Source organism: Nonomuraea sp. NPDC003727 (assembly GCF_053586935.1).
On sequence record NZ_JBSFNE010000005.1, the window covers coordinates 112,379 to 226,212 of the forward strand.

Below are 113,834 nucleotides of genomic sequence, written 5' to 3' on the forward strand. Positions count from 1 at the left end.
TCCCGCGCGGGTCACCGCTCCCGCGGGCGTCTCTGCCTCCGCGCGCGTCGGTCCGGGCGGGCGGCCGGTCCTGGACCGGCGCGTGGACCGTCACCATGCGGGTGAACTCGGAGGGCAGGTCCACCCCGTCCCACACCCGGTGGAAGGTCAGCGCCGAGCCGAAGGGCACCATGCGGTCGACGCCCCGCCCGGCCAGCGCCTTGGCCAGCGTCTCGAGCTCGTCCTTCGCGAAGCCGAAGTGCGTCATCGTCTGGTCCTTGCGCTCGACGAGCGGCACCAGCTCGGCCAGGTCGGCGAGCCTGGTGTGCGCGAAGGTGCCCATGCCGAGCCAGCGCCTCGGCATCGCCGTGGGGGTCGCCAGCCGTACCTCGGCCAGCGTGTTGCCGTGGAAGGTGATCGACTTGCCGTCGCCGTCGGCCGCCATCCCGTAGGTGGCCACGCGCTTCTCGACCGCCATGGCCGCGTCGACGTTCCAGCCGCGGGCGGCGATCGCCCCGGCCAGCCGCAGCGTGAAGTCGGCGTGCGCCTTGTCGGTGTCGGCGGCCGAGCCGACCCAGAACACCGTCCTGGGAGACGAGCACGCCGCCTGGTCGAACCAGTAGGAGTCGTTGGCGAAGCCCTCGGCGGCGGCCGCCCGTACGGCCGGCGAGCTGCCCAGCCACGCCACCGACCGGATGACGGCGAACGACGAGCGGTCGGGGAAGGTCAGGTCGCGGGCGCGGGGCGCGAGCGGGTGGCGCCGGATGGCCGTGACGGCGGCGTCGCCGCCCCAGATGACCCGCAGGTCGCAGGCGGCCGAGAAGGCGGCGGTGGCCTCCTCGGAACGGTCGTAGGAGACGATCCGCTGCGTCTGCGCGACGGCCGGATCGGCGTCGCGCAGAGCCCTGGCGAGGGTGTCGACGATGGTGCGGGCGACCGCTCCCGAGCGCGGCGACAGCCGTACGACGTTGTGGTTGCCCATGAGAGCCGACAGCGCCCACGAGTAGACGAAGACGGTGTCGACGTTGGCCGGGGGCACGTGGAAGACCAGCCCGCGCGGCACCCTCAGGTGCTCGCCGTCGAGCAGGTCGATGGCCCTGGCCAGCTCGACGCGGCGCAGGAAGAACCCGAGCGAGCCCAGCTCGGGGTGGCGGCGGGAGATCGCGGGGCTGAGCAGCCTGGCGCCGAAGGTGGTGAGGAAGGCGCGCATCCGGTCGTCGCCGACCACCAGGGGCCCGCCGGCGGGCGGGGCGGCCAGCTCGGCGACCAGCGTCTCGGGCGTCGACCTGCCGGGGACGGGGAACAGGATGTCGATCATCAGGCCGCCGCTCCGAACGTGTCGCCGCATCCGCGCGCCTCCGCCCTGGGCAGCCGGCCCAGGACGGAGAACCTCTTGCCGGGCCACACCCCGTCGTCGACGCCGTGGACCACCCCGAGGTCCTCGGTCAGGAGCACGTGCCCCGGATAGGAGGTGGGCAGCGTGCTGACCACCTCGATCACGCCGGGCACGCCCACCGGCGCCTCCTGCCAGGTGGCGGGGTCGCGGACCACCACGTCGGCGAAGTCGGGGCAGTACAGCCCGCCGCCGTCGGGGCCCTCCAGGTAGACGGTGCCGATCTGCTCGACCATGCCGTAGAAGTTGTGCACGGCGGTCAGCCCCGTGCGTTCGGCGAAGTGGCGGCGGAAGGCGGCGTTGTCGACCGCCTGGTCGGCCAGCTTCTTCCAGCCGCCGGAGTGGACCAGGATCCCGTTGGACAGGTCGGCCTCCAGCTCGCGCAGGTAGAGCCAGACCATGAAGGTGAACCCGAAGATCAGGAAAGGCTCGCGCCCGTGCTCGGCGAGGAAGTCCGCGACCGCCCGCGGATCGGGCCTGCCCTCCTCGTCGAGGGCGAAGGCGTGGTCCCTGCCGAAGGTCATCATGCCGAGCACGCCCGCGCCGCGCGCGCTCAGCGTCGGATCGCGCACGACCGCCCGGCTGTCGGCGACGAGCATGGGCAGCCGCCGTTCGCCGAGCACGACCCGCATGGTGGCCGCCAGCATGCGGGTCTGCGTGGCCGCCGCCTCCCTGTCGAGGTGGACGCGGCTGGGCCGCTGCCCGCTCGTCCCGCTGGAGGTCAGCACCCTGAACACCCGCTCCGGCGGGACGCTGCGCAGCTCGTGCGTCTTGAACAGCCGCACCGGCAGCCACGGCAGGTCGGCGACCGACGCGTACGGCGGCGCCGCCCCGATCGCCGCCATGATCCGCCGGTACGGCTCGCAGTCGCGCCTGTGTCGCTCGGTCATGGCGGCCAGCTGGGGCAGCAGCGCCGCCTCCTTGGCCGCCTGGGTCAGGGTGAAGACGCTCATGCGCGGGCCTCCAGCGCTCGATAGTCGATCTTTCCGGTGGCGAGGAGCGGCAGCCGGTCCACCTCTCGCACGTCGAAGCCGCTCCAGTGCAGGCGCAGCTCGCCGGCCAGCCGCCGGGCCAGCGACTCGCGCGCGCCCCGGTCCAGGCCCTCGGTCCACACCGTCACCCTGTCGTCGCCGCCGGTGGCCGCGACGGGACCGCAGTCGCGCAGGAGCCGCTCCACGTCGTCGAGGTTGACGCGTACCCCGTAGACCTTGGCGATGCGCTTCACCCGGCCGGTGACGAACAGGAACCCCTCCTCGTCGACATACCCCAGGTCGCCGGTCCTCAGCACGCCGCCGAGGTCGTCGCCTCTGGCCAGGTCGGCCGCGCTCGTGGCGTAGCCCATCATCACGTTGGGGCCGCGGTAGACGATCTCGCCGTTCTCGACGCCGAGCGCGCCGCCGGGCAGCGCGACACCCGCCGAGCCGAGCTTGTCCGGCAGGCGCTCGGGGGGCAGCACGGCGATGCGGGCGGTGGCCTCGGTCTGGCCGTACATCACGAAGAACCGGTCGACCTTGGCGGCGAACTCGGCGACCAGCTCGGGGCGCAGCCTGCCGCCGGCCTGGGTCAGCGTGGTCAGCGCGGGATGGGCGGCGGGGTCGAAGCGCAGCCGGCGCAGCATCTCGTACTGGTACGGCACGCCCGCCAGCGAGGTGCAGCGATGCTCGGCCAGCTGGCGCCAGAAGGGCCGTTCGAGCAGGCTCGCGCCGGTGAGCACGATGGTGGCGCCGGCCGCCAGATGGCTGTTGAGCACCGACAGGCCGTAGCTGTAGTGGAGCGGCAGGCTGGTGGGTGCCACGTCGGCGGGGGTCAGGCGCAGGGCCTGGGCGATGGCGCGGGCGTTGGCCATGATGGCCCGGTGCGAGAGCCGGACGAGCTTGGGGTTGCCGGTGGAGCCCGACGTGGTCAGCAGGACGGCCAGGTCGGGATGCGGGTCGGGGGCGGCGCGCGGCCGCGGCCGGTGCGCGACGGCGAACCCCGCGACGGCGGCGGGCTCGCACCCCGCGGCGGCTGGCTGGAACCCCGCGACGGCGGGCTCGAACCCCGCGGTGGTGGCCTGGAACCCCGCGACGGCGGCGGGCGCGAAGCGGTCGGTCAGGTCGGCGAGCACGGCCGCCGGAAGGGCGGGGTCGAGCAGGGCGACGGGCCTGCCCGAGCGCAGCGCGGCCAGATAGGCGAGCACGGACGGCAGGTCGTTGCGCATGCCGAGGAACAGCGGCCCCGGCGGCGCCGCGGCCAGCTTGCGCGCCGCGTCGGCGATGCGCGCGGTCAGCTCGTCGGCGCCGAGCACGTCCTGCGTTTCCGCCACGACGAGACTCGCGTGCGGGTGGGGGAACGGGTCCATTCGCTGTGCCTTCCTGCCCTGCCGGGCACCGATCGTCGCGGCGCTCCTGCTGCGGGGCGCCGGACGGGGTCAGAGCACCAGGCCGCCGTCGACGCCGAGGACCTGACCCGTGACGAAAGCCGCCTCGGCCGACAGCAGGAAGGCCACGCTCGCGGCGACGTCGTCCGGCCTGCCGAGCCTGCCGAGCGGCGTGGCGGCGATCGTGGCGGCGCGGCCGGGCTCGTCCAGCGACTCCAGCATGCCGGTCTCGACGAAGCCGGGCGCGACGGCGTTGACCCTGATCCCGGACGGCCCGAGCTCCTTGGCCGCGGCCAGCGTGAGACCGAGCACGGCGGCCTTGGTGGCGGAGTAGACGGCCTGTCCCGCGCCGCCCCTGGCGCCCATGACGGACGAGACGAGGACCACGGCCGGAGCCGTGCCCCTGCGCAGCAGCTTCACCGCGGCCTGCAGGGTGTGCGTCGCGCCCATGGCGTTGACCTCGAACAGGCGGCTCACCGACGCGCCGCGCATCATGCCCAGCAGGGCCGCCTCGTGGACACCCGCGTTGATCACCAACGCGTCGAGCCGCCGGTGCCTGCGGTGGACCTCGCGCATCATGGCGGCGACGGCGTCGGGATCGGCCACGTCGCCGTGGACGGCGCCGACCGCCCCGCCGGTCCGCTCGGCCAGCTCCGCCGCCGCCTTCTCCGCCGCCTCGGCCGCGCGGCCGTGGACGACCACCTCGTGGCCGGTGGCCGCGAGCCTGGCCGCGACCGCCCTGCCGATGCCCTTGGTGGAGCCGGTGACGAGGGCGACCCGCGGCTCAGGCCGCGACACCCTGCTTCTCCAGCAGCAGCACGGCCTTGCCGAACGAGCTCATGTCGAGCATGTCGTCGGTGTCGATCACGATGTCGAACTCGTCCTCCATCGCGGCCACGAGCGCCATGTGGCCCAGGGAGTCCCACTGCGGGACGCCGCGATACTCCAGCGCGTCGACGTCGGTGCCGTCCGGCAGGTTGAGCGCGCTGCGGAAGACGACGCGCAGACGATCGAGATGTCTCATGTTTCCTCACTATGTGCGACAGAATCGAAACGCAGTGTAGCGTCGCGGCGGTGGGCAGGGGGGCGGCGCGTGAAGGCAACTTCCACCGCGAGTAATGGATGGGTATAGAGCCGCGCGGCTCACGGGGGCGAATGGAAACGTCAGCCGAACGCAGGCTCACGAGGAGGTTCGGTGTGGACGAATCCAATCACTGGTACGGGCACTCACAGATCTTCGGACGCTACTGCGGGATGGCTCAGGGAACGCCCCAACGTATCCAGGGATTCGTGCAACACGGCTGGAACTACCTTCACGGCTTCCCGCCGAACGACAAGTGGTGCAGCCCCGGCTACCCCCGGTTCGTCTGGTCCGACGTGCTGCGCCGCAGAGGCTGGTCGATGGGCCGCAGGCAGCACTACCTCATCGGCGCGCCCTGGGTCTACCTGCTCCACCTGGAGCCCGACCTGGGACGGGTGCCGGAGGACGAGCGCGAGGGCACGATCTGGTACCCCTTCCACGGCTGGGAGAAGAGCTCGGTCAACGGCGACCACGCCAGGCTCGCGGCGGAGATCCGCGAGGTGGAGACCGGGCCGGTGACCGTCTGCCTCTACTGGCTCGAGTACGGCGACGCGGGCATCAGGCGGGCCTACGAATCGGCCGGATTCCGCGTCATCAGCCACGGTCACCGGGGCTCGCGCTGGGACGGCAAGGGCCGCGACTTCCTGCGCGGGCAGCTGGCCGAGCTGCGCCGCCACCGCAGGGTCGCCTCCAACCGGCTGGGCAGCGCCCTGTTCTACGGCGCGTCCGTCGGCTGTGACATCGCCGTGTACGGGGACCCGATGCAGTACGAGGACGAACGTCCCGAGTACGGCGGCACGGAGCGCCGGATGCGCCTGTGGCCCGACCTGCACGGCGTGCGCGTCGATCGCGAGCTCGCCCGCGAGGTGGCCCGGCGCGAGCTCGGTTTCGACTACCAGGCGAGCCCGGAAGAGCTGCGACGCCTGTTCGGATGGAGAAAGGCGCGATGCGCGTGAACACGACGCCGGACAATGTCCAGTTGATCGGTGGCGAGATGCTGTTGTGGTCGGATCTGACGCAGGCCAGGGACTGGGGGGCCGTCGCCACGCAACTGGTGTCCCTCCTGGTGCCCGAACGGGGCCGGGTGCTGGTCGTCGGACCGCATCCCCAGGGTCTGTTCGACCTGGTCGCCGCGCGGGCCGGGTCGCTGTCGGCGCTGTTGCGCTCCTACCCGGACGCCTGCGCGCTGGCCACCAGGCATCCGGCGGCGAGCGTCTACTGCGGCAGGCTGGACACGCTCGCGCAGGCCGCGCCGTACGACCTGGTGCTCGCCTTCGACGGGATCGCCGCCCTGCACTCGGCCGAGGAGCCGCCGCAGACCTGGCGGGAGACGCTCGCCGCGCTGTCGGAGCTGGTCGCCGAGGGCGGGCGGCTGGTCCTGGGCGTGGAGAACGACCTGGGCGTGGACCGGTTCGTGTCGGCCAGGCCCGCCGGTCGCGAGGGCGACGACTCACAGTGGACGCCCCACGGCTTCGACGTCACCTACCCCAACGGCCCCGAGACGGTCGAGCTGGAGCTCCACGCGCTGCGCTTCGCCACGGAGACGTGCTACGCGGCCTACCCCACGCGTGAGGCGCCGCGCGCGCTGCTGGCCACCCACGTGCTGGCCCAGCGCCCGCCGGACGCGCTCGCCGTCCCCCTCAGCGCCAGGGGCTACGACGCGAGGATGATCGTCGCCGACCCGCTCCACCTGACCCGCACCGCCTTCCGGCACGACCTGGCCGACCGGCTGGCCCCGCTGTGGGTGACCGTCGCGGCCAAGGGCCCGGTCGCCGCCCACCACGCCATCCTGCCGATGGGCCTGCTCCAGAGCGGCCCCGTGGTGCACGAGGTGGTCTACGGCGGCCACGGCTGGAGCCGTACGGTGATGTCGGCGCCGCCCGCCGTCGGACGGGTGCGCCTGGCGGATCCGGCCGCACGCACGCCCATCCCGCACGGCAGGGTGCTGGAGGAGATCCTGCTGGAGGGGTGCGCCCGTGACGACCTGCGGGCGCTCAGGCGCACCTTCGCCGTGCTCGGCGCGTGGGTGAAGGGCGAGGATCCCGCGGTCGCGGTCTTCGGGACCACCGACAACCTCGTCTGGGACGGCGAGCGGCTGCGGCTGGCCGAGGAGGGGTGGACGCTGGACGACGCGCCCGCCGTCGAGGTGGTGCTCTGCCGGATCCTGTGGCGCTTCGCCGTACGGCTGCTCGCCGCCGGCCACCACCACCCGTGGCCGTGGCCGGTCGAGGCCGACCAGCTCGCGCTCACGCTGGCCGGCATGTGCGGGATCCCGTGCGACAAGGAGCACCTGGTGGCGGCCACCGAATTGGAGGAGGAGATCGGCGCGGTCATCGAGCCAGGCCAGACGCCGCCCGACTACCGCGAGCTGCTCGACGCCCGCGACCACCTCCACCGGCGGCTGACCGACTCCCAGGCCAGGGTGTCCAGGCTGGAGACCAAGCTGACCTACCGCGAGCGCGACCTCAGGAAGACCAAGGCGAAGCTGAAGAAGGCGCAGCGCAAGGCGCAGGCCGTCCGCAGGTCGCTGCGTCACCGGCTGTCGCGCAGGCTGGCGCGCCCCAGACGGCTGGCCCGCAGGGTCCTCCGTACGTTCTCCGGTTGAAGGGAGTCGCTGTGCTTTCGGTGATCATTCCCTTCCACAACGTGGAGAAGTACGTCGGCGAGTGCCTGGAGTCGGTGGCGGCGCAGAGCCTGCGCGACCTCGAGGTGATCTGCGTCGACGACGGATCGACGGACGGCGGCGCGGCGGCGGCGGCGGCGCTGTGCGCGGCCGACGACAGGTTCCGCCTGATCAGGCAGCGCAACACCGGTCCCGGCATGGCCCGCAACGTCGGGGTGCGCCACGCGACGCGCCGCTACCTCGCCTTCGTCGACGGCGACGACGTGGTGCCCCGTGACGCGCTGCGCAGGCTGGTCGGCTCGCTCGAGTCGACCGGCTCCGACCTGGCCTGCGGCAACGCCAAGCGGCTCATCGGCGGGCAGCTGGTGCCGTCGTGGGCGCACCGGCAGGCCTTCAGGACCTCGATGAAGCGCACCCACATCACCCGCCATCCGCTGCTGATCCGCGACCGCATGGTGTGGAACAAGGTCTTCCGGCGCGCGTTCTGGGACGAGCTGCGCCTGGCCTTCCCCGACCGGATGTACGAGGACCAGCCGGTCACCATGGCCGCGCACGTCCGCGCCGCCTCCGTCGACGTGCTGCGGGAGGTCGTCTACCACTGGCGGCAGCGCGACGAGGCCGACTCGTCCATCACGCAGCGCAAGCTCGAGCCGGACAACCTGCGCGACCGGCTGCTGTCGGTGTGCGACGCCTCCAGGATCCTGCGCGGAGGCGCGCCGAAGCTGGCCGCCGCCTTCGACACCGACACCCTCGACATCGACATGCAGGTGGTGGTGGAGGCCGTCGCCCACCACGGCGACGCGCTGCCCCCCGACATCGTCGACCTGGCCGTCTCCTACCTCGACCAGGTCCCGCTCTCGGGCTGGCTCGACCTGCCGTGGGCGCGCCGGCTGCTGGTCCACCTCCTGCGCCGGCGCGAGCTCGGCCCGCTGCTGGACGTCGTCGACGAGGTGGAGAGCGGCGCCCTGCAGCCTCTGATGCGCAGGTCCGGCCTGCGGGGACGGCGCTGGGTCGCCGAGCACCCCCAGCTGCCGGGCCATCTGACGCCGCTCTCCCGTGACCTGTCCCTGTCCTCCCGGCTGGTCCGGCTGGACTGGCAGGACGGGAAGCTGCACGGCGAGGGGAGGGCCGCGATCGGCAGGTTCGACGCCGGCGCCCTCGGCCGGGCCAGGCTCAGCGTGTCGCTGCGGGAGCGCAAGAGCGGCGCGAGGATACCGCTGGGCCAGGCGACGGCCTTCCCCTCCTGGGACAGGATCGCCTGGGGCGCCGGCGCGGCCCTGGAGAGCGGCTACGACTTCGCGTTCACGATCGACCCCGCCGCGCTGCCCGCCCGCGGGGTCGGCCACTGGGACCTGCGCGTGGAGCTGCGCCGTCCAGGACTGTGCCTGGAGGGCAAGGTCGGTGGCGTGCGCTGGGATCCGCCCTCGACACCGGTGCCCGTCCGCATGGGCGGCCGGTGGCTGGTGCCGGTGCGGTCCTTCCGTGGCGCGTGGGGGATCCGGCTGCTGCGGCGCGACGCCGTCGTGCGCGAGTGCCACGTCCAGGACGACCGGCTCGTGGTGTCGGGAGAGCTGCGCGCGCTGGGCGACGGCGAGCCCGTCCTGCGCCTGATCCGCCGGCACGACGGCGAGGAGATCTACTTCCCCGTCGACCTGGACGGCAACGCCTTCACCAGCCGCCTGTCCTTCGCCGCGATCGACGACTCCCAGCAGGAGGAGGCCTGGTGGGACGTCGTCATCGACCAGGGCAGGATCGTCAGGCTCGTGGTGGAGACCGCGGCCAAGCCCGAGGCCGAGGTCGGCGACCGGCGCTACCTCGTCGACAGGGGCGAGGACGGCTGCCTCATGATCAGGGAGCGGAGCGCCGGCTGAGGATGCCCGCCAGGCACTCGACGACGCGGTCCTGCTCGCCGTCGGTCAGATCGGGGAAGAGCGGCAGCGACAGCTGCTCGCTGTAGTACGCCTCTGCCTCGGGGCACAGGCCGCGGCGGTAGCCGAGGTCCTCGAAGACCGGATGCCAGTAGGCGGGGACGTAGTTGACCTGGACCCCGATGCCGGCGGCGCGCATCCTGTCGTAGGCCTCGCGCCGCCGCCCGTCATGGATCCGTACGGGGTAGAGATGCCACGAGGGCGTGACGTGGTCGCGCTGGACGGGCAGCGTGAGGCCCGGCACCCCGCCCAGCAGCTTCGTGTAGCGCGCCACCAGCTCGGCCCTGCGCGCCATGAACGCGGGCAGGCGGCGCAGCTGGCTGACGCCGAGCGCGCACAGCACGTCGGGCAGCCGGTAGTTGAGCCCGAAGGCGTGGACCTCCTGGTGCCAGCCGCCCACCTCGGGGTCGCGCTGCAGGGCCGGGTCACGGACCAGGCCGTGGTTCCTGAACATCGCCGCGCGCCGGAACAGCTCGGCGTCACGCACGGCGACCGCGCCGCCCTCGGCCGTCGTGACCGTCTTGGTGGGGAAGAACGAGAACGTCGTCAGGTCGCAGACCGAGCCGACCGCCCGCCCGCGATAGGCGGCCCCGATCGAGTGCGCGGCATCGCCGACCAGCAGCGCGCCGCACCCGTCGGCGACCCGCCGCAGCTCGTCGTAGTCGGCGGGGTGACCCGCGTAGTCGACGGCGGTGATCGCGCGGGTCCGCGCCGTCACCGCGGCGGCGGCCGCGGCCGGGTCGAGGGTGCCGGTGCCCGGCTCCACGTCGGCGAAGACCACCCTGGCCCCGAGCAGCACCGCCGTGGCCGCGGTGGCGACGAACGTCAGCGGTGAGGTGACCACCTCGTCACCCGCCCCGATCCCCGCCGCCGCGTAGGCGACGTGCAGCGCCGCCGTGCCCGAGGTGACGCTGACGCACGGCACCCCGCCCGTCCACGCGGCCAGCTCGCGCTCGAACCGCGCGACGGCGGGACCCGTCGTCAGCCAGTCGCCGCGCAGCACCTCGCAGACGGCCGCGATGTCGGCCTCGTCGATCGACTGGCGTCCGTAGGGCAGCATCAGGCGCTCACCATCACCATGGCGCGCAGGTCCTCGACCGACAGCCACCGGTCGTTGGTGTCGGAGCGGTAGGCGAATCCCTCGGGGAGCACCTCACCGCCCTGCGGCGGGACGTAGCCCCAGGTCGCGATCGTCGGCTGGACCACATAACGGTCGGCGAGGCGCAACGTGCGCCTGCCGTCGTCAGGGCCGATCATCTCCTCGTGCAGCTTCTCGCCCGGCCGGATGCCGATCTCCTCCATCGGGCTTCCCGGGGCCAGCGCCTCGGCCAGGTCGGTGATGCGCATGCTCGGGATGCGCGGCACGTACAGCTCGCCGCCCTGCATCATGTCGAAGGAGTCGACGACGAACCCGACCGCCTGCTCGAGCGTGATCCAGAAGCGGGTCATCCGCTTGTCGGTGATCGGCAGGCTCGCGCCTTCCCTGGCCAGGCGCAGGAAGAACGGCACGACCGAGCCCCGGCTGCCCACCACGTTGCCGTAGCGGACCACGGCGAACCTGGTGACGTGGCCGGCGGCGTAGTGGTTGGCGGAGACGAAGAGCTTGTCGGCGACGAGCTTGGTCGCGCCGTACAGGTTGACGGGGCCGGAGGCCTTGTCCGTCGACAGCGCCACGACCTTGCGCACGCCGCAGTCGATCGCCGCCTCGACCACGTTCTGCGAGCCGGCGATGTTGGTCCTGACGTATTCGAAGGGGTTGTACTCGGCCGTGTCGACCTGCTTGAGCGCGGCGGCGTGGACGACGTAGTCGATGCCGTGCATGGCGCGGGTCAGCCGGTCGCGGTCGCGCACGTCGCCGATGAACCAGCGCAGCCGCTCGTCCTCGCCGAACAACTGCCGGGCCTCGTACTGCTTGAGCTCGTCGCGGGAGAAGACGACCAGGCGGCGCACGCCGAGATGGTCGAGGGCGTGGCGCACGAAGGCCTTGCCGAAGGAGCCCGTGCCCCCCGTGATCAACATTGACGATCCGCTCACCACGCTCACGCCGCCCCCTCATTTCGGTGGTACGACCTGCGTCTGCGCAGGTTGGCCGGTAGCCTAGCGCGACGAAGCAGACACGCACGGTCACACGGGGGAATGGGGCATCAGTGCGTATTGTCGGAGTCATTCAAGCGCGCATGGGATCAACCCGGCTGCCCGGCAAGGTGCTGCGCGACCTGGGGGGTCGCTCGGTGCTCGGTTGGGTGGTCAGGGCCGTCGAGCGGTCGGGGGCCGTCGACGACCTCGTCGTGGCGACCACCGGGCAGGCCGCGGACGACGCGGTCGTCGCCGAGTGCCGGCGGATCGGCGTCGCCTGGCACCGCGGTCCCGTCGACGACGTGCTGACCCGGTTCCTCGGCGCGCTGGAGAGCCGCCCGTGCGAGGCCGTCATGCGGTTCACCGCCGACTGCCCGCTGCTCGACCCCGAGGTCATCGGTCAGGCGGCGCTGGCCTACCAGGCCCTGCCGGGGCTCGACTACCTGACCACGAGCCTGGTCCGTACGCTGCCGCGCGGCATGGACGTCGAGATCGTCGGCAGAGACGTACTGGAGGCGGTCGGCAAGGTCGCCACCGGCTACCACCGCACGCACGTCACCTCCCACATCTACACTCATCCTGACGACTTCCACCTGCTCGGCCTCAGTTACCGCCCGGCCGCTCCCGACCTGCGCGTCACGCTCGACACCGAGGACGACTGGCGGCTGATCGCCCTGATGGTGGCCGCCTTGGGCGACCGCTGCGCCCGCGTGCGCGAGCTGGTCGCTTGGCTGCGTGCGCGACCGGAGGCGTGCATGATCAACGCACACGTCGAGCAGAAGGCGCTGCGGGAGGCGTAGCGTGCGCGTCGGCATCCGGTGCGACGCGGGCACCACGATCGGTGTGGGGCACCTGATCCGCTGCGTGGCGCTGGCCGAGGAGCTGCGCGCGCGGGGCACCCGCGTGTCCTTCCTCGGCGACATGGGCTCGCTGCCGTGGGCGTGGCGGCAGCTCGACCTGCGCGCCCTGCCCGTGCGCCCGGCGCCGGCCGAGCCCGAACGGCTCGCGGCGTTCGGGCTCGACTTCGTCGTGCTCGACTCCTACACGCTGCCGCCCGGGACGGGAGCCGCGCTCATGGCGGCCGGCACCCGCGTGCTGGCCATCATCGACGGCGATCCGCTCGGGCAGGAGGCGCACCTCTACCTCGACCAGAACCTCGGCGCCGAGGAGGTGCCCTGCCGGCTGCCGTACCCGGGGGTGCGGCTGGCGGGGGCGCGCTACGTCCTGCTGCGCGACAGCGTGCGGCGCGCGATCCGCCCGCCCCGCTGGCCGGGGGTCGCCGTGCCCCACGTGCTGTGCTTCTTCGGCGGCACCGACGCCGCCGGGGTCACGCCGCGGTGGGTCGAGGCGCTGCGGGCGACCGGCGTGCCGTTCACCGCCACCGTGATCAGCCCGGCCCCGCTGGAGGCGGGGGAGGGCATCACCGTCATGCCGCCCACCGACCTGCTGCCGAACCTGATGGCCGCCGCCGATCTCGTGGTGACCGCCGCCGGCTCGGCCGTCTGGGAGCTGCTGTATCTCGGGGTGCCCGCCGCGCTCACCTGGGTGGCCGACAACCAGCTCATCGGATACGAGGCGCTGGTCGGCCGCGGCCTGGCGGCGGGGCTCGGCGGCAGCGCCGAGCTCGCGGTGCCCGCGCTGCGCCGTCTGCTCACCGACCCCGGCCTGCGAGCCGAGTACGGCACGCGCGGCCGGGAGCTCGTCGATGGCAGGGGCAGGGAACGCGTCGTCGACGCCCTGCTCAGATGAGGTCCCAGGTCAACGGCGTGCCCAGGGTGACGTCCCTGGTGAAGGTGCGGCCCATCACCGTGCTCACCGCCGCCGGCGGCAGCCCGCCCGCCGGCCTGATCGACCTGACGTTGTCGGGGGTCACGGGCTCGCCCGCCCGCACGTCGCGCACGACGTAGAGCGAGCGCCGGAACCGCAGGCCCTCGCGCTCGCTCGGCCGCGGCCCGAGCACCGGGGCGCCGAGCGAGCGCCAGGCCCGCTCGCTCTCCACCACCAGCGCCGCCAGCTCGGCCGGCTCCAGGGAGAAGGCGGAGTCGACCCCGCCGTCGTCACGCGAGAGCGTGACGTGCTTCTCGATCAGGCAGGCGCCCAGCGCGACCGCCGCGAGCGGCACCCCGATCCCGGGCGTGTGGTCCGACACGCCGACCACCGTGCCGGTGACGCCCGCCAGGAGCGGCAGCGCCCGCAGGTTGCTCTCGGCGGGGTCGGCGGGGTAGGAGACGGTGCAGGCCAGCACCGCCAGCTGGGTGCACCCCGCCTCGCGGGCGGCCTCGACGGCGGCGTGGATCTCGGCGATCGTCGCCATGCCGGTGGAGATGACCAGCGGCTTGCCGGTGGCCGCCGCCAGCCTGATCAGCGGCAGGTCCACGATCTCCGACGACGCGATCTTGTACGCGGGCGCGTCGAGCTTCTCCAGCAGGTCGATCGCCGTCGGGTCGAACGGGGAGGAGAAGGGCACCATCCCCCGCTCGCGCGCCCGCTCGAAGATGGGCCGGTGCCACTCCCACGGTGTGTGCGCCCGCTCGAAGAGCCGGTAGAGGTTCTCGCCGCCCCACAGCGCGTGGCCCTCGCCGATGCGGAAGGCCGGGCCGTCGGCGTCGACGGTGATGGTGTCGGGCCGGTAGGTCTGCAGCTTCAGCGCGTGGGCCCCCGCGGCGGCGGCCGCGTCGACGATGGCCAGCGCCCGGCCGAGGTCGCCGTTGTGGTTGCCGGACATCTCGGCGATGACGAACGGCGGGTGCCCCGCCCCGATCTCGCGCCCCGCGATGGAGATCACGCGTTGTCCTCTCTGCTGAGCTGGATGGTGATGACGTTCCTGTCGGCGCCGTCGACGGCCCGGGTGTCGGAGCCGATCTCGGCGAAACCGAAGCGCCGGTGCAGGCGCCTGACCGACTCGTTGTCCTCGAGCACCTCGCCGCGCAACCTCACCAGGCCGAGCGGGCCGAAGGCGTGCTCGATCGCGGCCCGCTCCAGGCCGATCCACGCCCGCAGCAGCTCGCCCGACGACTCCAGGCCGTCGATGTCGAGGTAGAAGCCCCAGGTCGCGGTCGTGACGCCGGGGCCGAGACCGGCGAAGGTCACCACGCCGGACGGGACGCCGGCGTGCTCGTAGACCAGCACCTGCCGGCTCGGGTCGCCGCTCAGGGCCGCCCACCAGCGGGCGTGCTCGCCGGGGCCGATCTCGTGGGTGGTCAGGCTGGCCGCCCTGACCTTCGGATGGTTGCGCCAGCCCCGGATGATCTCGAGGTCGTGCTCACGGACGTGTCTCAGCACCTCGTCCCCCTACGAAGCGTGCTCGTGTCGATGCCCAACGTAGCGGATTCGCATGTGGGTAAAGAGCTGATCAGGGACAGGCATGGCGGCTGCCGGGCGGTCATGGGCCAGGCATGCTGCGAGCATGCCCCTGCTCAGCGTGATAGTGCCGTTCTGTAATGTCGAGCCGTACATCACCGAATGCCTGGAGTCGCTCGCCACCCAGACCCTGCGGGATCTCGAAGTGATCCTCGTGGACGACGGGTCCACCGACGGGAGCCGGGCGATGGCCGCGGCCTTCGTCGAGGCGGACCCCAGATTCACCCTGGTCACCCAGGAGCGGCGCGGCCCCGGCCCCGCCCGCAACACCGGTGTACGGCACGCGAGCGGCACCTACCTGGCCTTCGCCGACAGTGATGACCTGGTGCCGTCCGGCGCCTACGACGCGCTCGTCGGCTCCCTCGAAACGACCGGCTCCGACCTGGCCTGCGGCGGCGTCGAACGGCTGCGCTCGGGCGAGCTGTCGCCGTCGGCGCTGCACATGAAGCCGTTCAGGCGCAGCGTGGAGCGCACCCACATCTCCCGCATGCGCGTCCTGGTCAGAGACCGGACGGTGTGGAACAAGGTGTACCGGCGTTCCTTCTGGGACGCGGCCGAGCTGGAGTTCGCCGAAGGCATCTACGAGGACCTGTCCGTCGCGATCAAGGCGCATGTCGCCGCCGAACAGGTCGACGTCCTGTCCGACGTCGTCTACCGGTGGAGGGAGCGGGACATCGGGGAGCCCTCGATCACGCAGCGGCGTGAGGAGCTGCCCAACCTGATGGCGCGCCACCAGGCGATCAGGCAGGTGCGCGGGTTCATGGCCGAGGCCGCGCCGCGGCTGGTGGTGCCCTTCGACCGCGTGGTGCTGGAGAAGGACACCGCCTTCCTCCTCCAGGCGGTCGCCGACTCCAGCGCCGACGACCGCGGCGAGCTGCTCGAACTGGGCAGGAACTGGCTGTCCGGGCTGCGCCGCTCGGTGGTGAAGGAGGCTCCCGCGCTGCGCCGCCTCGAACTGCACCTGCTCCGCAAGGGACTGGTCAAGGAACTCGCCGAGGTTCGCAAGTACCGCGTCAAGGCGGCGGGGGAGCCCCGCGCGGTCCAGCTGCGCGGCAAGACCAAAGGCTGGTACGGCGACTTCCCCTACCTCGGCGACAAGCGGCTGGACATTCCCTACAAGGTCTACGAGATCAGCGAGGAGCTCAGGCTCGTCGCCAGGATCAGCCAGGCCGCCCGGGACGGCCGCCGCCTGAAGCTGGAGGGCGAGGTCTTCATCAGGCGGCTGGAGGGCCGCAGGGTCAAGGTCGCGCTCTGGCTGGAACGCGGCCAGACCGCGCTGCCGTTGAAGGCCCGCTGGAAGAAGCGCAGAACCTTCACCGCCGCCATCGACACGGCCGCGCTCGAGAGCGGCACGTGGCGGATCGGCGTGCGCGCCACCTACCGCGACCTGGTCAAGGACGGCTACCTTCGGCTGGCGCCCATGGCAGAGCAATTCGACGGCGCTGACGACGACGACCTGGACGCTGGGGGATCTACCCAGGAGCCCCAGGGGTGCCGGGATGGTCAAGAAGCAGCATGGACATTCTCCAGTAGTTCCAGAGAGTAATCGAAGAACAACGGGCTGTCGTCATGCTGGGATCCATGAGGACCTACTCGCTCGATGATGTCCACGCGACATGCAAGCGGAGAGACTCGTGGTGGACCGTGTACTTCGTGGACCCGGTCGCCTGCCGGGTCGCGCTGTTCGTCGCCAACCGAACGAACATCACGCCGAACGGGCTCACGGTCTTCTCGCTGGTTCTCGGCATGGCGTCGGCCGCGTGTCTGGCGGCCGGTCAGCTCGCCGCGGGGGCGGTGCTGTTCTACCTGAGCTTCATGATCGACTGTGTCGACGGCAAGATCGCCCGACTCAAGGGCACGGGGACGCCGTTCGGCCTGTGGCTCGACTTCATGGGCGACAGGATCAGGGAGCTGTGCTGCGCCACCGGTCTCGCCTACGGCCAGTACGCGGCCACGGGCAACGTCGCCTTCATCGTGCTGGGCGCCGTCGTGGCCGTGCTCGACATGTTCAGGTACGTCAACGCGCCGCAGATGAAGCGGGTCAGGGAGACGATCAGAGAGGAGATCGCCTCCAGGACGCCGCCTCAGCTGCCGGCGCCGAGAGCGCACCAGCCACTGGTACGCCAGCCGAGTTCGCTGCAGGGGACGCGGCCGGCACCGGCGCACCAGACGGAGGCACCGCCCTCGAGGCCGCAGCGACCCGGGCCACGGCGCCGGATGCTGCGAAGGCTCACCAGAGCCATGGCCAGGCGGAGGGTCAGATCCCACGTGATCAGCGGCATCGAATTCCACGCGACGGTCTTCGTGATCGCGCCGCTGCTGGGACAGTCGTCACTCATCCCCGTCATCGCGGGCATCAGCGTCCTGTTCCTGACCAACGAGATCTTCCTTGTCTATCGGATGTGGCTCTTCACCCGCCGCAACAGCGCGGTCCCCAAGCCCGAGGAGAGCCGAGAGTACGTGCCAATGGGGGGTTCACTAAATGTCTGACAGGCCGATATTCGTCGTTGGCTGTCCGCGCTCGGGTACCACGCTGCTGCAGCTCATGCTGCACCAGCACCCAAGGATCGCGGTGCCGCCGGAGACCAGGTTCGTGGGCGCCGTCTACAACAAGCGTCGCTCGTTCGGTGACATGCGGCTGGGCGCCAACCGTCTCGCGCTGGCCGAGTGGATGTCGGGGGAGCGTACGAAGTTCCGCGAGCTGGGCATCGACAGGGACGAGTTCATCAGGCAGGCGGTCGACGGGCCCGGTTCGCTCGGCTCGGTGATCGGCATCGCGTTCAGGATGTACGCCGAACGCTTCGGCAAGCCCCGGTGGGGCGACAAGCGCCCGAGCTACGTCAAGCAGGTCGACATGCTGGTCAGGCTGTTCCCTGACGCGCAGTTCGTGCACCTGATCAGGGACGGTCGCGACTGCGTCTCCTCGCTGAAGGAGATGCCGTGGTTCAAGCACGACTCCTTCCACGCGATCTCCATCTGGGCGGAGGCGATCGACGCCGGCAGGCGGCTGCGCAAGACCATGCCGGAGGACAGCTACTACGAGCTGCGCTACGAGGACCTGACCGACGACCCCGCGACCGAGCTGAAGAAGCTCTGCTACTTCCTCGACGAGGACTTCGACCCGGCGATGTGCTCGCCGCACGAGGTGGCCAGCGTCGCGGTGCCCGTCCACAAGGTCTGGCACAGCAACACGCACGGCGAGGTCATGAAGTCGCGGGTGGGCAGCTGGTCGGCGCGCCTCGACGAGTGGGAGATCAGGCTGTGCGAGCAGGCGCTCGGCAAGCGGCTGGAGGCCAACGGCTACGAGCTGACCGGCGTGCCGCAGGCGGCGATGGAACACGTCGCCCGCCTGCAGAAGGTCATGCAGAAGCGGCGCGGGGCACGGCTGCGCAAGAGCATGCGCGACCGGTTCCTCCGCTTCCGTGAGCCCGGTCCCGTGGCGGCGCTGCTGACCTCGACCCAGCGCTCGCTCGCCGGGGTCCCCCAGCAGCGCACCGAGGCGGAGATCCCTCAGCGCGTCATGTGAGCGAACAGCTCCTCCCAGCGGTCGAGCACGGATTCCAGACGGAACGTCTCGGCCCTGGCGCGAGCGGCGGCGCCCAGGCGCCGCCGCTCGTCCGCCGACCCCATGAGGGCGGCGAGCCGTCCGGCGAGGGCGGGCACGTCGCCCGGGGGCGCGAGCAGCCCGCCGATCGAGCGCACCCCTCCTGAGACGTCGAAGGCGACCGAGGGCAGGCCGTGCGCGGCCGCCTCCATCAGTACCAGCGGCAGGCCCTCGTGCTCGCTGGACAGGGCGACGATCGAGGCCGACAGGTACTCCCGCGTCATCGCCGCCGCGGGCACGCGCCCGCGGAACACCACCCGGTCGGCGACGCCCTCCTTCCGCGCCCAGGCGCGCAGCCTCGGCTCCTCGGGCCCGTCGCCGAGCAGGTGCAGCTCCCATGGCGGGGCCGCCGCCTCGGCGAACGCGCTGATCAGCCGGTCGAACCGTTTCACGCCCGCCAGCCTGCCCACGCCGAGCACCCTCGGCGCCGACAGCTCGGCCCGCGCGCCGGGCCAGCCCTGCAGGGGGTTGGGCAGCGACCAGGTGTTGGGTAGCAGCGCGTGCTCGGCGAACAGCCGCGCGTCGTCCTCGCTGAGGAAGACGGCCTGGTCGAGACCGCCGTAGTGCTTCCTGATCGAACCCAGGTGCGAGCAGATGCGGGCGTGCTGGTAGGAGCCGTGGTACTGGCCGATGGTGCGCGTCCGGGCGGGCAGCAGCCCCGACAGCCGCGTCACCACTCCCGGCGAGGTCAGGACGGCGAAGCCGGGCCCGATCCCGGTCAACAGCCTGCGCACCCGCGCTCCTTCGAACCGCGACGCCCGGGAGGACCGGTTGACCACGTGCCGCCGGTAGAGCGGCCGCGCGACGTACCGGAACGGATCCCGCGCCCGGTGCAGGCCCACGACGTGCACCTCGTGGCCGCGCTCCGCCAGACCCTGCGCGAGCGTGTGGGTGACCTGCTGGATGCCGCCGAGGGTGTCGGCGTCCACGCAGGCGAACACCAGCGGCCCGCTCACGTCGCCCCCCGCAGCGGGGACCGCTCGGCCACAGGTACGGCGAGCGGCGCCCGGAAGAAGTCGGCCACGACCCTGGCGGCGGCGTCACCCCGTTCCTCCTCGCACCACAGCCTGCGCGCCGCGGCGTACCTGGCGGCGAAGGAGGCGTGCACCGCGGGCAGGTGGCGCAGGCACCCGACGAGCTCGGCGGTCGTGGTGACGCACGGGCCCGGCGCGATGGCGGGCAGGTCGGTGTTGACGCCGCGCTCGGTCAGCCGGTACTCGTCCCAGTCGTCGACGAAGAACAGCATCGGCTTGCCCGTCACCGCGTAGTCGCACATCACGGACGAGTAGTCGGTCAGCAGCGCGTCGGAGACCAGGATCAGGTCGTTGATCTCCGGATAGGAGCCGGCCGGCGTGACGAAGTGGCGCAGGTGCGGGGGCACCTGGTAGCGCTCGACGGGGTGGGTGCGCAGGATCAGCGCCCATTCGCCCGACAGCGCCTCGGCCAGTTCCTCCAGGTCCACGCGCACCGAGGCGCCCGAGCCCTTGGCGCCGTCGCGGTACGTGGGCGCGTAGAGGAGGATCTTGCGTCCCGGCGGGATCTCCAGCCGCTCGCGCACGCCTTCCGGCGGCCGGCCGCGCACCAGCGCGTCGCAGCGCGGCGTGCCGTACCGCAGGACACGGCCCTCGTAGCCGAGGGCGGGCACGAAGTAGCGGGAGAACTCGGCGCTCGGCGAGATCAGCGCGTCCCATCGGGCGACGGCCGCGCGCCACTGCTCGCGCGGGCCGGGCAGGTCGGCGCGCAGGTCGGGGGCGTCGAAACCGATCGACTTGATGCCTTGGCCGTGCCAGGTCTGCAGGTAGCGGGTGCCGCGCGGCTTGGGGTGGTCGAGGGGGAAGCCGTGGCTGTCGACCCAGACGCCCGCGCGGGCCATCGTCCAGACGTAGCGCCAGCTGCCGCGCCGGACGAGGGCGGCGTCGGAGGGGAAGTCGGCCCGGCCGCGGGCGACCGACCAGACGACGCTGACGGGCAGGCCGCGGCGTCGTACCTCCTCGTAGACGGCGCGGGGGCTGCCGGTGTAGCCCTTGCCGCAGTCGGCCTCGAACAGGGCCAGGTCAGGGCGGGGCGGGACCAGCCTGATCAGCGCCTTGTAGGCGGCCAGCTTCATCCGGGGCATGCCCAGTCTCCTGAGCACGCCCCGTTTCAGCCGGGAGAGCGCCACGCGCGGCGTGCGCCGCGGGCGCACGCACAGCTGGCCCGCGCTGCCCTCGGCGCTGATCCGCAGGTGGCGGAGGGTGAACGGCGCCATGCAGGGGTCGGCGAGCAGCACGTCCGTCGTGGTGCGGCCGTCGGGTCCGGTGAAGCCGATGCGCGGGTCACCCCGTCCCCGCAGCCTGGCCAGATCGACGGTGACCTCGCTGAGGTAGCCGCCGTCGGGGTCGGGCACGGGGGACAGCGGCGCCCTGACGGTGCCGCACCGCAGGGACGCGGTCCACCCGGGCGCCGCCGTGAGGACCCCGAAGGGGTCGTAGGTGCGCACCCGCAGCCGCATCCGCGTGCCCGCCGACGCGAGCGCGACCACCTCGTGGCGCAGCCTGGAGGCGGTGTAGGGCAGCTCGGCCAGGTGCAGCGCGGTGATGTCCATGCCGGGCGCCGGGGTGCGGCCCCAGTACGTGCGCCCGCCGCGCGTGACGACCTCGCGCGGCGGCGCCTGCGGGCCGTTCAGCGACCTGGCGGCCACGCGCAGGTCCTCGGCCCTGCCGGCGAGGATCAGGTGGCAGCACACCCGCGCCGTGGCGGGCAGCCGCTCCAGCACCTCGCCCGGGATCCGGGCGAGGTACGGCCTGACCACCCCGGCGAACTCCGCGGCCCACGCCACGTCGCGCGAGGGCAGCGGGTTGAGGTAGACGCGCAGGTCCTGGCGGACGAAGCGGTACTGCCGATCGGGCACCAGGTCGCCGAACCCGTGCGCGCGCAGCACCGCGTCGCTGCGCCTGGCCGCCTCGAGGCGGTGACGGACGTTGTCCATCTCCTTGGTGCTCATCGAGATGGAGGTGCCGTCCTGCGGCCTGTGCCAGTGGTAGACGGTCCACGGCACGACCGCGAACCTGCGCGCCGTGCAGTACATCTCGGCGCCGAAGACGTGGTCCTCGTAGAGGATGTCCTCGGGGAAGCGCAGCGCGTGACGGCGCAGGAAGGACACGTCGAACAGCTTGTTGGTGGTGAAGCAGTCGAGGAACAGCTCAGGCTCCTCGCGGATGCCCTCGACCACCCGCCGCTTCGCGAACAGGTGCGGGTAGTAGCGGTGGGTCCGGCCACTCGACTCGTACAGCCGCGCGATCTGTCCCGAGACGAAGTCGGCGCCGGTCCGCTCGATCTCGGTGAGCAGGCTCTTGCACGCGTGCCGCGGCAGCGTGTCGTCGCTGTCGAGGAACATGACGTACGGCGAGAGCGTCGCGTCGAGCCCGTCGTTGCGCGGCGCTCCGCATCCGCCCGAGTTGACCTGCCTGCGCACGTAGCGCACCCGGGGGTCGGCGCGCGTGAGAGCCCCGGCCACGCGCGGGGTGTCGTCGGTGCTCGCGTCGTCGCAGATGATCACTTCGAGGTCGCGGAGCGTCTGGTCGAGCACGGAGCGGACCGCCCGGGGGAGGCGGGCGGCGTCGTTGTAGGTGATCACGACAACGGTGCAGTCCGGCATGCGTGTTCTCCCCCGAGTCCTGAGGCTCGAAAAAGACATTCCCCTGCAATTGCCCAAGTGTCGTGACTTGATGGCCTTTTTACCGGACAATTCGCCGGATTAGCCACACAACTAGGGCTATTCCGACAATTGCCCCGACAATGGGCGCGATTCTCTTGAGCAGCGGCGCTCCGGCGATCTCCAGCAGGTCGAGCGCCTCCTCGTCGGGTGTGCGCGAGGTGCGCAGCGTGCCGCTCGGCCGGATGTCCTGCTCTTCCTCCTCGATCTCCGGGACCGCCGCCAGATGGCGCTCCTCGGCGGCGGGCTCGCCCAGCAGCTCGGCCAGGTTCGCCGCGAACGTGTCGATGATCTTGGCGCCCACCTCCGCCATGACGCCCCTGCCGAACTGCGCGGGCCGTCCCGTGACGTTGAACGAGGTCTCGACCTTCACCGTGGTGGCGCCGTCCGACGGGGTCAGCCGGGCGGTGACCGTGGCGCTGGCGGTGCCCGAACCGCGCGCCTCCTTGCCGGAGGCGCCGAGCGTGAGGGCGTAGGCGTCCTTGTCGACGTCCTCGAACCTGGCGCCGCCCCGGTAGGTGACGGTGATCGGGCCCACCTTCACCTTCATCCGGCCGGTGAACTCCTCCCCCTCGACGGTGTCGAGCGTCGCCCCCGGCAGGCACGGCGCCACGCGCTCGACGTCGAGCAGCGCCGCCCAGGCCTGCTCGATCGGGACAGGAACCGTGAACTCGTGCTCGAACCGCATCGCCATCGATCCGCTCCTTCCACCTGTCTGCTCACGCTCTCTCAGCCTCGTCCCCCGCGCCCTTCGACGGCTACCCTCCGGACCCGTACGAGGGAATCGGCAGGACCGCCTGCTCCGCAGGACCGCACGCGCCGGTTCCTCGCAGGACGCATCTGCCCTCGGCGGCGGCGATCAGGCACTCCGGCGGCCCGCGCCCGGCCGTCCCCCGGAACGGCCCGCCCCGAGGACACCCCGGCGTATCGAGGTGCCCTCAGGAACCGGTGGCTCGCGGCGCCCTCGAAACCGGTGGCACGGGGTGCCCTCAGGAACCGGTGGGTCAGGGGGCGCCGGTCGCCGCCAGCACCGCCCGCCGCGTCAGCACCTGGGCCAGGTGCCGCCGGTAGTCGGGCTGGGCGTGCAGGTCGGCCGTGGGGGAGGTGCCCTCCGCCGCCGCCGCGCACGCCTGCGCGACCGCGTCGCCGAGCTCGGCCCCCCGCAGCGCCGCCTCCGTCGCGCCGGCGCGCAGCGGAGTCGGCCCCATGTTGGTGAGCCCGATCCGCGCCTCCTGGATCGAGCCGTTGGACCTGCGGACCGCCGCCGCCACGCCGACGATCGCCCAGGCCTGCGCCGTACGGTGGAACTTCTCGTAGTGGAAGCCCCACCCCGGCCCCAGCTTGGGCACCCTGACACCCACCAGGATCTCCCCTGGCTCGAGCGCCGTCTCCAGGTAGTCGAGGAAGAAGTCCGCGGCGGGGATCTCCCTCGACGAGGTGACCAGCACGCACTCCAGCGCGAGCGCCACCGCGGGCAGGTCGCCCGCCGGGTCGGCGTGGGCCAGGGAACCGCCGAAGGTGCCGCGGTGCCGTACCGCGGGATCGGCGACGGTGGCGACGGCCATGGCCACCAGCGGGCAGCCGGAGGTGACCACGGCCGAGCGCATCACCTCGTCGTGCGTGGCCGTCGCGCCGATGAAGACGTGCTCGCCCTCGTCGCGGATGCCGGCCAGCTCCTCGATCCTGCTGACGTCCACCAGCAGCGACGGGTACGACAGCCGCAGGCGCAGCAGCGGCAGCAGCGACTGCCCCCCGGCGAGGACCTTCGCGTCCTCGTCGGCGGCCAGCGCCTCGCTCGCCTCCCGGAGGGAGGTGGGGCGCAGATAGTCGAACTGGGCCGGAATCATCGGATGGCCCTCCAGATCCGTTCGGGCGTGCATGGCATCTGGATGTCGTGGACGCCTCGCGGCCGCAGGGCGTCGACGACGGCGTTGACGACGGCCGGAGTCGAGGCGATCGTGCCCGCCTCGCCGACCCCCTTGACGCCGAGCGGGTTGGACGTCGCGGGCGTCTCGGTCCTGTCGGTGACGAAGTCGGGCAGGTCGGCGGCCGACGGCACCAGGTAGTCGGCCATGGTCGCGGTCAACAGGTTGCCGTCGGCGTCGTGGACGGCCTCCTCGAACAGCGCCTGCGCGATGCCCTGGGCGAGGCCGCCGTGGACCTGACCCTCGACGATCAGCGGGTTGACCACGTGTCCGACGTCGTCGACCGCCACGTACTTACGGATCTTCGTCAGGCCGGTCTCGGTGTCGACCTCGACCGCGCACAGGTGCGTGCCGTGCGGGAAGGAGAAGTTCTCCGGGTCGAACGTGGCGTCGGCGTCGAGCCGGGGCTCCACGCCGTCGGGCAGGTCGTGAGCGGCGAAGGCGGCCAGCGCCAGCTCCTGGATCGTCTTGCTCGACGTGGTGCCCTTCACCGTGAAGGCGCCGCGGGTGAACTCGAGGTCGTCGGGGGAGCACTCCAGCGCGTGCGCGGCCAGCCGGCGGGCCTTCTCCTTGACCTTCTCGCAGGCCTTCAGGACGGCCATGCCGCCCACCACGAGCGAGCGCGAGCCGTAGGTGTCCATGCCCTTGTGCGAGATCGCGGTGTCGCCGTGCATGACCGCGACGTCCTCGAACGGCACGCCCAGCGAGTCGGCCACGATCTGGCTCCACGCGGTCTCGTGGCCCTGGCCGTGCGGCGAGGTGCCGGTGACGACCTCGACCTTGCCGGTGGGCAGCATGCGCACCGAACCGTGCTCCCAGCCGCCCGCGCCGTAGCTGAGCGAGCCGAGCACCCTGCTGGGCGCCAGGCCGCACATCTCGGTGTAGGTGCTGACGCCGATGCCGAGCTGGACGGGGTCGCCCCTGTCGCGCCTGTCGGCCTGCTCGGCGCGCAGCTTGTCGTAGCCGAACAGGGCCAGCGCCTTCTCGGTGGCCGCCTCGTAGTTGCCCGAGTCGTAGGTGAGCCCCGCGATCGTGGTGTACGGGAACTCCTCGTGCCTGATCCAGTTGCGCCTGCGCACCTCGATGGGGTCGAGGCCGAGCTCGGCGGCCAGCTCGTCCATGACCCGCTCGATGGCGTAGGTGGCCTCGGGACGGCCCGCGCCGCGGTAGGCGTCGGTCGGCATCTTGGTGGTGAAGACACCCGTGCAGTCGAAGCTGTAGGCGTCCATCTTGTAGATGCCGTTGTACATGAAGGCCCCGAGCAGCGGCACGCCGGGCGTGACCAGCATGAGGTAGGCCCCCATGTCGGCGAGCAGCTCGACCTTCACCCCCCTGATCCTGCCGTCTGACTCGGCGGCCAGCGTGACGTGCTGGATCTGGTCGCGGCCGTGGTGCACGGTCAGGTTGCCCTCGGAGCGCGACTCGGTCCACTTGACCGGCTTGCCGAGCTTCCTGGTGAGCAGCAGGCAGAGCACCTCCTCCGCGGTGACCTGCAGCTTGGAGCCGAACCCGCCGCCCACGTCGGGCGCGATGACGCGCAGCTTGTGCTCGGGCACGCCCGTCGTGAGCGCCAGCATCACCCGCAGCACGTGCGGGACCTGCGTCGCGGTCCACAGCGTGAAGCCGTCGCCGTCGGTGGTCGCCACCACCGCGCGCGGCTCCATCGCCGACGGGATGAGGCGCTGCTGGACGTAGGTGCGCTCGACGAGCACGGGCGCGTCCCTGAGCGCCGCCTCCATGTCGCCCTGGGCGAACGTCCAGGTGAAGGCCTTGTTCCCGGCCTCGTGGACCTTCGGGCCCGCGTCGGTGAGCGCCTGCCTCATGTCCATGACGGCCGGCAGCGGCTCGTAGTCGACATCGATGGCGTCCAGCGCGTCGGCCGCCAGGTAACGGTCGGTGGCCACCACGCAGGCGACGGCCTCGCCCGGGTAGCGCACCGTCTCCACCGCCATCGGCGGGTGGTCGGGGATGACGACGTCCTCGCTCACCGGCCACGCGCACGGCAGGCTGCCCTGCTCGCCGGCGAAGTCCTGACCGCTGAAGACGGCCACCACGCCCGGCATGTCCTTCGCGGCCGAGACGTCCACGCCGGTGATCCTGGCATGCGCCATGGGGCTGCGCTTGAAGGCGACGTACAGCATGCCGGGCAGCTGGATGTTGTCGGTCCACTGGGTGCGTCCGGTCAGCAGGCGGGCGTCCTCCTTGCGCCTGCGCGCCCTGCCGACCTCCCGGCCGTCGGCCGGTTCGGACAGCTGGCCGCTCTCGGCCACCTGCTCGGCCACCAGGCCGGCGTCGAGTTCTTCGGTCATGGCGTCCTCACCGCCGCCCCTCGCCGTACCGCTCTGACGATGTTGCAGTAGCCGGTGCACCGGCAGAGGTTGCCCTCGAGACCCTCCCTGATGGCCTCCTCCGACGGGTCCGGGTTGTGGTTGACCAGGTCGATCGCGGCCATGACCATGCCGGGCGTGCAGTAGCCGCACTGCAGCGCGTGCTCCTCGTGGAAGGCCTGCTGCATCGGGTGCATGGTGCCGTCGGACGCCAGGCCCTCGATGGTGACGACCTCCGCGCCGTCCGCCTGTACGGCGAGCACGGAGCAGCTCTTCGCGCTCTTGCCGTCGAGCATGACGGTGCAGGCGCCGCAGTTGCTGGTGTCGCAGCCGACGGGAGTCCCGGTCTTTCCCAGACGATCTCGGAGCAGGTGCACGAGGAGGAGCCGCGGCTCCACGTCCTCCTCGTAGCGGATCCCGTCGACGGTGACGGAGATGCGAGGCATACGTCCTCCCTCGATTCCTGAGGTCGGCGAGAAAGGCGCGTGCCGGGCCGCCGCGGTGATGCGCCCGCTCGGAGCGAGGCGGCGGTCCGGGGGGCGTTTCTCATCGATAAATGGAACGTACGCCTAACTAACGCCAGGTCAAGTGCGGCGCACCGACCGCGCGACGACGGCGACGACACCGGCCAGCCCCAGGCAGCCGAACAGCAGCGCCAGCAGCAGGACGAAGTCTCTGATGACGCCCGTCACCAGCAGGATGCCGAGGACCACGAACAGGATGCCGCTGAGCAGAGCCATCCAGTCGGTGCGGTGCAGCAGCGGCTGCCGGGAGGGCTGCGGAAGGTACGGGTCACGCCGCAACGCGCACCTCCATGTCACCCAGGCCGCCCTTGAGGTTCAGCACGATGGTGGGCGGCTCGCCCTTCGGCGGGGTCTCGGGCTCGAGCACCCTGTCGACCTCCACGTCCGTGCCGCCCTCGAACGACGGGCCGACCTTGACGTCGCCCACCCTCGAGGTGGCGTGCACCTCGACCCGCGCCGTCGGCGGGACGATCACGACGAGCTCGCCGACGGCCAGCTTGGCGTTGAACGTCACCTTCGCGCCAGGTGAGAGCTTCAGCTCCGACAGGTCCAGCGTGCCGTCGCCGATGCCCACCTCGTAGGTGCGCCGGACCTCGGCCATCGTCGTCGGCGTCCAGGTGGACGTGCCGATCTTCCCGGGCAGGTTGCCGAGCATCAGGCTCACGCTGATGATGAGCGTCAGCACGGTGCCGAGCGCGATGAGCCCGGCCCCGCGGCCGAGCCAGGTGGCCACCAGCAGGCCCGCGCCGATGGTGATGAGCATGGCGCCGCCCACGGCGGTGAGGCTGGGGGCGGTGGATCCTGAGGTGGCTTGGGCCGCCACGACGATCCCTCCAACGATCAATGCCAGCAGGACGGTGATCACGCCGGTGAACGACCTGCGTCGCCTGGGGCGCGGGGTGTCGACCTGCGGGCCGTACCGGCTCAGGTCGTAGGGCGAGTAGCCGGCGCGCCTGCGGGGGTCCAGCGGCTGGAAGGGACCGTGCGGCGCGAACGGCTCGCCGTAGGAGTAGGCGGGCTGCCGCGGCGGGGGCGCCTGGCGGCGCGGCGGCATGGGCGGCCCGTACGGCTCCGCCCCGGGGATCTCGTTGACCCGGGTCGGCGCCGGCCGCTCCGCCTCGCGGCTCGCCTGCCACGCCGGCGGCTGGTGGATCTCGACGGTCGGCTGCGGCTCAGGGGCGGCGGGTCGATCGGCGCCGGGCCGGTGCCCCTCTTCGGGCGCCGGACCCCGCAGGTCCGCCCCCTCCCCGCTGTCCCGGTCCTCCCGGGTCTCCTGGACATCCGGGGTCTCCCGGACGTCCTGGGTCTCCTGGATGTCCTGGGCCTCCTGGATGTCCTGGGCCTCCTGGATGTCCTGGGCGCCCTGGATCTGCTGAGTGTGCTGGTCCTCGTCGGCGGGCCGGACCGGTTCGGCGTGCCGGACCTCCTGAGGCTGTGGCGCGTCGCCGGCCGGCGGGGTGACCGGGGCCTGCGTGCCGGGCGCCGGGGGCGTGCGGAAGGCCGCCGTCGCGAACGACGTCGTCGGCGGGGCCTCGCGCCTGACCGGCGCCGGCTCCCTGCGCAGGCCGGTCGGCGCAGGGCCGTGGCCGATGTCCTCCGGGGCGAGCGGCTCGGTCCTGCGGTTGAGCCGCTCCGGCAGCGACCGCGCCAGAGCCGGCAGGTCCATTCCCCTGGCGTGCGCGGTCAGCAGCGTGATCGCCATCAGCGTGGCGACCACCAGCGTGCCGGTGCCCAGCCACACCGTGGCCAGGTTGACGATGAGGCCGAACCCCGCGATCCCGGTCAGCAGCGCGAACACGGTCTCGGCGTCGAAGTCGCGCCTGGTCCACTGCTCGACGTAGCCGGGACGGCCGTTGCTCTCCTTCATGAGCAGGAAGGCGGCGACGTACAGGAACAGGCCGATGCCGGAACCCAGCACCAGCATGGGGAAACCGACGCGGAAGACCACCGGGTCGATCCGCGTGTAACGGCCGAGGCCCGCGCAGACGCCGGTGAGCATCCTGCCCTCGTCGCTCCTCTTGAGCACGCGAGGCGGGGCTGCCTGGTCGATGGGCGGCGCTTCGGTCATGACACCATGGTGGCGTGCCGGGTGCCGGCCCGCATCCGGGACTCCCCTGAGGCGACCCCGAGAAGACGAACCAGGGCTCTTCCCTGATGCCCGCGAGGCCGCGACGTGTGACTATTGCGGTGTTATGGCTGACCAACAGACTCTGCGCGAGACGGACGACGCGCCCTTTCCCCGCCTGATCCGTCCGTTGGAGGGCCGGCTCGTGGGCGGCGTGGCCCAGGCGCTGGCCACCCAGCTCAAGCTGGACCCCATCGTGATCAGGCTGAGCTTCGTGCTGCTCAGCGTCGTGGACGGGGTGGGCGTCGTCGCCTACGCCGTCCTGTGGATGATCACGCCGCGCAGGCAGCACGAGGGCGCGGTGCCCCCGCGCGACTGGAGCCAGCTGGCCGCCTTCACCGCGATCGGCGTGGCGCTGTTCGCGTTCGGGTGGCTCACCGGCGCGTCCAAGGGCGGGCTCGGCATGGTGCCGTTCGCGGTGGGCGGCATCGGGGCGCTCATCCTGTGGCAGCAGGCCGATCCCGAGCGGCGCCAGAGCTGGGTCAGCGGGGCCACCAAGGGCATGCGCCAGAACCGGGTGCGCACGCTGCTCGGCGTGATCCTGGTGGTCGCCGGCGCGATCGGCTTCCTCTTCCTCGAGGGGGAACTGGACGCCGCCAGGCCCGGACTGCTCTACACGGCCGTCGTCGTCGGCGGTCTCGCGGTCATCGCCGCGCCGTGGCTGGCCGGCCTGTGGAAGGAACTGCAGCTCGAACGGCGCGAGCGGATCAGGCAGGAGGAGCGCGCCGAGGTCGCCGCGATGGTGCACGACTCGGTGCTGCACACCCTCACCCTGATCCAGCGCGTGTCGCACGATCCGCGCGAGGTCACCAGGCTGGCGCGGGCGCAGGAGCGCGACCTGCGCAACTGGCTGTACCAGCCGGCCCAGGACGCCGACGCCACGCTCGCCGCCGCCGTACGGCGGATCGCGGCGGAGGAGGAGGACGCCCACGGCGTGCCGATCGAGGTCGTCTGCGTCGGCGACGTCGATCTCGACTCGGGCGGCAGGCTGGCCGCGATGCTCAAGGCGTCGAGGCAGGCCATGGTCAACGCGGCGAAATATTCTGAAAGCCCGGTCATCTCCGTTTATGCGGAGGTAGAGGGTGAAGAAGTCACAATTTTCGTGAAAGATCGGGGTAAGGGCTTCGACCTGGACGAGGTGCCGCTGGATCGCATGGGGATCAGGGAGTCCATCATCGGGAGAATGGAGCGCCACGGCGGCAGCGCCAGGGTGCGCACCGAGCCCGGCGAGGGCACGGAAGTGATGTTGACCATGAAGGTGGAGAAATGATTCGCGTGCTGATCGTCGACGACCATCGGCTGTTCCGCTCCGGCGTCCGGGCCGAGTTGGGCGACTCGATCCAGGTCGTGGGCGAGGCCGAGGACGTCGAGTCGGCGGTGAAGGCGGTCGCCGCGCTGGAGCCCGACGTGGTGCTGCTCGACGTGCACATGCCGGGCGGCGGCGGCCAGGAGGTGCTGCGCAGGGTGCTCGGCGCGGGCTCGCAGGTGCGCTTCCTCGCCCTGTCGGTCTCCGACGCCGCCGAGGACGTGATCGGCGTGATCAGGGGCGGGGCGCGCGGCTACGTCACCAAGAACATCAGCGGCCGCGAGCTGACCGACGCCATCCGCCGGGTCGCGGACGGCGACGCGGTGTTCTCCCCCCGGCTGGCGGGGTTCGTGCTCGACGCGTTCGCCTCGACGGAGGCGCCCTCCATCGATCCCGAGCTCGACTCGCTCACCCAGCGCGAGCGCGAGGTCCTGCGGCTGATCGCGCGCGGCTACGCCTACAAGGAGATCGCCAAGGAGCTGTTCATCTCCGTCAAGACCGTGGAGACCCACGTGTCGTCGGTGCTCCGCAAGCTCCAGCTGTCCAACCGGCACGAGCTGTCGCGCTGGGCCACCGCCAGGCGCCTCGTGTAAGGGCGGTTGACGACTTCGCCGAGGTCGCGAGGGGTCCGAGCCTTGAAGGAGCCCGGGTCTCATGCGACATTGCGGATATGGGCAGAGACGTGCCAGTCGTCGTGTTCAGTCGAGATGATCGACGGAATTACCGTGACAAAGTGCGGAGAAATCTGGACACGTTTGCCCAGATGCTGCGGGAGTCGCGCTTCGAGTTCGACCGGCCCCAGGCCGGGCTGGAGATCGAACTCAACCTGGTCGACGAGCGCGGCGAGCCCGCGATGCGCAACGCGCAGGTCCTGGCGGCCATCGCCCAGCCCAACTGGGCCACCGAGCTCGGCCAGTTCAACGTCGAGATCAACATCGCGCCGCAGAGCCTCCAGGGCGACGGCGCGCTCCGCCTCGAGGAGACGGTGCGCGCCAAGCTCAACCACGCCGAGGAACACGCCCGGACCCAGGGCGGCCACCTGGTCCTGATCGGCATCCTGCCGACCCTCCACCAGGAGGACACCCACGAGGGCACCCTGTCGGCCAACCCGCGCTACAAGCTGCTCAACGAGCAGATCTTCGCCGCCAGGGGGGAGGACCTGCACCTGTTCATCGAGGGCGTCGAACGGCTCGACACCTACGCCGACAGCATCACCCCCGAGGCCGCCTGCACCAGCGTCCAGCTGCACCTGCAGGTCAGCCCCGAGGCGTTCGCCGCCCACTGGAACGCCGCCCAGGCCATCGCGGGCCCGCAGGTGGCCGTCGCGGCCAACTCGCCCTACCTGTTCGGCAAGGAGCTGCACAGGGAGACCAGGATCGCGCTGTTCGAGCAGGCCACCGACACCCGTCCCACCGAGCTCAAGAGCCAGGGGGTACGGCCCCGCGTGTGGTTCGGCGAGCGATGGATCACCAGCGTCTTCGACCTGTTCGAGGAGAACGTCCGCTACTTCCCCGCGCTGCTGCCGATCTGCTCCGACGAGGACCCGCACGAGGAGCTGGCGGCGGGACGCATCCCATCCCTCGACGAGCTGACCCTGCACAACGGCACCATCTACCGGTGGAACCGGCCCGTCTACGCCGTCGTCGACGGCACCCCGCACCTGCGCGTGGAGAACCGCGTCCTGCCGGCGGGCCCCTCGGTCCTGGACATCGCGGCCAACGCGGCCTTCTACTACGGGCTCATGCGGGTGCTGCCCAACGCCGAGCGGCCCGTGTGGAGCCAGATGTCGTTCGCCACGGCGGAGGAGAACCTGGCCGGCGCGGCCAGGCACGGCATCGACGCCCGGCTGTACTGGCCGGGGCTCGGCGACGTCCCGGCGGCCGAGCTGATCCTGCGCAGGCTGCTGCCCATGGCGGCCGAGGGGCTCGCGCAGTGGGGCGTCGACACCCCGGTCGCCGAGCGGTTGCTCGGGGTGATCGAGGGACGCTGCCTGCTGGGCAGGACGGGAGCGACCTGGCAGGTGGAGGCGGTCCAGGCGTTCGGCGGGGAGCGGCGGGAGGCGCTGCGCAGGATGACGCTGGAGTACATCGACCGCATGCACGCCAACGAGCCCGCCCACGCGTGGACTCTCTGACATCGCGGAACCCTGGGACCCCTGGAACCCCGGCGCCTGTCCCGCCGTTGCCCGCGCCCGCCCCCAACGGCGCGTGTCCCGAGCCTGCCAGGCAGGATGGAGGTATGACCGCGCGTCTCCTGACAGCCGCCCTCCTGATGCTGCTGCTCGCCTCGTGCGGCGGCAGCGCCGGCGGGAGTTCGACCGCCGGCGCGAGCTCGAGCGCCGGCGTCCAGGGCGACACCTTCGAGGAGGACGTTCAGCTCGCCCAGACCTATACCGAGCAGTTCTGGGCCGCGCAGTTTCGATCGATCGGCCGCGTCTACCGGCCGATCACCGAGTTCATCCCCTACCGGGGCGACAAGGGCCCAGCGTGCGGCGGCGAGCCGGCCGCGTCGGGCAACGCCTTCTACTGCCCCGAGGGCCACTTCATCGCCTACGACAAGGACTGGATGGAGCAGCTGTGGAAGCAGCTCGGCGACGGCTCCACCTATCTGATCATCCCGCACGAGATCGGCCATGCCGTACAGGCGCAGCTGGGCACGGAGTTCGAGCTCAACGTGCAGTACGAGCTGCAGGCGGACTGCTACGCGGGCGCGGCGCTGGCCGGGCTGGTGAAGGCCGACGTGCTGAGCGCCGAGCCGGGCGACGACAAGGAGCTGATGCTCAACCTGCAGGAGGCGGGCGACCCCGACGACGACTGGTTCAGCCCCGACGCCCACGGCACCGCGCAGCAGCGGCAGCAGGCCTTCACGACGGGCTACACCAAGGGCGTGGGTTCCTGCTGACGTAGGCGGAAGTACGCCTCAAGGGTGATGCGGCCGCCGGTCGGGCGGTCTAGCGTGAACGCATGCCACTGGGGAACGTCAAGGAGATCGGCTGGTTGCGGCGGGGTGCCTGCAGGACCAGCGACCCCGATCTCTTCTTCCCTCCCGCGCCGTCGCCGGCGCAGGAGGCGCAGGCCAAGGCGGTCTGCTCGGGTTGTCAGGTGCTCGCCGAGTGCAGGGCCTACGCGGTGCGCGCGGGCGAGTCCGAGGGCATCTGGGGCGGGCTCACCCCCGACGAACGCAGACGGCTGCGCTTCCCCGCCGGATGGCGGCAGCGGACCGCATAGCCTGCAGGGGTGCTGCTTCGTTCCCTCGCCGTCCTCGTCGCGGCCAACGTCATGAACAACCGCGTCGCCCCCAGGCTCGCCCCCCTCACCTCCGCGCTGGCCACCGGCGCCCTGGTGGCCATGGCCAGGAAGTCGGGCCTGTCGTGGGAGGAGATCGGCTTCACCCGCGGCATGCCCGGCGCCAGGGCGGGCGCCGCGCTGGCGGCCACCGTCGCCGCCGGCTACACCGCGGGCATCGCCGTCCCGCGGACGCGGGCGCTGTTCCACGACGAGCGGGCGCTGTCGCTGTCGACGGCCGAGGTCGTCGAGGCGGTCCTGCTCCAGGTGCCCGTCGGCACGGTCCTGCTGGAGGAGGTCGGCTTCAGGGGCGCCCTGTACGGCATGCTGCGCCGCGACCACGGCACGGTGACGGCCACGGCGGTCTCGTCCACGCTGTTCGGGCTGTGGCACATCCTGCCCTCGATGGAGATGGCCCGCGCCAACCCGGCGCTCGGCGAGCTGACCTCCGGCGACGGCGACATGGCCAGGGTCGTGGTGGGCAGCGTCGTCTCCACAGCGGCGGCGGGCGTGCTGTTCTGCGAGCTGCGCCGCCACCGGGGGCTCCTGGCGCCCGCGCTGCTGCATCTGGCCACTAACTCGCTGGGCTATCTGTTCGCCCGAATCGCCCCCGCGCCACCAGCTCGACCGTGACCAGCACGGCGACCGCCTCGGCGGCCAGCAGGGCGACCAGCACCACGAGCTGAACCACGCCCGCCTCCAGCGGCCGCGCGCCGCCGAGCAGCATCCCCACGAACGCGCCGGGCAGCGTGACCAGGCCGACCGTCCTGGTCTGGTCGAGCGCGGGGATCAGCGCCTGGGCGGCGGCCGGGCGGCAGATCTCCAGGTTGGCGTCCCGGTCGAGGAAACCGAGCGACAGCGCGGCCTCGACCTCGCCCTTGCGCTGGCGCAGCTCGTCGAGGGCGCGCCTGCCGGCCAGCGCGGTGGCGGTCAGGCAGCCGCCGAGCAGGATCCCCGCGATCGGGATGACGGTGACGCCGCGCATGGGCGCCACTCCGGTGCCGAACAGCGCGACCAGGACCGGCAGGGTGCCGGCCGCGATGGGGAGGGCGGCGGGCCACGGCCGTTCCTTGCTGATCCTGCGGCCCGCGGTGACGGCGGCCACGCCGTACATGACGAGCAAGAAGCCGGCGACGGCGGGTGGGGCGCCGATCACCCAGGTGATCACCAGGGAGACGGCGCCCAGCTGGAGGGCGGCGCGCAGGCTCGCGGTGAGGACGGCGCGGGCGTGGCCGAGCCCGCCCAGCCGGGCCACGGCGGCACCGCCCCCGGCCAGCAGGACGACCGTGACGGCGAGGGCGGGCGTGAGCGTGAGTCCCATGGACAGGTTTCTACCTGGGAGCGGCGCGGGCCGCTCCTGGGCAGCCTGGGGTCACGCGGTGGGGACCACCTGGAAGGCCTCGGCGTAGCGGCCCTCACCCAGGCCGCCCTTCACCGCGATGCCCGCCCAGCGCTCGCGGACGAACTCCTCGAACCCCTCGCGGTGCCCGACCTGGCTGGCGTGCGCGGCCAGCGCGGCGAGCTTGCGGTCGATGGTCTCGGTGATGTCCACCCAGTGGTCGGGGGTCATGCTGCCGATCAGCCACACCTCGCCGACCGTCCAGGGCTCGAGGCCGGCCAGCTCCTCGTAGGCGTAGGGGTTGCGGGCGTCGGGGTAGACGGCGTCGAGCGTGGCGGCGCCGACCGCGCGGTGGTCGGGGTGGCTGGGGCCGATGAACTGGTAGTTGCGCTCGGGCGTGCTCGTGATCACCAGGTCGGGCCGCACCTGACGGATCACCCCGGCGATATCGCGGCGCAGCTCGATGGTGGGCTCGACCCTGCCGTCCCGGTAACCGGACAGGAAACGTACGTCGGTGACGCCGACCGCCTTGGCCGCCGCGGCCTGCTCGGCCCTGCGCAGCTCGGCCATGCCCTCGCCGTCGGTCTCGCGCTCGTGACCACCCGCGTCGCCTGCCGTGACGAGGAGGTAGGTCACTTCGACGCCCTTGTCGACGAACTGCGCGATCGTGCCCGCCGCGCCGAAGTCGACGTCGTCGGGATGCGCGGTCACCACCAGGACCCGGGCGAACTCCATATTGACTCCTTCAATGGGGGACGAATCAGGCAACCCAGCGGAACGGCGGCGCATTCCTGGGCGCGTTTGTCGGTGGGGCGCTTTACCCTAGGTCCGTGCCCACCCAAGTCTCTGTTGACCACCCCTTGCTCGACGGCCTCAACCCGCAGCAGCGCGAGGCCGTGATCCATCACGGCAGCCCCCTGCTCATCGTCGCGGGGGCGGGGTCAGGCAAGACGCGGGTGCTCACCCATCGCATCGCCTACCTCCTGGCCGAGCGCGAGGTCCACCCCGGCCAGATCCTGGCGATCACCTTCACCAACAAGGCCGCCAGGGAGATGAAGGAGCGCATCGACAAGCTGATCGGCCCGCGCTCCAAGGCCATGTGGGTGATGACCTTCCACAGCGCCTGCATGCGCATCCTGCGCAGGGAGGCCAAGCGGCTCGGCTACCCGTCCAGCTTCTCCATCTACGACCAGGCCGACTCCCAGCGGCTCATGGCCATGGTCTGCCGCGAGATGGACCTCGACCCCAAGCGCTACCCGCCGCGCTCGTTCTCCGCGCAGGTCAGCAACTTCAAGAACGAGCTGATCGACTACGAGAGCGCCATCGACAGGGCGGGCTCGCACCTGGAGAAGGTGCTGGCCGAGGCCTACAAGGCCTACCAGCTCAAGCTGACCGAGTCCGGCGCGATGGACTTCGACGACATCATCATGAACACCGTGGTGCTCTTCCAGCTCTTCCCCGAGGTGGCCGAGCACTACCGGATGCGCTTCCGGCACGTGCTCGTCGACGAGTACCAGGACACCAACCACGCCCAGTACATCCTCATCAGGGAGCTGGTCGGGCGGCCGCAGCTGACCACCGTCGACGGCGAGCCCGTGCGCTCGGGCGCCGACCAGTCCGAACTGTGCGTCGTCGGCGACGCCGACCAGTCGATCTACGCCTTCCGCGGCGCGACGATCCGCAACATCCTGGAGTTCGAGCGCGACTACCCCGACGCGCGCACGATCCTGCTGGAGCAGAACTACCGCTCCAGCCAGAACATCCTGGCCGCCGCCAACGCGGTCATCGCGCGCAACGAGTCGCGCAAGCCGAAGAACCTGTGGTCCGACCAGGGCGACGGGCCCAAGATCGTCGGATATGTGGCCGACAACGAGCACGACGAGGCCATGTTCGTGGCCCAGGAGGTCGACCGGCTCTCCGACGAGGAGGACGTGCGGCCCGGTGACGTGGCGGTCTTCTACCGCACCAACGCCGCCTCCCGCGTGTTCGAGGAGATCTTCATCCGCACCGGCCTGCCGTACAAGGTGGTCGGGGGCGTGCGCTTCTACGAGCGCAAGGAGGTCAAGGACCTGCTGGCCTACCTGCGGGTCGTCGCCAACCCCAACGACGTGGTCTCCCTACGGCGCATCCTCAACGTGCCCAAGCGCGGCATCGGCGACCGCGCGGAGGCGATGGTCGAGGCGCTGTCCTCGCGCGAGCGCATCTCCTTCTGGGAGGCGCTGCGCAGGGCCGACGAGGCGTACGGCATGGCGACCAGGTCGCTCAACGCGATCCGCGACTTCGTCGCGCTGGTCGAGGACCTCATCGGCAAGGCCGAGGGCATGCCGCCCTCGGCGCTGGCCGAGGAGATCCTGGCGGCCACCGGCTACCGCGCCGAGCTGGAGGCCTCCGAAGACCCGCAGGACGAGTCGCGCCTGGAGAACCTCAACGAGCTGATCTCCGTCGCCACCGAGTTCGAGGAGGCCAACCCCGAGGGCACCCTGGTGGAGTTCCTCGAGCAGGTCTCGCTGGTGGCCGACGCCGACCAGATCCCGGAGAGCGACGGCGGGCAGGGCGTGGTGACGCTCATGACCCTCCACACCGCCAAGGGCCTGGAGTTCCCCGTCGTCTTCCTCACCGCGATGGAGGACGGCGTCTTCCCGCACATCCGCTCGCTCGGCGAGCCGAAGGAGCTGGAGGAGGAGCGCCGCCTGGCCTACGTCGGCATCACCCGTGCCGAGCAGCGCCTCTACATCACCCGGGCGGCGGTGCGCAGCTCGTGGGGCTCGCCGTCGTTCAACCCGGCCTCGCGCTTCGTCAACGAGGTGCCCGCCAAGCTCATCGAGTGGCGTACCGACCCGGAGAAGTCGGCGTGGAGCGCGGCGACGGCACGCAAGGCGGCTCCGGCTCCGGCGAAGAAGGCGGGGGGCAAGCAGCTGCCGTCGCTGGCGCCGGGCGACCGCGTCACGCACGACGCCTTCGGCCTGGGCACCGTGGTGTCCGTCGACGGGGTGGCCGAGAAGACCAAGGTGAAGATCGACTTCGGTGGTGGCGGCGAGAAGACGCTCCTGCTCGCCTACGCGCCGCTGGAGAAGCTCTAGGGGCACGGCCCTCGCGGGCGAGGGGATCCCTCCGCTCGCGAGGGCGTCCGGTTCCGGCTACCACAACGGCACGGTCCACCTGCGCTACCGCACCGGATCGTGACCGTGCCGGCCCGTTCCGGCGGAGGGCGTCATGGTGCTGTGGTGAGTAGGTCGGGGCCGCGCCAGACGCCTGCCGCCGCCGCCGCGAGCAGCGGCGGCCCGAGCAGGATCACGCTGGTCCAGAAGGACGGCTCGCCGTTGGAGGTGAAGACCACGTAGACCGCCTCCCACCCGGCCAGGCTCAGCACGCAGGCGCACGCGACCAGCAGCCTGGCCCGCCACGCGGTGTGCCGCGCCCACCCGGCCAGCGGGATGAGCGCCACCAGCGCGGTGCCCGCCACCAGGAGCCCGAGTACCGCCCCCAGCAGCAGCGACACCAGCACCAACGTGAACAGCCCTGGGATGGCCATGAGCGTGATCTCCCCTTCCTGATACTCGACCATCAGGGCGGAGAGGATCACCACCATGGTCAGGAGCCCGGCCGCCGCGCCTGCCACCGCCCCGGTGACCGTCGTTCTGGCCGCGATACCGCCCGCCTTGCGGGCCTGCCGTGTTCCCACCCAGCACCCCGTCTCCGTTGACGGCCCTAGGACTCCGCGGTTCTGTTCACACCCCGCTCCGCAGGACTTCGGGCACTTCTTGCCGCAAGCGAGTAAGGACAGCGGTCGGGTACTTCGCGCAATGTCGCTTGGTCAGCTGTTCTTGATCATACGGTCGCCGCCCAGGGCGAGAAGGAGGAACATGTCGAACTGGTGAAGGTCTGCCTTGTCCATTCGCTTGATGGCCTCGATACCGGAGCGAGCGGTGTTGACGTGGCCGAGGGCGCTCAGGCGGGTTGCGTCGAAGGCAGGGTCGTAGTCCGCGCCGTGCCGGGCTTCCTGGAGTTCGCTGAACGCGCTGGCCAGCACTTCGAGGTCCGCCGGGACGCCTCCGATGAGGGGATCGACCAGAAGAAGCCGGACGGGGTTCGGTGGGGTGCGTCCGCTCGCGATGTCCTCCACCCATCGGGCGGCTTCTTGAAGTTGCCATGGGCGTACCAGCGGCCGATGGCCTGCTGATGCTCAGTCGGCCCGTTCCTGGCCGCACGTCTTGCGCCATGCTGAACGAGTTCGTGGAAGAGCGCGTAGTAGGCGGTTGAGGTGGCACGTCTGAGGTAGGCAGTTCGAGGACGGCCCCGCCCTGCGGTACGGCCTGCGAGGTGGAGGTAATCGTCTGCCTTGAAATCGCGCCTCACGGGCTGTCCTGCTGATCCCGGGTCAGAGCCCGGTCGATGGCGCCTGTGCTGTTGTCCTCCGCCCGTTCGTCGGCGTCTTCTCGGTTTTCGAACTCTTCCTGGGTGAACAGTGTGAGGTAGACGTGCTCGTCGAGATGGCGTTCGGCGGCGAGCCTGTTCACCTGCTTACGTAGCGCATGCGTGAAATCGGCCGACCACCCGTCCTCATCGGGTGCGTCCAGGATGATCACGGCCCTGAGCGCCGCCTCGCCATCGGCGTCGACGTACGGCTCGACAGAAGCCTGCCGGATGCCCGGCGCGCTTGGCATCCGCATGTTCCGGATCGCCTCGGCCAGTTCGTTCAAGACCTCGCCCTGCCGTTTCACGCTCATGGCGACCATCTTCGCACTCCCTGACTTCGGCCAAAGGGCAGGCGAGAATCGCGTCGCGACGGAATCCGGCTTCGATCGAATGCCTTTCTTCTGATCGAAGCGGCCCTCAGGGTAACCCGTTCTCCGGCTCGGCGACTGTGGAACGGGACCTTGATCCGCCGCCGAGAACTCGGGAGAACGGTGCAGCCGATCAGTAAGAGCAGGAACGTGGACGCCGAGGCTCCGGTACGGAGGTGACGCGTGCCCGAGGGTGTCTCCTCCACCGCTCGGGCACGCGTCCAACGCCTCACCCGCCCGCTTCAGGCGAGGTCAGTGAGGGATCGCCCTACTTGGACGCCTCGGTCAGCGACTCGGGCATGCCGGGCACGTTCGGGAGCTCCTTGTCGAGGTCCTTCGCGTCGACCCACGACTCGGCGGCGGGCTCGGTCACCTTGACCGTGGAACCCCACCCGGTGTACCTGCTGTCGGCGGTGAAGTCGATCGTCTCGCCACGGCCCATCGGCAACGAGATCTTGGTGGTGAACCGGCTCACGAGGCCCTTGCTGTCGAACCAGAGCGCCCACGTGACCTTCTGACTGGCCTTGAAGCCCAGCGGCCTGCTGGGCAGCTTGCCCGCCTTGATGGTGCCCTTGGCCAGGCCGTTCTTGACGGAGGAGGCGCTGGACAGCAGCGTCTTGAGCGTGCCGGGGGAGAAGAGGTCGACGCTGGGGCCGCCGAGGCTGGCCGCGTCCGTCCGCGGGCCGCGCACCCACGTCTTGCCCTCGGGCAGGGAGCCGGCCACGAGGCCGCCCGACAGGTAGCTCCAGTTCTTGACGTTGATCTGGCGGGTCGGGGTGCGCACCAGGTCCTTCAGCGCCGCGCCGTCCTCGTCGCCTTCCTCCAGCGCCGAGACGACGACCGGGTCGAGGCTGAACTTCACGGTCTTGTCGGAGGCGGCGACGCCCGACCTGCTCCATGCCAGGGCGCCGGTCTCGCGGGCGGTGATGACGGGGTCACCGGAGATCGACATCCTGAGGGTGGCGGTGGTCTTGACGCCCTTGCCCGGGACGAACTGGGCCTTGAGCGCCTTGACCGGGTCGGCCTTGGGCGCTGCCGCCTGAGCGGGTACGGCGGTGATCAGCGCGACGCCCGTGGCCAGGGCGAGGCCGACGATGGTTCGCTTCATGTGTTTCTTCCTTCTGGAGGGGGAGGAAAGATCTTTTCACTTGAAGATCACGACCGCGTCTCATCATTCGGGACACCGTGCGCATGGCGCGTGAAGGACAGGAGGCGTGGCTCGGCACCCGGGCAGCGGAAAGCCCGGCGCCCCCGTCGAGGGGCGGCCGGGCTCTCGACGGCGTCGGCTCCTAGCCGGCGGCCTCGGTGAGGACGCTGGGCAGGTCGGGAACCTCGGTCCCGAGGTCGGCCGCGTCGACCACCTCCTCCTCGGGGGGAGCGGTGATGACGACCTTGGTGCCCCAGTCGCTGTAGCGGGTGTCGGCGGTCATGCTCATGACCCCCAGCAGCCCGAAGTCCAGCTTCGCCACGGTGGTCACCCTGGTGACGAGCAGCTTGGAGTTCACGGTGACCGCGTAGGCGACCTTCACCTTGCCCACCTTGCCGGGCAGGGGGCTGCCGCCCGACGCCTTGCTGAGGTCGTTGAGGCTGATCGCGCCCTTGTAGACGCCGCCGCGGACGCTCGACGCGCCCTTGAGGACCGTCTTGAGGACGGAGGCGTCGAAGATGTTGATCAGCTGGCTGCTGGACATGGTGGCGTCGGGCGCGCCGTCGACGCGCACCCACTTCTTGCCCTCGGGCAGGTCGCGGGAGTAGATGCCGCCCTTGGCGTACGTCTGGTCGTTGACGCTGATGTACCTGGTGGGGCTGAACAGGGCGGCGAACTCGTCGTCGTCCGCGACCTTCGGGCCCTTGGTGCGGCGGGTCAGGTCGGAGGCGACGACGCCCTTCTTGCCGAACGCGAGGACGCCGGTCATGCGGCCGACGCCGCCGGACGGCTTGCCGTCCGTGGTCATGGTGGTGGTCTCGGAGACCTTGACGCCCTTGCCGGCGACGAACTGCTTCTTCAGCGCCTCCACCGGGTTCTTCGGCGCGGCGGAGTACGCGAAAGCGGGGGTGGCGACCGCGACCGCGGCTGCGGTGAGCGCGGTGGCGGCGATCAAACGCCTCATGTTGGTTTGTGCCCCTTCGGTCAGATGTGCGGGACATCCTAGATCGCTAAAGAGGACAATCAGGCGATTTGCCGCACATTGGTATGGCGCGCGAGCGATATCTATGACCCGATGACCTGGGCAGGTCGAGCTTGGGACTAGGCTTCCTTGGCGGAAACGCCCGGCACACGGGGGTGGGCCCGGGCCGTCGAACATCAGTCGAATAGCAGGGAGCGAGCCCGACCGAGCGAGCGGAGTGGAAGGCCGAGGAGCGAGGCGTTCCGCGAAGCGAGTGAGGAGGGGGAGCGACCAAGGAGAAGGACGGACCCTCGTGGACCTGTTCGAACATCAGGCGAAGGAGCTCTTCGCGGACTACGGCATCCCGGTGCCGCGCGGCATCGTCGCGCACACCGTGGAGGAGGTGCGTGCGGCTGCCGAGCAGCTGACCGGCCGCGTTGTCGTCAAGGCCCAGGTCAAGACCGGGGGTCGCGGCAAGGCGGGCGGCGTCAAGGTCGCCGACGACGCGGCGGACGCCGTCGCGAAGGCCACCGACATCCTCGGGATGGACATCAAGGGCCACACGGTCCACAAGGTGCTGGTGGAAGAGGCCAGCGCGATCGCGGAGGAGTACTACTTCTCCTTCCTGCTCGACCGTGCGAACCGTACCTTCCTCGCGATCTGCTCCGCCGCCGGCGGCATGGACATCGAAGAGGTCGCGCACAGCGCCCCGGAGAAGGTCGCCAAGGTGCCGGTCTCCGCGCTGACCGGCGTCGACCGCGCCAAGGCGCGCGAGATCGCCGTCGCCGGCGGGCTGCCCGAGAAGTCCCTGGACGGCGCGGCCGAGCTCATCGAGAAGCTCTGGTGCTGCTTCGTCGACGAGGACGCCTCGCTCGTCGAGGTCAACCCCATGATCCTGTCGGCCGACGGCCAGGTGAAGGCCCTCGACGGCAAGGTCACGCTCGACGACAACGCGACCTTCCGCCAGGCCGACCACGAGAAGTTCGCCGACAAGGCCGCCGAGGACCCGCTGGAGGCCGCGGCCAAGGAGAAGGACCTCAACTACGTCAAGCTCGACGGCAACGTCGGCATCATCGGCAACGGCGCGGGCCTGGTCATGTCCACCCTCGACGTCGTCGCCTACGCGGGCGAGGCCTTCCCCGGTCAGCCCAAGCCCGCCAACTTCCTCGACATCGGCGGCGGCGCCAGCGCCGAGGTCATGGCCGCGGGCCTGGAGATCATCCTGTCCGACGTCGCGGTGAAGTCGATCTTCGTGAACGTCTTCGGCGGCATCACCGCCTGCGACGCGGTCGCCAACGGCATCGTCGCGGCCTTCAAGCTGCTCGAGGAGCGCGGCGAGGCGGTGACCCGCCCGCTGGTCGTCCGGCTGGACGGCAACAACGCCCTGCTGGGGCGGCAGATCCTGCGCGACGCCGGGCTCAAGGGCGTCGAGCTTGTTGACACGATGGACGACGCGGCCAAGCGCGCCGCCGAGCTCGCTGCGGTAGGTGCGTAATGGCAATCTGGCTGACCGAGAACAGCAAGATCATTGTTCAGGGCATGACCGGCGGTGAGGGCACCAAGCACGCCAAGCGCATGCTCGCCTCCGGCGCCAGGGTCGTCGGCGGCGTGAACGCCCGCAAGGCCGGCACCACCCACCTCGACCTGCCCGTCTTCGGCACGGTCAAGGAGGCCATGGAGCAGACCGGGGCCGACGTCTCCGTCGTCTTCGTGCCGCCGGCCTTCACCAAGGACGCGGTCATCGAGGCCATCGACGCGGGCATCCCGCTCTGCGTGGTCATCACCGAGGGCGTCCCGGTCCACGACACCACGGCCTTCTGGGCCTACGCGGTCGCCAAGGGCAACAAGACCCGCATCATCGGGCCGAACTGCCCCGGCATCGCCTCGCCCGGCGCGTCCAACGCGGGCATCATCCCCGCCGACATCACCACCGCGGGCCGCATCGGCCTGGTGTCGAAGTCCGGCACGCTGACCTACCAGCTCATGTACGAGCTGCGTGACTTCGGCTTCTCCACCGCCGTCGGCATCGGCGGCGACCCCGTCATCGGCACCACGCACATCGACGCCCTCCAGGCCTTCCAGGAGGACCCGGGCACCGACGCGATCGTGATGATCGGCGAGATCGGCGGCGACGCCGAGGAGCGGGCCGCCGCCTACATCGAGCAGCACGTGACCAAGCCGGTCGTGGCCTACGTGGCGGGCTTCACCGCCCCCGAGGGCAAGACCATGGGCCACGCGGGCGCGATCGTGTCCGGCTCGGCCGGCACCGCCCAGGCGAAGAAGGAGGCGCTGGAGAAGGTCGGCGTCCGCGTCGGCAAGACGCCCTCCGAGACCGCCCGCCTCATGCGCGAGATCATGCAGTCGCGCTAGTTCCCGTCCATCGCGGGGGCTCTCCTCCGTACGGCGGAGCGTGATGACGGCCACCGGGGTCACCCGGTGGCCGTCCGCATGTCCACGCCACTCCAGCGGGACTCCGGTGCCCGCCGTGACGTGGCAGGCGCCGCTCGATCGCGGCCTGCCGTCCAGGATGAATGGCGACTCACGGCGCGGCTGAGAGGTTCTTGACTGAAAACTTGAGAACATCGAGCACTGTGACGGCCCTTCTCGATCACCTGCGGACAGCTCCCCGGACGGTACTCAGCAAGATCTCCGGAGATGACGACGAGACGCGGCGGCCGCTGCCCGTCTCAGGGATGCTCGCGGCTGCGGCCACGCTCGGGGTGGGCCTGGCCGTGCTCGTCACCCTCACCCTGGTCGGCTGGATCGCCGCGCCCAGGGGCGCGCTCGGGGCGGGCCTGCCGGGGGTGTTCCGCACCGCGGCGCAGATCTGGCTGGCCGCGCACCACACCGGGTTCTCCTGGTCGGGCGGGCAGCTCGGCCTGCTGCCGCTGGGGCTCATGGTGCTGCCCTCGGTGCTGCTGTACAAGGCGGCCATGTGGATGGCGCGCGACGCCGACCTGCGGCTGCGGCTGCCCGCGCGGCTGCCGAAGAACAGCCCGAAGGAGCAGGCGAGCGCCCGGCGCAAGGCCCAGCTGGTGCTGGTGGCGCAGGCGGGGGTGTCGCTGGCCGCGCCGTACGCGCTGCTGGCCGGGCTGATGGCGCTGGTGGCCAGGAACGACGTCACCCAGCCGTTCATCGGCGAGGCGCTGCTCAGCCACTTCCTGCTGGCGTTCGTGGCGGGCGTGCTGGCCACCGCGCGCACCATCGGCCCGTGGCGGTCGATGCTGCGGCTGCTGCCCGAGCGGGTGCGCGCCGTCACGGTCGGCACGGCCGTCGCCGTCGCCGTCATGCTGGTCGCCGGCCTGGTGCTGGTGCTGGTGGCGATCGCGGTCAACTTCCAGCAGGTACGCGAGCTGACCGACGGCCTGGCGCCGGGGTTCGTTGGCGGGCTGCTGCTCCTGCTGGTCCAGGCCCTGTACCTGCTGAACGCCGTCATCTGGGGGCTGGCCTACATCGCCGGTCCCGGGTTCGCCGTCGGCACCGGCACGCTGGTCGCGCCGACGGGCGTGCAGTTGGGCTACGTGCCGACGCTGCCGCTGCTCGGCGCGCTCCCCGAGAACGGGCCGGTGCCGGCCGTCATGATGGGGCTGATCGCGCTGCCGTTCGCCGCCGGCGCCGTGGCGGGCGTGGTGGTCGCCAGGATCGCGCCGTCGCCGTCGTACGAGGCGGCACCGCTGTGGGGGTTCGTCACCGGCGTCACCACGGGACTTGTTGCGGGGCTGCTGGCCGAGCTGTCGGGCGGCTCGATCGGCGGGGCCAGGCTGGCCGTGGTCGGCCCCTCGGCCTGGGAGGTGGCGCTGTCGGTCAGCCTGGAGGTCGGCGTCGCCGCCGGCATCTCGGCGGGGCTGGCCAACTGGTGGCTGCTCTACCAGGGGGCGCGCGGCAAGGGCCCGATCGCCCGCAAGCTCGACACGGCGCGCAAGGCCGGCGCGGCCATCGCGAAGGCGGCGAGCAAGGTCGGCTTCGCCGAGCCGGAGGGGCGCGCCCTGCCCGGCCACTGGATGGACGCCACCGAGGCCGACACCCAGCCCATCCCGGTCATCCGCGACGACTGGCAGGACGAGCACGCCTCAGCGGCGGCCGAGACGCTGGCGCAGGCCAAGCCGCGCGGCCCCGAACGGTCAGGGCCGCCCCGCCGCGACATCGTGGACGAGTCCGACGACCGCGGCGGCCACGTCATCTACCTCGACCCCTACGCCTGGGACCGCGACTAGGCGGCTACTCCACCGCGCCCAGGAACTCGATCACACCGGGCGGGAGCTTGGCCGCCGCCGCGTTCCTGAACTCCGCGAAGCACGCGTTCTGCGCGGCCACCGTGCCCGCCCCCTTCCTGCACTCCTGGTAGGCGGCGTACTCGTTCATCAGGTACAGCTGCATCGCCGTCGCCGACGCCGACAGCAGCAGCGCGATCGCGGAGATCACGATGCCGCCCACCGCGACGCCCGTGGACCTGCCGGCGGCGCGCAGCGCCGGCCGCGCCCTGAATCCCGCCAGCAGGGCGAAGACCGCCATGACCAGGCCGGCGAGCGGAAGCATGAACGTCATGGCCAGCGCCGCGATGGCCAGCCATATCGCCCTGCGGCCCGCGGACTCCGCGAGCTGCTGGTCGCCCGGTGCCTGCACCGGTGTCGTCACCTGACCTCCTCAACGTTGCCGGACGAGGAACAGATACCCTGGCTACCCCACCCCGAGCATGTGAATGGAGTGCGCCTGTGTCGCAGGCAGGTCGGCTTGTGGTTCTCGTCTCCGGCTCTGGAACCAACCTACAGGCCCTTCTGGATGCCTCAGCAGATCCGTCGTACGGCGCGACGATCGTGGCGGTGGGTGCGGACCGCGACGGCATCGAGGGGCTGGCCAGGGCCGAGCGCGCGGGCGTGCCGACCTTCGTCGAGAAGCTCTCCGGGTACGGCTCCCGCGCCGAGTGGGACGCCGCCGTCGCCGCGCGCATCGCCGCCTACCGGCCCGACCTGGTCGTCTCGGCCGGCTTCATGAAGATCCTCGGCGAGCCGACGCTGAGCGCCTTCCCCGTGGTCAACACCCATCCCGCGCTGCTGCCGTCCTTCCCCGGGGCCCACGGCGTGCGCGACGCGCTGGCCCACGGCGTCAAGGTCACCGGCTGCACGGTGATGCTGGCCGACGCGGGCGTCGACACCGGGCCCATCATCGCGCAGGAGGCGGTGCGCGTCTTCGACGGGGACGACGAGCACCAGCTGCACGAGCGCATCAAGACCGTCGAACGAGAGCTGCTCGTCGACACCGTCGGCCGGATGGTCCGCGAGGGCTGGACCGTCTCCGGCCGTACCGTCCGCATCGGACCAGGAGGAGAGAAGAAGTGACCGAGCGCAGCGAGGGCGCTGCCCAGCCCGACAGCCGCATCGCCATCAGGCGCGCGTTGATCGCGGTGTACGACAAGTCCGGGCTCGAGGAGCTGGCCCGAGCGCTCGACGCCGCGGGGGTGGAGATCGTCTCCACGGGGGGCACGGCGGCCGCGATCGCCTCATCCGGCATCGCCGTCACCAAGGTCGAGCAGCTGACGGGTTTCCCCGAATGCCTGGACGGCAGGGTCAAGACCCTGCACCCGCGCGTCCACGCGGGCCTGCTGGCCGACCTGACCAAGGAGCACCACGTCGCCCAGCTGAACGAGCTGGAGATCGACCCGTTCCAGCTGGTCGTGGTCAACCTCTACCCGTTCGAGCAGACCGTGGCCTCGGGCGCCTCCGACGCCGAGTGCGTCGAGCAGATCGACATCGGCGGCCCCGCCATGATCCGCGGTGCCGCCAAGAACCACGCCACCTGCGCCGTCGTGGTCGACACCGGCTCCTACGGCGAGATCTACCGCGCCCTCGACGAGGGCGGCTTCACCCTCGACGAGCGCAGGAGCCTGGCGGGCCGCGCCTACGCGCACACGGCCGCCTACGACGTCGCCGTGGCGACCTGGTTCGCCGAGACCTACACCGGCGACCGGCGGTTCAGCGGCACGGCCGGCCGGCTCAAGAACGTCCTGCGCTACGGCGAGAACCCGCACCAGCAGGCCTGGCTGTACGTCTCCGAGGACGGCGGGCTCGCCAACGCCGAGCAGCTGCACGGCAAGGAGATGTCCTACAACAACTACCTCGACGCCGACGCCGCCTGGCGGGCCGCGTGGGACTTCGACGCGCCGTGTGTCGCGATCATCAAGCACCAGAACCCGTGCGGCATCGCCGTCGGCGCCGACGTGGCCGACGCCCACCGCAAGGCCCACGCCTGCGACCCGGTGTCGGCCTACGGCGGGGTCATCGCGGTCAACGGGGAGGTGAGCGTCGAGCTGGCCAGGCAGATCGCGGAGGTGTTCACCGAGGTGGTGGTCGCGCCCTCGTTCGCCGACGAGGCGCTGGCCGTTCTCACCGGGAAGAAGAACCTGCGCCTGCTGCGGTGCGGGCAGCGGCCGGCCAACGCCACCGAGTTCCGCAGGGTCGACGGCGGGCTGCTGGTGCAGACCGCCGACCGGATCGACGCCCCCGGCGACGCGCCGGAGAACTGGGAGCTGAAGGCCGGGCCCGCGGCCACGCCCGAGCTGCTGCGGGAGCTCGACTTCGCCTGGCGGGCGTCCAGGTCGGTGAAGTCCAACGCGATCGTGCTGGCGGCCGCGGGCGCCACGGTCGGCGTCGGCATGGGCCAGGTCAACCGGGTCGACTCCTGCCGTCTCGCGGTCACCCGCGCGGCCGACAGGGCGGCCGGGTCGGTGGCGGCCTCCGACGCGTTCTTCCCGTTCGCCGACGGCCCCGAGGTGCTCATCGCGGCCGGGGTGAAGGCCATCGTGGAGCCCGGCGGGTCGATCAGGGACGACGAGGTCATCGCGGCCTGCGAGAAGGCCGGCGTCACCCTGTACTTCACCGGGACGCGGCACTTCTTCCACTGACCGGCGCGCTACGGCCATCGCCCCTGGGCAGGGGGCGATGGCCGTTCGTGACCGGCGAGCGCCTGCCTCGCCGCGGCCACACGGTGGCGCAGGTTCTCGGCGACGGGAAGACCCGCGGCGGTGGCGATGGTCAGCGACCTCTCCCAATGGGTCAGCGCCCCGCGCTGGTCGCCTCTCGCCCAGCAGACCTCGCCGAGCCCCTCATGCGCCGAGGCGGACTTGGCCGCCTGCCCTCCGTCCTCGATGACGCGTAGCGCCGTGGTGAAGCAGTCGGCCGCCGCCTCCACGTCGCCCATCGCCTGGTGGACCCGGCCCAGGACGTTGAGCACCGACCCCTCGATGTCGCGATCACCCATCTCCCTGGCGAAGACGAGCGCCTGCCTGCAGTCCTCCAGCGCCCGCTCGGGTTTCCCGTCCCGCCGCAGGCAGTCGGCGCGCAGGAACAGCGCACGTGCCTCGACCTCTCTCGCGCCGATCTGGCGGCTGAGGGCCAGCCCGCGCTCGAGATGGTCCGACGCGGTCTCCAGATCGCCGGACAGCGTCGCCACCCATCCCACGTTCACCAGGCTCAGCAGCTCGGCGAAGGGGTTGCCGAGCGGGCGCTGGATCTCCAGCGCGCGCAGGTGACTGTCGGTCGCCTTGGCATAGCGGCCCAGCTGGGTGTGGGCCACGCCGATGTTGGTCAGCACCATGGCGAGATCGTGTGGTGTGCCCTCCACCTTCAGGAGATCCAGCGCCCTGTCCAGATGGCCGAGGGCCTCCTCGAACCGTCCGATCCGGATGAGCGCGATCCCCATGTTGCTCAGCAACCGGGCGGTGCCGTCCTGGGTCTCCTCGAGGGCGAGGCCGGCGCTCAGCGCCTCCAGGGCGTCGCCGTACCGGCCGATCCCGATGTAGGCCACGCCCAGGTGCCGGCACACGGTCGCCTCGCCCGCGCGGTCACCGGCGGCTCGGGCCGCGCGCAGCCCGGCGCCGTAGCACTCGAGCGCCTCGTCGCCGTGGCCGTGCCGTTGCAACAGCGGTCCCAACGTCGCGGACAGCCGCCACGTCCGTGTCAGCAGCCCGAGTTCCTCCGCCCGGCCGATGACGGCGGTGAGGTTGCGATGCTCGGCCCTGATCAGGTCACGGACGCCGGTGGTGGTCCGCAGAACGGGCAACGGCGAGCGGTGGTCCTCCGCGTCCATCTCGCCGAGCTGGCGGCCCGGATTGATCAGGGTCTCGCACGCGTGCCCGAGCCTGAGGGAGTAGTCCACCAGCCGCCGCACCGCCGCCAGGCGGGACTGCTCGCTCTCCTCCTGCTCCGCCAGCATCCGCGCGTGGTGCCTGATCAGATCGTGGAACTGGTAGCGGCCGGCGGCGAGCTGGATCAGCAGGTGGACGTCGAGAAGGTTCTCCAGAAGTCGCTCGGTCTCCGCCACGTCCACGCCGATGAGCGACGCCACGCCGTAGGCGTCGAAGTCGGCGCCGGGATGGACGCCGAGCATGCGGAACAGGCGCTGTTCGGCATCGGAGAGGTGCTGGTAGGAGACGGTGAACGCGGCGATGACACCCCGGTCGCTCGCGGTGAGCTCGGCCAGGCGGCGGCGCTCGTCGCGTAACCGGTCGAGCAGGGTCGTCAGGGTCCAGGCCGGGCGGTGCGCGAACCGGGAGGCCGCGATCCGGATGGCCAGCGGCAGCAACCCGCACATGGCCACCACCTGGTCCACCAGCTCGGGACGCGCGGCCGTGCGGTCGGCGCCGGCGATGCGGACGAACAGCTCAGCGGCCTCAGCGGGGGTCAGCTGCTCGAGCGAGAACGACGTCGCTCCCTCGAGCGCGGTCAGCCGCCGCCTGCTGGTCACCAGGACCCGCGCCGAGGGAGTTCCCGGCAGGAGCGGGCGAACCTGGGCGGCGTCCTTCGCGTTGTCGAGGACCACGAGCACGCTCTTGCCGCCCACCTCGGCCCGCCAGAGGCCGATCCGCTTCTCCAGCGTGTCGGGTATCTGCTCCGGCGGATGGCCGAGATCCCGCAGGAGCAGGTCGAGCGCCGTGAACGGGTCGAGCGGGCGTTGCCCCGGTGTATGACCGTGCAGATCGATGAACAGCTGCCCGTCGGGATATCGGGCCGCGAGCAGATGCGCGGCGTGGACCGCGAGCGCGGTCTTGCCGACACCTGGCATGCCGTCCACAGCCGTGATCACGATCGCGGTGGTCGCGGGCGCGGCCGTCATCCCGAGCAGCCGGTCGATCTCCCGCGTCCGTCCCGTGAAGTCCGCGATGTCGTACGGCAGGACGTTCGGCCTGGCGTCCGGCCTGATGTCGCGCCGTTCGCGTGGCGCGGGCCGGGCCTCGTCGCGCAGCAACCGGGCGTGAACGGCTCGCAGTTCGGGACTGGGGTCGACGCCGAGTTCGTCGGCGAGGAGCACGCGGGTGCGCTCGTAGACCTCCAGCGCCTCCGACTGGCGTCCCGCGTGGGCGAGCACGAGCGCGAACCTGCCGACCAGGCTTTCGCGTAACGGGTTCGCCGCCGCCAGCTCGGCGAGGTCGGGTACCAGACCCGCCACCTCGCCGAGCTCGAGCTGATGATCTATGAGGAGTTCCCATGCCGACAGCCGGTGTTCGTTCATCCGGGTCGCGGCGGCCTCGATGACGCGCCCGGTCATCCCGCACAGCGCGGGGCCACGCCACAGCTCCAGCGCCTCGGACACCATGGTGACGGCGGCAGAGGCGTCACGCTGTCTCCGCGCGGCCTCGATCGCGCGCGAGAACCGGCTGGCGTCGACCTGCTCCTCGGCGATGTCGAGCCGGTATCCGCGCCCTTCCGTGACCAGGATCCGGCTCAGCGGCCCCAGCTTCCTGCGAAGCGTCGCGACCGCGTTGTGGACCTGTTCCCTCGCCGTCTCCGGAGGGTCGTCGTCCCACATCGCGTCGACGAGCGCCGAGGTGCTCACCGCCGTGTTGGCGTTGAGCAGAAGCGCCGCCAGCACCTTCTCCTGCCTCGGGCCGCCGAGGCGGAGGGCGCGACCGCCGGCTCGCACCTCGAACGAACCGAGCAGGCGGAACTCGACGTCGCCTGAGCCCTCGCCCGCCGTCGCTTCGCCGGTACCGGTCTTGTCGTCCATGGGAAGATCATGAGATCAGCAGATCGTCCCCCACAAGGGGCCGCACGGCCCTGCCAGGACGGTCGCCGGTCGCGTCTGTCCCTCGTTCTCGGACGGTGTGGACGCCGCGGTGAGCACGGTGACAAGGGCGAGCCCGCTCAGTAACGAGGCGAAGAACGCGCGCATCAGGATTCCTCTCGGAGACGAACGATGTCCCAGGTATCCTCCGAAACCGCGCTATCCAATCGCTATCGACTCAGCAGTCGGTCGGGTTGCTCCAGCCGTGGACGTAGCGCCCGCTCAGCCTCTCGATGAAGGCCGAGATGCGAGGCTCGTCGGGCTCGATCATCCTGTCGAGCCTGCCCCAGGCGGTGAGGGCGATACCGACGCCCATCGCCGGGTCGGGGAACATGACGACGTCGGCGCCGTACCGGCGGGCGATCCGTTTCAGCGCGTCCACCCGCGCCGGTGGTGTGTCCGGTGAGTAGTGGATGACGACATGACCGTGTTCCATCGCGTGCACGTACAGGCCGGGAGGGACAGGGGAGTCGTAGATTCCGGTCGCCACGGTGAAGGCGAAGTGCGGCCCCGACGTCGGCGGCTGGGAGTTGTAGCGGACGCCCGCGCCTTCCGCCTCGGGGATGTGCGGGCTGTCGAGAACGGGCACCTCGAGGCCCGGCAGGCACGGCGCGTGCCTGCTGCTCGCGACCGACCCCGTGACGGCGCCGAAGATGACCTGGTACGGCCCTGAGGCGAGGGCCATGAGTGTGGCGGCAAGAGCGGCGCCGGTCGCCAGCCGCCAGATCCATCGTCGGCTCATCGCAACGCGCCCTCCTTCCGCCGCCGGTGCTCCCGGACGGCGAGGAACGCGGGGGCCACCCGGGGAACCACCACGAACATCGCCATGAGCAGCGACGACCAGAACACCCAGGACGTGAGCTGGAATCCGGCGAGATTCGCGGCCGCCCAGGTCACCATTCCGATCATGAAGGGGAGGCCGAAGTTCAGTACCAGCCATACGACGCCGATCATTCCGGCCAGGTACAGCAGGGAGAACCACCGGGCGACCGCCCGATCGCGCTCGCCCGTCGCGGCCAGTTCAGCCGCCTCGCTCGCGGACAGCCGCCACAGACGGTCCTTCAGCAGCAGCCAGGTGGTCCGGTACAGGTCGTGGCAGTGGAGCGCGTTGGCCAGCACCGCGTACATGTCGCTGCGCATGAACACGGCCGCGAACTGCCAGGCGACGGCGAGGCACTGGACCAGGACCACGGCCGCGAGCAACCGGTCCACCACGCCGGGCACGGCCAGCCACCCGTCGCGATTGGCCAGCCGTACGGCCAGCGCGCAGGCGATGACGAGGCCGTCGATGGCGATCCCGGCGAGAAAGGGACCGTAACGCCGGTTCCGCGGCGTGGCCACGATCTGCGTGAGATCGGTCTCGAAGACCAGGAAAGCGCCCCGGTAGGACACGCGGAAGACCGCCGGTATGCCGGCGGCGCGTCCGGCGAGCCAGTGCCACCCCTCATGGCAGGCGGTCAGCGCGACGCTGACGGGGAACAGCACGAGAACCGATATCACCGGATCGGGTAACCACCACCCGTGCTCGTAGGCGGGCCGCAGGTCGGGCCGCAGCGCCAGCACGGCCACGACGAACACCCAGGCCAGGCCGTAGACGGTCCACGCGCCGACGCCGAACAGGCGCCGGGCCGACACCTGGCTGACGCCCTCGATCCAGCGGATCCGGCGCCTGCTCCGCGCGCGCCCGGCGCCGGGGAGGTGCGGCGGCTCCAGGAGCCCCGCCGCGGCCAGCCCGTCCAGGAAGTCGTCGGCGTCGACCGGTTGACCTGCCACGTCACTGGCCTTGGCCGTCGCCTCGGCGAGTGCGCTTCCGTTCCGCACGGCCTCGACGAACACGGCCCCTGGCTCGGGCACCGCTACGTACACGCCGAGATCGGGCCGGCCGATCACGAAATCGTTCCCGTCGTGACCGACGACGAAGCGGCACAGCGCCGCCCTTGCCTCCTCCTCGGACAAGGTGCCCCTCCTTCCTTCCTCCGGTCATGAGTCCCGGACGGCTGCGCCGTCCGGGACTCATGACCACGCGACTCGTCACCCGCAAGGGTTGTTCCAGGTGCCAAAGCAGTCGCCGGTCAGACGGACGTTCTCGATCCGCTTGATCTCGATCCTCATGGTTCGCCTCCCTTCCACGGTCGGCGGGCGGCCCGATGGCGTGCCCGCGTCGGGTGTTCCGGCCAGGAAGAGCGCGGCGACCAGCGCAGGCGAGTGCCCCCGCCCCCCCCATTGGAGGCCGCTCTCCTCGAGGCATGGGACAACCGTAGAAACGCCGGCTATCGGATCGGCATCCGAATCCTCTTCGCCTCCTTGCCGCGGAAAGGCGAAGGCGAATGGGAGAAGACAGTGGCGGCCGGGACAGGTTTGAACCGCGTCGACCATGCGTGGCCGCCGGTTATGGTGAGTCCTCTGTCTGGTTCTTTCCCCGGAGTCCGCATATGCCGATGCTCGACGTGATCCTGCAGGTGTTCGTGACGGTGAACGGGTTCGCCACGAGTCCGATCGTCCTGCTGGTGCTGGCCTTCATCGGCGCCTACCTCGGGGCGAAGGTCGTGGAGGTCATCCCCTACACGCGAAGGATCATCGAGCGTCGCGAGGCTCAGGCGGAACGGCGGTAGCCGGCGTCGCCGTCCAGGCCAGCTTGGCGGCCCCGGCCAGCGCGGCCCGCACACCCAGCCTGGACCGGCGGATCTCGACCCGCCGGACGAAGTCGAGTCCTGCCAGCTCGTCCATCGCGCGGCGGAGCGGGTCGAACAGGATCGGGCCCGCGTTGGCCACGCCGCCGCCGATGACCACATCCGTCACCTCGACCGCGGCGGCCGTGGAGACGATCATCGCGGCCAGCGCGCGGGCGCCCCGCTCGAACGCCGCCAGCGCCACGGGGTGACCCGCCGCGGCGTCCCCGGCCAGCAGCGCCCCGTCGGGAGCGGCCCCCTCCGGCGAGGGGGTCCAGCCGTTCTCGACGGCCCAGCGGACCAGGTTGGGCCCGCTGGCGTACCTCTCGACGCAGCCCCGGCTCCCGCACGCGCACGGCTCGCCGGCGGGGTCGACCGTCATGTGCCCGACGTGTCCGGCGTTCCCTGTGGGGCCGAGCAGCGGCGCGCCGTCGATGACCAGCCCTCCGCCGATGCCCGTCGAGACCACGATGCCGAGCATCGACGGGCTTCGGGCGCCGGTGCCGAGCCAGTGCTCGCCCAGCGCGAAGCACTGGGCGTCGCCCGCCAGCACGGTGGGCAGCCCGGTGAGCTCCCGCACCCGCTCGCGCAGCGGGAAGCCGCGCCAGGTGCCGATGTTGACGGGGCTGACCGTGCCGGTGGCCAGGTTCAGCGGGCCCGCGCAGCCGATCCCGACCGCGACGGGCGCCGGGCCCTCGGCCACGACCTCGCCGACGAGCAGGGCGAGCGCGCCGAAGACGTCCTCGCGCGGAGTGGGGCGGGTGGCCGAGCGCAGGACGGTTCCCGCGCGGTCGACGAGGGCCGCCGCGAGCTTGGTGCCGCCGATGTCGACGGCCAGTACGTGGGTCATCAGTGTTTGTGGTGGTTGTCGGGCTGGCGAGGGTCGCCAGGATGTTCGAGACCGGGGACGAGTTCCACCCGGGTGGCCCGCTGCTCGTCCAGCCAGCGGGCGAACGCGCGCCGCCCGGCGGCCTCGGCGAGCGGCGCGTCCCCGGAGCCGCTGCCGCTGTCGCTGCGGGCGCCCGGGTCGGTGACGGGCGCGGGCTCGGCGACGGCCACGTGCCAGCCCAGCGGGTCGCGGACCGGCCCGGCCTGCGTCCCGTACGGCAGGCGCCGCAACGCCTCGGCGATCGCGGAAGGCAGCGAGTCGAGACTGATCGCGCCGAGCCGTTCCAGGTCGCCGGGCGTGGCGGCGCGGGCGGCCGGCTCGTCGCCGAACAGGGCGTGCCGTACCAGGTGGAGGGGGGCGCGGGCGGCCGGAGGGGGAGCCGACCAGGCCGGCGGGACCTGCGCCGCGGCGGCCACGGCACGGTGGACGGCGCGCACCCACGGGCTGCCGTTGCAGGCGGCGGCGTTGATGGAGCCCAGCTCGACCGCGGCGAGGCGGTCGAGCGGCGGCCCTTCGAGCGGCGCCAGGCCCCTGGCCAGCGCCTCGCGCTCGCACAGGACCTCGGTCAGGACGACCTGCGTCACCCAGCGGGCCATCTGCCTGTCCTCGGAGCTGCCGGGCGTGGGCAGCGCGGCACTGAGCGGCCCCTCGCGCAGGTCGCGCAGGCGGACGTCGAGCAGCTCACGCGGGACGGGCTGCCCGTCGACCGTGCCGATCACGTGCGGGCGCGTCATCGTGCCACCTCCAGGCGGACGGCGGGCGCGTACTGGCACCTGCCGAACCACATGACCTTGGCCAGAGCCCATGAGCGCAGCTCCTGAGCGTCGGGCGGGACCGTGACAGGGAAGGCGACGTCCACCGTCTCGCCGGGAGCCACCTCGAAGCCCTGGACGACCTCGGGCAGCAGCTCCCACGTGCCCCACGGGGAGGCGAGCTGGGCCTCGCCGCGGATGGTCCCCGCGGTCGTGTTGGCCAGCCGCACGGTCAGGGCCGCCCGGTCGCCGGGACGCAGCGACAGCGAGCCGGTGACGGCGCGGACCGTCAGCCCGGTCGGCCGGCCCTCGGCGGCCGTGGTGCCCCGCGCCGCGACCCCGTCCTCGGGCACCGACTCGACCGGCGCGGGCAGCTCGGGGACCGGGCCGAGGGCGACGGTGACGGCGTCCTCGATCACCTGCTCGCCCACCTGGGTGCGGGCGGTCACGAAGTGGAGGCCGGAGCCCTGCGCCGGCGTGACGGTGAAGGTGAAGCGGGCATGACCGCCGGGCTCCAGGCGGAAGACCCGCCGGGACGGCTCGGCCGTCCAGCCGCCGGGCAGGTCCAGGGTCACGACGCCCTCGTGGGCCGCGTCCACCAGGTGGGAGGAGACGACGACGTCCACCTCGAACGGGCCCTCGGGGGTGACCAGGCCGGGGGAGACGGCCAGGCTCACGGGCAGGTAGCCGAGCGGCGCCGGGCCCTTGTTGTGCAGCCAGTACCGGCTGTAGACCGGCTGCGCCGGCTCAGCCGTCGTGCCGAGCTCCGCGCCCGCCTGGTCGAGCACCGCAGGGACGACGAACGTGGCCACCTCGGCGCCGGACAGCTCGAGCGGCGCGACGGGACCCTGCCCGGAGCCGGCCGACCGGTCGGAAGCGGCGTGGCCTGCCCCAGACGAGGTCGGCCGGTCGGGCGTGGCGTGGCTCTCTCCGGACGGGGTCGGCTGGTCGGGGGTTTCGAGCAGGTCGGAGGGGACCAGCGCGTCGAGCGGGAGCACCGGCGAGTGCAGGGCGGCGGTCGTGCCCAGGCCGGTCGACTCGGCCAGCCTGATCGTCACCCCGCCCCCGCCCCCGGCCCCGGCCCCGTTTCCGCCCCCGGCCCCGGACAGGCCGTGCGCGTGCGGGTTGCCGGTGGCCTTGACCGTGCTGAACAGCACCTCGCGCGGCGGGTCCACGCGCAGCAGCGAGTGCGGCGACGGCAGGTCGCCGCCCTGCGCGTCCAGGACGCGAGGCAGCAGCGGCGTGATGAACTCCTGTCCCGCCGCGGGCAGACCGAGCGCGCGCCAGTCGCCGTCACCGGCCGCCAGCGCGTAGGAGAACTCGTGCGTCCAGTGCTGCAGCTGGAACCCCGACCCGTCAGGCGTCGTACGGCGCGGCGGATCCAGCCACACGCCGGACGGCCAGCCCGTGCACGACCGCATCAACGACAGGTGCAGCGCGCCCGAGGGGTCGACGGCGAAGCCCGGCAGGCCGTAGGCGAGCAGCGCGACCGTCCTGTCCTCCAGCTCCTCGCGCCCCAGCGGGCACGACGCGTGGACGACCGCGCCGTCCAGCAGCGTGTCGGCGGGGTCGGCCACGATCAGCGCGGGCAGGGCCCGCACGTCGCGCAGGTCGGCGCTCGGCTGCCACACCTCGGCCAGCGGCTTCTCGGCCGGCACCCACACGCGCCGCTCGCCCGACTTGAGCGCGTCGAGGAAGGCCGGGTCGCTGCGCGACAGCAGCTCGGCGGCCAGCGGGTTGGTGTCGGGGCCGCCCAGGACGATGCGCACGTCGGGCAGGTTGGAGTCGACGTCCAGCCAGCCGTACCTGGAGCCCGAGGCTGACGAGACGGTCGCCGTCACGCCCACCCTGGCCAGCGCCACCACCAGGTCACGGGCGGTGGCCGCCGCCTCCTGGGAGGACACGACGATCTCCGCCACGCCGATGGCGCGGGCACCGGCGGGTCCGAGGTCGACGCGGGCGGTCGACGACAGGCCGAACCAGGTGTTGGCCGGGTTGTCCAGCGTCCACGGGTGCTCGGCGCTGTCCACGTCGGGCAGGGCGAAACCGCGCCCGACGACCGCGCCCGCCACGTCCGAGACCGGCAGCGCGCCGCGCACCTGAGCGGGGAAGCGGACCCTGAGCAGCCGGTCGGCGCCCGTGTGGTCGAGGACGCGGGTGGTGAACTCGACCCGCTCGTCCCTCAGCGTGACGACCTGCTCGTAGGTCAGGTCGCCGACCTCTCCTGAGACGACCAGGCGGGAGCCGAGCGGGCTGGTCTCCGCCCGCACGGTCGCGGCGGTCGCGCCCGAGGCGGTGGTCGCGCCCGTCGGCATGAGATGCCACGGGCCCTCGCCCATGTCCGGGTGCTGCGGGTACTCCTCGTAGAGCCGCAGCTCGTTGGCCAGACCGGTGAGCAGTTCGCGGCCGTCACGGGTGACGGAGGTCAGGCCGCCGCCCTGGGCCGGGTCGGCGGTGACACGCCAGCGGTTGCTCTCGACGGTGTGGCCCTCGACGGGCCGCCAGCCGTCCGCCTCGCCCTCGACCACCGGGTAGGACCGCCAGCCGAGCGCGGGCACGTCCTCGGCGAGGAAGACGTGCGTGCCGTCCTCGACGACCGAGGGGGCGTCCACCCGCAGCCCGGGCTCCAGCCGTACCCTGACCAGGCCGTCGCGGGCGAAGGAGAGCGTGTTGGTGACGACGACCGAGCGGCCGTCCACGGCCACCCGGCCCAGCAGCGCGTCGAGCGCGCGGTCGCGGGCGTCCGCCGCCAGGTCGTAGGCCTCCCGCCAGCCGGTGAGCAGGTCGATGTAGACCTGGTCGGACTCGGAGCCGGTGATCGCGTCGTGGTGGGCGCCGTAGGCCAGCTGACGCCACACCTTGTCCAGCGCCGTGTGCGGGTAGCGGCCCAGACCCAGCAGCGACGCGAAGGCGGCCAGCCGCTCGGCGTCGAGCGCGGCCACCTCGGCGGCGCGCTGGGCCTGCTTGGTGTCGATGTAGGAGACGTCCTTGCCGGTGTAGACGGGGTTCATGTCGCGCGTCTGCGGGCTGAACGTGCTGGTCTCCGCCCTGACCGCGGCGAAGAAGTCGCGCGGCACCGCGCAGACGAACCTCGGCCACACGTACCGCGCCGCCCACTCCCGGTGGATCTCCGTCACCCACTTGTTCGGCGGGGTGTAGTCGGTGCCGACGGGCAGCAGCACGTTCCTGGTGGCGGCCACCGGCTTCAGGCTCGCGAACAGCTCGTGAACCGCCGTCATCGCCTCCTCCAGCGTCGCCGAGGAGTCCATCCACCAGCCCGCCGAGTAGTGCGCGGGCATGTAGTGCGTCACGACGCCGAGCCCCGAGGGCGAGATCCACTCGAACTCGCTCGGGAACTGCATCAGCGTGGCGTCGTTCTTGGCCTGCTTGAAGTTCTTGCTGATCGGGCCCCACTGGTGGAAGGGGCCGCGCGCCCACGCGCTGCCGGTCAGCCCGGCGGCGGCGAGGTAGCCGGGGAACTGCGGGTCGTGGCCGAAGGCGTCGAGCTGCCATGCCGTAAGGGGCTCGCCGCCGAGGATGTCGCGCTGGTAGCCGATGCCGTACACGATGTTGCGGATCGTGGTCTCGGCGCCGGTCAGGTTGGTGTTGGGCTCGTTGTAGGTGCCGCCCATCAGCTCCACCCTGCCCTCGGCCATCAGGCGGCGCAGGTCGGCCCTGCGCTCGGGGTGGGTGTCGAAGAACGGCTTCAGGTAGTCGATCTCGGCCAGCACGAACTTGTAGTCGGGGTCGCGTGCCGCGAGCGCCAGATGCGCCTCCACCAGGGCGAACGCGTTGCGCTCCCACAGCGGCCTGGTGGTCGCGTCACCCGACAGCAGCTCCCACGGGCTGGTGTAGGCGGCCTGCGTGTTCCACCAGACGGGGTCGTAGTGGAAGTGCGACACCATGTGCATCGTCCAGCCCGGCTCCTCCACGGTCACCTGGGCGGCGAGCTCGTCGCCGGCCGAGGTGACCACACACGGCAGGACGGTCCCCGGCTCGGCGTTCACCTCCAGCGGGACCTCCACCACGACGGTCCCCTCGCCGGCGGGCACGACCGCGCGTCCCGCCACGCCGTCGCCGCGCACCTCCAAGTCGGCGTCGTGCTCACCCTGCTCGGCGGTGACCCGGAGGACCTGGTACGGCTGCGCCTCCGTCCCGACGAAGAGGTCGGTCGACTCGGCGGTCAACAGGCGAACGGGCACGGGGTCTCCCTCGGCGTTCTAGGGGGCGGTCGCCGTCACACTAGGTCCTATCAAGATCAATGGCAACGTTGTCATAGCCCGCGCCCGCTCTCCCCGGGAACGCTGATCCCGGCGTTTCCTGGAAGCGGACAGTCCGTGCCCCGCCTGCGCCGGGACAGTCCTTCGTGGCGCGCCGGAAACCCCGGACGTGGGCATCTACATCTCAGAAAGGGCCCGAACAGGATCGGGTGATGTTGACGAGACCCGGAGAAAGGGATACGTTCCGGTAGATTTCGCGGCGAATCAGGGGAAATCCGGTGAGATGCCGGTGCGGACGCGCCACTGTATCCGGGGCCCACAGCCCCGGGAGCCAGGTCACCTGACCGTCGCGACCTCAACCAGCGGGACGCGTCATCCCTGAGGAGGCTTCACATGAGTGGTCTGTCCACGTCCGTAACCGCAATTCCGCTTCACCGTCTCACGCGCTGGCTGCTGGCCGTGCCCGTTCTGATGCTGCTCGCGTACCTCGTCCTCATGGACAACGGCGCGATCTCGCAGACCGGCACGCTCCTGCACGAGCTCATGCACGACGGGCGTCACCTGCTCGGCGTGCCCTGCCACTGAGGCAGCGTCATGGTCAAGTCCCTGGTGGTCAGGGGCCTGCTCGTCGGGCTCCTGGCCGGACTCGTCGCGGGCGTGTTCGCCTTCTTCGTGGGGGAGCCGCGCGTCGACGCCGCGATCGCCCTGGAGGAGGCGGCCGCCGCCGTATCGGTTGACGGCGGCGACACCCCGTCCTCCCACCATTCCGACGGCGCCGGTCAGCCGTCCGCCCCGGCGGACGGCGCGGCTCAGCCGTCCGCTCCGGCTAATGCGGCTCAGCCGTCAGCCTCGACGGATGGTGCGGCTCAGCCGTCGGCCCCGGGGGACGCGGCTCGGCCGTCGGCCCCGGCAGGCGGCGGCGAGGAGGCGCACAGTCACGACGACGGCGCTTCGGCCGGCCACAGCCACGGCGAGGAGGCCGTGGTCAGCAGGCCGGTACAGAAGGTCGGTCTCTTCCTGGCCACCGGCCTGTACGGCCTGGCCGTCGGCGGCATCTTCGCCCTCGTCTTCGCCGCACTGCGCGGCAGGGTCGGCCCCAGGTCGGAGCCTGGCCTGGCGATCGTGACGGCAGCGTGCGCGTTCGGTGCCATCACCCTGGTCCCCTTCCTGAAATATCCCGCCAACCCACCCGCTGTCGGCGACCCCGAAACCATCAACGCCAGAACGCTGCTCTACGTCGTGATGGTCCTCGTCGGCCTCGCCTCCATCGCGATCGCCGTCGCCGCCACCCGCAGGGTCACCGTGCCAGGCGTCTGGGCGAAGGGCCTGGTGGGCGGGGTGACCTTCCTGATTCCCGTGATCGCCGCGTGGGTGCTACTCCCGCGCGTCGACGAGGTGCCGCCCGGCTTCCCCGCCTCGCTGCTGTGGGACTTCCGGCTGGCCTCCCTCGGCACCCAGGTGGTGTTCTGGGTGGCCTTCGGGGTGTTGTTCGCGGTGGCGGGCGAACGGGCGAAGGCGCGGGTCAGCTGACCAGGGTGCTGTTCGTACGGCATGCCTCGACACCGGGCATGCGTGGCGCGCGCTTCCCTACGGGGGAGGAACGCGCCGACGCGGCGAGCCTTGAAACGGCCCAGCGCCTGAGCCGAACCCTGGCCTCCGTCCTTCACCCCGGAACACCGTCATCTCCGGCACCGTCATCTCCTGGAACACCGTCATCTCCTGGAACACCGGGTTCCGGGGTGTTCGGGGAGGGTGGAACGGCGTTCGTCGCTCCGGGGCGGGCGGCTCGGGAGACGGCCGTGGCGCTCGGGTTGGCGCCCGTGGTCGTGCCCGAGCTGGCCGAACCGGATTACGGGAGCTGGCGCGGCCTGCCGTACGAGGAGGTCGTGAAGGCCGACCCGGAGTCCTTCGCCCGGTGGCTCGCCGACCCCGGCGCCGCGCCCCACGGTGGGGAGTCGCACGTCGAGGCGGCGGACAGGGTGGTCCGCTGGGTGGAGTCCCTTCGCGAGACCCCACCAGGCGAGCTCGCCCGCCCCGACGCCCCCTCACCGGAACCCGGCACCTCGGGGCGGTCGGGCCCGGGTTCGCGCGGGCGGGGGTGGGTGGTCGTGTGCGACGTGACGGTGGTGCGGGCGGTGCTGGGACATGCGCTCGGCGTCGGCCCTCTCGTCGCCGCGCGACTCGACATCGCCCCTCTTTCTCTCACGCAGGTGTCCGCCTCCCGCGAGGGCTGGCGGATCGGGTACGTCAACCGGAAGGCCACACCGTGACCGCCACCTATCCCTTCAGCGCCGTCGTCGGTCTGGACGATCTCAAGCTGGCGCTGGTGCTCAACGCCGTCTCCCCCCGCGTCGGCGGCGTGCTCGTCAGGGGGGAGAAGGGCACCGCGAAGTCCACGATCGTCAGGGCGCTGGCCGCGCAGTTGCCGCCGGTGGACGTGCTGGCCGCCTGCAGGTTCGCGTGCGACCCCGTCGCGCCCGACCCCGCGTGTCCCGACGGGCCGCACGAGCCGGGCGAGCAGGTGGTCACCAGGGCGGCCGCGCTGGTGGAGCTGCCGGTGGGCGCCTCGGAGGACCGTCTGGTGGGGTCGCTCGACCTGGAGCGGGCGCTGACGGAGGGCGTGAAGGCGTTCGAGCCCGGGCTGCTGGCCGCCGCGCACAGGGGCGTGCTGTACGTGGACGAGGTCAACCTGCTCCACGACCACCTCGTGGACCTGCTGCTGGACGCGGCCGCGCTCGGCACCTGCTACGTCGAGCGCGAGGCCGTCTCGGTACGGCACGCGGCCAGGTTCCTGCTGGTCGGCACCATGAACCCGGAGGAGGGCGAGCTGCGGCCCCAGCTGCTGGACCGGTTCGGGCTGACGGTGGAGGTGCGGGCGTCGCGGGACCCGTCGGAACGGGCCGAGGTCGTACGGCGGCGCATGGCGCACGACGCGGATCCGCAGGGCTTCGCGGCACGCTGGACGGCCCAGGAGGCGGAGCTGGCGGCCGGCATCGCGGCGGCCAGGGAACGTCTGGCGGCGGTGGAGCTGCCGGACGCGCGGTTGCGGCAGATCGCGGAGGTGTGCGCGGCCTTCGAGGTGGACGGCCTGCGCGCCGACCTCGTCACGGCGAACGCCGCCGTCGCGCATGCCGCGTGGCGGGGCTCGCGGGTGGTGACGACCGAGGACGTGCGGGTGGCGGCCCGGCTGTCGCTGCCGCACCGGCGGCGCCGCGACCCGTTCGACGCGCCGGGGCTGGACGAGCGGCTCCTGGAGGAGCTGCTGGCCAGGACCTCGCAGGACGAGCGCCCCGACGACGACCCCGACCCCGACCCTGACACCGGCTCAGACCCGGACACCGCCCCCGAAGGCCCCGACGGCGCCGACGGGTCTGACGGCCCCTCGGGTGGGGGCGGCACGGAGGACGGCGGTCGACCGCCGTCCGACGCTCCGGCCGCCCGCGCCGAGAACCGGCAGGACCAGGACGGACATGGCAAGGACGGGCGAGAGGCCGGCGAGGCGGCGAGCGGAAACGGCGCCGCCCGGACCCCGCAGCACGACCGCGACAGCGCCCCCACCGGCCAGGACGCGTCCGTGGACGGGGAGGGCCTGGTCCAGGTGGCCGGGGTGGCGGCGCCGTACCGGGTGCCGTGGCTGACGGTGGAGGGCCTCGGCGACGGCGCGTCCGGCAGGCGGTCGCGGGCCCGCACCCCGCACGGCCGTACCACCGGCTCCCGGGTTCCCGAGGGGCACCTGCGCTCGGTGCACCTCACCGCGACGCTCGTCGCCGCCGCGCCGTACCAGAAGGAGCGCGGGCGCACCGCGCCCGGCCTGCTCATCCGCGCAGGGGATCTGCGCGAGGCGGTGAAGGAGGGCAGGGAGGGCAACCTGGTGCTGTTCGTCGTCGACGCCAGCGGTTCGATGGCCGCGCGCAAGCGGATGACCGCCGTGAAGACGGCCGTGCTCAGCCTCCTGCTCGACGCCTACCAGCGGCGCGACAAGGTCGGCATGGTGACGTTCAGGGGGAACGCCGCCGAGGTGGCGCTGCCGCCGACCTCGTCGGTGGAGGCGGGCGCGGCACGGCTGCGCGCGCTGCCGACCGGTGGGCGCACCCCGCTGGCGGCGGGCCTGGCCCGCGCCGCCGACGTGCTGCGCGTGGAGCGCATGCGCGACCCGGACCGCAGGCCGCTGCTGGTGGTGGTGACCGACGGCCGCGCCACCGCCGGCGGCGACGTGGACCGCGCGGCCGCCCTGCTCAGCGGTACGGCGAGCGTGGTCGTCGACTGCGAGTCCGGCCCCGTACGGCTCGGCCTGGCCGGACGCCTGGCGACCAGGCTGCGCGCCCGCCTCATCCCGCTCGACGGGATGGACGACCTCATCCGCGACTACAGAAAGGCGGGCTGAGATGCCGCAGGGCAAGCCCGAGGTCGTCCCCGACGACGGCCTCACCACCAGGCAGCGCAGGAACCGGCCGCTGCTGATCGTGCACACCGGCCCCGGCAAGGGCAAGTCCACGGCCGCGTTCGGGATGGCGTTGCGGGCGTGGAACCAGGGCTGGCCGATCGGCGTGTTCCAGTTCGTGAAGTCGGCCAAGTGGCGTATCGGCGAGGAGCGGGCGCTGCGCGTCCTGGGCGACTCGGCCGAGGGCGGGCCGGTGAGCTGGCACAAGATGGGTGAGGGCTGGTCGTGGATCCAGCGCCCCGGCACGGAGGAGGACCACGCCGCCGACGCCCGCGAGGGCTGGGAGCAGATCAAGCGCGACCTGGCGGCGGAGACCTACCGGTTCTACGTGCTCGACGAGTTCACCTACCCGCTCAAGTGGGGCTGGCTCGACCTGGACGACGTGGTGGAGACGCTCGCCGGCCGTACGGGGAGCCAGCATGTCGTGATCACCGGCAGGGACGCGCCGGAGAAGCTGCTGGCCGCCGCCGATCTGGTGACGGAGATGGGCAAGGTCAAGCACCCCATGGACGCCGGGCAGAAGGGCCAGAAGGGCATCGAGTGGTAGTCCCGCGCCTGGTGATCGCCGCGCCCGCCTCGGGGAGCGGTAAGACGACCGTGGCGACGGGGCTCATGGCGGCGCTGCGGGCGCGCGGGCTGCGCGTCTCGCCGCACAAGGTCGGCCCCGACTACATCGACCCCGGCTACCACGCGCTGGCGACGGGGCGGCCCGGACGCAACCTGGACCCGTGGCTGACCAGCGAGGACCTGGTGGCGCCGCTGTTCCTGCACGGCGCGTCCGGCGCGGACGTCGCCGTGGTCGAGGGCGTCATGGGCCTGTTCGACGGCAGGGCGGACACCGACGTCGCCTCGACCGCGCACGTCGCCAGGCTGCTGGAGGCCCCCGTCGTGCTCGTCGTGGACGCGGCGCGGCAGAGCAGGTCGGTCGCCGCGGTGGTGCACGGGTTCGCCACCTTCGACCCGCGGGTGCGGGTGGGCGGGGTGGTACTCAACCGGGTGGGCTCCGACCGCCACGAGGAGCTGTGCAGGTCGGCGCTGGCGGCGGCGGGGGTTCCGGTGCTCGGCGCGATCAGGCGGGACGACGCGGTCTCGACGCCCTCGCGCCACCTGGGCCTGATCCCGGCCGCCGAGCGGGAGAGCGAGGCGGTGGCCGCCGTGGAGCGGCTGGGCTCGCTGGTGGCCCGCTCGTGCGACCTGGAGGCCTTGGTACGGCTGGCGCGCACGGCTCCCGCGCTGCGCGCGCGGCCGTGGAGCCCGGCCGCGGCCCTCCGGGTGGCGGCCACCGAGGAGACCCGGCGCGAGGGGCCGGCGGTGAGCTCAGGGGGTGGGCGCCGGCCGGTGGTGGCGACGGCCGGGGGAGCGGCGTTCACCTTCGGGTACGCCGAGCACGCCGAACTGCTGCGGGCGGCCGGAGCCGACGTGGTCACCTTCGACCCGCTGCGCGACCGGGCGCTCCCCGAGGGCACCGCGGCCGTCGTGATCGGCGGCGGCTTCCCTGAGATGTACGCGGCCGACCTGGCCGCCAACGAGCCGCTGAAGCGGGAGATCGCCGCGTTCCGGGGCCCGATCGCGGCCGAGTGCGCGGGCCTGCTGTACCTGTGCGAGAGCCTCGACAACCACCCCATGTGCGGAAAAATCGCGGCGAAGGCGGAAATGACGCCTCGGCTGACGCTCGGCTACCGCGACGCCACCGCCACCCGCGACTCCCTGCTCACCCGCGCGGGCGAGCGCTACCGGGGCCACGAGTTCCACCGGACGGCCGTGACCGCCGCCGGAGAGCCCCTGTTCCGGTGGGAAGGCGGCGGAGACGGTCACGGGGATGCCCTGGTGACCGCCTCCTACCTGCACCTGCACTGGGCGGGCCGGCCGCTGTCGGCTCAGCGCCTGGTGTCGTCCTCCAGATCGCCCTCCGCCTTGAGATAGGCCTCCCGCAGCTCTCGCAGCACGTCGGGATCCGGGTGCTCCCACATCCCCCGCTCGGCCGCCTCCAGCAGCCGCTCGGCGATGCCGTGCAGCGCCCACGGGTTCGACTTCTCCATGAACTCCCTGTTCACGGGATCGAGCACGTAGGTCTGCGTGAGCTTGTCGTACATCCAGTCGGCGACCACGCCGGTCGTGGCGTCGTAGCCGAACAGGTAGTCCACGGTCGCGGCCAGCTCGAAGGCGCCCTTGTAGCCGTGCCGCCGCATCGCGGCCAGCCAGTTGGGGTTCACCACGCGGGCCCGGAAGATCCGCGAGGTCTCCTCCGACAGCGTGCGCGTGCGCACGGCGTCCGGGCGGGTGCTGTCGCCCACGTACGCGGCGGGCGCGCGGCCCGTGAGCGCCCGTACGGTGGCCACCATGCCGCCGTGGTACTGGAAGTAGTCGTCGGAGTCGGCGATGTCGTGCTCGCGGGTGTCGATGTTCTTCGCCGCGACCGCGATCCGCCGGTAGGCGCTCTCCATGTCCTGGCGGGCCGGCACGCCGTCCAGGTCGCGGCCGTAGGCGAAACCGCCCCACACCGCGTAGACCTCGGCCAGGTCGGCGTCGTCCCGCCAGTTGCGGCTGTCGATCAGCGGCAGCAGGCCCGCGCCGTACGCGCCCGGCCGGGAGCCGAAGACCCGCATCGTGGCCCTGCGCTCGTCGCCGTGCGTCTCGAGGTCGGCGGCGACGTGGGCGCGGACGTAGTTGTCGTCGGCGGGCTCGTCCAGGGCGGCGATCATGCGCACGGCGTCGTCCAGCATGGCCACGACATGCGGGAAGGCGTCGCGGAAGAAGCCGCTGATGCGAACCGTGACGTCGATGCGCGGCCTGCCGAGCTCGTCGAGCGGGACCGCCTCCAGGCGGGTGACCCGCCGGGAGGCGTCGTCCCACACCGGGCGGGCGCCCAGCAGCGCGAGGACCTCGGCGACGTCGTCCCCCGCCGTTCGCATGGCGCTGGTCCCCCACACCGACAGTCCCACCGAGCGCGGCCACTCGCCGGTGTCGGCGCGGTAGCGGGCCAGGAGCGAGTCGGCCATCGCCTGGCCGGTCTCCCACGCCAGCTTGCTGGGGACGGCGCGCGGGTCGACCGAGTAGAAGTTCCTGCCGGTGGGCAGCACGTTGATCAGGCCGCGCAGCGGGGAGCCGCTGGGGCCCGCGGGGACGTAGCCGCCGTCGAGCGCGTGCAGGAGGTGGTCGAGCTCGTCACCGGTCCTGGCCAGCCTGGGCACGACCTCGGCGGCGGCGAACTCCAGGATCCGGACGACCAGGTCCCGCCGCGCGCCGGAGGGGGCGAGGACCGCGTCGGTCACCTCGCGGGCCGCCGCCACCTCCCAGCCGCGCGCCTCCATGCCCTCCACCAGCGCCCTGGCCGTCGACTCGGCCGCGTCCACGCTCGCCAGGCCCGCCGTACCGTCCTCGGCCAGCCCCAGAGCCTCCCGCAGGCCGGGCAGCGTCTCGGCGCCCGCCCACATCTGCCGGGCCCGCAGCATCGCCAACACCAGGTCGACCCGCACCGACCCCTCGGGCGCCGCCCCCAGCACGTGCAGCCCGTCGCGGATCTGCACGTCCTTGACCTCGCACAGCCAGCCGTCCACGTGCAGCAGGAAGTCGTCGAACTCCGTGTCGTGCGGCCGGTCGGCCAGACCGAGGTCGTGGTCGAGCCGTGCCGCCTGGATGAGCGTCCAGATCTGCGCCCTGATCGCGGGCAGCTTGGCCGGGTCCATCGCGGCGATCGAGGCGTGCTCGTCCAGCAGCTGCTCCAGGCGGGCGATGTCGCCGTAGGTGTCGGCGCGGGCCATCGGCGGCACCATGTGGTCCACCAGGACGGCGTGCGCCCGCCGCTTGGCCTGTGTCCCCTCGCCCGGGTCGTTGACCAGGAACGGGTAGACCAGCGGCAGGTCGCCCAGCGCCGCGTCGGGCCCGCACGCGGCCGACATGCCCGCCGACTTGCCGGGCAGCCACTCCAGGTTGCCGTGCTTGCCGACGTGCACGATCGCGTGCGCGCCGAACTCCGCCGACAGCCACCGGTAGGCCGCCAGGTAGTGGTGGCTGGGCGGCAGGTCCGGATCGTGGTAGATCGCGATCGGGTTCTCGCCGAAGCCGCGCGGCGGCTGCACCATCACCACGACGTTGCCCGCCCGCAGTGCGGCGAACACGATGTCGCCCTCGTGCACGAACAGCTCGCCGGGCGGCGGCCCCCAGTGCCGCTCCATCGCCTCGCGCAGCTCGGCGGGGAGCGTGCCGTACCAGGAGGTGTAGGTGGCGGCGGGCACGCGCACCGGGTTGGCCGCGAGCTGCTCCTCCGTCAGCCACTCCTGGTCCTGGCCGCCGGCCGCGATGAGCGCGTGGATCAGCGCGTCGCCGTCGCCCTCGGCGACGCCGGGCAGACCCTCGCCCAGGTCGTAGCCCTCGCCGGCCAGCCTGGCCAGCAGTTTCACGGTGCTCGCGGGGGTGTCGAGGCCGACCGCGTTGCCGACGCGCGCGTGCTTGGTCGGGTAGGCCGACAGCATCACCACGAGCTTCTTCTCGGCGTTCGGGACGTGCCTGAGCCGGGCGTGCCGTACGGCGATGCCGGCGACGCGGGCCGCGCGCTCGGGATCGGCCGCGTAGACGGTCAGCCCGTCCGCGTCCACCTCCTTGAACGAGAACGGCACCGTGATGATCCGGCCGTCGAACTCGGGGATCGCCACCTGCGACGCCGCGTCCAGCGGTGACAGGCCGTCGTCGTTCTCCTCCCACGCCTGCCTGCTCGTGGTCAGGCACAGCCCTTGCAGGATCGGCACGTCCAGCTCGCCCAGCGCGCCCACGTCCCACGCCGCGTCGTCGCCGCCGGCTCCGGCCGTCGCGGGCCGCGTGCCTCCGGCGGCCAGGACGGTCACCACGAGCGCGTCGGCGGTCCGCAGCGTGTCGAGCAGGCCGGGCTCCGCCGTACGGAGCGAGGAGCAGAAGACCGGCAGCGCGCGGCCGCCCGCGGCCTCGATCGCGTCGCAGAGCGTCCGCACGAAGGCCGTGTTGCCCGCCATGTGGTGCGCGCGGTAGTAGAGCACGCCCACGACGGGCCCCTCGGCGGCGGAACGCTCCCTCTCGAGCAGCCCCCAGGCCGGGGCCGGTTCGGGCGCCGCGAACCCGTTGCCGGTCAGCAGCACCGTGTCGGACAGGAAGGCGTGCAGCTCGGCGAGGTTGGCCGGGCCGCCGTGGGCGAGATAGGCATGCGCCTCGGCGCAGACGCCGCCGCTGACCGTCGACAGCTCCATGAGCTCGGCGTCGGGCGCCTGCTCGCCGCCCAGCACCACCACGGGCCGTGGTCCCGCGAGCAGCCGGTCGAGCCCCTCCTCCCAGGCCCTGCGCCCGCCGAGGAGCCGCACCACGACCAGGTCCGTGCCCTCGACCAGCGCGGGCAGGTCGTCGACCGCCAGCCGGGCGGGGTTTCCGAGGCGGTACGGCGCGCCGCTCGCCCTCGCGCTCAGCAGGTCGGTGTCGGAGGTGGACAGCAGCAGGACGGCCGTGCTCTCGGGCACAGGAACTCCTCCCTCGGGGTCCTCGCCCCGGTCGCGGGTGTCACGAGAGCGGGAGTCTCCTGGCTCCCGGATCGACGCTCACCCCGGCCTTCCCGTCCGTCGCCGGACAGTGGCCTGCGGTGGGGTTCGCTCCCCGGTCACAGTGGCGGGACCGCGCCGGCTTCGCACCGGCTTCCTCCGTCGCCCTCGTCTGTGATCAGACTAGAGGGTTTTGAACGGGTTACCATCCTCCCCGTGGACATAACCGACGTTTCAGGACACCTGCGCCCTGATGCGTGTCCCGGGGCCCTTCAGGTCCACACCGCCGCGGACGGCGCGCTCGCCCGGGTCCGCATCCCCGGTGGCTTCCTCACGGCGGCCCAGCTGGGCGAGGTGGCGGCGTGCGCGGCCGAGCTGGGATCGGGCGTGATCGAGCTGACCTCCCGGGCGAACCTCCAGGTCCGCGGCCTGCGCGTCACCCCTGCCACGCCCGCCGCTCCACCTGCCGGGACGCCCGCTCGCCCGGCCCCGACCGGCGTCGCGGCAGCGGACATGGCGCCGGACGGCATCCCCTCAGGAGCGGTGCCGGGCGCACCGCTTGCCGGCGCGGCGCAGGCCGGGGTTTCCGCGGGCGTGGCGCCGGACGGGCTTCGGGCGGGTCCCGGACCGGGCGCGGCCGCGGCGAGCGTGCCGGTCTTCGCGGCGCGGATGGCGGCGGCGGGGCTGCTGCCGTCGGCCACCCACGAGCGGGTCCGCAACATCCTCGCTTCACCGCTGGCGGGACGCGCCCCCTCGTCCCTGGTGGACGTCCGGCCGCTGGTCGCCGACCTGGACCGCCGGCTGTGCGCCGCCCCCGAGCTGGCCGCGCTCTCCGGCCGCTTCCTGTTCGCCCTGGACGACGGCACCGGTGACGTCCTGTCCTGCGGCGCCGACGTGACCTTCCTTGCCACCTCGCCCGCCGGCGGGGTGCTGTTGCTCGGTGGGGAACGGCAGGCCGTACCCGTGACCGTGCCCGGCGCGGTTCCGCTGATGCTCGCGGCGGCCTCGGCCTTCATGGAGCTGAGCGACGGCACCGCCTGGCGCGTCACGGACCTCCCGGACGGCCCTGCCCGGCTCGCCGCCCGCCTGAACCCGCCGACCACCCAGGACCCCGGCCCGGCGACTCCGCGACAGGACGCCCGGTTCCCCGGCCCGGCCTCACAGGGCGACCAGACCCCCGCGCAGGCCCGGCTGAGGGACGAGCAGACCCCCGCCCAGGCCCGGCAGGGAGACGACCTGGAGATGGTGGCCCCGGATGTCGAGACGGCCGCGCGCGGTGCCGGGGTGCGCGACGCGGGGACCCGCCCGCAGCGTGACGGCAGGGTCGCGCTCGAGGTGGTGGTCCCGCTCGGCCGCCTGTCCGCCGGTCAGGCCACGGCGCTCGCCGCCTGCGCCGCCGAGATCCGCGTCACGCCGTGGCGCACCGTCGTCCTGCCCGACCTGCCCGCCGACGCCGTCCAGCCGATCGCGGACCGGCTCACCGCCGCCGGGCTGGTCGCCGTCGCAGGGACGCCGTGGGCGGGCCTGTCGGCCTGCACGGGCCGCCCGGGGTGCGCGAAATCCCTGGCTGACGTCCAGCTCGACGCCAGACGCTGGGCGGAACGGCCCGGTCACGAACCACCGGCCCGCCCGGTCCACTGGGCCGGGTGCGAACGGCGGTGCGGCCGTCCGGCGGGGGAGGTGGTCGACGTCGTCGCCACCCCGACCGGCTACCGTGTCGCGGGCCGTACCGAAGAAGAGGGGATATGACCGACTACATCCGCGACGGCGCGGAGATCTACCGGCGCTCGTTCGCCACCATCCGCGCGGAGAGCGACCTGGCCGGGTTGCCGCAGGACGTGGCCCAGGTGGCCGTCCGCATGATCCACGCCTGCGGCATGACCGACCTGGTCGCCGATCTCGCCTACTCGCCGGGCGTGGTCGCCGCGGCGCGGGCGGCCCTGCGCGGGGGCGCGCCGATCCTGTGCGACGCCATGATGGTCGCCTCCGGGGTGACCAGGGCGCGCCTGCCCAGGGACAACGAGGTGATCTGCACCCTCGGCGACCCGGGCGTGCCGGGGCTGGCCGAGCGGATGGGCACGACCCGCAGCGCCGCCGCCCTGGAGCTGTGGCGCGACCGGCTGGACGGCGCGGTCGTCGCCGTGGGCAACGCGCCCACCGCCCTGTTCAGGCTCCTGGAGCTGGTCGAGGAGGGCGCGGGACGCCCCGCGGCGGTGCTCGGCATCCCCGTGGGCTTCATCGGGGCGGCCGAGTCGAAGCAGGCGCTGGCGAGCGGCGACCTGGAGTACCTGGTGGTGCACGGCCGCAGGGGCGGCAGTGCGATGGCGGCAGCGGCGGTCAACGCGATCGCCTCCGAACGAGATTGACATCCTCCCCCTGTCCGGTGGGCCGGGGGGATTCCAACGGCCACTCCATCGGAAGGAGCTCGCGTTGAGGTTCGCGGTTCACCGGCTCCGGCACCCCGAAGCCTCCCCGCGCAGCAACGGCATGCCCTGCCGCCAGTGCGATGTTCCGTGCTGCGTTCACATCAGCGTTGCCGGCGTGTCCGCAGGATCGGCACCGGAAGACGGCTTGGCTCTCGCGCGCCCTCCCGTCCACGACCCCGCACGCCGAGCAGCGCTGGCTCGTGTACGCGGGATTGACTCTCACCACCCTGCCGACGGCTTTGTGCTCCAGCCGCTCGACGAGCAGCCCCCAGCCGGCGGCCAGGACGCCCCGATTGAGGCTCGCCTTGGCGCGGACGTTGCGGCCGGGCGCCTCCCGGCTGCCCCTGGCCGACCGCGTCATGGCGTGGATCCTCAGGTTTTCGACCGCGATCACGTCGAAACGCCGCGCCAGGTCGGTGCTGGTCTTCTCCACCCAATCCCTGCGCCGGTCGACCTCGCGTGCCTTCAGCCCGGCGATCGCCCGCTTGACCTTGCCACGCCGGACCGACCCCGGCTTGGCCCGTGCCAGTGCACGCATCATCCGCGCAAGCCGTGCCTTCTCAGGTTCGCGCAGGGGAGGGACTGTCAACAGCTCGCCCGTCGACAACGCGGCCGAGACCGCCACGCCGCGGTCGACGCCCGCCACCTGACCCGTGCCCGGCGCGGGGATCGGCTTCGGGACAGCCGCGAAGGCCACATGCCAGCGTCCGGCGGCATCGCGTGTGACCCGACAGGACCGTATCCCTTCGGGTATGGCACGCGACCAGCGGAAACGCACCCATCCCACCTTGGGGACCTTCACCTCGCCCACCTTGCGGGACAGGCGGCGTACGTCACCCGGCTTGATGGCGACGATCCGGAAACCCTCCTTCCGGCCTCGTCGGCGCCACGAAGGCCTGCCATGGGACCCGCGAAAGAAGTTCGCCATCGCCTGGGCGAAGTCTTTGAGCGCCTGCTGCTGGACGATGATCGACCCAGCGCGCAACCACGCGCACTCGGCCCGTGCCTGAGTCAGCTGACGGCACTGCTCGGCGAATCCCGGACCGCTGCTGCGGCCCGGCCGCCAGTGCCCATGCTGTTCGACCGCCAGGTTCCACACGAACCGGGCGTGCCCGCAATGTTCTCGCAGCACCCGCTCCTGAGCGGGCGTCGGCTGGAGGCGGAAGCGCGACACGCCGATCAACCTACCGGCCACGACCGACAGAACCAGGAGGCCATCGTGCCCGATCACGCCATGTTTCCACCTCGCCTCGAAGGACGAGGCGCTCACCCGAGAGGTGCCGAGTGAGCGACGTGGCGGGACGGCTGTTCGGGGTGGGGCTGGGGCCCGGGGATCCCGAGCTGGTGACGGTCAAGGCGGCCAGGCTGATCGGCGAGGCGGACGTGATCGCCTACCACAGCGCCAGGCACGGCAGGAGCATCGCGCGGTCGATCGCGCTGCCGTACATGCGGGAGGGGCAGGTCGAGGAGCTGCTGAAGTACCCGCTGACCACGGAGACCACCGACCACCCCGGCGGCTACCAGGGCGCGCTGGAGGACTTCTACGCCGAGTGCGCGCAGCGGCTGGCCGCCCATCTGGACGCGGGCAGGGTCGTCGTGGTGCTGTGCGAGGGCGACCCGCTCTTCTACGGCTCCTACATGCACATGCACAAGCGGCTCGCCCACCGCTACGAGACCGAGGTCGTGCCGGGCGTCACCTCGGTGGCGGGGGCGGCGGCGGTGCTGGGACGCCCGCTGGTGGAGCACGAGGAGACGCTGACCGTGCTGCCCGGCACGCTCCCGGCCGACGTCATCACCGAGAAGCTGAAGAGCGCCGACTCGGTGGCCGTGCTCAAGCTCGGCAGGACCTTCGAGAAGGTCCGTGACGCGCTGGCGGAGGCGGGCCGGCTGGACGAGGCGTGGTACGTCGAGCGGGCGACGACGGCGAGCCAGCGGATCGAGCCGCTCAAGGACGTGGACCCGGCGAGCGTGCCGTACTTCTCGCTGGCGATGCTGCCCAGCGGCGGCGGGCGGGCCGACGAGGAGCTGAGGCCGGGCGTCGCGGTGGTGGGGCTCGGGCCCGCGGGAGCGCAGTGGCTCACGCCGGAGGCGCGGCAGGTGCTGGCGGAGGCGACCGACCTGGTGGGGTACGGCCCGTACGTGGACCGGGTGCCGCAGCGGGCGGGCCAGGTCAGGCACCGCACCGACAACAGGGTGGAGGCCGAGCGGGCCGCGCACGCGCTGGAGCTGGCCCGCCAGGGCCGCAGGGTGGCGGTCGTCTCGTCCGGCGATCCGGGCGTGTTCGCGATGGCCAGCGCGGTGCTGGAGGCGGCCGAGGGCTTCCCCGGCGTGCCGGTGCGGATCGTGCCGGGCCTGACGGCCGCGCACGCCGTGGCCGCCAGGGCGGGGGCGCCGCTGGGGCACGACTATTGCGTGATCTCCCTGTCGGACCTGCTCAAGCCGTGGGACATCGTGGCCGGGCGGCTGCGTGCCGCCGCCGCGGCCGACCTGGTGCTGGCGATCTACAACCCGGCCTCGCGCAGCCGTACCTGGCAGGTGGACGCCGCCCGCGACCTGATCATGGAGCATCGCGACCCGGCCACGCCCGTGGTGATCGGCCGCGACGTCGGGGGGCCGCAGGAGACGATCACCGTGACCACGCTGGCCGGGCTCGACCCGGCGCAGGTCGACATGCGCTGCCTGCTGATCGTCGGCTCCTCGACCACCCGCGTCACCGGCGACGGCGTCGTCTACACCCCGAGGCGATACCCGGCATGAACCCACGCCACGGCCGCCGCCACGGTGTCCACAAGCACCGCGTCCTCGGGCAGCGGCGGCCGTCGCACGACCACCACGGGCAGTCCGAGCTCGGCGGCGGCCGTCAGCTTGGCGGTGGTCATCTCGCCGCCGCTGTCCTTGGTGACCAGCACGTCGAGCCGGTGCTCGCGGATGAGCGCCCGCTCCCCTTCGACGGTGTAGGGGCCGCGCGCCAGCACCACGTGGACGTTGGCGGGGACCGGCGGCTCGGGCGGGTCGACCGATCTGGCCAGGAACCACATACCGGACAGGCCGGCGAACACCGGCAGGCTCCTGCGCCCGGTCGTCAGGAACACGCGGCGGCCCAGCGAGGGCAGCGTCCGCGCGGCCTCCTCCAGCGAGTCGACGAGCACCCAGCCGGGCCGGGGCGGCCAGCCGGGGCGCCGCAGCACCAGCAGCGGCACTCCCGCGGTACGGCACGCCTCGACGGCCCCGGCGGTCATCCGCCGCGCGAACGGGTGCGTGGCGTCCACCACGGCGTCGATCCGGTTGGCGGCGATCCAGGCGGCCAGCCCCGCCGCGCCGCCGAACCCGCCGACGTGCACCTCGCCCACCGGCAGCCTGGGGTCGCGCACCCGCCCGGCCAGCGACGACACGACGTGGACGGCGCCGTCGAGGGCGGCCGCCAGGGCGCGCGCCTCGGCCGTGCCACCCAGGATCAGGATCCGCCGCACGTCCCCTCCATCCTCGACAAGAGCGTCCTCGACTTGAGCGTCCTCGACATGAGCGTCCTCGACATGAGCGTCCTCGACATGAGCGTCCTCGACATGAGCGTCCTCGGCACATGAGCACCGCGTCCCCGAGCACAGGGCTGCGCCACGGCTGGACCACCGGCGCGTGCGCGACCGCGGCCACCGCGGCCGCCTACACCGCGCTGCTGACCGGCGACTTCCCCGACCCGGTCACCATCACCCTGCCCAAGGGCCAGCGGCCCGCGTTCGCCCTGGCCAGGGAGTCGCTGGGCGCCGGCTTCGCCGCCGCCTCCGTGGTCAAGGACGCCGGCGACGATCCCGACGTGACGCACGGCGCGCTGATCACCTCGACGGTACGGCACGCCGCCCCCGGCACCGGCGTCACCTTCAGGGCGGGCCCGGGCGTCGGCACGGTCACCAAGCCCGGCCTGCCGCTCGAGGTGGGCGAGCCGGCCATCAACCCGGTCCCGCGCCGGATGATGACCGAGCACATCGCGGCCATCGGCGGCAGCGGCGACGTCGTCGTGGAGATCTCCGTCGAGCACGGGGAGGAACTGGCCCGGCGGACCTGGAATCCCCGGCTCGGCATCCTCGGCGGCCTGTCGATCCTCGGCACGACCGGCGTCGTCGTGCCCTACTCGTGCTCGGCGTGGATCGACAGCATCCGCAGGGGCGTGGACGTGGCCATCGCGGCGGGCCGTACGCACGTGGCCGGGTGCACGGGCAGCACCTCCGAGCGCGTGGCCGCCGAACTGTACGGCCTGCCCGAGGACGCCCTGCTCGACATGGGCGACTTCGCCGGAGCCGTCCTGAAGTACCTGCGCCGGCACCCGGTGCCGCGGCTGACGATCGCGGGCGGTGTCGGCAAGCTGTCCAAGCTCGCCGACGGCCACCTGGACCTGCACTCGGGCCGCTCCCAGGTCAACCTCGACCTGCTGGCGAGGCTGGCGGGGGAGGGCACCGGGCTGGCGGAGCGGATCCGCGGCGCCAACACCGCGCTGCACGCCCTCCGCATGGCCCAGGAGGAGGGGGTGCCGCTCGGCGACCTGGTGGCCGAGCGGGCGCACGCCACCGCGGCCGGGGTGCTGCGCGGCGCGCCCGTCGAGGTGGACGTCGTGGTGATCGACCGGGCGGGCGTGATCGTGGGCCGTCACGGCTGACGGCAGCGCGCGGCCGTGATCGTGGGCCGTCACGGCTGACGGCAGCGCGCGGCCGAGTACAGGTGGCTGTCGGGGAACTGGGTGGCCGCCAGCACCCTGCCCACGACGATCACCGCGGTCCTGACGACGCCCGCGGCCCGCACCTGGTCGGCGATGTCGGCGAGGGTGCCCTTGAGGATCAGCTCGTCGTCGCGGCTCGCCCGGGCGACGACCGCCACGGGACAGTCGGCGCCATAGGCGGGCGTCAGCTCCGCCGCGACCTGCGCGATCCTCTGCACGGCCAGGTGCAGGACCATGGTGGCCCTGCTCGCCGACAGCGTGGCCAGGTCCTCGCCCTCCGGCATGGGCGTCGCCCGCGCCGAGGTCCTGGTGAGGATGATCGTCTGGCCGACGCCGGGCACGGTGAGCTCCCTGCCGAGCGACGCGGCCGCCGCCGCGAACGCGGGAACCCCCGGCACCACCTCGTACGGCACGCCGATCGCGTCGAGCCGCCGCATCTGCTCGGCCATCGCGCTGAAGACCGACGGGTCGCCGGAGTGGAGCCTGGCCACGTCCAGGCCCTTGGCGTGGGCGTCGGCCAGCTCGGCCACGATCTCGTCGAGCGTCAGGTTCGCGGTGTCGACCAGGCGGGCGTCCCGCGGGCACGACTCCAGCAGTTCCTCAGGCACGAGCGAGCCGGCGTACAGGCATACCGGCGCGCGCTCGATCAGGCGCAGCCCGCGCAGCGTGACGAGGTCGGCCGCGCCGGGTCCCGCGCCGATGAAGTGGACGGTCACGTGCCGCTCTCCTTGGTCGCTGTCCAGATGGTCACCGGCATCATCGTCCGCCAGCCGGTGAAGCCGCCGATCGGGGCGGCCCTGCTGACCGACAGACGTACCAGGTCGCCGCCGTTCCTGCCGTACCAGGAGGTCAGGACGGACTCCGACTCCAGGGTGACGGCGTTGGCGACCAGCCTGCCGCCGGGCGGCAGGGCCTGCCAGCACGCCTCGAGCAGGCCGGGCACGGTGGCCCCGCCGCCGACGAAGACCGCGTCGGGCGCGGGGAGCCCCTCCAGGGCGGCGGGCGCCCGCCCCGTGACGACGCGCAGCGCGGGCACGCCGAGCGCCGCCGCGTTCCGCCCGATCCTGGCCGCCCGTTCGGGGTGGCTCTCGACGGCGATCGCGCGGCAGCCGGCGTCGGCCCGCATCCACTCGATCGCGATGCTGCCCGCGCCGGCGCCGACGTCCCACAGCAGCCGACCCGGCAGCGGGGCCAGGTGGGCGAGGCTGACCGCGCGCACCTCGCGCTTGGTGAGCTGCCCGTCGTGCTCGAAGGCGTCGTCGGGCAGGCCGGGCACCAGCGGGCGTGGCACCGTCCCTTCGTCGGCCGTGCACTCCACCGCCACCACGGTCAGGGCGGTGCCGTCCCGCTCCCACGTGGCGGCCTGGCCGGTGTGGTGCGTCTCGTCCGCCGAGCCCAGGTCCGACAGCGCGTGGAGGGTGCTCGCGCCGTACCCGTGCTCCCGCAGCAGTCCGGCCACGAGGGCGGGCCCTCGCGCGTCCGCCGCCAGCACCAGCAGCCGGCGCCCCGGCAGGACGGCGCGCCGCAGCGCGTCCAGCGGCCTGCCGACCAGGCTGACCACCGCCGTCTCCTCGACCGGCCAGCCGAGGCGCGCGCACGCCAGCGACAGGCTGGACGGGTGCGGCAGCACGCGCAGGTTCTCCGGGCCCGCCAGCCTGGCCAGCGTCGAGCCGATCCCGAAGAACATCGGGTCCCCGCTGGCCAGCACGCACGGCGCCGCGTCGCCGAACTCGGCCAGCAGCCCCGGCAGCGCGGGCAGCAGCGGCGAGGGCCAGCTCACCTTCCGCGCCCGGCCGTCGGGCACCAGGCCGAGCTGGCGCGCCGAGCCCAAAAGCACGCCCGCCTCCGCCACGGCCTGGCGGGCCTGGGGCGACAGGCCGTCCCAGCCGTCGGCGCCGACACCGACGACGGTGATCACACGCTGCCCATGGCGCGGGTGACCTCGATCTCGATGACCACCCGGGCCGGGTTGGGCCGGGGCGGCTTGTAGCGGGCGGTGTAGCGGGCCTCGGCGTCGGCGATCCGCTCGGGCTCGGTCCGCACCGTCGCCGTGCCCTCCAGCGTGGACCAGCGGCGGCCGTCGACCTGGCACAGCGCCACCCGGGCGCCGTCGTCGCCGGCGAGCAGGCGGGCCTTGCGCGAGGTGCCGGAGGTGATGACCCTCGCGATCCCCGTCTCCAGGTCGAGCGTCGCGCCCACGGGCACCACGTGCGGCGTGCCGTCCGGCCTGACGGTGGTCAGCGTGCACAGGTGCCGCTCCCGCCAGAACTCGGCGAACCCCGCTCCCCGCGCGGCCAGATCCACCTTCGCCCCTTTCGTCCGTCCATTCTGCATGGTCAGGGTAGCGAGGCCCCGCGCTCACCTGACGGGACGGGGCTTGCGGACGGCGCGGGAGGCTCTGCAAGGATGTGGACATGAGCGCTGTGAAACTCGACGGCAAGGCGACCGCGGCCAAGATCAAGGCGGACCTCACCGCGCGGGTGACCGCGCTCAAGGAGCGGGGCGTCGTGCCCGGGCTCGGCACTGTGCTGGTCGGCGACGACCCCGGCAGCCAGATCTACGTCGCGGGCAAGCACCGCGACTGCGCGGAGGTCGGCATCGCCTCCATCCGTGTCGACCTGCCGGCGACGGCCACCCAGGCCGATGTCGAGGCCGCCATCGACGAACTCAACGCCTCGCCCTCCTGCACCGGCTACATCGTCCAGCTCCCCCTGCCCAAGCACCTCGACACCATGGCGCTGCTGGAGCGCATGGACCCGGCCAAGGACGCCGACGGCCTCCACCCGGTCAACCTCGGCCGCCTCGTGCACATGGTCGAGGCCCCCCTTCCCTGCACGCCGCACGGCATCGTGCTGCTGCTGCAGGAGTACGGCGTGCCGCTGAAGGGCGCCGACGTCGTGGTGGTCGGCCGCGGGATCACCGTGGGCCGCTCGCTCGGCCTGCTCCTGACCAGGCGCACCGAGAACGCGACCGTGACCCTCTGCCACACCGGCACGACCGACCTGGCCGCACACGTACGGCGCGCCGACATCGTCGTGGCGGCGGCGGGCGTGCCCGGGCTCGTCACGGCCGACATGGTCAAGCCGGGCGCGGCGGTGCTCGACGTGGGCGTGTCGCGGGTCGACGGCAAGATCGCCGGTGACGTGGCTCCTGACGTGGCGGAGGTGGCCGGCTTCCTCACCCCCAACCCCGGTGGTGTGGGGCCGATGACGCGGGCGCTGCTGCTGGCCAACGTGGTCGAGGCGGCGGAGCGCTCGCTCGCCTGACGGAGTGGGTGTGACGGGGAGGAGGATCGCTCTCCCCGTCACACGGTCCCTCTCCATGCGGTCCGCCGACCGGACGAGGGTCGCTCGTCCGGTCACGCGGTGTCCTCGCCCGGGGTCGGTCAGGCGAAGGAACGGAGGGCTTCGCGGAGGTTGCCGGAGGTGCGGTCGAGGGCGGCGCGGGCCTCGGCCGGGTCGGCGCCCGTGAGGAGCATGATGACCGCGGCGGGGACCGAGCCGTCCGCCGCGCGGAGAGCCGGCGCGACCTCGGCGTCCGGCAGGCCGGTGATGGTCGAGACCATGTCGCGCGCGCGGACCCACAGCTTCTCGTTCGAGGCCACCAGGTGCGTCATCAGGTTCCCGTGCGTGCGCCCGAGCCGCACCATGGACAGCGTCGTGATGGTGTTGCAGACCAGCTTCTGTGCCGTTCCGGCCTTGAGCCTGGTGGACCCCGTCAGGAACTCGGGGCCCACCACCACCTCGATGGCGATCTCCGCCGCCGCGCCGAGCGCCGAGCCCGCGTTGCACGCGACCCCGACGGTCAGCGCGCCGACGGCGCGGGCGTGCCGTACACCTCCCACCGCGTACGGCGTGCGCCCGCTGGCCGAGATGCCCACCACCGCGTCGGCGGCGGACACCTCCACCTCTGTGAGGTCGGCGACGGCCAGCGCGGCCGAGTCCTCCGCGCCTTCGACGGCGACCGTGAAGGCCGAGGGCCCGCCCGCGATGAGCGCGAACACCTCCGACGGGCTGGTGCCGAAGGTGGGGCCGCACTCGCTGGCGTCGAGCATGCCGATGCGCCCGGCCGTACCGGCTCCGAGGTAGATGAGCCTGCCGCCGTCGCGCAGGCGCGCGGAGACGGCGTCGACGGCGGCGGCGATCTGCTCGGACTGGCCCGCGACGGCGGCGGGGACCAGGGCATCCTGCTCGTTCATGCGCCTGACCAGCTCGATCGTGGGCAGCACATCGAGGTCGTCGAGTCCGGGCAGCCGCTGCTCGGTGACGAGATCGGAGATGCCGCGCGTCATGGTCCCCCCGCAGGATGGAGAAAAGCTAGCTATCCACGACTATATGTGAAAATTTCCTTCATCGGCACCCCTCATCGCGTTCTGAAGATCTCCAACGCCTCCCTGGTGGCGCGCAGCGCCGTCTCGGAGCTGTCGAACGTGCGCTGCGCCAGCCCGACGAAGATGCAGTCGACGATCAGGAGCTGGCTGATCCTGCTGGCCAGCGCCCCGGGCCGGAAGGCCGTCTCCCGCCCTGCGGACACCAGCACGTGGTCGGCGGTCTGGGCCAGCGAGGAACGCGGGTTGTTGGTGATGGCGATGGCGAGCGCGCCCGCCTCCTTCGCCGTCCTGGTCGGCGCGATCACGTCCGTCGTCTCGCCCGAGCAGCTCACCGCCACCACGACGTCGCCCTCGTGCAACAGCGCGGCGCTGGTCAGGGCGAGGTGGGCGTCGTTGAACGGATGGCTCGACAGGCCGATGCGCATCAGCTTGTGCGCGAGGTCGGCCGCCACCAGGCCGGAGGCGCCCACGCCGTAGACGTTGATCCTGCGGGCGGCGGCGATGGCCGCGACGACCTCGCCGAGCTGGTCGGGCACGAGCTGTTCCGCGGTGTCCGACAGCGCGTCCACCTCCGCCCTGGTCACCTTGGCGATCACGTCGGTGAGCGGGTCGTCGGGTCCGAGGTCGCCAGGCACCAGCCGCTCGGGGGTGTCCCGCGCGACGGCGCCCGCCAGCGCGAAGCGGAGTTGGGAGTAGCCGGAGTAGCCGAGGGCGCGCGCCGTCCGCACGATGGTCGCCTCGCTGGTGCCCGACACCGCGCTGAACTCGGTGATCGTGCTGCGCACCACCAGGCCGGGATCGTCCAGGATGATCCTGGCGATGGCCTGCGCCGCGGGCGTGAGCGAAGGCAGCACCGCCCGCACCGCCGAGACCGGGTTGACCGGCTCGTTCATCTGGTCAGCCATCGTGCCACCGCCTTCGCCGAGACCTTGGAGATGCCGTGCGTGGCGATGTGGGCCGCGCCCGCGGGCTCGGCGGGGATGCCCGTCTCGACGACGATCACATCGGGGCGCTGCCGTACGGCCTGCGCCACCGTGTCCCGCACCCACGCGTGCCGGGCCGCGTCGTGGACGACCAGCACCACCGGCCGCTCGCCGGGCACCGAGGAGAGCTCGGGGGAGGAGGTCCGTTCGGTCCCCGGCAGCACCTCGCCGAGCGCCGCGGCCAGGCCTGTCGGGGTGTTCGGGTCGACGGCCTGGTTGTGGCGGGTGTTGACCTCGACGACCAGCGGAGCGGTGGTCAGCCGGGCCGAGCCCGTGACGGTGAGCGCCCTGACCGCCGCCTCCATGCCGGCCTCGGCGTCGGGCGCGGCGTCGCGCGGCTGCCTGCCGTACCAGTCGGACAGGGCCCGCACCCGCCCCGCCGCCTCGGCCAGGCGCTCCTCGGGGAGCGACCCGTCGCGCACGGCGGCCACGATGGCGTCGCGGATCTCGGCCAGACCCTCGGCGGTGACCAGGCCAGCGCAGATCGCGTCCGCGCCCGCCCTGAGCGCCCGGACCGCGATCTCGCCCGGCGAGTACATCGCCGCGACCGCCTTCATCTCGATCGCGTCGGTGACCAGCATCCCGTCGAAGCCGAGCTCCTCCCTGAGCAACCCGGTCAGGATCGTACGGCTCAGCGTGGCGGGCATCGCGGGATCGAGTGCGGGGACCAGCAGGTGCCCGCACATGATGGACCGCACGCCCGCCTCGATGGCCGCCCTGAACGGCGGCAGGTCGCGGTCGCGCAGCTCGGCGAGGGAGGCGTGGACGGTCGGCAGCGCCAGGTGGGAGTCGGTGACGGTGTCGCCGTGGCCGGGGAAGTGCTTGGCGCAGGCGGCCACACCCGCTCCCTGCACGCCCCTGACGTAGGCGGCGGAGTGGCGCGCGACCAGGTCGGCGGTCGGCCCGAACGAGCGGACCCCGATCACCGGGTTGGCCGGGTTGGCGTTGACGTCGACGGAGGGGGCGTAGTCGAGGGTGATGTCCAGTTCGGCGAGCATCCGCCCGATCTGGCGGCCCACCCGCTCGGTCAGCTCCTCGTCGTCGACCACGCCGAGCGCCCGGTTGCCGGGGAAGGAGCTGCCCTCGCCGGTCTCGAGGCGGGTGACGACGCCGCCCTCCTCGTCGATGGCGACGACCACGCCGGGGTTCTCCGCGCGGAGGGCGGCGACCAGGTCCGCCGTGGCGGGCGAGACGTTGCGCGCGAAGAGCACGGCGCCGCCGAGCCCCTCGCCCAGCGCCTTCCGCAGCCAGTCGGGGGCGGTGACGCCCTCGAACCCGGGCTGGAGGACCGCCAGGGCGAGTCGGTGCAGGTCAGCGGGCACAGAACCTCCTCGGTTCGCGTCGTGACCGGGTGACCGGCCCGCGCGGCATTTTCTTTCACAATTGTTGATCTGAAGGTAATTTTCTGCCATCGTCGCCCTGGAACACAACCACCTCCCCCGAGAGGCACCCCCCATGCCCACTAGAAGGACCGTTCTGAAGGGTCTGGCCCTCGCGGCAGCCGCTTCCGTCGTGCCGCTCCCCGCCTTCGCCGAGCCCGACTACGTGCCTCCGCTGCGCCAGATGCGCGGCATGTGGATCGCTTCCGTCGTCAACATCAACTGGCCGTCGAAGCAGGGGCTGACCGCGGACGAGCAGAAGGCCGAGTTCATCGCCTGGCTCGACCTGGCGGTCGAACGCCGGCTCAACTCGGTCTTCGTGCAGATCAGGCCGACCGCCGACGCCTTCTGGCCGTCGCAGTTCGAGCCGTGGTCGCACTGGCTGACCGGCGTGCAGGGACAGGACCCCGGCTACGACCCGCTGGGCTTCGCCGTCGAGGAGACCCACAAGCGCGGCCTGACCTTCCACGCGTGGTTCAACCCCTACCGCGTCTCGATGCAGGCCGACCCGACCAAGCTGCACCCCTCGCACCCCGGACGGGTCCACCCCGAGTGGATCCTGCCCTTCGGCGGCAAGCTCTACTACAACCCGGGCATCCCGGAAGTGCGGAAGTTCTGCCAGGACGCGATGCTCGACGCGCTGGTCCGCTACGACATCGACGGCCTGCACTTCGACGACTACTTCTACCCGACCAACACCACGGCCTTCAACGACGCCGACACCTTCGCCACGCACGGCGCGGGCTTCCCCGACCTGGCCTCGTGGCGGCGCCACAACGTGGACCTGATGGTCTCGGAGATGCAGCAGCGGGTCCGGGAGGCCAAGCCGGAGGTGGCCTGGGGCATCAGCCCGTCGGGCATCTGGCGCAACAAGGGCACCGACCCCCTCGGCTCCGACACCAACGGCGGCCAGTCCTACGACAACCTGCACGCCGACACGCGTGGCTGGGTCAAGAAGGGATGGCTCGACTACATCGCGCCCCAGCTCTACTGGTACATCGGCCAGCCGCCCGCCGACTACAGCAAGCTGGTGCCGTGGTGGTCCGACGTGGCGAACGGCACGGGCACCATGCTGTGGATCGGCCAGGCCGCCTACAAGGCCGGCGACCCCGCCCAGGTTCCGCAGTGGCAGGACCCCGCCGAGCTGTCGAAGCACCTGACGCTCAACCGGGCGCACCCGCAGGTCGGCGGCGACATCTGGTACAACGCCAACGACCTGCGCGTCGACCGGATCGGCTCGGTCACCACGGCGGTCCGCGACCACTACCAGCGGCCCGCGCTGCCGCCGCTGCTGCCCAGGCTCGCCGACGGCGAGAAGCCGAAGCGTCCCGTCCTCGCCCACGTGCGCAAGGTGTCCGGCGGCGTCGAGCTGAACATCGTCGCGACCGGCGGTCAGGAGCCGTTCCAGTTCGCGATCTTCCGGGCGGCCGAGGAGATCGACACCTTCGACGACGCCCGCAACCTGGTGGCGGTCGTCCCCGGCGACCGGCTCGTACGCTGGGTGGACGCCGAGGGCAAGAACGGCGACCACTACTACGTCATGGCCGTCGACCGGGTCAGCAGGACCAGCCGGCCCAGCCGCGGCCGAAAAGTCTGGTAGGAGACATGCGGGTTCTCGGCTTGATGTCCGGCACCTCCCACGACGGGATCGACAGCGCGATCGTCGACTGGTCGATGGAGGGCGACGTCCTCACCGGCGTGATCACCCACACCGGTGAACGTCCCTATCCTGCCGAGCTGAGAGCCCGCCTCCTGGCCGCCCTGCCGCCCTCTCCCGTCACGATGGCCGAGGTGTGCGCGCTCGACACGCTCATCGGACAGGCCTTCGCCGACGCCGCGCTCGCCGCGGGCGAGGCCGACCTGGTCTGCTCCCACGGCCAGACGCTCTACCACTGGGTGTCCGACGGCCTGGTGCACGGCACGCTCCAGCTCGGCCAGCCGGCGTGGATCGCCGAGCGCACCGGCCTGCCCGTCGTCTCCGACCTGCGCGTGCGCGACGTGGCGGCCGGAGGGCAGGGCGCGCCCCTGGTCTCCTACCTCGACCGGCTGCTCATCAGCGGGCTGCCCGGCCGGGCGGGGGCGCTCAACCTGGGCGGCATCGCCAACCTCACGACCGCCGAGTACGCCTACGACACCGGACCCGCCTGCGCGCTCATCGACGCGGCCGCGCCGCCGTACGACAGGGACGGGGCGCTCGGGGCGGCGGGCACGGTCGACGAGAAGCTGCTGGCCGAGCTGCTGGACGAGCCGTACTACCGGCTGGACCCGCCCAAGACGACCGGCAAGGAGCTGTTCACGCCCGGCTACGTCACCTCGGACCTGCCGCAGGCCGACCTCGTGGCGACGCTGACCGCGCTGACGGCCAGGACGGTCGCCGACGAGATCGGCAGGCACCGGCTCGACACCGTGATCGTCTCCGGCGGCGGCACGCGCAACCCGACGCTCATGGGGATGCTCGCCGCGCTCACGCCTGCCCGGCTCGTCCCGAGCGACGAGCTCGGCATCCCCTCCGACGCGAAAGAGGCGATCGCCTTCTCGCTGTTCGGCTGGCTGACCGCGCACGGCCTGCCCGCCACCGTGCCGGCATGCACGGGCGCGGCAGGCCCGCGCATACTCGGCACGATCACCCCGGGATCCGGACCTCTCAGGCTGCCGGAACCCCTCGCCGAAGCACCGGTCGCCCTGCGGGTCGGTTAACTGGCGCGGCGGCCGGCCGGCTGGCTCTCCTGGGACGTTCCGGTGCGTTGTGGCGGCACCACCGGCGTCGGCCTGACCAGGCCGAGCGCCACCACCTCGTTGGCCAGCCTGGTGCGCCTGTTGGTGCCCTCGGGGATCCGGAACTTCTGATAGAGCCTGAGCAGGTGCTGCTTGACCGCCGCCTCGGTCACCACGAGATCGTCGGCGATCTCGCGCGCCGTGGCCGGGGCGACGAACGCCTCGTCCGACAGGGCGGGCCTGCACAGCGATGTGAGCACGTCGACCTCGCGCCTGGTGAGCTCGGGCGCGGCGGCCCTGCGGAGCTCGACCTCGGGCGTGAAGTCCTCGCGCGGCACGCCACCGATGCGTCCGCGCGCCGCGCCGAAGGAGACGACGTCGCCGTCGTCAAGGACCCTCCGGGCGATCGGCCTCCCGTTCACCCGCGTGCCGTTGCGGGACAGGCCCAGGTCAACGACATACAGGTAGGGTCCGCGCCGAACGAACTCAGCGTGGAGCCGAGACACGCTCGGGTCGGTCAGCCGGATGTCGACGCCCCGGCCCCTTCCCACTGTCGTGATCTCGGGACGCAACGGGACGACCTCGCCGGTGTCCTCGATGCGTATGAAGGGCCCCTCCACGGCAGTTCCTCCCCAGGTAGCCCGCCGTTACTGTTACTACAGCTCCGGCTTACCCAAACGAAGGGATGGGGAATCGCCTTTGCCATAAGGAGAATCCGGCGTGAAATTGGTCTGGACCTCTGCGGCCGGTTTTGCCTGCTCACGGGTAGACTTTCGGCGGAGATAAGCGGAGGAAACACACATGGCGGACAAGCCCACAAAAGGCCTGGCCGATGTCGTCGCCGCGTCCACAGCGCTGAGTGACATCGACGGGAAGGCCGGTCGCCTCTTCTACCGTGGATACGACATCCATGACCTGGCCGGCCACGCGACGTTCGAAGAAACCGCCCACCTGCTGCAGCGCGGCAAGCTGCCCACACGTCAGGAACTGGGCGCGTACGGCGACGAGCTCGTCAGGGGACGCGAGCTGGGCGCGCTGGTGTCGGCCAACATCGCCGAGATCGCGGAGAAGCAGAAGCCGATGGAGGCGCTGCGCTCGCTGGTCTCCCTGTCCGGCGCCGACGATCCCGACAAGGACTCCATCGCCGCCGACGCCAACCTGCGCAAGGCCGCCCGTCTGACGGCCCAGCAGCCGGTGCTCGTCGCGTACTACCACGCCGCCCGCACCGGCAAGGACCTGCCCGAACCCGACGACTCCCTCAGCATCGCGGGCAACTTCCTCCTCCAGGTCACCGGCCGCACGCCGAGCCCGCGCGAGGTCGAGATCTTCGACACCTGCCTGGTCCTGCACGCCGACCACACGATGAACGCCTCCACGTTCGCCGCCCGCGTGTGCGCCGCGACGCTGTCCGACATGCACTCGGCCATCGTCGCCGCCATCGGCACGCTGAAGGGCCCGCTGCACGGCGGCGCGAACGAGCAGGTCATGAAGACGCTGGAGTCGCTGGACCCGTCACAGGTGGCGCAGTCGGTACGCGACAAGCTGGCCGCGCACGAGAAGATCATGGGCTTCGGGCACCGCGTCTACAAGACCGAGGACCCGCGCGCGACGCACCTGCGCAGGATGTCGGAGGAACTGGCCACCGCGTCGGGCGACGACACCTACTACCGGATGTCGAAGGAGATGGAGGAGGTCGTCTTCGAGTCCAAGGGCCTGTATCCCAACGTCGACTTCTACGCCGCCACGGTCTACCACTACCTGGGCATCCCCACCGATCTGTTCACCCCGGTCTTCTCGGTCAGCCGCATGTCCGGCTGGACGGCGCACGTCATCGAGCAGCACGCCGACAACCGGCTGATCAGGCCAGACAGTGAGTACATCGGTGAGCGTGACCAGAAGTGGAAGCCCATCGACGAGCGATGAGCCGGGCCGGAGAGAGCGAGGCCGTCGATGCCAACGCAGGCCCGCGCGAATGCGACCATGGACACGAGCGATGAGCCGGGTCTTGGGCCCGAATCCGGGCGTCGGGGTCGGCACGGCCCTCCGCGGATGCGACCATAGGCACGAGCGATGAGCCAGGCAGAAGAGAGCGAGGGCGCCCGCCTCGACGGGCGCCCGAGCGACGAGAGATGGGGACCGTACCCGCCGATTCTGGCGGGTGCGGCTCTCGGCGTGCTCGCGATCTTCCTGGTGGACGCCGAATGGGGCGGCTTCGCGCTCGGCGCCGTGATCCTGGTCGCCGCCGCCGTCCGTTTCGCCGGCTACGGCGGGGCGCTTGCCGTACGAGCGAAGAACGCCGATGTCTCCACCATGGTGGTGCTCGGAGCCGCGCTGGTGGTCACCGCGCTGTTCCTGGAGTACCCCGACCTGAAGGCGCAGCTTCTGGCCCTTTTCGGCCGGTGACGCCGCCTCCGATAACCTCAATCATCATTTGTCACGAAGGGGAACCATACGCATGCCCAAGATCAAGGTAGAGGGCCCCGTCGTCGAGCTTGACGGCGACGAGATGACCCGGATCATCTGGCAGTTCATCAAGGACCAGCTGATCCTTCCCTACCTCGACGTCGACCTGAAGTACTACGACCTCGGCATCGAGCACCGCGACGCCACCGACGACCAGGTCACCATCGACGCCGCCAACGCCATCAACAAGTACGGCGTGGGCGTCAAGTGCGCCACCATCACCCCCGACGAGGCCCGGGTCGAGGAGTTCGGCCTCAAGAAGATGTGGAAGTCCCCGAACGGGACCATCCGTAACATCCTCGGCGGCGTCATCTTCCGCGAGCCGATCATCATGTCCAACGTGCCGCGCCTGGTGCCGGGCTGGACCAAGCCGATCGTGGTCGGCCGTCACGCCTTCGGCGACCAGTACCGCGCCACGGACCTGAAGATTCCCGGCGAGGGCACGCTGACCCTGACCTTCACCCCGAAGGACGGCACCGAGCCGATCGAGCTCGACGTGTACGACTTCCCCGGCAGCGGCGTGGCGCTGGCCATGTACAACCTGGACGAGTCGATCCGCGACTTCGCCCGCGCCTCCATGCGCTACGGCCTGGCCCGCAACTACCCGGTCTACCTCTCCACGAAGAACACGATCCTGAAGGCCTACGACGGCCGCTTCAAGGACATTTTCGCCGAGGTGTACGAGGCCGAGTTCAAGGCCGACTTCGAGAAGGCCGGGCTCACCTACGAGCACCGCCTCATCGACGACATGGTGGCCGCGGCCCTGAAGTGGGAGGGCGGCTACGTCTGGGCGGCCAAGAACTACGACGGCGACGTCCAGTCCGACACCGTCGCGCAGGGCTTCGGCTCGCTCGGCCTGATGACCTCCGTCCTCATGACCCCCGACGGCCGGACCGTCGAGGCCGAGGCGGCGCACGGCACGGTGACCCGTCACTACCGCGAGCACCAGAAGGGCAACCCGACCTCCACGAACCCGATCGCCTCGATCTTCGCGTGGACGCGTGGCCTGCAGCACCGCGGCAAGCTCGACAACACCCCCGAGGTGATCGGCTTCGCCGAGAAGCTCGAGCAGGTCTGCATCGAGACCGTCGAGAGCGGCCAGATGACCAAGGACCTCGCGCTGCTGGTCGGCGGCGACGCCAAGTGGCTGACCACCCAGGACTTCCTGGCGGCGCTGGACGAGAACCTCAAGAAGAAGATGGCCTGACCTTCTTCCTCCGCCTCACCCTGCCTGAGGGCCGCCCGGTGGGCGGCCCTTTCGCGTTCCTCCCACACGGACATGGCGGGAGGGCGACACGTGGCCGCACGCGAAGGCTCTCCTGGCCGATTCCATACCTACACCCGGTCCATTCACATACCGTGAGTGGGTAAGAGCACCCTGTAGTCGATCTACCGGGGGGTTCCCATGCGGATGCTGGGTGCAGGGCTGATAGTGATAGGCGTGTTGACCGCGGGCTGCGGCGGTGCGAACACAGGGGCTAACCTCGCCAAGCCGCAGCTCGACCAGGCCGCCCTGCAGCGGCAGGCGCAGGCCGCCAAGGCCGCCAAGGCGGCGGCCGCCGCCAAGGTCAGGGCCAACGAGCTGGGGCAGATCCCAGTGATCATGTTCCATCGGGTCATCGAGAAGCCGGCCACCCACGACGACCGCACCCCCCAGCAGTTCCGCGCCGACCTCGAGCGTCTGGCCAAGGACGGCTACGTGCCGATCACCGCCGCCGAACTCGTCACCGGCAGGATCGACATCCCGGCGGGCCGGCACCCCGTCGTCCTCACCTTCGACGACTCCTCGCCCTCGCAGCTCGCCATGGACGAGCTCGGCCAGGTGAAGCCGGACACCGCCGTCGCCATCCTGCAGGACGTCGCCAGGAACAACCCCGGCTTCCGCCCCGTCGCCACCTTCTTCGTGACGCGCGACATGTTCGGCAAGACCACGCCGGAGGAGAAGTCGCAGATGCTGCTGTGGCTGAAGCAGAACGGCTTCGACATCGGCAACCACACCCGCGACCACCTCAACCTCCTGGGCAAGTCGCAGAAGCAGGTCATGGGTGAGATCGCCGCCGGCCAGCGCCTGGTCACCGACCTGGAGGGGGCGGCGCCGATCACGCTGGCGCTGCCGTACGGGAACCAGCCGCGCAAGAAGGAGTGGGCGGCGACGGGCAAGAGCGGGCCGACCTCCTACAAGCACGCGGGCGTGTTCCTGGCCGGGTACACGCCGGCGGCGGCGCCGTTCAACAAGAACTTCGACCCGCTCGGCATCCCGCGCATCAGGGCCATGGACAAGAAGGGCGACTGCTCGCAGTTCTGCTCCACCGCGTGGCTCGACTGGCTGAAGTCCAACCCCGACCAGCGCTACACCTCGGACGGCGACCCGCAGACGGTGGCCTTCCCGAAGTTCAAGGCGCCGTTCCTGCGCAAGGCCTTCGCGCAGCGCGCGCTGCCGTACTAGAGGGCCGCTGTTCCAGAGACGGCAGCACTGGAAGGCCGTCGTTCCAGGAGACGGCACTCGAAGGGCGCCGTTCTAGGAGACGGCGCCGAACGCGACGGCCTCGGGGGCGAGCGGCAGCCGCTTGACCCTCGCGGTCCGTCCGGTGGTGAGGTCGAGGGAGAAGAAGCCGACGAACTCCTGGGTGTCGGCCGTGAACGTCCTGATCAGCAGCTTGTCGCGGCTCAGCCAGGTCTCGGCGGACGAGACGGTCGGCTCGCGCAGCGGGTTCGGCCGCAACGGCTCCCGCCGCCTGCCCGTCGCAGGGGCGACCAGCTCGATCGTGTCGGCGGGCTCGTCGCCGACCAGCGCGAGCCAGCGCCCGTCGGGAGACAGCCGTGCCGTCGAGGGGACCTCGACGGTGCTCATCCGCGCCCCGCTGGAGCGGACGACACCGACCACGGTGTCGTCCTTGCTGGCGAAGACGGTGTCAGGAGTGATCCCGATCACGCCGTCGACCAGCGGCAGGGTCGTGACCTTGCCGCTGTCGAACTCCGTGACGAGCACCTGCTCGCCGTCGCTCACCGCGAACGCCGTGCCGTCGGCCGAGACCGCGATGGCGTCGGAGCGCAGGTTGGCCGTGTCGATCTCCGGCGACAGTTCGCGCACCGCGCCGCTGGGCAGGTCGTGCGCCACGAACCGCTGCCGCGCCACGCTGAAGTAGGCGAGCCGGTGCCCGTCCGCGCTCAGCCGGAACCCCGGCATGACCGACGCGCCGCCCTTGGTCGGCACCCACACCGCCGCGTCGGTCACCCTGATCCGGTAGGCGTAGCCGCCGTCGGCGTCGCGCGTCTCGTCGTAGTCGGTGACGAGCGTCTCCTTCTTGCCGCTGAACGCGTGGATCCACCACGACCTGCACTCGGGCGGGCCGTCGGTCTCGGGACACTCGTCCGGTACGGCGTAGCGAACCGCCACGGGCACCGCCCCGTGCTTCCACTCCAGGCCACCGGGCGCGGCCTCAGAGGCGCCGCACGCCGCCGTCGTCGCCAGGACACCCGCGGTGAGCCACATTCGTACGTTCAGCACATGCATAGGACGTGCGCGACGCGGTCCTGGGTTCAACCCTCCAGGATCGTGAAGCCGATCCCCGCGGCGCGCAGACGGTCGATGAGCGGCCGCCCCATGGCGACGGCGGTGGTGAGCTGGCCCGCCACCTCGGGCACGTCGTCGAAGGCCAGGCACAGCGCCGACTCGGCCAGCATCTTCGCGGTCTCCGAGTAGCCGGGGTCGCCGCCCGAGACCTCGGTGACGACGCGCTCGCCCCCGCCCTCGCCGAGCAGGGTGAGCCTGAACCAGCTGCGCGCCCGCCGCTCCGCCGAAGGCCCGTCACCAGCGGCGATCTTCCTGAGCAGCCAGTCGCGGCCCGCCGGGAGCTGCGCGAGTGCCGCCATCGCCCCGGCCCCCGCCGCCACCGCCAGCGCCGAGGGCAGGTGCCGGACGGCGAAGTACTGGCGGTAGGCGAAGTCGGGACCGTAGCGGTCGAGGGCGCGGGCGGAGCGGCCGACGATCTGGTGGTCGATCGTGGGCATGGGCAGCGCCCAGCCGCCGACGTAGCGCACGCCGCCCGGCAGCGCGCTCACCCTGCGGCCCTTCGGCCGCGGCTCGACGGCACGGCGCCGCGCCGCGGCCTCGGCCATCCGCCGTGGCCTCGACATCGCGGTCACCGCCGAGTGCAGGGTGCCGCCCGAGGGCCTGCCGTCGCCCCGCAGGAACCCGCTGACCCTGATCGGCACGTCCGGCGGCAGCAGGCCCACCGTGAAGAGGACGCCGAGGTCGTAGGGGATGGAGTCGAAGCCGCACGCGTGCACGATCTTCGCTCCCGTCTCGCGGGCCAGGCCGTCGTGACGGACGTACATCCTGTCGACGAACTCCGGCTCTCCGGTGAGGTCGACGTAATGGGTGCCCGCCCGCGCGCACGCGGCGACCAGCGGCTCGCCGTACCGCAGATAGGGGCCGACGGTGGTGGCGACCACGCGAGCCCCGGCGGCGAGCGCGTCCAGGGAGGCGGTGTCGGTGACGTCGGCGTGCAGGAGGGGGACGTCCAGGCCCAGCGCCTCCAGCTTCGCCCGGTCGCGCCCGGCCAGCGCCCACCGGCATCCCGGAGGGACAGCCCTGGAGAGGTGGTCCGCAGTGAGGGCGCCGGTGAATCCGGTCGCGCCGAGCAGCACGATGTCGTACATGAGAGCCAGAATGTCATTCTGTGGACGTGGTGACGAGAGACTCAGGAACGGTCCTGCGACCGCTGACACCTCCGCTGACCGCGCGGGTCAGGCGGTGTCGCGAGACCGTCCCCCGGGCACCAACTGTGACGTCACGAACGGTTAACGGTTCCCTGGGAGGTTCCTTGGCGTCGTAAAGTTTGCGTCGTCAGGCCGAAGCCAACGTGGGGAAGACGAATGCCGCAGATCGCGCCGTTGATGGCGGGCGACCCCAGCCACCTGGGCTCGTTCACGCTGTCCGGGCGGATCGGGGAAGGCGGTCAGGGGATCGTCTACCTGGGGGCCGACAACCATGGCGAGCGCGCGGCGATCAAGCTGCTGCACGTGAAGTTCAGCGGCGACACGATCGCCAGGTCGCGCTTCGCCAGGGAGCTCAAGGCCGCCCAGCGCGTGGCCTCCTTCTGCACGGCGCGGGTGATCGAGGCCGACCTCGAGGGCAACACGCCCTACATCGCCAGCGAGTACATCGACGGGCGCTCCCTCAGGGACATCGTGGAGGACGACGGGCCGCTGACCGGTCAGGCGCTGGAACGGCTGGCGATCGGCACCGCGACCGCGCTGACCGCCATCCACCAGGCGTCGATCATCCACCGCGACTTCAAGCCCGACAACGTGCTCATCGCGGCCGACGGGCCGAGAGTGGTCGACTTCGGCATCGCGCGCATCATCGACTCGACCGGAACGATCACCAGCCGGGCGATCGGCACCCCCGCGTACATGGCGCCCGAGCAGATCGCCGGCGACGACATCGGGCCCTACACCGACGTGTTCGCCTGGGGCGCCACCATCGCCTACGCGGCGACCGGCGTGACCGTCTTCGAGGGCAACTCCATCGCGGTCGTGCTCAACCGCATCCTCAACCACGTCGTCGACGTCTCCATGCTGCCCGAGCCGTTGCGCGGGGTGGCCGCCGCGGCGCTGACCAAGGACCCGCGGGAGCGGCCCTCCGCCGACGAGATCCTGCTGCGCCTGCTCGGGCATCCCCCGCGTACGGCGGGCGCGTCCACGGCGGTGCTCAGCCAGGGCGTCAAGATCGCCAGCGACGACACGACGCCGATGGCGCGGCTCTCCCCGGCCACGCACGCCGCCCCCGCCGGCACCACCGCCTCCGGAGGCGCCGCGGCTTCCCACGGCTCAGCCGCTTCCCACAGTTCGGTGGGTTCCCGGGGTTCCGCGGCTCCCCACGGCCCCGTGCCCTCCCATGGTTCGGCGGCCTCCCACGGCTCCCCGACCTCCCACGGTTCCGGGGCCTCCCAGGGTTCTGCCGCTTCCCCTGGCTCTTCGGCTTCCCACGGCTCGGTGAGTTCCCAGGGCTCCGGGAGTTCCCCCGGTCCCGTGACCGCCCACGGCGCTTCGGCGTCCGGCCCTTCGACGGTGTCCGCGAGCCTGCCCGTCACCGCCTTCCCCGCGCTTCCCGGCGGCCGGCCGCCGACCCAGCCGCCCGGGCACGGGCCGCCCTCGCCGACCGACCAGCCCGCCCCGTACGGCGGGCCCGCCCCGGTGCCGCCGGCGAAGCGGCGCAGGTCCCTGACCCCATGGGTGGCGCTGCTGGCGGCCGTGCTGCTGGTCGCCGCGCTCGCCTTCGCCGCGCTCCAGTACGGCTGGCCGCTGGCGCTGGTCAGCGACCGGTCCCCGCAGCCCACACCGGGGGGCGAGTCGGTCGTCGACCGGGCGGCGGCCACGGGAAAGCTCACCATCGGGGTCAGGGCCGACGTGCCCGGCGTCGGCTACCGCGACCGCGACGGCGGGTTCTCCGGCTTCGACGTCGACGTCGCCAAGCACATCGCCAAGGAGCTGCGCGTCGCGGAGAGCGGCATCACCTTCGTCGCCGTTCCCGCGCCGAGGCGGGCCGAGGCCCTGGCCGACGGCGACGTCGACATCGTCGTGGCCACCTACTCGATCGACGACAGCGACGTGGAGTTCGCCGGGCCGTACATCATGGCCCACCAGGCACTGCTGGTGCGCGACGGGGACAGGGAGATCGCCAAGCCGGCCGACCTCAAGGGCAAGAAGCTGTGCGACCAGCGCAGCTCGGCCGTGCGCAAGGTGCAGAAGATGGTCGACATGGTGACCGTCAGCGCCGGCAACTACGCCGACTGCATCAGGATGCTGGCCGCGGGCCAGGTCGACGCGGTGGCCGGTGACGACCTCATTCTCGCCGGGTTCGCCAACCGGGAGAACGCCCGCTACCGGATCCTCGGCGCCACGCTGAGCGACGAGCGCTACGCCGTGGGCATCAAGAAGGGCGACGCGCGCACCTGTGAGGCGATCAAGGGCGCCATCTCCGACATGATCGCGCGGAACACCATCGGGCAGCTCGTGGCCACCCATTTCCCCCACGTGGAGTTCAAGGCCGATCTGAAGGTACCCGTGATGGAGTCCTGCGGATGACGAGCGAGTAGCATCCAGAAGTCACGATTAGATTCTTCTGAGTTAGGGGAAGGCCATGGCCGCGCCCGTCAAGGTAACCGTCACCGGAGCCGCCGGACAGATCGGTTATGCCCTGCTGTTCCGCATCGCCTCGGGTCAGCTGCTGGGCGCCGACGTCCCGGTCAAGCTGAGCCTGCTGGAGATCCCCCAGGCGGTGAAGGCGGCCGAGGGCACCGCCATGGAGCTCGACGACTGCGCCTTCCCGCTGCTGTCCGGCATCGAGATCACCGACGACCCCAACGTCGCCTTCAACGGCGCCAACGTCGCCCTGCTGGTCGGCGCCATGCCGCGCAAGGCCGGCATGGAGCGCGGCGACCTGCTCGGCGCCAACGGCGGCATCTTCGGCCCGCAGGGCAAGGCGATCAACGACCACGCCGCCGACGACATCAGGGTCCTGGTGGTCGGCAACCCGGCCAACACCAACGCGCTCATCGCCCAGCAGAACGCGCCCGACGTGCCCGCCGAGCGCTTCACCGCGATGACCCGCCTCGACCACAACCGCGCGCTGTCGCAGCTGGCCGCCAAGCTGCAGGTGCCGGTCACCGACATCCAGAAGATGACCATCTGGGGCAACCACTCCGCGACGCAGTACCCCGACCTGTTCCACGCCGAGGTCGGCGGGAAGATCGCCGCCGAGCAGGTCGACTCCGAGTGGCTGCGCGAGACCTTCATCCCGACCGTCGCCAAGCGCGGCGCGGCCATCATCGACGCCCGTGGCGCCTCCTCCGCCGCCTCCGCGGCCAACGCCGCCATCGACCACGTCTACGACTGGGTCAACGGCACCGAGTGGACCTCCGCCGCGATCCCGTCGGACGGCTCGTACGGGGTGCCGGAGGGGCTCATCTCGTCGTTCCCCGTCCGCTCGGTGGGCGGTCGCTGGGAGATCATCCAGGGGCTGGACATCGACGCGTTCTCCCGCGAGCGCATCGACGCCTCCGTCGCCGAGCTCGTCGAGGAGCGCGACGCGGTGCGCGAGCTGGGTCTCATCTGACCCACCACGACACGCCACGATCACGGCCACCGGGACATCCCGGTGGCCGTTCGTCTTCCTCACACCCGATCGGCCCCACCGACCCTCCCCGCAGCGGTCCGGTCGGCCTTCCCCTCGATCCCTCGGCCCCCTGGCTTCCTCAGCTCCCTCGGCCCCTCGATCCCTTGGGTTCCCGTCACCCCTCGGACCCGTGGGCACGGCACGGCTTGGGTGCCGCACCGCGACCCATGCGTGGCAGCGGCTGTCGTGGTGCGGTGTCCCGGGTCCTGCGCGCGGGCGGGGTGCGCGTGTCGGTCGGGGGGTTCTCGCAGGTCACCAGGGCAGAATGGGGGGCCGGTGAAGGGGGCGGAGTGCGCGTTGCGGTGAAGATGGTCGCCGGTGCGGTGGCTGCGGCAGTGGTGAGCGGTTCGATACCCGCGCGGGCGGCGGCGCCGGAGCCGGCGAACCTGTCGGTACGCGTGTCGGCCAGCCCTTCGACCGCCCAGCCTGGCCGGCCGATCACCTACCGGGTCGACGTCCGCAACGCCGGCCCCGGCGAGGCCGTCCGGCCGGTCCTGACCGTGGTCGTCCCCGACGCGGTCGACATCAGCAGCGTGGACGTGGTCAGCTGCCGGCCCGGCCGTACGCTCGGCGAAGTGGTCTGCCCTTCGCCGGAGAACGTCGCCGCGGGCGGCACGGGCGGGGTCACGATCACCGGCACCGTACGGCGCGACGCCGTCGGGCCGCTCCGGCTGGTGGCGCGCATGGCGGCCCAAGGCACCGACGCCGACGCCGGCAACGGCGCGACGCTCGTCACCGGCGTCGATCAGGGCGCGGACCTCGGGGTGCGGCTGAAGGCGAGACAGGAGCGCGATGGCGCCTTCACCGTCGTCGCCACCGTGCACAACAGGGGGCCGCGCGCGGTGCTTGACGCGCGTGTCGCGGTACGGGCCGAGGGCGCGCGCCCGGCCGGACCCGCCGCGGGCCAGTCGTGCCGGAGTAGGGAGGGTGAGACGGTGTGCGAGCCCGTCACGGTGCCCTCGGGCGGCACGATGCGCTTCGAGCTGCCGTATCTGGCCTCGCGCGGGCCGGTGCGCGTCAGGGGAGAGGTCCGCTCGTCACGCCTCGGTGACCGCCGCCCTGACGACAACGAGGCCGCCCTGCGCGTCGCCTCACGCTGACCTGGTCCTGGCGACAGCGAGGCCGCCCTGTGCGTCTCCGTACGCTGACCCGGTCCTGGCGACAGTGAGGCCGCCCTGCGCGGGCGGGCGGCCGCGTGGGCGATCAGCACGCAGGCCCACCGAGCTGAGGCATAAGACGGTGATGGACAGGCCGCGGCCCGTGGCGCGCAGCAGGACGGAGAAGGCGAGGGCGGGACCGCGGGCGGGGACAGCACGGCCGACCGGTTGTCGGTCGGCCCTTTCCGGCTTCTCAGGGCATGCAGCTGTGCGGCTGCTGTGTCGCCGAGGTGGGCTCCGTCGTGGCGAACACCACCCCGGCGGCGGTCACGGTGCTGCCGAGCACGATCGCGAGCGCGAACAGCACCTTCTGTGAAAAGGTCCTCACATTTCGCTATCTCAGCATATTTTTCTTTACCGAGTGATGGCATTCCAGGCATCCGCCACGATGTCGCGGATCGCGGCGCGCTCGGCCTTCCAGCCCAATTCGTGTCGGATCTTGTCGGATGAGGCGACGAGGACGGCGGGGTCGCCGGCCCGGCGCGGCCCGACGACGGCGGGGATCGGGTGGCCGGTCACCTCGCGGCAGACCTCGATCACCTCCTGGACCGAGAAGCCCGCGCCGTTGCCCAGGTTGTAGATCGTGTGGCGGCCCGGCGTGGTCGCGTCGAGGGCGAGCAGGTGGGCGCGGGCCAGGTCGGCGACGTGGATGTAGTCGCGCACGCAGGTGCCGTCGGGCGTGGGGTAGTCGGTGCCGAACACGCTGACCGACTCGCGCTCGCCGGTGGCGACCTTGAGGACGTTGGGGATGAGGTGCGTCTCGACGGTGTGGCGCTCGCGGTAGACGCGCCCGTCGGGGGCGGTGTAGGCGCCCGCCACGTTGAAGTAGCGCAGGCTGACCGTGCCGAGGCCGTGCAGGCCCGCGAAGGCGGTGAGCGTCGTGTCGACGGCCAGCTTGGAGGCGCCGTAGGGGTTGGTCGGGCGGGTCGGGTCGGTCTCGGTGATGGGGGAGCGCTCGGGCTCGCCGTACGTGGCGGCGGTGGAGGAGAAGACGATCCTGCGCACGCCGGCGACGCGCATGGCCTCCAGCAGCGCGAGGGTGCCGCCGAGGTTGGCGGCCCAGTACTCTCCCGGCTTCTCCACCGACTCGCCGACCAGCGACCTCGCCGCGAAGTGGAGCACGCCGTCGACCCCGTCGAGCGCGTCGCCGGGCTCGGTGACGGGCCGGTGGACGAACCTCGCGCCCTCGGGGACGGCGTCGGCGTGGCCGGTCGACAGGTCGTCGAGCACCGTCACCTCGTGGCCCGCCTCGACGAGCTGGGCGGCGACGACGCTGCCGATGTATCCGGCACCGCCCGTGACGAGCACCTTCATGTGCACCTCTGTTGATTCGTGTTGAATTTTGTACGGCCCCAGCATACTCGGCCCCCTGGACCTCGCCGGGTACGCTGGCAAACCACTACGTCGAAAGCACCTGCGTTGAACAGCGTTGCGGCCAATATCGCCATCGTCCTGCTCTTCATCCTGATCGGCGGCTTCTTCGCGGCAGCGGAGATGGCCATGGTCTCGCTGCGGGAGAGCCAGATCCGCAAGCTCGAGCAGCGGGGACGCAGAGGCGCGAGAGTCGCGAAGCTGGCCCAGGACCCGAACCGGTTCCTGTCGGCCGTCCAGATCGGTGTCACGGTCGCCACCATGCTCTCGGCCGCCTTCGGCGCCGACCGCCTGGCCGTCGAGCTCGAACCCGCCCTGGAGGCCTGGGGCCTGCTGCCGGGCGTCGCCGAGCCCGCCGCGCTGGTCCTGGTCACGCTCGCGATCTCCTACGTCTCCCTCGTGCTCGGCGAGCTCGCCCCCAAGCGCCTGGCCAGGCAGCGCGCCGAGGGACTGTCGCTCGTCGTCGCCCCCTTCCTCGACCGGCTGGCCAGTCTGTCCCGGCCGGTCATCTGGGCGCTGTCGAAGTCCACCGACGGCGTGGTCAGGCTGCTCGGCGGCAACCCCGAGGCCGACCGCGAGGAGATGACCACCGAAGAACTGCGCGACATGGTGGTCGGCCACACCGACCTGACCGCCGACGAGCGGCACCTGATCGGCGAGGTGTTCTCGGCGGGCAAGCGGCAACTGCGCGAGGTGATGCTGCCGCGCACCGAGGTGGAGTTCATGGAGGCCGACACGCCGCTGGCCGAGGCCGCGGTGCTGGCCGCCGCGATGCCGCACTCCCGCTTTCCCGTCTACCGCTCCTCCTACGACGAGATCCTCGGGTTCGTGCACGTCAGGGACCTGCTCGACCCGGTGCTGACCGGCCGTATCGAGCCGATCAGCCAACTGGTGCCGATCCGGCCCATCAAGCACGTGCCCGCCTCCAAGCGGGTGCTCACCACTCTGTCGGAGATGCGCGACGAAGGACATCACCTCGCCATCGTGGTCGACGAGTACGGCGGGACGGCCGGCATCGTCACCATGGAGGACCTGGTCGAGGAGCTCATCGGCGACATCAGGGACGAGTACGACCTCGAGGAGGAGACCGTCCTGCTGCCCGCGGGCGAGATCGAGGTCGACGGGCTGACCAATCTCAACGACTTCGCCGCCCAGACCGGCATCAGGCTCCCGGACGGCCCGTACGAGACGCTCGGCGGCTTCATGCTGGCCCGCCTCGGCCACCTGGCCACGACGGGCGAACAGGTGGAGATCCCGGGCTTCGAGTTCACGGTCACCGAGCTGGACGGCCGGCGGATCGCTCGCATCAGGGTGAAGCGCCGCGCGCTGGTCGAGTCGCCGCCCGAGCCGGATTCCTGACACAATTGCGGGCTATGGCCAGACCTCGCGTACTCTCCGGCATCCAGCCCACCGCGGACTCCTTCCACCTGGGCAACTACCTCGGTGCGGTTCGCCAGTGGGTCACGCTGCAGGAGACGCACGACGCGTTCTACTGCGTGGTCGACCTGCACGCGATCACCGTGCCCACCGACCCGGCCGACCTGCGCCGCCGCTCCCGCGTGGCCGCCGCGCAGCTGTTCGCCGCCGGCCTCGACCCCGAGCGTTCCACCGTCTTCGTCCAGTCCCACGTGCGCGAGCACAGCGAGCTCGCCTGGGTGCTGATCTGCCTCACCGGTATGGGCGAGGCGGCGCGCATGACGCAGTTCAAGGACAAGGCGGCCAAGTTCGGCGAGAGCGCCGCCAGCGTCGGGCTGTTCACCTACCCGATCCTGCAGGCCGCCGACATCCTGCTCTACCAGGCCAACAGCGTGCCGGTGGGCGCCGACCAGAAGCAGCACCTGGAGCTGACCCGCGACCTCGCGCAGCGCTTCAACCACCGCTTCGGCGACACCTTCACCCTGCCCGAGCCGCACATCCTCAAGGAGGTCGAGAAGATCACCGACCTCCAGGACCCGTCCGCCAAGATGTCGAAGTCCTCCTCGTCTCCCGCGGGCATCCTCGACGTGCTGGAGCAGCCAGGGCCGCTGCGCAAGAAGGTCATGCGCGCGGTCACCGACACCGGCTCCGAGGTGCTCTTCGACGAGGAGAACAAGCCGGGCATCTCCAACCTGCTGCGCATCCAGTCCGCGCTGTCGGGCACGCCGATCCCCGAGCTGGTGAAGCGCTACGAGGGCCAGGGCTACGGCACGTTCAAGAAGGACGTCGCCGAGGTCGTGGTCGAGACGTTCGCGCCGATCCGCGAGCGTACGGAGAAGCTGCTGGCCGACGAGGCCGAGCTCGACCGGCTGCTGGCCATCGGGGCCGAGCGCGCGGGCGCGGTGGCGCGGGAGACCATGGCGCGGGTGCGCGACCGCGTGGGATTCCTGCCGCGCGCGTTCTAGTACGGCTCAGCGGGCGCGGCGGCCCAGCGCGAGGGTGAGCTCGCGCAGGGCGTCGGCCGCCTGCCGGAGCGATGATGCGGGCGGCCCACGCCATGGAGCGCGGCCGGCCGGACGGGGCGGGGCTGGGCTTCACCACCCGCGACGCGCTGCGCGTGGCGACGATCGAGGGGGCCGAGGTGGTGGGGCCGGCCGACGTCACCGGGTCCCTGAAGGTGGGCAAGCAGGCCGACCTGCAGCTCCTGCGGACCGGCACGCCGTCCATGTCGGGGCTGCGCGACCCGATCGGCGCGGTGGTGCTCAACGCGGACACCGCCGCCGTCGACACGGTGCTGGTGGCCGGACGGGCGGTGAAGCGGGCGGGACGGCCGGTCACGGGATGAGGCCCGCCGCCGCGCCGGGATCCGCCCGGGTGCTGGCAGGATCCGTGCCGGATCGGGTAGAAGCGCCTCATGAGCACCTGGGCCGACCGGATCCTCGCGGTCAAGGAGTGGGGGCGCCGGACGACCGAACGGACACGGGTGCGCTGGCATCCCGTCGACCATCTCCTCAGGACCGTGCAGCGCTACCAGCTGCAGAACGGTGACCGGCTGGCCGGCGCCATCACCTACTTCGTGTTCCTGTCGCTCTTCCCGATCACCGCGCTGGCGTTCGCGGTGTTCGGCTTCGTCCTCGAGGAGCGGACCCAGATCCGCGAAGCGCTGCAGAAGGCCATCGAGGAGCAGTTGCCGGGCCTGGCCGGCCTCATCGACCTCCAGGGCATCGCCCAGGCACGCGTGAGCGCCGGGGTGATCGGCCTGCTCGGTCTGCTGTACGCGGGGCTCGGGTCCATCAACGCCCTGCGCGGGGCCCTGCACGAGATCTCGATGACGGCCAGCCCGCCGCTGAACTTCGTCGTCGGCAAGGCCCGCGACCTGGTCACCCTGATCATGATCGGTGTCGCGCTCATCGTCTCCACCCTGCTCGGCGGCTTCGCCACGCAGGCGACGACGACCGTGGCGACCTTCCTCGGCGTGGAGACCTCGGCGCTCGCCGGGGCCGCGCTGACCGGGGTCGGGCTCGCGGCCAGCGTGGGCGCCGACTGGGTGCTGTTCCTCATCGTCCTGGGCTGGGTGGGCCGGCCGGGCCAGCCGTTCAAGGTGCTGGCCCAGGGGGCGCTGCTGGGGGCGATCGGGTTCGGCGTGCTGAAGCAGGTGGCGACGCTGCTGCTGGCGGGCACGCTGAGCAATCCCGTGTACGGGACGTTCGCCGTGACGGTCGGGTTGCTCCTGTGGATCAACTTCTCGGCGCGGCTGACGATGTACGTGGCCGCGTGGACCGTCACGGCGGGCCTGTACCCGCCGCCCGACCCCACGCCGCTGCCGTCCAGCGGCTACACGACGGACTGCTGAACGACCGGACCCGTACCGGCGCCGCCGCCCTGCCGCCACATGGACGGCCGCGCCACACTCGGGCCGGCTAGCGCGCCGTCCGGCGCCTGCGGATGCCGTAGAGCAGCCAGCCCGCGCCACCGAGCACGCCCGCGCCGATGATCAGGGCGCTGACGGGGCCGCTCGCGCCGGGTCGCGGGGCCGGCGACGGCGCGACGGCCGGAGCGGACGGCTTGGCGCGCACCGTCACCTGGTCCACCGCCGGCTGGGCGGGTAGCGGATCCACCAGCACGCCCACCGGAACGACCTTGCCGCGGGCGGCGAAGCCCCAGTCGAGCAGCTTCTCGACCTCGTCCCAGAAGTAGCCCTCATGACGCATGATCGTCACGATGATCGTGTGGCCGTTGCGGGTGGCGGCGCCGACGAAGCTGCCCAGCGCCTTGGAGGTCCAGCCGTTCTTGATGCCGACCATGCCCTTGTAGCGCCACAGCAGCTTGTTGTGGTTGCCGATCTCGTAGTAGCCCTTGGGCGCGGGGAAGCGCGAGGACTTGAGGCTCACGTACCTGCGGAACTCGGCGTTGGCCAGGCCCGCGCGGGCGATCAGCGCCAGGTCGTAGGCCGAGCTGCTCTGCCCCGGCTTGTCCAGGCCGCTGGGCGTCTTGGCGACCGTGTCGTTGGCCTGAAGGCGCTTGGCCTCGGCGTTCATGTCGGCGAGAGTGGCGGCGAGACCCCCGTTCGCCTCGGCGAGCGCCATCGCCGCGTCGTTGCCCGAGCTGAGCATGAGCGCCTTGAACAGGTCGTCAACCTTGTAGATGGGCTTGGTGGACAGGCCGACCGCGCTGCCCTCCTGGTTGACGGCGTTCCTGCTGGGCTTGACCTTGAGGTTCCGGTCGAGCTTGGGAATGAGCGCCACGGCGGTGAGGGTCTTGAGCGTGCTGGCCGGCAGCAAGCGGCCATGGGGGTTCTTGGCGGCCAGCACCTGCCCTGTCTCTGCGTCGGCGATCACGAAGGAGGTGGCCTTCGTCTTTGGCGGCGCCTTCACTCCTGCGGGCACGACCAGGCCCTTGCCCGCCAGCTGGTCGCCGCCGAGCGGACCTTCGGCGGCAGGCGGGTCGGCCAGGGCAGGACCTGCCAGAGCGACCGCGGCGAGAAGTGCCGCGACCGGCACCAGTTTCGTCCCCATAGCGTCCTCAGCGTAGCTTCGTCACATAGCGCATGAGGCGTCACTACCCGCGAAGCAGCAGAGAGATGGGCATGTCACGAAAGATCGCCGGATTCCTGATCATCATTGGCGCGTTCATGGTCTTCGAATGGATCAACCTTGGATTCAACCTCGCCGACGGGCACCCGACCAGCTTCTACGTGGTCCACGGCATACTCATCGCCGTCAACGTGGTGCTGGGCGTCGTGCTGGCCCTGATCGGATGGCGCGGCTACATGCGCGCCCCGCGGCAGAAGGGTTGATCACTGACCGGCGGCCCGGTCAGCCCTCGCAGAGCGCCAGGTGGGTGATCCTGTGCAGTTCATCGGCCTCCTCCCGCGAGTCACCGATGCTCGTGAAGCCCAGCTTGCCGTGCTCGGGGATGGCGCCCAGCAGGTGCAGCACGTTGCCCGTACGGCGCCGCCGGTCGAAGCCGAGCCCGAGCCGCTCGATCATCCGTACCACCTGGCCGGGCGTGTGGCCGCGCAGGCAGCCCGCCGAGCAGTTGTCGGTCGCGGTGTAGTACTTCGGCCGGCCCTCGCTCATCAGCAGCCCGGTGGCCGGGTCGTAGCCGGCGTCCGTGGTCAGCAGCGCGGCGCCGAACGGGTGGGTGGTGCCGCCGATGCGCAGGTTCACCTCGCACAGCAGCGCCGCGTAGCCGGCGTCGGTCTTCATCGCGAAGAAGTCCATGCCGAACAGGCCGACCACGCCGCGCTCCGCCAGCAGCTTGGCGATCTTCGCGGCCGAGGCGCTGACCTCCTGCCGGTACTCCGACCGAGCGGGGAAGGTGCAGCCCTGGTAGACGGGGCCGTCGAGCACCTGGTCGTGGGTGGCGACGACGTCGTAGTGGCCGCCGGGGGTGATCCTGGCCAGCGCGCTGGGGTAGTAGAGCGGCCGGTGCTCGATGAACTCCTCGACCACCCCGCCCCGTTCGGCCAGCTTGGCCGCGAACCCGGCCCAGGTCTCGTCCGCGCCGGCGGAGAACTCCGTGGCGTTCCAGTCGTCCTTGGGCACGATCGCGTTGCCGAGACCCGAGTAGCCGTCGTTCAGCTTCACCATGACGCGCTCGCCCGGCAGTGACAGCACGGCCTGCTCGATCTGCGGCATCGTGTACAGGTCGCCGAAGCCGCGCGCCATCGGCACACCCGCCGCGGTGCCGATCTCGCGGGCCCCGCTCTTGGAGCCGTAGTAGGCCAGCGACATGGCCGGTCCGTAGATGGGGACGTTGAGTGACGCGGCGAGCTGCTCCTCCAGGTCGCTCATGACGAACGGCACCAGCCACGCGTCGTCCCCGATGACGCTCCGTACCCGGTCGATCACCTCGGGTCGGTCGAGCACCGTCCTGGTCAGCGGCTGGCTGGCCGGGTCGTTCACCGTGATCAGATGCAGCCGCCTGGCCGCGTCGTCCGGATCGGGAAGGAAGCCGAAGTAGTAGTCGACGATCTCCTGATGGATCGGCATCGAGGAGAGGTAGACCACCGAGATCCCCGGCTCGCGCAGGGTCAGCAGGAGGAAGAGCAGACGCTCCTCGTAACACCTTGCTGCCTTGATGCGGCGGAGCTCATCCTGCGGCAGGGAGAGCGAGGGTACGACCACCAGGGTCCCCTCGCTCGGCTCGAAGATGCTCAACCGTGCATGCTTCTCCCCGAACGGGATTTTAGTGATCATATTGCGAGTGAAACACGCATTCTTCTCATTTACATGCATCGTCGCAGTATGATCACCAGGACAGAAGGTGACAGGATTTGGGACATGGTCAACGTTTGGCCGCGGGCACAACGGGTGACAAACTAATGATCCGATGTGACTATTTCCGGACCAGATAAAGGCTCACGCAACGTGACGACCTGCGGTTACGGACATGCCCCGGCCCAACTTTTGGTGTAGTTGTCCGCGGGAGGGGCGGCAGGGGGGATAAAGTCGATGGCATCGCCATCAGGCTGACCGCCTAACCCCGCTCATCGTTCGGGTGTGTGGCATTCGCTTCACCGGGCAGCTGCCCCGACCGGACGGCTGAATCGTGTGATCGCACGAGAATACGGCGCAATGAGCCGTGCGACGGCGCTGTCGCACGTGACGGGACGGTGACTGATGCAGGGACGTGAGCTGCGGGGGGAACTCGACGCGTTCCTGGTGGAGAACGAGCAGGATCTGGTGGCCTTCCGCCGCGACCTGCACATGCACCCGGAGCTCGCCTTCGCCGAGTACCGCACGACCCAGAAGATCGCCGACCGGCTCGACGCCGCGGGCCTCAACCCGTCCGTGCTCCCCCGAGGCACCGGCCTGATCTGCGAGGTCGGCAGCGGCGACGGGCCCACCATCGCGCTCCGCGCCGACATCGACGCGCTCGCCCTGCCCGACGAGAAGGACGTGCCGTACCGGTCGACCGTCCAGGGCATCTGCCACGCCTGCGGCCACGACGTGCACACCACGATCCTGCTCGGCACCGGGCTGTTCCTCGCCCGCCAGGCCGCCGACGGCCTGCTGCCCGGCCGGGTCCGCCTGCTGTTCCAGCCCGCCGAGGAACTGCCCGGCGGCGCGCTCGAGGTCATGGCGCACGGCGGCATCAGCGGCGTCGAGCGCATCTTCGGCCTCCACTGCGACCCCCGCGTCGACGTCGGCCAGGTCGGCCTCAAGGCCGGTCCCATCACCTCCGCCTGCGACAAGCTCGCCATCCGGGTCAGCGGACCCGGCGGCCACACCGCCAGGCCCCACCTGACCGCCGACCTCGTCTTCGCCCTCGCCAAGATCCTCACCGAGCTGCCCGCCGCGCTCTCCCGCCGGGTCGACCCCCGCTCGTCGCTGTCGCTGGTGTGGGGCCGCGTCGAGTCGGGCTCGGCCGCCAACGCCATCCCCGACGACGGCATCGCCGAGGGCACCGTCCGCTGCCTGGACGAGTCCGCGTGGCACGCCGCCCCCGACCTCATCAAGGCACTGCTGGAGTCGGTCGCCGGCGCGTACGGCGTCGAGGCCACCATGGACTACTCCCGCGGCGTCCCGCCCGTCGTCAACGACGAGGAGAGCGTCCAGATGCTCGCCGAGGCCGCCGAGCGCGTGCTCGGGCACGGCTCGGTCGTCCCCACCCAGCAGTCGCTGGGCGGCGAGGACTTCGCCTGGTACCTCGAGTCGATCCCCGGGGCGTTCGCCCGGCTCGGCACGCGCTCGCCGGGTGGGCTCGACTACGACATCCACCAGGGCACCTTCGACGTCGACGAGAGCGCCATCGGCAGCGGCGTGCGCTTCATGGCGGCCACCGCGCTGACCGCCCTCTGGGACGGTCACCGTCCCGGACAGGTGAGCGAGCAGACGGTGGCCGAGTACATCTGACCTCGCCCGGACGGCGGTGCGGACCGGAGGGTCGGTGGACATGGGCTCCGCGATGCGCGGCGGTGTCCGGCACGGCGGGCGGCGGCGGACCGCCCGCCGTACGGGAGGGCCTCAGGACAGGCGGCCGAAGACCACCGGCAGTTCGAGCGACGACAGCCCGGGGGAGATCTCCACCTTCGTCCCCGCCGGGTACCGCAGCGTGAAGTCGTAGTCCGTCGAGGTCAGCACGAGGCCGATCTTGTGCCCCTTCTTGAACAGGTAGTCCTGCGGCTGGAAGTCCCAGCGGAAGGTGTAGGCCTTGCCCGCCCTGACGGGCTCGGTCCGGTCGGCGCGGTGCCGGTTGCGCACGTCGAGCCACCCGCGAGAGACGATCTTGTAGGGGGCCGAGACGGTCCCGTGCCGGTAGATGAACGTGCACCCGCTCTCGCCGGGCACCGCCTCGCCGTAGCAGTACTGCTCGCCGGTGTTCACCAGGCGCCCGTTGGCCCTGGTGTCGGTGCCGTAGTCCACCAGCAACGCGGTCAGGTACGGCGAGGCGCCGTCCTTGAGCGAGGCCCGCACCGTGACCGTCGGCGTGCCGGAGATCCGGACGTCGGTCGGCAGCGGATCGGTCAGGTAGGCGAGCCTGTTGGGGTCGGCGGCGGGAGCGGTCTCGACGAGCTGTTCGGCCTTGCGGGTGTTCTGGTCGACGTAGGACTCGCGCGCCGACAGCGGCCTGGGCAGCGGGCCCAGCGTGGCGGAGGAGCCCAGCCACAGGCGGACGGGAAGCGTGCCGGGCAGCGGCCACCTGGCGTGCTGACCCCACTGGCCGGGCGCGATCTCGACGTCGGCCTGCGGCTCGGACATGATGCCCGTGTCGATCCCGTACAGCCAGTGGTCGAACCACAGGTGGAGCTGCCGCAGCCACTCGACGGTCCTGACGTTGAACGGGTCGGCGTGGGCGCCCTGGTGCAGCCAGATCTTGCGGGGCACGTCCCGCTTGGCCAGCGCCTGCCACCACTGCGCGGCCTGCTTGGTCTTGACGTTCCAGTCGTTGAGCCCGTGGACGAGGAAGACGCTGGCCTTGACCTTGTCCACGTCGACGAGGAAGTCGCGGGCGGCCCAGAAGTCGCTGTAGTCGCCGGTGATCCGGTCCTGGGCGGCGGTGAACTCGTCCATCACCGGGGCGCAGATCTCCTTGCCCGCCCTGGTGAGGACGGCCTTCGCCATGACGTCGGCGTCTTCGCCCTGGTAGCCGCCCGGCGCGAGGACGCCGCCGTTGGCGCGGTAGTAGTCGTACCAGGAGGAGATGGCGGCGATCGGCACGATCGTCTTGAGCCCCTCGACGCCGGTGGCGGCCACCTGGTTGGGCAGCGTGCCGTTGTAGGAGACGCCGATCATGCCGACGTTGCCGGTGGACCAGGAGGCGGTCACGGGGTTGCCGGCCGCGTCGAAGCCCTTGGCCCTGCCGTTCAGCCAGTCGATGACGGCCTTGGGTCCGGCGCTCTCCTGCGCGTCGCCCGTGGTGGGGCAGCCGGTGGACCTGCCGCTGCCGAGGCTTTCGACGCGGGCCACGGCGTAACCGCGGGGGACGAAGTAGTTGTCGTAGTAGCCCGGGAAGGTCTCGACCGCGGCCTTGGTGTCGGCGGAGCGCAGGCCGGGGAGCGGGTTGCCGTTCTCGTCGACGTCCACCTTGTGGTTGGGCACGGTGCCGTCGATGCCCGCGTAGTACGGGCTGGACTCCATGATGATCGGAACCTTGAGCCCGGTCTCGGTCTCCTTGGGCCGCAGGAAGTCGGCCGCCACCCTGTCGTTGCGGCCGTCGCGGTCGCTGTCGACGCCTTCCACCTCGACGAAGACGGTCTGCTTGACGGCGTCAGCCCTGGAGTAGATGGGCTGCGTCGGTCCTGTGTCGGATAAAGCGGGATTCACGCCCGCCGCCGCGATCAGCACGGCGGCCAGCGGGACCGCGATCGTCCTCCGGGTGCGCATGGGGGGTGCTCCAGGTGGTATGGGAGATTTCTAGCCATCCAACGGAATCTCCCGCTTGACAGCAAGATCTTGACTTCCGGCAAGGTTGGGTGAACGGCGTGTAGTGGAGCCGTGGCCGGCCCATAAGCTGCAGGTCAGGCGCACAGCGCCGGCATCCAGGTCACAGACGCGCCTGATGTCGATAACGGAGCGGTTGCGGACCTGTGTGCTGGTTTGGACTGTCATGGCCGAACAACTATCTTCCGTGCAGGGTTGCCGTGCGTTTCTTCGCGCGTGCGATGAAAGTTGGACGGCGGGGAAATGGAAGGAGTCGCCTTGCTCAGCAAGCGATTCGGCAGGATTGCGGTCGGCACCGTCGCTGGTGCCATGCTCATGGCGGCCGCGGCGTGTGGTGGCGGCGGGAGCACGGGCGCGACCAGCTCCGCGGCTCCGAGCGGGGCGGCCAGCGAGCCCGCGAAGGCCAGCGGTCTGAAGGTGGGTCTCGCCTTCGACGTCGGCGGCCGTGGTGACAAGTCGTTCAACGACGCCGCCTACGCGGGCCTCGAGCGGGCCGCGAAGGAGCTCGGCGCCGACATCAAGGAGCTCAGCCCGGCCGCTGACGGCTCCAACCGTGGCGAGCTGCTGCGCCAGCTGGCCGAGGCCGGCTACAACCCGATCATCGGTGTCGGCTTCGCCTACGGCGAGGACATCAAGAAGGCGGCGCAGGAGTACACCGACGTCCAGTTCGCGGTCGTCGACTCGGCCTCCAACGCCCCGAACGTGACCGGTCTGCTGTTCGCCGAGGAGCAGGGCTCCTACCTGGCGGGCGTCGCAGCCGCGCTGAAGAGCAAGACCAACCACGTCGGCTTCGTCGGCGGCGTCGAGAACGACCTGATCAAGAAGTTCGAGGCGGGCTTCAGCGCCGGTGTCAAGGCCACCAAGCCCGACACCAAGGTCGACGTGAAGTACCTGACGCCCGACGGTGACTTCAGCGGCTTCAAGGCCCCCGACAAGGGCAAGATCGCCGCCGAGAAGATGTACCAGGACGGCGCGGACATCGTCTACCACGCCTCCGGCGACTCCGGCACCGGCGTCTTCCAGGCCGCCGGCGAGGCCAAGAAGCTGGCCATCGGCGTCGACTCCGACCAGCGGCAGACCGTGGACGCCGCGCTCCAGCCCGTCATCATGACCTCGATGATCAAGCGCGTCGACGTCGGCGTGTTCGAGTTCATCAAGGCGTTCCAGGGCGGCGCGAAGGGCGGCAAGAACGACGTCTACGACCTGAAGGTCGACGGCGTGGGCCTGTCCACCACCGGTGGCGAGATCGACGACATCCAGGAGCAGATCGACGCCGCCAAGAAGAAGATCGTGGACGGCGAAATCACCGTTCCGAGCAAGCCGTAATCTGGGTAGACACCCAAGAGGCCATGGAAGGCCCGGGCGCGTCCCGGGCCTTCGCTCTATCCCGGCTCTCCAGGAGACCGTATGAGCTCGGACACCCTCGCCCCGGCGAAACCCGCCGTTGAGCTGGAGGGCATCACCAAGCGTTTTCCCGGCGTCGTCGCCAACCATGACATCCGCATCACCATCGAGGCGGGCAGCGTCCACGCCATCTGCGGAGAGAACGGCGCGGGCAAGTCCACTCTGATGAAGATCCTGTACGGCATGCAGAAGCCGGACGAGGGCCAGATCAGGGTGAACGGCCAGGATGTCAGCTTCCGGACGCCGAGCGACGCGATCGCGGCCGGCATCGGCATGGTCCACCAGCACTTCATGCTGGCCGACAACCTGACCGTGCTGGAGAACATCGTCCTCGGCGCGGAGCCGAAGAGCGCCGGCTTCCTCGACGCGGCCGGCGCGCGCCACCGCATCCAGGAGCTGGCCGCGGCCCACGGCCTGCGGGTCGACCCCGACCGCCTGGTCGAGGACCTCGGCGTCGGCGACCGCCAGCGGGTGGAGATCCTGAAGGTCCTCTACCGGGGCGCCCGCGTCCTCATCCTCGACGAGCCCACCGCGGTCCTCGTGCCGCAGGAGGTCGAGGAGCTGTTCGACAACCTGCGCGAGCTCAAGGCCGACGGCCTCACGGTCATCTTCATCTCGCACAAGCTCGACGAGGTGCTCAGCATCGCCGACGAGATCACCGTGATCCGTCGCGGCACCACCGTCGCGAGCATGCCGCGCAGCCAGGTCACCAGCGCCCGCCAGCTCGCCGAGCTGATGGTCGGCAGCGAGCTGCCCACCCCCGAGACCCGCGAGTCCACCGTCACCGACACCGTCGAGCTGGCGATCTCCAACCTGACCATGGAGGCCGAAGGCTTCCGTCCGCTGCCCAAGGGCGTGTCCCTCCAGGAGTTCACGCGGGGCAGGCGGCTGCTGCTCGACGACGTGTCCTTCGAGATCCGCAAGGGTGAGATCGTCGGCATCGCCGGCGTCGAGGGCAACGGCCAGTCCGAGCTGATCGAGGCGATCATGGGCATGCGCCAGGCGCACGGCCAGATCAGGCTCGGCGCCGACGACATCAGCGAGTGGACCACGCTCAAGCGCCGCGAGGCGGGCATCGGCTACATCCCCGAGGACCGCCACCGCCAGGGCCTGCTGCTCGAGGCCTCGCTCTGGGAGAACCGGGTGCTCGGCCACCAGACGCGCAAGCCCGTCCGCAAGGGCATCTGGATCGACAGGAAGGCCGCCAAGGCCGACACCGAGCGCATCGTCAAGGACTACGACGTGCGCACCCCCAGCGTCGACACCCTCGCGCTGGCCCTGTCCGGGGGCAACCAGCAGAAGCTGATCGTCGGCAGGGAGATGAGCGGCGAGCCGTCGTTCCTCATCGCGGCCCACCCGACCAGAGGCGTGGACGTCGGCGCCCAGGCCTCCATCTGGGACCACCTGCGCCACGCCAGAGCCGCGGGGCTGGCCGTCCTGCTGATCTCGGCCGACCTCGACGAGCTGATCGGCCTGTCCGACACGCTGTACGTGATCTACCGGGGCCGGCTGGTGGCCAGGCTCGACCCCACCCAGGTGACGCCTGAGCAGCTCGGCGGCTACATGACAGGCGCCATCACCGAGGAAGGGGCATGATGCCCGCAGGGCTCTATCGCGTGCTGCTGACGGTGGGCGGCGCCGTCGCCGCCATCGTCCTGGCCATGCTGATCTCGAGCGTGGCCGTCCTGGTGGCGGGGGCCGACCCGCTGGCCGCGTTCGCCGCGCTGGTCGACTTCGGGCAGACCGAGAACAGCGTGGTCAACGGCATCACCACGGTGATCAACCGAGCGGTCCCGCTGTACATCGCCGGTCTCGCGGTCGCCGTGGGCTTCCGGATGAACCTCTTCAACATCGGTGTGGAGGGGCAGTACCGCCTCGCGGCCGTCTGCGCCGCCTACGTCGGTGCGACCTTCAGCGCGCCCGCGCCGATCCAGATCGTGGTCATCATGGTGGTCGCCGCGGCCGTCGGCGGCCTCTACGCGCTGATCCCGGCCCTGATGAAGGTCGGCAGGGGCGTCAACGAGGTCATCTCGACCATCATGCTCAACTACATCGCGATCAGCCTGGC

99 protein-coding genes and 2 riboswitches (2 of these 101 running past the window's edge) are annotated in these 113,834 nt (G+C 71.7%); of the genes, 50 read left to right on the forward strand and 49 right to left on the reverse strand.

Annotated elements, in window-relative coordinates; translation table 11 throughout:
• The 5 genes from ACWDLG_RS14745 to ACWDLG_RS14765 all read right to left on the reverse strand — a co-directional run.
• Positions 1–1,297: the 5' portion of an acyl-CoA reductase gene (locus ACWDLG_RS14745; RefSeq protein ID WP_449919918.1), read on the reverse strand. 71 nt of this gene lie to the left of the window's left edge; the window shows 1,297 of its 1,368 coding nt (coding positions 1–1,297); the start codon lies at positions 1,295–1,297; the stop codon falls past the left edge of the window.
• Positions 1,297–2,325 carry a LuxE/PaaK family acyltransferase gene (locus ACWDLG_RS14750; protein ID WP_449919921.1) on the reverse strand — a complete coding sequence of 343 codons (1,029 nt, stop codon included), beginning with the start codon at positions 2,323–2,325 and terminating at the stop codon, positions 1,297–1,299. The genes ACWDLG_RS14745 and ACWDLG_RS14750 overlap by 1 nt, the downstream gene beginning before the upstream one ends.
• Positions 2,322–3,713, reverse strand: coding sequence for an AMP-binding protein (locus tag ACWDLG_RS14755; RefSeq protein ID WP_449919923.1), 1,392 nt, complete (start codon positions 3,711–3,713; stop codon positions 2,322–2,324). The genes ACWDLG_RS14750 and ACWDLG_RS14755 overlap by 4 nt, the downstream gene beginning before the upstream one ends.
• A 69-nt stretch (positions 3,714–3,782) precedes the next feature.
• The gene (locus ACWDLG_RS14760; protein ID WP_354906350.1) at positions 3,783–4,529 is read right to left on the reverse strand and encodes an SDR family NAD(P)-dependent oxidoreductase; all 747 of its coding nucleotides are present in this window, start codon (positions 4,527–4,529) and stop codon (positions 3,783–3,785) included.
• Entirely contained in the window at positions 4,516–4,755 is a 240-nt protein-coding gene (locus tag ACWDLG_RS14765; protein WP_354906348.1) for an acyl carrier protein, read from the reverse strand. The genes ACWDLG_RS14760 and ACWDLG_RS14765 overlap by 14 nt, the downstream gene beginning before the upstream one ends.
• A gap of 173 nt (positions 4,756–4,928) precedes the next feature.
• On the opposite strand from ACWDLG_RS14765, the gene ACWDLG_RS14770 reads away from it, so the two are divergent.
• From ACWDLG_RS14770 to ACWDLG_RS14780, 3 genes are read left to right on the forward strand one after another with little or no spacing between them, the layout of a single operon-like run.
• Positions 4,929–5,768, forward strand: coding sequence for a hypothetical protein (locus tag ACWDLG_RS14770; RefSeq protein ID WP_354906346.1), 840 nt, complete (start codon positions 4,929–4,931; stop codon positions 5,766–5,768).
• On the forward strand, positions 5,759–7,417 hold the full coding sequence (locus ACWDLG_RS14775) for a hypothetical protein (protein ID WP_449919928.1): 1,659 nt from the start codon (positions 5,759–5,761) through the stop codon (positions 7,415–7,417). Before ACWDLG_RS14770 ends, ACWDLG_RS14775 begins: the two co-directional genes overlap by 10 nt.
• An 11-nt stretch (positions 7,418–7,428) precedes the next feature.
• Entirely contained in the window at positions 7,429–9,306 is a 1,878-nt protein-coding gene (locus ACWDLG_RS14780; RefSeq protein ID WP_449919931.1) for a glycosyltransferase family 2 protein, read from the forward strand.
• Here the strand turns inward: ACWDLG_RS14780 and ACWDLG_RS14785 are convergent.
• Positions 9,284–10,423 (reverse strand): DegT/DnrJ/EryC1/StrS family aminotransferase, encoded by a 1,140-nt coding sequence (locus tag ACWDLG_RS14785; RefSeq protein ID WP_449919933.1) that lies wholly within the window; start codon positions 10,421–10,423, stop codon positions 9,284–9,286. The two genes, ACWDLG_RS14780 and ACWDLG_RS14785, sit on opposite strands and share 23 nt — an antisense overlap.
• A complete protein-coding gene (pseB, locus tag ACWDLG_RS14790) occupies positions 10,423–11,382 on the reverse strand; it encodes a UDP-N-acetylglucosamine 4,6-dehydratase (inverting) (RefSeq protein ID WP_354906340.1) in 960 nt (319 codons plus the stop codon). The genes ACWDLG_RS14785 and pseB overlap by 1 nt, the downstream gene beginning before the upstream one ends.
• A 128-nt stretch (positions 11,383–11,510) precedes the next feature.
• On the opposite strand from pseB, the gene ACWDLG_RS14795 reads away from it, so the two are divergent.
• On the forward strand, positions 11,511–12,239 hold the full coding sequence (locus ACWDLG_RS14795) for a cytidylyltransferase domain-containing protein (protein ID WP_449919936.1): 729 nt from the start codon (positions 11,511–11,513) through the stop codon (positions 12,237–12,239).
• Position 12,240: 1 nt separating this feature from the next.
• The gene (locus ACWDLG_RS14800) at positions 12,241–13,188 is read left to right on the forward strand and encodes a PseG/SpsG family protein (protein ID WP_449919939.1); all 948 of its coding nucleotides are present in this window, start codon (positions 12,241–12,243) and stop codon (positions 13,186–13,188) included.
• Here ACWDLG_RS14800 and pseI read toward each other — a convergent pair.
• Together pseI and ACWDLG_RS14810 are read right to left on the reverse strand one after the other, a co-directional pair.
• Positions 13,181–14,224, reverse strand: a complete 1,044-nt coding sequence (gene pseI / locus ACWDLG_RS14805) for a pseudaminic acid synthase (protein WP_449919942.1) — start codon at positions 14,222–14,224, stop codon at positions 13,181–13,183. The two genes, ACWDLG_RS14800 and pseI, sit on opposite strands and share 8 nt — an antisense overlap.
• Entirely contained in the window at positions 14,221–14,721 is a 501-nt protein-coding gene (locus ACWDLG_RS14810) for a GNAT family N-acetyltransferase (protein ID WP_449919944.1), read from the reverse strand. Before ACWDLG_RS14810 ends, pseI begins: the two co-directional genes overlap by 4 nt.
• A 124-nt stretch (positions 14,722–14,845) precedes the next feature.
• Between ACWDLG_RS14810 and ACWDLG_RS14815 the strand changes: the two genes are divergently transcribed.
• From ACWDLG_RS14815 to ACWDLG_RS14825, 3 genes are read left to right on the forward strand one after another with little or no spacing between them, the layout of a single operon-like run.
• A complete protein-coding gene (locus tag ACWDLG_RS14815; protein ID WP_449919946.1) occupies positions 14,846–16,345 on the forward strand; it encodes a glycosyltransferase family 2 protein in 1,500 nt (499 codons plus the stop codon).
• A gap of 35 nt (positions 16,346–16,380) precedes the next feature.
• Positions 16,381–17,289, forward strand: coding sequence for a CDP-alcohol phosphatidyltransferase family protein (locus ACWDLG_RS14820; RefSeq protein WP_354906331.1), 909 nt, complete (start codon positions 16,381–16,383; stop codon positions 17,287–17,289).
• Positions 17,282–18,325: a sulfotransferase family protein gene (locus ACWDLG_RS14825; protein ID WP_354906330.1), complete on the forward strand. Its 1,044-nt coding sequence runs from the start codon at positions 17,282–17,284 to the stop codon at positions 18,323–18,325. Before ACWDLG_RS14820 ends, ACWDLG_RS14825 begins: the two co-directional genes overlap by 8 nt.
• On the opposite strand, the gene ACWDLG_RS14830 is transcribed toward ACWDLG_RS14825, so the two are convergent.
• The 8 genes from ACWDLG_RS14830 to ACWDLG_RS14865 form a co-directional block, all read right to left on the reverse strand.
• A complete protein-coding gene (locus ACWDLG_RS14830) occupies positions 18,310–19,359 on the reverse strand; it encodes a glycosyltransferase (RefSeq protein ID WP_449919949.1) in 1,050 nt (349 codons plus the stop codon). The genes ACWDLG_RS14825 and ACWDLG_RS14830 overlap by 16 nt on opposite strands.
• Complete coding sequence (locus tag ACWDLG_RS14835) at positions 19,356–22,040, reverse strand: CDP-glycerol glycerophosphotransferase family protein (RefSeq protein ID WP_449919952.1); 2,685 nt, start codon at positions 22,038–22,040, stop codon at positions 19,356–19,358. The genes ACWDLG_RS14830 and ACWDLG_RS14835 overlap by 4 nt, the downstream gene beginning before the upstream one ends.
• 79 nt (positions 22,041–22,119) lie before the next feature.
• On the reverse strand, positions 22,120–22,791 hold the full coding sequence (locus ACWDLG_RS14840; RefSeq protein ID WP_449919954.1) for an SRPBCC family protein: 672 nt from the start codon (positions 22,789–22,791) through the stop codon (positions 22,120–22,122).
• 310 nt (positions 22,792–23,101) lie between these two features.
• Positions 23,102–23,944 (reverse strand): FAD binding domain-containing protein, encoded by an 843-nt coding sequence (locus ACWDLG_RS14845; RefSeq protein WP_449919956.1) that lies wholly within the window; start codon positions 23,942–23,944, stop codon positions 23,102–23,104.
• Positions 23,941–26,331 carry a xanthine dehydrogenase family protein molybdopterin-binding subunit gene (locus ACWDLG_RS14850; RefSeq protein ID WP_449919958.1) on the reverse strand — a complete coding sequence of 797 codons (2,391 nt, stop codon included), beginning with the start codon at positions 26,329–26,331 and terminating at the stop codon, positions 23,941–23,943. Before ACWDLG_RS14850 ends, ACWDLG_RS14845 begins: the two co-directional genes overlap by 4 nt.
• Positions 26,328–26,795: a (2Fe-2S)-binding protein gene (locus ACWDLG_RS14855; RefSeq protein WP_354906321.1), complete on the reverse strand. Its 468-nt coding sequence runs from the start codon at positions 26,793–26,795 to the stop codon at positions 26,328–26,330. Before ACWDLG_RS14855 ends, ACWDLG_RS14850 begins: the two co-directional genes overlap by 4 nt.
• A gap of 138 nt (positions 26,796–26,933) precedes the next feature.
• Positions 26,934–27,152, reverse strand: a complete 219-nt coding sequence (locus tag ACWDLG_RS14860; RefSeq protein ID WP_449919960.1) for a hypothetical protein — start codon at positions 27,150–27,152, stop codon at positions 26,934–26,936.
• The gene (locus ACWDLG_RS14865; protein WP_449919963.1) at positions 27,142–28,941 is read right to left on the reverse strand and encodes a PspC domain-containing protein; all 1,800 of its coding nucleotides are present in this window, start codon (positions 28,939–28,941) and stop codon (positions 27,142–27,144) included. The genes ACWDLG_RS14860 and ACWDLG_RS14865 overlap by 11 nt, the downstream gene beginning before the upstream one ends.
• 124 nt (positions 28,942–29,065) lie before the next feature.
• Here ACWDLG_RS14865 and ACWDLG_RS14870 point away from each other — a divergent pair, with 124 nt between their 5' ends.
• From ACWDLG_RS14870 to ACWDLG_RS14895, 6 genes are all read left to right on the forward strand, one after another.
• Positions 29,066–30,268, forward strand: coding sequence for an ATP-binding protein (locus tag ACWDLG_RS14870; RefSeq protein ID WP_449919966.1), 1,203 nt, complete (start codon positions 29,066–29,068; stop codon positions 30,266–30,268).
• Positions 30,265–30,897 (forward strand): response regulator transcription factor, encoded by a 633-nt coding sequence (locus tag ACWDLG_RS14875; RefSeq protein ID WP_354906314.1) that lies wholly within the window; start codon positions 30,265–30,267, stop codon positions 30,895–30,897. Before ACWDLG_RS14870 ends, ACWDLG_RS14875 begins: the two co-directional genes overlap by 4 nt.
• A gap of 140 nt (positions 30,898–31,037) precedes the next feature.
• The gene (locus ACWDLG_RS14880; protein WP_354906312.1) at positions 31,038–32,438 is read left to right on the forward strand and encodes a glutamate--cysteine ligase; all 1,401 of its coding nucleotides are present in this window, start codon (positions 31,038–31,040) and stop codon (positions 32,436–32,438) included.
• Between the two features lie 104 nt (positions 32,439–32,542).
• Complete coding sequence (locus tag ACWDLG_RS14885; protein ID WP_449919969.1) at positions 32,543–33,205, forward strand: neutral zinc metallopeptidase; 663 nt, start codon at positions 32,543–32,545, stop codon at positions 33,203–33,205.
• Positions 33,206–33,267: 62 nt separating this feature from the next.
• Complete coding sequence (locus tag ACWDLG_RS14890; protein WP_354906309.1) at positions 33,268–33,531, forward strand: WhiB family transcriptional regulator; 264 nt, start codon at positions 33,268–33,270, stop codon at positions 33,529–33,531.
• A 9-nt stretch (positions 33,532–33,540) separates the two neighbouring features.
• Positions 33,541–34,221: a CPBP family intramembrane glutamic endopeptidase gene (locus tag ACWDLG_RS14895; protein WP_449919972.1), complete on the forward strand. Its 681-nt coding sequence runs from the start codon at positions 33,541–33,543 to the stop codon at positions 34,219–34,221.
• Here ACWDLG_RS14895 and ACWDLG_RS14900 read toward each other — a convergent pair.
• Together ACWDLG_RS14900 and ACWDLG_RS14905 are read right to left on the reverse strand one after the other, a co-directional pair.
• Positions 34,163–34,909 (reverse strand): ABC transporter permease, encoded by a 747-nt coding sequence (locus tag ACWDLG_RS14900; RefSeq protein ID WP_449919973.1) that lies wholly within the window; start codon positions 34,907–34,909, stop codon positions 34,163–34,165. The genes ACWDLG_RS14895 and ACWDLG_RS14900 overlap by 59 nt on opposite strands.
• Positions 34,910–34,960: 51 nt before the next feature.
• On the reverse strand, positions 34,961–35,662 hold the full coding sequence (locus tag ACWDLG_RS14905; protein ID WP_449919976.1) for a PIG-L deacetylase family protein: 702 nt from the start codon (positions 35,660–35,662) through the stop codon (positions 34,961–34,963).
• A gap of 95 nt (positions 35,663–35,757) precedes the next feature.
• Here ACWDLG_RS14905 and pcrA point away from each other — a divergent pair, with 95 nt between their 5' ends.
• On the forward strand, positions 35,758–38,007 hold the full coding sequence (gene pcrA / locus ACWDLG_RS14910; protein WP_449919978.1) for a DNA helicase PcrA: 2,250 nt from the start codon (positions 35,758–35,760) through the stop codon (positions 38,005–38,007).
• Between the two features lie 131 nt (positions 38,008–38,138).
• Here pcrA and ACWDLG_RS14915 read toward each other — a convergent pair whose 3' ends face one another.
• From ACWDLG_RS14915 to ACWDLG_RS14935, 5 genes are all read right to left on the reverse strand, one after another.
• Positions 38,139–38,609 carry a hypothetical protein gene (locus ACWDLG_RS14915; protein ID WP_449919981.1) on the reverse strand — a complete coding sequence of 157 codons (471 nt, stop codon included), beginning with the start codon at positions 38,607–38,609 and terminating at the stop codon, positions 38,139–38,141.
• A 132-nt stretch (positions 38,610–38,741) separates the two neighbouring features.
• Complete coding sequence (locus ACWDLG_RS14920) at positions 38,742–39,050, reverse strand: hypothetical protein (RefSeq protein WP_449919984.1); 309 nt, start codon at positions 39,048–39,050, stop codon at positions 38,742–38,744.
• 229 nt (positions 39,051–39,279) lie between these two features.
• Entirely contained in the window at positions 39,280–39,663 is a 384-nt protein-coding gene (locus ACWDLG_RS14925; RefSeq protein ID WP_449919986.1) for a hypothetical protein, read from the reverse strand.
• Between the two features lie 316 nt (positions 39,664–39,979).
• On the reverse strand, positions 39,980–40,819 hold the full coding sequence (locus tag ACWDLG_RS14930) for a hypothetical protein (RefSeq protein ID WP_449919990.1): 840 nt from the start codon (positions 40,817–40,819) through the stop codon (positions 39,980–39,982).
• 181 nt (positions 40,820–41,000) lie between these two features.
• Complete coding sequence (locus ACWDLG_RS14935; protein ID WP_449919992.1) at positions 41,001–41,822, reverse strand: hypothetical protein; 822 nt, start codon at positions 41,820–41,822, stop codon at positions 41,001–41,003.
• A 310-nt stretch (positions 41,823–42,132) separates the two neighbouring features.
• Between ACWDLG_RS14935 and sucC the strand changes: the two genes are divergently transcribed.
• The 3 genes from sucC (at position 42,133) to ACWDLG_RS14950 (ending at position 46,033) form a co-directional block, all read left to right on the forward strand.
• Positions 42,133–43,314 carry an ADP-forming succinate--CoA ligase subunit beta gene (gene sucC, locus ACWDLG_RS14940; RefSeq protein WP_354906297.1) on the forward strand — a complete coding sequence of 394 codons (1,182 nt, stop codon included), beginning with the start codon at positions 42,133–42,135 and terminating at the stop codon, positions 43,312–43,314.
• Entirely contained in the window at positions 43,314–44,189 is an 876-nt protein-coding gene (gene sucD, locus ACWDLG_RS14945) for a succinate--CoA ligase subunit alpha (protein WP_354906295.1), read from the forward strand. The genes sucC and sucD overlap by 1 nt, the downstream gene beginning before the upstream one ends.
• Before the next feature lie 221 nt (positions 44,190–44,410).
• Positions 44,411–46,033 (forward strand): cell division protein PerM, encoded by a 1,623-nt coding sequence (locus tag ACWDLG_RS14950; protein ID WP_449919996.1) that lies wholly within the window; start codon positions 44,411–44,413, stop codon positions 46,031–46,033.
• A 4-nt stretch (positions 46,034–46,037) separates the two neighbouring features.
• Here ACWDLG_RS14950 and ACWDLG_RS14955 read toward each other — a convergent pair whose 3' ends face one another.
• Entirely contained in the window at positions 46,038–46,454 is a 417-nt protein-coding gene (locus ACWDLG_RS14955) for a hypothetical protein (protein WP_449919999.1), read from the reverse strand.
• A 77-nt stretch (positions 46,455–46,531) separates the two neighbouring features.
• Between ACWDLG_RS14955 and purN the strand changes: the two genes are divergently transcribed.
• Entirely contained in the window at positions 46,532–47,155 is a 624-nt protein-coding gene (purN, locus tag ACWDLG_RS14960) for a phosphoribosylglycinamide formyltransferase (protein WP_449920002.1), read from the forward strand.
• Positions 47,152–48,717, forward strand: coding sequence for a bifunctional phosphoribosylaminoimidazolecarboxamide formyltransferase/IMP cyclohydrolase (gene purH, locus ACWDLG_RS14965; RefSeq protein WP_449920004.1), 1,566 nt, complete (start codon positions 47,152–47,154; stop codon positions 48,715–48,717). Before purN ends, purH begins: the two co-directional genes overlap by 4 nt.
• 8 nt (positions 48,718–48,725) lie before the next feature.
• On the opposite strand, the gene ACWDLG_RS14970 is transcribed toward purH, so the two are convergent.
• The 4 genes from ACWDLG_RS14970 to ACWDLG_RS14985 form a co-directional block, all read right to left on the reverse strand.
• The gene (locus tag ACWDLG_RS14970) at positions 48,726–51,818 is read right to left on the reverse strand and encodes a tetratricopeptide repeat protein (protein ID WP_449920006.1); all 3,093 of its coding nucleotides are present in this window, start codon (positions 51,816–51,818) and stop codon (positions 48,726–48,728) included.
• 15 nt (positions 51,819–51,833) lie between these two features.
• Entirely contained in the window at positions 51,834–51,983 is a 150-nt protein-coding gene (locus tag ACWDLG_RS14975; protein WP_449920008.1) for a hypothetical protein, read from the reverse strand.
• A 70-nt stretch (positions 51,984–52,053) separates the two neighbouring features.
• A complete protein-coding gene (locus ACWDLG_RS14980) occupies positions 52,054–52,617 on the reverse strand; it encodes a DUF3105 domain-containing protein (protein ID WP_449920010.1) in 564 nt (187 codons plus the stop codon).
• A complete protein-coding gene (locus ACWDLG_RS14985) occupies positions 52,614–53,831 on the reverse strand; it encodes a hypothetical protein (RefSeq protein ID WP_449920012.1) in 1,218 nt (405 codons plus the stop codon). The genes ACWDLG_RS14980 and ACWDLG_RS14985 overlap by 4 nt, the downstream gene beginning before the upstream one ends.
• Before the next feature lie 476 nt (positions 53,832–54,307).
• On the opposite strand from ACWDLG_RS14985, the gene ACWDLG_RS14990 reads away from it, so the two are divergent.
• The gene (locus tag ACWDLG_RS14990; protein WP_354906287.1) at positions 54,308–54,487 is read left to right on the forward strand and encodes a hypothetical protein; all 180 of its coding nucleotides are present in this window, start codon (positions 54,308–54,310) and stop codon (positions 54,485–54,487) included.
• On the opposite strand, the gene ACWDLG_RS14995 is transcribed toward ACWDLG_RS14990, so the two are convergent.
• Genes ACWDLG_RS14995 through ACWDLG_RS15005 form a run of 3 tightly spaced genes read right to left on the reverse strand, consistent with a single transcriptional unit; the run spans position 54,450 to position 60,387 of the window.
• Positions 54,450–55,394, reverse strand: a complete 945-nt coding sequence (locus tag ACWDLG_RS14995; RefSeq protein ID WP_354906286.1) for an ROK family protein — start codon at positions 55,392–55,394, stop codon at positions 54,450–54,452. The two genes, ACWDLG_RS14990 and ACWDLG_RS14995, sit on opposite strands and share 38 nt — an antisense overlap.
• Positions 55,394–56,167 carry a DUF7158 domain-containing protein gene (locus tag ACWDLG_RS15000; RefSeq protein WP_449920015.1) on the reverse strand — a complete coding sequence of 258 codons (774 nt, stop codon included), beginning with the start codon at positions 56,165–56,167 and terminating at the stop codon, positions 55,394–55,396. The genes ACWDLG_RS14995 and ACWDLG_RS15000 overlap by 1 nt, the downstream gene beginning before the upstream one ends.
• The gene (locus tag ACWDLG_RS15005) at positions 56,164–60,387 is read right to left on the reverse strand and encodes a glycoside hydrolase family 38 N-terminal domain-containing protein (protein WP_449920018.1); all 4,224 of its coding nucleotides are present in this window, start codon (positions 60,385–60,387) and stop codon (positions 56,164–56,166) included. The genes ACWDLG_RS15000 and ACWDLG_RS15005 overlap by 4 nt, the downstream gene beginning before the upstream one ends.
• 250 nt (positions 60,388–60,637) lie before the next feature.
• A riboswitch (cobalamin riboswitch) is annotated at positions 60,638–60,767 on the forward strand.
• Between the two features lie 97 nt (positions 60,768–60,864).
• Here ACWDLG_RS15005 and ACWDLG_RS15010 point away from each other — a divergent pair.
• Genes ACWDLG_RS15010 through ACWDLG_RS15035 form a run of 6 tightly spaced genes read left to right on the forward strand, consistent with a single transcriptional unit; the run spans position 60,865 to position 66,769 of the window.
• The gene (locus tag ACWDLG_RS15010; RefSeq protein ID WP_354906281.1) at positions 60,865–60,990 is read left to right on the forward strand and encodes a CbtB domain-containing protein; all 126 of its coding nucleotides are present in this window, start codon (positions 60,865–60,867) and stop codon (positions 60,988–60,990) included.
• A 9-nt stretch (positions 60,991–60,999) separates the two neighbouring features.
• On the forward strand, positions 61,000–61,935 hold the full coding sequence (locus ACWDLG_RS15015; protein ID WP_449920020.1) for a CbtA family protein: 936 nt from the start codon (positions 61,000–61,002) through the stop codon (positions 61,933–61,935).
• A gap of 38 nt (positions 61,936–61,973) precedes the next feature.
• A complete protein-coding gene (locus ACWDLG_RS15020) occupies positions 61,974–62,675 on the forward strand; it encodes a histidine phosphatase family protein (RefSeq protein WP_449920023.1) in 702 nt (233 codons plus the stop codon).
• Positions 62,672–64,789, forward strand: a complete 2,118-nt coding sequence (locus tag ACWDLG_RS15025; RefSeq protein WP_449920024.1) for a VWA domain-containing protein — start codon at positions 62,672–62,674, stop codon at positions 64,787–64,789. Before ACWDLG_RS15020 ends, ACWDLG_RS15025 begins: the two co-directional genes overlap by 4 nt.
• Before the next feature lies 1 nt (position 64,790).
• Positions 64,791–65,393 (forward strand): cob(I)yrinic acid a,c-diamide adenosyltransferase, encoded by a 603-nt coding sequence (gene cobO, locus ACWDLG_RS15030; protein WP_354906275.1) that lies wholly within the window; start codon positions 64,791–64,793, stop codon positions 65,391–65,393.
• A gap of 8 nt (positions 65,394–65,401) precedes the next feature.
• Positions 65,402–66,769 (forward strand): cobyrinate a,c-diamide synthase, encoded by a 1,368-nt coding sequence (locus ACWDLG_RS15035; protein WP_449920571.1) that lies wholly within the window; start codon positions 65,402–65,404, stop codon positions 66,767–66,769.
• Here ACWDLG_RS15035 and cobN read toward each other — a convergent pair.
• Positions 66,724–70,326: a cobaltochelatase subunit CobN gene (cobN, locus tag ACWDLG_RS15040; protein ID WP_449920026.1), complete on the reverse strand. Its 3,603-nt coding sequence runs from the start codon at positions 70,324–70,326 to the stop codon at positions 66,724–66,726. The genes ACWDLG_RS15035 and cobN overlap by 46 nt on opposite strands.
• A 35-nt stretch (positions 70,327–70,361) precedes the next feature.
• Positions 70,362–70,549: riboswitch (cobalamin riboswitch) on the reverse strand.
• Between the two features lie 11 nt (positions 70,550–70,560).
• Between cobN and ACWDLG_RS15045 the strand changes: the two genes are divergently transcribed.
• Both ACWDLG_RS15045 and ACWDLG_RS15050 read left to right on the forward strand, forming a co-directional pair.
• Positions 70,561–72,093 (forward strand): hypothetical protein, encoded by a 1,533-nt coding sequence (locus ACWDLG_RS15045; RefSeq protein WP_449920029.1) that lies wholly within the window; start codon positions 70,561–70,563, stop codon positions 72,091–72,093.
• A complete protein-coding gene (locus ACWDLG_RS15050) occupies positions 72,090–72,710 on the forward strand; it encodes a precorrin-8X methylmutase (RefSeq protein ID WP_449920033.1) in 621 nt (206 codons plus the stop codon). The genes ACWDLG_RS15045 and ACWDLG_RS15050 overlap by 4 nt, the downstream gene beginning before the upstream one ends.
• Here the strand turns inward: ACWDLG_RS15050 and ACWDLG_RS15055 are convergent.
• Positions 72,682–74,001 (reverse strand): RNA-guided endonuclease InsQ/TnpB family protein, encoded by a 1,320-nt coding sequence (locus ACWDLG_RS15055; RefSeq protein WP_449920036.1) that lies wholly within the window; start codon positions 73,999–74,001, stop codon positions 72,682–72,684. The two genes, ACWDLG_RS15050 and ACWDLG_RS15055, sit on opposite strands and share 29 nt — an antisense overlap.
• 62 nt (positions 74,002–74,063) lie before the next feature.
• Here ACWDLG_RS15055 and ACWDLG_RS15060 point away from each other — a divergent pair, with 62 nt between their 5' ends.
• Entirely contained in the window at positions 74,064–75,527 is a 1,464-nt protein-coding gene (locus ACWDLG_RS15060) for a precorrin-2 C(20)-methyltransferase (RefSeq protein WP_449920572.1), read from the forward strand.
• Here the strand turns inward: ACWDLG_RS15060 and ACWDLG_RS15065 are convergent.
• Complete coding sequence (locus ACWDLG_RS15065; RefSeq protein ID WP_449920037.1) at positions 75,500–76,240, reverse strand: cobalt-precorrin-6A reductase; 741 nt, start codon at positions 76,238–76,240, stop codon at positions 75,500–75,502. The genes ACWDLG_RS15060 and ACWDLG_RS15065 overlap by 28 nt on opposite strands.
• A gap of 110 nt (positions 76,241–76,350) precedes the next feature.
• On the opposite strand from ACWDLG_RS15065, the gene ACWDLG_RS15070 reads away from it, so the two are divergent.
• Positions 76,351–77,418, forward strand: coding sequence for a cobalt-precorrin-5B (C(1))-methyltransferase (locus tag ACWDLG_RS15070; RefSeq protein WP_449920039.1), 1,068 nt, complete (start codon positions 76,351–76,353; stop codon positions 77,416–77,418).
• Positions 77,419–77,447: 29 nt separating this feature from the next.
• On the opposite strand, the gene cobM is transcribed toward ACWDLG_RS15070, so the two are convergent.
• The 3 genes from cobM to ACWDLG_RS15085 are packed head-to-tail and all read right to left on the reverse strand — an operon-like array spanning position 77,448 to position 79,782.
• Positions 77,448–78,194 carry a precorrin-4 C(11)-methyltransferase gene (cobM, locus tag ACWDLG_RS15075; protein ID WP_449920042.1) on the reverse strand — a complete coding sequence of 249 codons (747 nt, stop codon included), beginning with the start codon at positions 78,192–78,194 and terminating at the stop codon, positions 77,448–77,450.
• On the reverse strand, positions 78,191–79,396 hold the full coding sequence (cbiE, locus tag ACWDLG_RS15080) for a precorrin-6y C5,15-methyltransferase (decarboxylating) subunit CbiE (RefSeq protein WP_449920045.1): 1,206 nt from the start codon (positions 79,394–79,396) through the stop codon (positions 78,191–78,193). The genes cobM and cbiE overlap by 4 nt, the downstream gene beginning before the upstream one ends.
• Positions 79,393–79,782, reverse strand: coding sequence for a pyridoxamine 5'-phosphate oxidase family protein (locus ACWDLG_RS15085; RefSeq protein WP_449920048.1), 390 nt, complete (start codon positions 79,780–79,782; stop codon positions 79,393–79,395). The genes cbiE and ACWDLG_RS15085 overlap by 4 nt, the downstream gene beginning before the upstream one ends.
• Before the next feature lie 110 nt (positions 79,783–79,892).
• Between ACWDLG_RS15085 and ACWDLG_RS15090 the strand changes: the two genes are divergently transcribed.
• On the forward strand, positions 79,893–80,744 hold the full coding sequence (locus ACWDLG_RS15090; protein WP_354906261.1) for a bifunctional methylenetetrahydrofolate dehydrogenase/methenyltetrahydrofolate cyclohydrolase: 852 nt from the start codon (positions 79,893–79,895) through the stop codon (positions 80,742–80,744).
• Positions 80,745–80,863: 119 nt separating this feature from the next.
• On the opposite strand, the gene murQ is transcribed toward ACWDLG_RS15090, so the two are convergent.
• From murQ to ACWDLG_RS15105, 3 genes are all read right to left on the reverse strand, one after another.
• Positions 80,864–81,769 (reverse strand): N-acetylmuramic acid 6-phosphate etherase, encoded by a 906-nt coding sequence (gene murQ / locus ACWDLG_RS15095; protein WP_449920051.1) that lies wholly within the window; start codon positions 81,767–81,769, stop codon positions 80,864–80,866.
• A gap of 71 nt (positions 81,770–81,840) precedes the next feature.
• Positions 81,841–82,713, reverse strand: a complete 873-nt coding sequence (locus ACWDLG_RS15100; protein WP_354906258.1) for a MurR/RpiR family transcriptional regulator — start codon at positions 82,711–82,713, stop codon at positions 81,841–81,843.
• On the reverse strand, positions 82,698–84,113 hold the full coding sequence (locus ACWDLG_RS15105; RefSeq protein WP_449920055.1) for a glycoside hydrolase family 3 protein: 1,416 nt from the start codon (positions 84,111–84,113) through the stop codon (positions 82,698–82,700). The genes ACWDLG_RS15100 and ACWDLG_RS15105 overlap by 16 nt, the downstream gene beginning before the upstream one ends.
• A gap of 133 nt (positions 84,114–84,246) precedes the next feature.
• Between ACWDLG_RS15105 and ACWDLG_RS15110 the strand changes: the two genes are divergently transcribed.
• Positions 84,247–85,770 carry a glycoside hydrolase family 10 protein gene (locus ACWDLG_RS15110; protein ID WP_449920058.1) on the forward strand — a complete coding sequence of 508 codons (1,524 nt, stop codon included), beginning with the start codon at positions 84,247–84,249 and terminating at the stop codon, positions 85,768–85,770.
• Positions 85,771–85,775: 5 nt separating this feature from the next.
• Positions 85,776–86,867 carry an anhydro-N-acetylmuramic acid kinase gene (locus tag ACWDLG_RS15115; RefSeq protein ID WP_449920059.1) on the forward strand — a complete coding sequence of 364 codons (1,092 nt, stop codon included), beginning with the start codon at positions 85,776–85,778 and terminating at the stop codon, positions 86,865–86,867.
• Here ACWDLG_RS15115 and ACWDLG_RS15120 read toward each other — a convergent pair.
• Positions 86,864–87,505, reverse strand: a complete 642-nt coding sequence (locus ACWDLG_RS15120; protein WP_354906250.1) for an FHA domain-containing protein — start codon at positions 87,503–87,505, stop codon at positions 86,864–86,866. The genes ACWDLG_RS15115 and ACWDLG_RS15120 overlap by 4 nt on opposite strands.
• Before the next feature lie 181 nt (positions 87,506–87,686).
• On the opposite strand from ACWDLG_RS15120, the gene ACWDLG_RS15125 reads away from it, so the two are divergent.
• The 4 genes from ACWDLG_RS15125 to ACWDLG_RS15140 all read left to right on the forward strand — a co-directional run bounded on the left by ACWDLG_RS15125 (position 87,687) and on the right by ACWDLG_RS15140 (position 91,794).
• Positions 87,687–88,808, forward strand: a complete 1,122-nt coding sequence (locus ACWDLG_RS15125; RefSeq protein WP_449920061.1) for a citrate/2-methylcitrate synthase — start codon at positions 87,687–87,689, stop codon at positions 88,806–88,808.
• A 147-nt stretch (positions 88,809–88,955) separates the two neighbouring features.
• Complete coding sequence (locus ACWDLG_RS15130) at positions 88,956–89,288, forward strand: DUF3017 domain-containing protein (protein WP_354906246.1); 333 nt, start codon at positions 88,956–88,958, stop codon at positions 89,286–89,288.
• Between the two features lie 52 nt (positions 89,289–89,340).
• On the forward strand, positions 89,341–90,555 hold the full coding sequence (locus tag ACWDLG_RS15135; protein ID WP_449920064.1) for an NADP-dependent isocitrate dehydrogenase: 1,215 nt from the start codon (positions 89,341–89,343) through the stop codon (positions 90,553–90,555).
• 234 nt (positions 90,556–90,789) lie between these two features.
• Positions 90,790–91,794 (forward strand): polysaccharide deacetylase family protein, encoded by a 1,005-nt coding sequence (locus tag ACWDLG_RS15140; protein WP_449920066.1) that lies wholly within the window; start codon positions 90,790–90,792, stop codon positions 91,792–91,794.
• A 72-nt stretch (positions 91,795–91,866) separates the two neighbouring features.
• Here ACWDLG_RS15140 and ACWDLG_RS15145 read toward each other — a convergent pair whose 3' ends face one another.
• Together ACWDLG_RS15145 and ACWDLG_RS15150 are read right to left on the reverse strand one after the other, a co-directional pair.
• Complete coding sequence (locus ACWDLG_RS15145) at positions 91,867–92,856, reverse strand: hypothetical protein (RefSeq protein WP_449920069.1); 990 nt, start codon at positions 92,854–92,856, stop codon at positions 91,867–91,869.
• A gap of 32 nt (positions 92,857–92,888) precedes the next feature.
• On the reverse strand, positions 92,889–94,010 hold the full coding sequence (locus ACWDLG_RS15150) for a saccharopine dehydrogenase family protein (protein ID WP_449920071.1): 1,122 nt from the start codon (positions 94,008–94,010) through the stop codon (positions 92,889–92,891).
• Between the two features lie 216 nt (positions 94,011–94,226).
• Here ACWDLG_RS15150 and ACWDLG_RS15155 point away from each other — a divergent pair, with 216 nt between their 5' ends.
• The 3 genes from ACWDLG_RS15155 (at position 94,227) to ACWDLG_RS15165 (ending at position 98,630) form a co-directional block, all read left to right on the forward strand.
• Complete coding sequence (locus ACWDLG_RS15155) at positions 94,227–96,440, forward strand: protein kinase domain-containing protein (RefSeq protein ID WP_449920073.1); 2,214 nt, start codon at positions 94,227–94,229, stop codon at positions 96,438–96,440.
• A gap of 55 nt (positions 96,441–96,495) precedes the next feature.
• Entirely contained in the window at positions 96,496–97,470 is a 975-nt protein-coding gene (locus ACWDLG_RS15160) for a malate dehydrogenase (protein WP_354906240.1), read from the forward strand.
• Between the two features lie 350 nt (positions 97,471–97,820).
• Positions 97,821–98,630: a hypothetical protein gene (locus tag ACWDLG_RS15165; RefSeq protein WP_449920075.1), complete on the forward strand. Its 810-nt coding sequence runs from the start codon at positions 97,821–97,823 to the stop codon at positions 98,628–98,630.
• 250 nt (positions 98,631–98,880) lie between these two features.
• On the opposite strand, the gene ACWDLG_RS15170 is transcribed toward ACWDLG_RS15165, so the two are convergent.
• Together ACWDLG_RS15170 and galE are read right to left on the reverse strand one after the other, a co-directional pair.
• The gene (locus ACWDLG_RS15170) at positions 98,881–99,015 is read right to left on the reverse strand and encodes a hypothetical protein (protein ID WP_449920078.1); all 135 of its coding nucleotides are present in this window, start codon (positions 99,013–99,015) and stop codon (positions 98,881–98,883) included.
• A 26-nt stretch (positions 99,016–99,041) separates the two neighbouring features.
• Positions 99,042–100,001 carry a UDP-glucose 4-epimerase GalE gene (gene galE / locus ACWDLG_RS15175; protein WP_449920080.1) on the reverse strand — a complete coding sequence of 320 codons (960 nt, stop codon included), beginning with the start codon at positions 99,999–100,001 and terminating at the stop codon, positions 99,042–99,044.
• A 105-nt stretch (positions 100,002–100,106) separates the two neighbouring features.
• Here galE and ACWDLG_RS15180 point away from each other — a divergent pair, with 105 nt between their 5' ends.
• The 4 genes from ACWDLG_RS15180 (at position 100,107) to ACWDLG_RS15195 (ending at position 103,827) form a co-directional block, all read left to right on the forward strand.
• Positions 100,107–101,417 carry a hemolysin family protein gene (locus ACWDLG_RS15180; RefSeq protein WP_354906234.1) on the forward strand — a complete coding sequence of 437 codons (1,311 nt, stop codon included), beginning with the start codon at positions 100,107–100,109 and terminating at the stop codon, positions 101,415–101,417.
• Positions 101,418–101,431: 14 nt separating this feature from the next.
• Positions 101,432–102,439, forward strand: coding sequence for a tryptophan--tRNA ligase (gene trpS / locus ACWDLG_RS15185; protein WP_354906233.1), 1,008 nt, complete (start codon positions 101,432–101,434; stop codon positions 102,437–102,439).
• Positions 102,440–102,510: 71 nt separating this feature from the next.
• Complete coding sequence (locus ACWDLG_RS15190; RefSeq protein WP_449920083.1) at positions 102,511–102,819, forward strand: amidohydrolase family protein; 309 nt, start codon at positions 102,511–102,513, stop codon at positions 102,817–102,819.
• 69 nt (positions 102,820–102,888) lie between these two features.
• Positions 102,889–103,827 carry a YihY/virulence factor BrkB family protein gene (locus tag ACWDLG_RS15195; protein ID WP_449920085.1) on the forward strand — a complete coding sequence of 313 codons (939 nt, stop codon included), beginning with the start codon at positions 102,889–102,891 and terminating at the stop codon, positions 103,825–103,827.
• Positions 103,828–103,894: 67 nt separating this feature from the next.
• On the opposite strand, the gene ACWDLG_RS15200 is transcribed toward ACWDLG_RS15195, so the two are convergent.
• Positions 103,895–104,989, reverse strand: a complete 1,095-nt coding sequence (locus tag ACWDLG_RS15200; RefSeq protein WP_449920086.1) for a D-alanyl-D-alanine carboxypeptidase family protein — start codon at positions 104,987–104,989, stop codon at positions 103,895–103,897.
• A gap of 71 nt (positions 104,990–105,060) precedes the next feature.
• Between ACWDLG_RS15200 and ACWDLG_RS15205 the strand changes: the two genes are divergently transcribed.
• Positions 105,061–105,270: an SCO4848 family membrane protein gene (locus ACWDLG_RS15205; protein WP_354906225.1), complete on the forward strand. Its 210-nt coding sequence runs from the start codon at positions 105,061–105,063 to the stop codon at positions 105,268–105,270.
• A 19-nt stretch (positions 105,271–105,289) separates the two neighbouring features.
• Here ACWDLG_RS15205 and ACWDLG_RS15210 read toward each other — a convergent pair whose 3' ends face one another.
• Positions 105,290–106,675 carry a peptide ligase PGM1-related protein gene (locus tag ACWDLG_RS15210; RefSeq protein ID WP_449920090.1) on the reverse strand — a complete coding sequence of 462 codons (1,386 nt, stop codon included), beginning with the start codon at positions 106,673–106,675 and terminating at the stop codon, positions 105,290–105,292.
• A gap of 423 nt (positions 106,676–107,098) precedes the next feature.
• Here ACWDLG_RS15210 and ACWDLG_RS15215 point away from each other — a divergent pair, with 423 nt between their 5' ends.
• On the forward strand, positions 107,099–108,334 hold the full coding sequence (locus ACWDLG_RS15215; RefSeq protein ID WP_449920092.1) for a M20 family metallopeptidase: 1,236 nt from the start codon (positions 107,099–107,101) through the stop codon (positions 108,332–108,334).
• A 111-nt stretch (positions 108,335–108,445) separates the two neighbouring features.
• On the opposite strand, the gene ACWDLG_RS15220 is transcribed toward ACWDLG_RS15215, so the two are convergent.
• The gene (locus ACWDLG_RS15220; protein WP_449920095.1) at positions 108,446–110,305 is read right to left on the reverse strand and encodes a Xaa-Pro dipeptidyl-peptidase; all 1,860 of its coding nucleotides are present in this window, start codon (positions 110,303–110,305) and stop codon (positions 108,446–108,448) included.
• 315 nt (positions 110,306–110,620) lie between these two features.
• Here ACWDLG_RS15220 and ACWDLG_RS15225 point away from each other — a divergent pair, with 315 nt between their 5' ends.
• From ACWDLG_RS15225 to ACWDLG_RS15235, 3 genes are all read left to right on the forward strand, one after another.
• Positions 110,621–111,688, forward strand: a complete 1,068-nt coding sequence (locus ACWDLG_RS15225; RefSeq protein ID WP_354906220.1) for a BMP family lipoprotein — start codon at positions 110,621–110,623, stop codon at positions 111,686–111,688.
• Between the two features lie 81 nt (positions 111,689–111,769).
• Positions 111,770–113,362, forward strand: coding sequence for an ABC transporter ATP-binding protein (locus ACWDLG_RS15230; RefSeq protein ID WP_449920098.1), 1,593 nt, complete (start codon positions 111,770–111,772; stop codon positions 113,360–113,362).
• Positions 113,359–113,834 carry the 5' end (the start) of an ABC transporter permease gene (locus ACWDLG_RS15235; protein ID WP_449920099.1) on the forward strand. 667 nt of this gene lie beyond the right edge of the window, so the window shows 476 of its 1,143 coding nt (coding positions 1–476); the start codon lies at positions 113,359–113,361; its stop codon lies beyond the right edge, outside the window. Before ACWDLG_RS15230 ends, ACWDLG_RS15235 begins: the two co-directional genes overlap by 4 nt.

What these genes read in the sequence shown, in the direction of transcription:
- ACWDLG_RS14750 (WP_449919921.1), bottom strand. Translation starts at nt 2,325, where the DNA reads ATGAGCGTCTTCACCCTGACCCAGGCGGCCAAGGAGGCGGCGCTGCTG.
- ACWDLG_RS14755 (WP_449919923.1), bottom strand. Translation starts at nt 3,713, where the DNA reads ATGGACCCGTTCCCCCACCCGCACGCGAGTCTCGTCGTGGCGGAAACG.
- ACWDLG_RS14765 (WP_354906348.1), bottom strand. Translation starts at nt 4,755, where the DNA reads ATGAGACATCTCGATCGTCTGCGCGTCGTCTTCCGCAGCGCGCTCAAC.
- ACWDLG_RS14775 (WP_449919928.1), top strand. Translation starts at nt 5,759, where the DNA reads ATGCGCGTGAACACGACGCCGGACAATGTCCAGTTGATCGGTGGCGAG.
- ACWDLG_RS14785 (WP_449919933.1), bottom strand. Translation starts at nt 10,423, where the DNA reads ATGCTGCCCTACGGACGCCAGTCGATCGACGAGGCCGACATCGCGGCC.
- pseB (WP_354906340.1), bottom strand. Translation starts at nt 11,382, where the DNA reads ATGTTGATCACGGGGGGCACGGGCTCCTTCGGCAAGGCCTTCGTGCGC.
- ACWDLG_RS14815 (WP_449919946.1), top strand. Translation starts at nt 14,846, where the DNA reads ATGCCCCTGCTCAGCGTGATAGTGCCGTTCTGTAATGTCGAGCCGTAC.
- ACWDLG_RS14820 (WP_354906331.1), top strand. Translation starts at nt 16,381, where the DNA reads ATGAGGACCTACTCGCTCGATGATGTCCACGCGACATGCAAGCGGAGA.
- ACWDLG_RS14825 (WP_354906330.1), top strand. Translation starts at nt 17,282, where the DNA reads ATGTCTGACAGGCCGATATTCGTCGTTGGCTGTCCGCGCTCGGGTACC.
- ACWDLG_RS14835 (WP_449919952.1), bottom strand. Translation starts at nt 22,040, where the DNA reads ATGCCGGACTGCACCGTTGTCGTGATCACCTACAACGACGCCGCCCGC.
- ACWDLG_RS14840 (WP_449919954.1), bottom strand. Translation starts at nt 22,791, where the DNA reads ATGGCGATGCGGTTCGAGCACGAGTTCACGGTTCCTGTCCCGATCGAG.
- ACWDLG_RS14845 (WP_449919956.1), bottom strand. Translation starts at nt 23,944, where the DNA reads ATGATTCCGGCCCAGTTCGACTATCTGCGCCCCACCTCCCTCCGGGAG.
- ACWDLG_RS14850 (WP_449919958.1), bottom strand. Translation starts at nt 26,331, where the DNA reads ATGACCGAAGAACTCGACGCCGGCCTGGTGGCCGAGCAGGTGGCCGAG.
- ACWDLG_RS14855 (WP_354906321.1), bottom strand. Translation starts at nt 26,795, where the DNA reads ATGCCTCGCATCTCCGTCACCGTCGACGGGATCCGCTACGAGGAGGAC.
- ACWDLG_RS14865 (WP_449919963.1), bottom strand. Translation starts at nt 28,941, where the DNA reads ATGACCGAAGCGCCGCCCATCGACCAGGCAGCCCCGCCTCGCGTGCTC.
- ACWDLG_RS14870 (WP_449919966.1), top strand. Translation starts at nt 29,066, where the DNA reads ATGGCTGACCAACAGACTCTGCGCGAGACGGACGACGCGCCCTTTCCC.
- ACWDLG_RS14875 (WP_354906314.1), top strand. Translation starts at nt 30,265, where the DNA reads ATGATTCGCGTGCTGATCGTCGACGACCATCGGCTGTTCCGCTCCGGC.
- ACWDLG_RS14885 (WP_449919969.1), top strand. Translation starts at nt 32,543, where the DNA reads ATGACCGCGCGTCTCCTGACAGCCGCCCTCCTGATGCTGCTGCTCGCC.
- ACWDLG_RS14890 (WP_354906309.1), top strand. Translation starts at nt 33,268, where the DNA reads ATGCCACTGGGGAACGTCAAGGAGATCGGCTGGTTGCGGCGGGGTGCC.
- ACWDLG_RS14900 (WP_449919973.1), bottom strand. Translation starts at nt 34,909, where the DNA reads ATGGGACTCACGCTCACGCCCGCCCTCGCCGTCACGGTCGTCCTGCTG.
- ACWDLG_RS14905 (WP_449919976.1), bottom strand. Translation starts at nt 35,662, where the DNA reads ATGGAGTTCGCCCGGGTCCTGGTGGTGACCGCGCATCCCGACGACGTC.
- ACWDLG_RS14925 (WP_449919986.1), bottom strand. Translation starts at nt 39,663, where the DNA reads ATGGTCGCCATGAGCGTGAAACGGCAGGGCGAGGTCTTGAACGAACTG.
- ACWDLG_RS14930 (WP_449919990.1), bottom strand. Translation starts at nt 40,819, where the DNA reads ATGAAGCGAACCATCGTCGGCCTCGCCCTGGCCACGGGCGTCGCGCTG.
- ACWDLG_RS14935 (WP_449919992.1), bottom strand. Translation starts at nt 41,822, where the DNA reads ATGAGGCGTTTGATCGCCGCCACCGCGCTCACCGCAGCCGCGGTCGCG.
- sucD (WP_354906295.1), top strand. Translation starts at nt 43,314, where the DNA reads ATGGCAATCTGGCTGACCGAGAACAGCAAGATCATTGTTCAGGGCATG.
- ACWDLG_RS14970 (WP_449920006.1), bottom strand. Translation starts at nt 51,818, where the DNA reads ATGGACGACAAGACCGGTACCGGCGAAGCGACGGCGGGCGAGGGCTCA.
- ACWDLG_RS14975 (WP_449920008.1), bottom strand. Translation starts at nt 51,983, where the DNA reads ATGCGCGCGTTCTTCGCCTCGTTACTGAGCGGGCTCGCCCTTGTCACC.
- ACWDLG_RS14980 (WP_449920010.1), bottom strand. Translation starts at nt 52,617, where the DNA reads ATGAGCCGACGATGGATCTGGCGGCTGGCGACCGGCGCCGCTCTTGCC.
- ACWDLG_RS14990 (WP_354906287.1), top strand. Translation starts at nt 54,308, where the DNA reads ATGCCGATGCTCGACGTGATCCTGCAGGTGTTCGTGACGGTGAACGGG.
- ACWDLG_RS14995 (WP_354906286.1), bottom strand. Translation starts at nt 55,394, where the DNA reads ATGACCCACGTACTGGCCGTCGACATCGGCGGCACCAAGCTCGCGGCG.
- ACWDLG_RS15000 (WP_449920015.1), bottom strand. Translation starts at nt 56,167, where the DNA reads ATGACGCGCCCGCACGTGATCGGCACGGTCGACGGGCAGCCCGTCCCG.
- ACWDLG_RS15015 (WP_449920020.1), top strand. Translation starts at nt 61,000, where the DNA reads ATGGTCAAGTCCCTGGTGGTCAGGGGCCTGCTCGTCGGGCTCCTGGCC.
- ACWDLG_RS15020 (WP_449920023.1), top strand. Translation starts at nt 61,974, where the DNA reads ATGCGTGGCGCGCGCTTCCCTACGGGGGAGGAACGCGCCGACGCGGCG.
- cobO (WP_354906275.1), top strand. Translation starts at nt 64,791, where the DNA reads ATGCCGCAGGGCAAGCCCGAGGTCGTCCCCGACGACGGCCTCACCACC.
- ACWDLG_RS15050 (WP_449920033.1), top strand. Translation starts at nt 72,090, where the DNA reads ATGACCGACTACATCCGCGACGGCGCGGAGATCTACCGGCGCTCGTTC.
- ACWDLG_RS15070 (WP_449920039.1), top strand. Translation starts at nt 76,351, where the DNA reads ATGAGCACCGCGTCCCCGAGCACAGGGCTGCGCCACGGCTGGACCACC.
- ACWDLG_RS15090 (WP_354906261.1), top strand. Translation starts at nt 79,893, where the DNA reads ATGAGCGCTGTGAAACTCGACGGCAAGGCGACCGCGGCCAAGATCAAG.
- murQ (WP_449920051.1), bottom strand. Translation starts at nt 81,769, where the DNA reads ATGACGCGCGGCATCTCCGATCTCGTCACCGAGCAGCGGCTGCCCGGA.
- ACWDLG_RS15100 (WP_354906258.1), bottom strand. Translation starts at nt 82,713, where the DNA reads ATGGCTGACCAGATGAACGAGCCGGTCAACCCGGTCTCGGCGGTGCGG.
- ACWDLG_RS15110 (WP_449920058.1), top strand. Translation starts at nt 84,247, where the DNA reads ATGCCCACTAGAAGGACCGTTCTGAAGGGTCTGGCCCTCGCGGCAGCC.
- ACWDLG_RS15115 (WP_449920059.1), top strand. Translation starts at nt 85,776, where the DNA reads ATGCGGGTTCTCGGCTTGATGTCCGGCACCTCCCACGACGGGATCGAC.
- ACWDLG_RS15125 (WP_449920061.1), top strand. Translation starts at nt 87,687, where the DNA reads ATGGCGGACAAGCCCACAAAAGGCCTGGCCGATGTCGTCGCCGCGTCC.
- ACWDLG_RS15130 (WP_354906246.1), top strand. Translation starts at nt 88,956, where the DNA reads ATGAGCCAGGCAGAAGAGAGCGAGGGCGCCCGCCTCGACGGGCGCCCG.
- ACWDLG_RS15135 (WP_449920064.1), top strand. Translation starts at nt 89,341, where the DNA reads ATGCCCAAGATCAAGGTAGAGGGCCCCGTCGTCGAGCTTGACGGCGAC.
- ACWDLG_RS15150 (WP_449920071.1), bottom strand. Translation starts at nt 94,010, where the DNA reads ATGTACGACATCGTGCTGCTCGGCGCGACCGGATTCACCGGCGCCCTC.
- ACWDLG_RS15155 (WP_449920073.1), top strand. Translation starts at nt 94,227, where the DNA reads ATGCCGCAGATCGCGCCGTTGATGGCGGGCGACCCCAGCCACCTGGGC.
- ACWDLG_RS15160 (WP_354906240.1), top strand. Translation starts at nt 96,496, where the DNA reads ATGGCCGCGCCCGTCAAGGTAACCGTCACCGGAGCCGCCGGACAGATC.
- galE (WP_449920080.1), bottom strand. Translation starts at nt 100,001, where the DNA reads ATGAAGGTGCTCGTCACGGGCGGTGCCGGATACATCGGCAGCGTCGTC.
- trpS (WP_354906233.1), top strand. Translation starts at nt 101,432, where the DNA reads ATGGCCAGACCTCGCGTACTCTCCGGCATCCAGCCCACCGCGGACTCC.
- ACWDLG_RS15190 (WP_449920083.1), top strand. Translation starts at nt 102,511, where the DNA reads ATGATGCGGGCGGCCCACGCCATGGAGCGCGGCCGGCCGGACGGGGCG.
- ACWDLG_RS15195 (WP_449920085.1), top strand. Translation starts at nt 102,889, where the DNA reads ATGAGCACCTGGGCCGACCGGATCCTCGCGGTCAAGGAGTGGGGGCGC.
- ACWDLG_RS15200 (WP_449920086.1), bottom strand. Translation starts at nt 104,989, where the DNA reads ATGGGGACGAAACTGGTGCCGGTCGCGGCACTTCTCGCCGCGGTCGCT.
- ACWDLG_RS15205 (WP_354906225.1), top strand. Translation starts at nt 105,061, where the DNA reads ATGTCACGAAAGATCGCCGGATTCCTGATCATCATTGGCGCGTTCATG.
- ACWDLG_RS15210 (WP_449920090.1), bottom strand. Translation starts at nt 106,675, where the DNA reads ATGATCACTAAAATCCCGTTCGGGGAGAAGCATGCACGGTTGAGCATC.
- ACWDLG_RS15215 (WP_449920092.1), top strand. Translation starts at nt 107,099, where the DNA reads ATGCAGGGACGTGAGCTGCGGGGGGAACTCGACGCGTTCCTGGTGGAG.
- ACWDLG_RS15220 (WP_449920095.1), bottom strand. Translation starts at nt 110,305, where the DNA reads ATGCGCACCCGGAGGACGATCGCGGTCCCGCTGGCCGCCGTGCTGATC.
- ACWDLG_RS15230 (WP_449920098.1), top strand. Translation starts at nt 111,770, where the DNA reads ATGAGCTCGGACACCCTCGCCCCGGCGAAACCCGCCGTTGAGCTGGAG.